General features: G+C 63.6%; 108 protein-coding genes and 1 other RNA gene (2 of these 109 cut by a window edge). 40 read left to right on the top strand and 69 right to left on the bottom strand.

Annotated features, from left to right (window positions below; all coding sequences use genetic code 11):
* The 3 genes in view from V8J83_RS13185 to V8J83_RS13175 are tightly spaced (at most 11 nt apart) and all read left to right on the top strand, a layout consistent with a single transcriptional unit that may run on beyond the window.
* Positions 1 to 905, top strand: partial view of an ABC transporter permease gene (locus V8J83_RS13185; protein WP_339986862.1) — the 3' portion only. It extends 58 nt beyond the left edge of the window; 905 of the gene's 963 nt are visible here — the last part of the coding sequence; its start codon lies beyond the left edge, outside the window; it ends in the stop codon at positions 903 to 905.
* Positions 906 to 916: 11 nt separating this feature from the next.
* The gene (locus tag V8J83_RS13180; protein WP_339986861.1) at positions 917 to 1,846 is read left to right on the top strand and encodes an ABC transporter permease; all 930 of its coding nucleotides are present in this window, start codon (positions 917 to 919) and stop codon (positions 1,844 to 1,846) included.
* 4 nt (positions 1,847 to 1,850) lie between these two features.
* Complete coding sequence (locus V8J83_RS13175) at positions 1,851 to 3,521, top strand: ABC transporter ATP-binding protein (protein ID WP_339986860.1); 1,671 nt, start codon at positions 1,851 to 1,853, stop codon at positions 3,519 to 3,521.
* A 191-nt stretch (positions 3,522 to 3,712) separates the two neighbouring features.
* Here V8J83_RS13175 and V8J83_RS13170 read toward each other — a convergent pair whose 3' ends face one another.
* Positions 3,713 to 5,293 (bottom strand): 5-guanidino-2-oxopentanoate decarboxylase, encoded by a 1,581-nt coding sequence (locus tag V8J83_RS13170; RefSeq protein WP_339986858.1) that lies wholly within the window; start codon positions 5,291 to 5,293, stop codon positions 3,713 to 3,715.
* Complete coding sequence (locus tag V8J83_RS13165; protein WP_339986856.1) at positions 5,290 to 6,237, bottom strand: GlxA family transcriptional regulator; 948 nt, start codon at positions 6,235 to 6,237, stop codon at positions 5,290 to 5,292. Before V8J83_RS13165 ends, V8J83_RS13170 begins: the two co-directional genes overlap by 4 nt.
* Positions 6,238 to 6,314: 77 nt before the next feature.
* Between V8J83_RS13165 and V8J83_RS13160 the strand changes: the two genes are divergently transcribed.
* Genes V8J83_RS13160 through V8J83_RS13135 form a run of 6 tightly spaced genes read left to right on the top strand, consistent with a single transcriptional unit; the run spans position 6,315 to position 13,200 of the window.
* Positions 6,315 to 7,475 carry an acyl-CoA dehydrogenase family protein gene (locus tag V8J83_RS13160; RefSeq protein ID WP_339986855.1) on the top strand — a complete coding sequence of 387 codons (1,161 nt, stop codon included), beginning with the start codon at positions 6,315 to 6,317 and terminating at the stop codon, positions 7,473 to 7,475.
* Between the two features lie 55 nt (positions 7,476 to 7,530).
* Complete coding sequence (locus V8J83_RS13155) at positions 7,531 to 9,576, top strand: acetate--CoA ligase family protein (RefSeq protein WP_339986854.1); 2,046 nt, start codon at positions 7,531 to 7,533, stop codon at positions 9,574 to 9,576.
* Positions 9,573 to 10,358, top strand: coding sequence for a carnitinyl-CoA dehydratase (locus V8J83_RS13150; protein ID WP_339986853.1), 786 nt, complete (start codon positions 9,573 to 9,575; stop codon positions 10,356 to 10,358). The genes V8J83_RS13155 and V8J83_RS13150 overlap by 4 nt, the downstream gene beginning before the upstream one ends.
* Positions 10,359 to 11,267, top strand: a complete 909-nt coding sequence (gene bcoG / locus V8J83_RS13145; protein WP_339986852.1) for a 3-dehydrocarnitine:acetyl-CoA trimethylamine transferase BcoG — start codon at positions 10,359 to 10,361, stop codon at positions 11,265 to 11,267.
* Positions 11,264 to 11,803, top strand: coding sequence for a lipocalin family protein (locus V8J83_RS13140; protein ID WP_339986851.1), 540 nt, complete (start codon positions 11,264 to 11,266; stop codon positions 11,801 to 11,803). The genes bcoG and V8J83_RS13140 overlap by 4 nt, the downstream gene beginning before the upstream one ends.
* Positions 11,800 to 13,200: a carnitine 3-dehydrogenase gene (locus V8J83_RS13135; protein ID WP_339986850.1), complete on the top strand. Its 1,401-nt coding sequence runs from the start codon at positions 11,800 to 11,802 to the stop codon at positions 13,198 to 13,200. The genes V8J83_RS13140 and V8J83_RS13135 overlap by 4 nt, the downstream gene beginning before the upstream one ends.
* Before the next feature lie 265 nt (positions 13,201 to 13,465).
* Here V8J83_RS13135 and V8J83_RS13130 read toward each other — a convergent pair whose 3' ends face one another.
* The 3 genes from V8J83_RS13130 to V8J83_RS13120 all read right to left on the bottom strand — a co-directional run bounded on the left by V8J83_RS13130 (position 13,466) and on the right by V8J83_RS13120 (position 15,048).
* Positions 13,466 to 13,891 (bottom strand): ester cyclase, encoded by a 426-nt coding sequence (locus V8J83_RS13130; protein WP_339986849.1) that lies wholly within the window; start codon positions 13,889 to 13,891, stop codon positions 13,466 to 13,468.
* Positions 13,892 to 14,084: 193 nt separating this feature from the next.
* Positions 14,085 to 14,486, bottom strand: coding sequence for a VOC family protein (locus V8J83_RS13125; protein WP_339986848.1), 402 nt, complete (start codon positions 14,484 to 14,486; stop codon positions 14,085 to 14,087).
* A 7-nt stretch (positions 14,487 to 14,493) separates the two neighbouring features.
* The gene (locus tag V8J83_RS13120) at positions 14,494 to 15,048 is read right to left on the bottom strand and encodes a thioredoxin family protein (RefSeq protein ID WP_339986846.1); all 555 of its coding nucleotides are present in this window, start codon (positions 15,046 to 15,048) and stop codon (positions 14,494 to 14,496) included.
* A gap of 131 nt (positions 15,049 to 15,179) precedes the next feature.
* Here V8J83_RS13120 and V8J83_RS13115 point away from each other — a divergent pair, with 131 nt between their 5' ends.
* Together V8J83_RS13115 and V8J83_RS13110 are read left to right on the top strand one after the other, a co-directional pair.
* Entirely contained in the window at positions 15,180 to 16,184 is a 1,005-nt protein-coding gene (locus V8J83_RS13115; RefSeq protein WP_339986845.1) for a type I glyceraldehyde-3-phosphate dehydrogenase, read from the top strand.
* Positions 16,185 to 16,195: 11 nt separating this feature from the next.
* A complete protein-coding gene (locus tag V8J83_RS13110) occupies positions 16,196 to 17,644 on the top strand; it encodes an NAD-dependent succinate-semialdehyde dehydrogenase (RefSeq protein ID WP_339986844.1) in 1,449 nt (482 codons plus the stop codon).
* A gap of 72 nt (positions 17,645 to 17,716) precedes the next feature.
* Here V8J83_RS13110 and V8J83_RS13105 read toward each other — a convergent pair whose 3' ends face one another.
* The 10 genes from V8J83_RS13105 to V8J83_RS13060 form a co-directional block, all read right to left on the bottom strand.
* Complete coding sequence (locus tag V8J83_RS13105) at positions 17,717 to 19,609, bottom strand: beta-galactosidase (protein ID WP_339986843.1); 1,893 nt, start codon at positions 19,607 to 19,609, stop codon at positions 17,717 to 17,719.
* On the bottom strand, positions 19,606 to 20,445 hold the full coding sequence (locus V8J83_RS13100) for an SMP-30/gluconolactonase/LRE family protein (protein ID WP_339986842.1): 840 nt from the start codon (positions 20,443 to 20,445) through the stop codon (positions 19,606 to 19,608). Before V8J83_RS13100 ends, V8J83_RS13105 begins: the two co-directional genes overlap by 4 nt.
* Complete coding sequence (locus V8J83_RS13095; RefSeq protein ID WP_339986841.1) at positions 20,442 to 21,059, bottom strand: 2-dehydro-3-deoxy-6-phosphogalactonate aldolase; 618 nt, start codon at positions 21,057 to 21,059, stop codon at positions 20,442 to 20,444. The genes V8J83_RS13100 and V8J83_RS13095 overlap by 4 nt, the downstream gene beginning before the upstream one ends.
* Positions 21,060 to 21,971 carry a 2-dehydro-3-deoxygalactonokinase gene (locus V8J83_RS13090; protein ID WP_339986840.1) on the bottom strand — a complete coding sequence of 304 codons (912 nt, stop codon included), beginning with the start codon at positions 21,969 to 21,971 and terminating at the stop codon, positions 21,060 to 21,062.
* Complete coding sequence (locus tag V8J83_RS13085) at positions 21,968 to 22,738, bottom strand: SDR family NAD(P)-dependent oxidoreductase (RefSeq protein ID WP_339986839.1); 771 nt, start codon at positions 22,736 to 22,738, stop codon at positions 21,968 to 21,970. Before V8J83_RS13085 ends, V8J83_RS13090 begins: the two co-directional genes overlap by 4 nt.
* Positions 22,735 to 24,849 carry an alpha-galactosidase gene (locus V8J83_RS13080; protein WP_339986838.1) on the bottom strand — a complete coding sequence of 705 codons (2,115 nt, stop codon included), beginning with the start codon at positions 24,847 to 24,849 and terminating at the stop codon, positions 22,735 to 22,737. Before V8J83_RS13080 ends, V8J83_RS13085 begins: the two co-directional genes overlap by 4 nt.
* Positions 24,849 to 25,706 carry a carbohydrate ABC transporter permease gene (locus V8J83_RS13075; protein ID WP_339986837.1) on the bottom strand — a complete coding sequence of 286 codons (858 nt, stop codon included), beginning with the start codon at positions 25,704 to 25,706 and terminating at the stop codon, positions 24,849 to 24,851. The genes V8J83_RS13080 and V8J83_RS13075 overlap by 1 nt, the downstream gene beginning before the upstream one ends.
* 4 nt (positions 25,707 to 25,710) lie before the next feature.
* Entirely contained in the window at positions 25,711 to 26,760 is a 1,050-nt protein-coding gene (locus tag V8J83_RS13070; protein ID WP_339986836.1) for a carbohydrate ABC transporter permease, read from the bottom strand.
* Between the two features lie 60 nt (positions 26,761 to 26,820).
* On the bottom strand, positions 26,821 to 27,318 hold the full coding sequence (locus V8J83_RS13065; RefSeq protein WP_339986835.1) for a hypothetical protein: 498 nt from the start codon (positions 27,316 to 27,318) through the stop codon (positions 26,821 to 26,823).
* Positions 27,319 to 27,450: 132 nt separating this feature from the next.
* Positions 27,451 to 28,713: an ABC transporter substrate-binding protein gene (locus tag V8J83_RS13060; RefSeq protein WP_339986834.1), complete on the bottom strand. Its 1,263-nt coding sequence runs from the start codon at positions 28,711 to 28,713 to the stop codon at positions 27,451 to 27,453.
* Positions 28,714 to 28,857: 144 nt separating this feature from the next.
* Between V8J83_RS13060 and V8J83_RS13055 the strand changes: the two genes are divergently transcribed.
* Positions 28,858 to 29,682 (top strand): IclR family transcriptional regulator, encoded by an 825-nt coding sequence (locus tag V8J83_RS13055; protein ID WP_439649788.1) that lies wholly within the window; start codon positions 28,858 to 28,860, stop codon positions 29,680 to 29,682.
* A gap of 23 nt (positions 29,683 to 29,705) precedes the next feature.
* Positions 29,706 to 30,761 carry an ABC transporter ATP-binding protein gene (locus tag V8J83_RS13050; RefSeq protein WP_339986832.1) on the top strand — a complete coding sequence of 352 codons (1,056 nt, stop codon included), beginning with the start codon at positions 29,706 to 29,708 and terminating at the stop codon, positions 30,759 to 30,761.
* Positions 30,762 to 30,770: 9 nt separating this feature from the next.
* Here the strand turns inward: V8J83_RS13050 and V8J83_RS13045 are convergent, their stop codons facing one another.
* The 6 genes from V8J83_RS13045 to hemC form a co-directional block, all read right to left on the bottom strand.
* The gene (locus tag V8J83_RS13045) at positions 30,771 to 33,023 is read right to left on the bottom strand and encodes a glycosyltransferase family 2 protein (RefSeq protein ID WP_339986831.1); all 2,253 of its coding nucleotides are present in this window, start codon (positions 33,021 to 33,023) and stop codon (positions 30,771 to 30,773) included.
* A gap of 207 nt (positions 33,024 to 33,230) precedes the next feature.
* Positions 33,231 to 34,103, bottom strand: coding sequence for a glucose-1-phosphate thymidylyltransferase RfbA (gene rfbA / locus V8J83_RS13040; RefSeq protein WP_339986830.1), 873 nt, complete (start codon positions 34,101 to 34,103; stop codon positions 33,231 to 33,233).
* 122 nt (positions 34,104 to 34,225) lie between these two features.
* Positions 34,226 to 35,071 carry a dTDP-4-dehydrorhamnose reductase gene (rfbD, locus tag V8J83_RS13035; RefSeq protein WP_339986828.1) on the bottom strand — a complete coding sequence of 282 codons (846 nt, stop codon included), beginning with the start codon at positions 35,069 to 35,071 and terminating at the stop codon, positions 34,226 to 34,228.
* The gene (gene rfbB / locus V8J83_RS13030; protein WP_339986827.1) at positions 35,068 to 36,108 is read right to left on the bottom strand and encodes a dTDP-glucose 4,6-dehydratase; all 1,041 of its coding nucleotides are present in this window, start codon (positions 36,106 to 36,108) and stop codon (positions 35,068 to 35,070) included. The genes rfbD and rfbB overlap by 4 nt, the downstream gene beginning before the upstream one ends.
* Positions 36,105 to 36,671: a dTDP-4-dehydrorhamnose 3,5-epimerase gene (gene rfbC, locus V8J83_RS13025; protein ID WP_339986826.1), complete on the bottom strand. Its 567-nt coding sequence runs from the start codon at positions 36,669 to 36,671 to the stop codon at positions 36,105 to 36,107. The genes rfbB and rfbC overlap by 4 nt, the downstream gene beginning before the upstream one ends.
* A gap of 100 nt (positions 36,672 to 36,771) precedes the next feature.
* Positions 36,772 to 37,728, bottom strand: a complete 957-nt coding sequence (hemC, locus tag V8J83_RS13020) for a hydroxymethylbilane synthase (RefSeq protein WP_339986825.1) — start codon at positions 37,726 to 37,728, stop codon at positions 36,772 to 36,774.
* A gap of 102 nt (positions 37,729 to 37,830) precedes the next feature.
* On the opposite strand from hemC, the gene hemE reads away from it, so the two are divergent.
* Entirely contained in the window at positions 37,831 to 38,862 is a 1,032-nt protein-coding gene (gene hemE / locus V8J83_RS13015; RefSeq protein WP_339986824.1) for a uroporphyrinogen decarboxylase, read from the top strand.
* Here hemE and V8J83_RS13010 read toward each other — a convergent pair.
* Genes V8J83_RS13010 through hemF form a run of 5 tightly spaced genes read right to left on the bottom strand, consistent with a single transcriptional unit; the run spans position 38,859 to position 43,517 of the window.
* A complete protein-coding gene (locus tag V8J83_RS13010) occupies positions 38,859 to 39,614 on the bottom strand; it encodes a glycosyltransferase family 25 protein (RefSeq protein WP_339986823.1) in 756 nt (251 codons plus the stop codon). The genes hemE and V8J83_RS13010 overlap by 4 nt on opposite strands.
* Positions 39,611 to 40,648 (bottom strand): glycosyltransferase, encoded by a 1,038-nt coding sequence (locus V8J83_RS13005; protein ID WP_339986822.1) that lies wholly within the window; start codon positions 40,646 to 40,648, stop codon positions 39,611 to 39,613. Before V8J83_RS13005 ends, V8J83_RS13010 begins: the two co-directional genes overlap by 4 nt.
* Positions 40,645 to 41,520 (bottom strand): glycosyltransferase family 25 protein, encoded by an 876-nt coding sequence (locus V8J83_RS13000; protein WP_339986821.1) that lies wholly within the window; start codon positions 41,518 to 41,520, stop codon positions 40,645 to 40,647. The genes V8J83_RS13005 and V8J83_RS13000 overlap by 4 nt, the downstream gene beginning before the upstream one ends.
* Positions 41,521 to 41,552: 32 nt before the next feature.
* Entirely contained in the window at positions 41,553 to 42,611 is a 1,059-nt protein-coding gene (locus tag V8J83_RS12995; protein ID WP_339986820.1) for a glycosyltransferase family 4 protein, read from the bottom strand.
* A gap of 27 nt (positions 42,612 to 42,638) precedes the next feature.
* On the bottom strand, positions 42,639 to 43,517 hold the full coding sequence (gene hemF / locus V8J83_RS12990) for an oxygen-dependent coproporphyrinogen oxidase (protein ID WP_339986818.1): 879 nt from the start codon (positions 43,515 to 43,517) through the stop codon (positions 42,639 to 42,641).
* Between the two features lie 242 nt (positions 43,518 to 43,759).
* Between hemF and V8J83_RS12985 the strand changes: the two genes are divergently transcribed.
* Positions 43,760 to 45,238, top strand: coding sequence for a D-alanyl-D-alanine carboxypeptidase family protein (locus V8J83_RS12985; RefSeq protein ID WP_339986817.1), 1,479 nt, complete (start codon positions 43,760 to 43,762; stop codon positions 45,236 to 45,238).
* Positions 45,239 to 45,290: 52 nt separating this feature from the next.
* Here V8J83_RS12985 and ccoS read toward each other — a convergent pair whose 3' ends face one another.
* The 9 genes from ccoS to fnrL all read right to left on the bottom strand — a co-directional run bounded on the left by ccoS (position 45,291) and on the right by fnrL (position 54,205).
* On the bottom strand, positions 45,291 to 45,446 hold the full coding sequence (ccoS, locus tag V8J83_RS12980) for a cbb3-type cytochrome oxidase assembly protein CcoS (protein ID WP_339986816.1): 156 nt from the start codon (positions 45,444 to 45,446) through the stop codon (positions 45,291 to 45,293).
* Positions 45,446 to 47,632 (bottom strand): heavy metal translocating P-type ATPase, encoded by a 2,187-nt coding sequence (locus V8J83_RS12975; RefSeq protein WP_339986815.1) that lies wholly within the window; start codon positions 47,630 to 47,632, stop codon positions 45,446 to 45,448. The genes ccoS and V8J83_RS12975 overlap by 1 nt, the downstream gene beginning before the upstream one ends.
* Positions 47,633 to 47,638: 6 nt before the next feature.
* Positions 47,639 to 48,127, bottom strand: coding sequence for a FixH family protein (locus V8J83_RS12970; protein ID WP_339986814.1), 489 nt, complete (start codon positions 48,125 to 48,127; stop codon positions 47,639 to 47,641).
* Complete coding sequence (ccoG, locus tag V8J83_RS12965; protein WP_339986812.1) at positions 48,124 to 49,638, bottom strand: cytochrome c oxidase accessory protein CcoG; 1,515 nt, start codon at positions 49,636 to 49,638, stop codon at positions 48,124 to 48,126. The genes V8J83_RS12970 and ccoG overlap by 4 nt, the downstream gene beginning before the upstream one ends.
* A gap of 202 nt (positions 49,639 to 49,840) precedes the next feature.
* Positions 49,841 to 50,752 carry a cytochrome-c oxidase, cbb3-type subunit III gene (gene ccoP, locus V8J83_RS12960; protein WP_339986811.1) on the bottom strand — a complete coding sequence of 304 codons (912 nt, stop codon included), beginning with the start codon at positions 50,750 to 50,752 and terminating at the stop codon, positions 49,841 to 49,843.
* A complete protein-coding gene (locus tag V8J83_RS12955; RefSeq protein ID WP_339986810.1) occupies positions 50,749 to 50,940 on the bottom strand; it encodes a cbb3-type cytochrome oxidase subunit 3 in 192 nt (63 codons plus the stop codon). The genes ccoP and V8J83_RS12955 overlap by 4 nt, the downstream gene beginning before the upstream one ends.
* Before the next feature lie 13 nt (positions 50,941 to 50,953).
* Positions 50,954 to 51,676, bottom strand: coding sequence for a cytochrome-c oxidase, cbb3-type subunit II (gene ccoO / locus V8J83_RS12950; RefSeq protein WP_339986809.1), 723 nt, complete (start codon positions 51,674 to 51,676; stop codon positions 50,954 to 50,956).
* A gap of 14 nt (positions 51,677 to 51,690) precedes the next feature.
* On the bottom strand, positions 51,691 to 53,283 hold the full coding sequence (ccoN, locus tag V8J83_RS12945; RefSeq protein WP_339986808.1) for a cytochrome-c oxidase, cbb3-type subunit I: 1,593 nt from the start codon (positions 53,281 to 53,283) through the stop codon (positions 51,691 to 51,693).
* Positions 53,284 to 53,458: 175 nt separating this feature from the next.
* Entirely contained in the window at positions 53,459 to 54,205 is a 747-nt protein-coding gene (fnrL, locus tag V8J83_RS12940; protein ID WP_339986807.1) for a transcriptional regulator FnrL, read from the bottom strand.
* A 79-nt stretch (positions 54,206 to 54,284) separates the two neighbouring features.
* Between fnrL and hemN the strand changes: the two genes are divergently transcribed.
* Positions 54,285 to 55,634 carry an oxygen-independent coproporphyrinogen III oxidase gene (gene hemN, locus V8J83_RS12935; protein WP_339986806.1) on the top strand — a complete coding sequence of 450 codons (1,350 nt, stop codon included), beginning with the start codon at positions 54,285 to 54,287 and terminating at the stop codon, positions 55,632 to 55,634.
* On the opposite strand, the gene V8J83_RS12930 is transcribed toward hemN, so the two are convergent.
* The 5 genes from V8J83_RS12930 to V8J83_RS12910 all read right to left on the bottom strand — a co-directional run bounded on the left by V8J83_RS12930 (position 55,631) and on the right by V8J83_RS12910 (position 62,697).
* A complete protein-coding gene (locus V8J83_RS12930) occupies positions 55,631 to 57,538 on the bottom strand; it encodes an ABC transporter ATP-binding protein (RefSeq protein ID WP_339986805.1) in 1,908 nt (635 codons plus the stop codon). The genes hemN and V8J83_RS12930 overlap by 4 nt on opposite strands.
* Positions 57,535 to 58,854: an ABC transporter permease gene (locus V8J83_RS12925; protein WP_339986804.1), complete on the bottom strand. Its 1,320-nt coding sequence runs from the start codon at positions 58,852 to 58,854 to the stop codon at positions 57,535 to 57,537. The genes V8J83_RS12930 and V8J83_RS12925 overlap by 4 nt, the downstream gene beginning before the upstream one ends.
* Positions 58,855 to 58,860: 6 nt before the next feature.
* Positions 58,861 to 60,015, bottom strand: a complete 1,155-nt coding sequence (locus V8J83_RS12920; protein ID WP_339986803.1) for a microcin C ABC transporter permease YejB — start codon at positions 60,013 to 60,015, stop codon at positions 58,861 to 58,863.
* Positions 60,016 to 60,030: 15 nt separating this feature from the next.
* The gene (locus tag V8J83_RS12915; protein ID WP_339986802.1) at positions 60,031 to 62,013 is read right to left on the bottom strand and encodes an extracellular solute-binding protein; all 1,983 of its coding nucleotides are present in this window, start codon (positions 62,011 to 62,013) and stop codon (positions 60,031 to 60,033) included.
* A gap of 168 nt (positions 62,014 to 62,181) precedes the next feature.
* The gene (locus tag V8J83_RS12910; protein WP_339986801.1) at positions 62,182 to 62,697 is read right to left on the bottom strand and encodes a c-type cytochrome; all 516 of its coding nucleotides are present in this window, start codon (positions 62,695 to 62,697) and stop codon (positions 62,182 to 62,184) included.
* A 114-nt stretch (positions 62,698 to 62,811) separates the two neighbouring features.
* Between V8J83_RS12910 and V8J83_RS12905 the strand changes: the two genes are divergently transcribed.
* Positions 62,812 to 63,642 carry a prephenate dehydratase gene (locus V8J83_RS12905; RefSeq protein ID WP_339986800.1) on the top strand — a complete coding sequence of 277 codons (831 nt, stop codon included), beginning with the start codon at positions 62,812 to 62,814 and terminating at the stop codon, positions 63,640 to 63,642.
* Between the two features lie 223 nt (positions 63,643 to 63,865).
* Here V8J83_RS12905 and V8J83_RS12900 read toward each other — a convergent pair whose 3' ends face one another.
* The 8 genes from V8J83_RS12900 to V8J83_RS12865 all read right to left on the bottom strand — a co-directional run bounded on the left by V8J83_RS12900 (position 63,866) and on the right by V8J83_RS12865 (position 71,940).
* On the bottom strand, positions 63,866 to 65,062 hold the full coding sequence (locus V8J83_RS12900) for an RNA polymerase sigma factor (protein WP_339986799.1): 1,197 nt from the start codon (positions 65,060 to 65,062) through the stop codon (positions 63,866 to 63,868).
* Positions 65,059 to 65,415, bottom strand: a complete 357-nt coding sequence (locus tag V8J83_RS12895; RefSeq protein ID WP_339986798.1) for a YciI family protein — start codon at positions 65,413 to 65,415, stop codon at positions 65,059 to 65,061. Before V8J83_RS12895 ends, V8J83_RS12900 begins: the two co-directional genes overlap by 4 nt.
* A gap of 28 nt (positions 65,416 to 65,443) precedes the next feature.
* Positions 65,444 to 65,956 (bottom strand): SRPBCC family protein, encoded by a 513-nt coding sequence (locus V8J83_RS12890; RefSeq protein WP_339986797.1) that lies wholly within the window; start codon positions 65,954 to 65,956, stop codon positions 65,444 to 65,446.
* A 131-nt stretch (positions 65,957 to 66,087) separates the two neighbouring features.
* Entirely contained in the window at positions 66,088 to 66,993 is a 906-nt protein-coding gene (locus tag V8J83_RS12885) for an alpha/beta hydrolase (RefSeq protein WP_339986796.1), read from the bottom strand.
* Between the two features lie 93 nt (positions 66,994 to 67,086).
* The gene (locus V8J83_RS12880) at positions 67,087 to 67,857 is read right to left on the bottom strand and encodes an ABC transporter permease (protein WP_339986795.1); all 771 of its coding nucleotides are present in this window, start codon (positions 67,855 to 67,857) and stop codon (positions 67,087 to 67,089) included.
* On the bottom strand, positions 67,854 to 68,660 hold the full coding sequence (locus V8J83_RS12875) for an ABC transporter ATP-binding protein (RefSeq protein WP_339986794.1): 807 nt from the start codon (positions 68,658 to 68,660) through the stop codon (positions 67,854 to 67,856). Before V8J83_RS12875 ends, V8J83_RS12880 begins: the two co-directional genes overlap by 4 nt.
* Before the next feature lie 149 nt (positions 68,661 to 68,809).
* Positions 68,810 to 69,829 carry an ABC transporter substrate-binding protein gene (locus V8J83_RS12870; protein ID WP_339986793.1) on the bottom strand — a complete coding sequence of 340 codons (1,020 nt, stop codon included), beginning with the start codon at positions 69,827 to 69,829 and terminating at the stop codon, positions 68,810 to 68,812.
* 206 nt (positions 69,830 to 70,035) lie between these two features.
* Entirely contained in the window at positions 70,036 to 71,940 is a 1,905-nt protein-coding gene (locus V8J83_RS12865; protein WP_339986791.1) for a bifunctional 2',3'-cyclic-nucleotide 2'-phosphodiesterase/3'-nucleotidase, read from the bottom strand.
* 152 nt (positions 71,941 to 72,092) lie between these two features.
* Here V8J83_RS12865 and nudC point away from each other — a divergent pair, with 152 nt between their 5' ends.
* The 3 genes from nudC to V8J83_RS12850 all read left to right on the top strand — a co-directional run bounded on the left by nudC (position 72,093) and on the right by V8J83_RS12850 (position 74,282).
* Positions 72,093 to 73,076, top strand: coding sequence for an NAD(+) diphosphatase (gene nudC / locus V8J83_RS12860; RefSeq protein WP_339986790.1), 984 nt, complete (start codon positions 72,093 to 72,095; stop codon positions 73,074 to 73,076).
* Between the two features lie 87 nt (positions 73,077 to 73,163).
* On the top strand, positions 73,164 to 73,634 hold the full coding sequence (locus V8J83_RS12855; protein WP_339986789.1) for an SRPBCC family protein: 471 nt from the start codon (positions 73,164 to 73,166) through the stop codon (positions 73,632 to 73,634).
* A gap of 195 nt (positions 73,635 to 73,829) precedes the next feature.
* A complete protein-coding gene (locus V8J83_RS12850) occupies positions 73,830 to 74,282 on the top strand; it encodes a VPLPA-CTERM sorting domain-containing protein (RefSeq protein ID WP_339986788.1) in 453 nt (150 codons plus the stop codon).
* 116 nt (positions 74,283 to 74,398) lie between these two features.
* On the opposite strand, the gene V8J83_RS12845 is transcribed toward V8J83_RS12850, so the two are convergent.
* From V8J83_RS12845 to V8J83_RS12835, 3 genes are all read right to left on the bottom strand, one after another.
* A complete protein-coding gene (locus V8J83_RS12845) occupies positions 74,399 to 75,022 on the bottom strand; it encodes a hypothetical protein (RefSeq protein WP_339986787.1) in 624 nt (207 codons plus the stop codon).
* Positions 75,023 to 75,043: 21 nt separating this feature from the next.
* Positions 75,044 to 75,637, bottom strand: a complete 594-nt coding sequence (locus V8J83_RS12840; protein ID WP_339986786.1) for a HupE/UreJ family protein — start codon at positions 75,635 to 75,637, stop codon at positions 75,044 to 75,046.
* A gap of 405 nt (positions 75,638 to 76,042) precedes the next feature.
* Positions 76,043 to 76,972 carry a DMT family transporter gene (locus V8J83_RS12835; RefSeq protein ID WP_339986785.1) on the bottom strand — a complete coding sequence of 310 codons (930 nt, stop codon included), beginning with the start codon at positions 76,970 to 76,972 and terminating at the stop codon, positions 76,043 to 76,045.
* Positions 76,973 to 77,182: 210 nt separating this feature from the next.
* On the opposite strand from V8J83_RS12835, the gene ffs reads away from it, so the two are divergent.
* Positions 77,183 to 77,279: signal recognition particle sRNA small type (ffs, locus tag V8J83_RS12830), an RNA gene on the top strand.
* 215 nt (positions 77,280 to 77,494) lie between these two features.
* On the opposite strand, the gene V8J83_RS12825 is transcribed toward ffs, so the two are convergent.
* Complete coding sequence (locus V8J83_RS12825; RefSeq protein WP_339986784.1) at positions 77,495 to 77,848, bottom strand: DUF6404 family protein; 354 nt, start codon at positions 77,846 to 77,848, stop codon at positions 77,495 to 77,497.
* A 39-nt stretch (positions 77,849 to 77,887) separates the two neighbouring features.
* Positions 77,888 to 79,348: an ankyrin repeat domain-containing protein gene (locus tag V8J83_RS12820; RefSeq protein ID WP_339986783.1), complete on the bottom strand. Its 1,461-nt coding sequence runs from the start codon at positions 79,346 to 79,348 to the stop codon at positions 77,888 to 77,890.
* Positions 79,349 to 79,658: 310 nt separating this feature from the next.
* Here V8J83_RS12820 and V8J83_RS12815 point away from each other — a divergent pair, with 310 nt between their 5' ends.
* Positions 79,659 to 80,021 (top strand): YidH family protein, encoded by a 363-nt coding sequence (locus V8J83_RS12815; RefSeq protein WP_339986782.1) that lies wholly within the window; start codon positions 79,659 to 79,661, stop codon positions 80,019 to 80,021.
* Positions 80,022 to 80,083: 62 nt separating this feature from the next.
* On the top strand, positions 80,084 to 81,832 hold the full coding sequence (locus tag V8J83_RS12810; RefSeq protein ID WP_339986781.1) for a DNA polymerase III subunit gamma/tau: 1,749 nt from the start codon (positions 80,084 to 80,086) through the stop codon (positions 81,830 to 81,832).
* A 41-nt stretch (positions 81,833 to 81,873) separates the two neighbouring features.
* On the opposite strand, the gene V8J83_RS12805 is transcribed toward V8J83_RS12810, so the two are convergent.
* Positions 81,874 to 82,479, bottom strand: coding sequence for a histidine phosphatase family protein (locus V8J83_RS12805; RefSeq protein WP_339986780.1), 606 nt, complete (start codon positions 82,477 to 82,479; stop codon positions 81,874 to 81,876).
* A 159-nt stretch (positions 82,480 to 82,638) separates the two neighbouring features.
* On the opposite strand from V8J83_RS12805, the gene V8J83_RS12800 reads away from it, so the two are divergent.
* Entirely contained in the window at positions 82,639 to 82,983 is a 345-nt protein-coding gene (locus V8J83_RS12800; protein ID WP_339986779.1) for a YbaB/EbfC family nucleoid-associated protein, read from the top strand.
* Positions 82,984 to 82,987: 4 nt separating this feature from the next.
* Positions 82,988 to 83,587, top strand: a complete 600-nt coding sequence (gene recR / locus V8J83_RS12795) for a recombination mediator RecR (protein ID WP_339986778.1) — start codon at positions 82,988 to 82,990, stop codon at positions 83,585 to 83,587.
* Between the two features lie 396 nt (positions 83,588 to 83,983).
* On the opposite strand, the gene V8J83_RS12790 is transcribed toward recR, so the two are convergent.
* Positions 83,984 to 84,616, bottom strand: coding sequence for a ribonuclease T2 family protein (locus V8J83_RS12790; RefSeq protein WP_339986777.1), 633 nt, complete (start codon positions 84,614 to 84,616; stop codon positions 83,984 to 83,986).
* A gap of 138 nt (positions 84,617 to 84,754) precedes the next feature.
* Here V8J83_RS12790 and V8J83_RS12785 point away from each other — a divergent pair, with 138 nt between their 5' ends.
* From V8J83_RS12785 to V8J83_RS12775, 3 genes are all read left to right on the top strand, one after another.
* Positions 84,755 to 85,519: a DUF1013 domain-containing protein gene (locus V8J83_RS12785; RefSeq protein WP_339986776.1), complete on the top strand. Its 765-nt coding sequence runs from the start codon at positions 84,755 to 84,757 to the stop codon at positions 85,517 to 85,519.
* 211 nt (positions 85,520 to 85,730) lie between these two features.
* Positions 85,731 to 86,315 carry a DUF4453 domain-containing protein gene (locus V8J83_RS12780; protein WP_339986775.1) on the top strand — a complete coding sequence of 195 codons (585 nt, stop codon included), beginning with the start codon at positions 85,731 to 85,733 and terminating at the stop codon, positions 86,313 to 86,315.
* Positions 86,316 to 86,346: 31 nt separating this feature from the next.
* Positions 86,347 to 86,937 (top strand): DUF4453 domain-containing protein, encoded by a 591-nt coding sequence (locus V8J83_RS12775; protein WP_339986774.1) that lies wholly within the window; start codon positions 86,347 to 86,349, stop codon positions 86,935 to 86,937.
* 9 nt (positions 86,938 to 86,946) lie between these two features.
* On the opposite strand, the gene V8J83_RS12770 is transcribed toward V8J83_RS12775, so the two are convergent.
* Genes V8J83_RS12770 through clpS form a run of 3 tightly spaced genes read right to left on the bottom strand, consistent with a single transcriptional unit; the run spans position 86,947 to position 89,166 of the window.
* On the bottom strand, positions 86,947 to 87,756 hold the full coding sequence (locus V8J83_RS12770) for an SDR family NAD(P)-dependent oxidoreductase (RefSeq protein ID WP_339986773.1): 810 nt from the start codon (positions 87,754 to 87,756) through the stop codon (positions 86,947 to 86,949).
* A gap of 42 nt (positions 87,757 to 87,798) precedes the next feature.
* The gene (locus V8J83_RS12765) at positions 87,799 to 88,794 is read right to left on the bottom strand and encodes a class I SAM-dependent methyltransferase (protein ID WP_339986772.1); all 996 of its coding nucleotides are present in this window, start codon (positions 88,792 to 88,794) and stop codon (positions 87,799 to 87,801) included.
* 12 nt (positions 88,795 to 88,806) lie between these two features.
* Positions 88,807 to 89,166 carry an ATP-dependent Clp protease adapter ClpS gene (clpS, locus tag V8J83_RS12760; protein WP_339986771.1) on the bottom strand — a complete coding sequence of 120 codons (360 nt, stop codon included), beginning with the start codon at positions 89,164 to 89,166 and terminating at the stop codon, positions 88,807 to 88,809.
* An 83-nt stretch (positions 89,167 to 89,249) separates the two neighbouring features.
* Between clpS and V8J83_RS12755 the strand changes: the two genes are divergently transcribed.
* The 3 genes from V8J83_RS12755 to V8J83_RS12745 are packed head-to-tail and all read left to right on the top strand — an operon-like array spanning position 89,250 to position 91,768.
* A complete protein-coding gene (locus tag V8J83_RS12755; RefSeq protein WP_339986770.1) occupies positions 89,250 to 89,963 on the top strand; it encodes an HAD family hydrolase in 714 nt (237 codons plus the stop codon).
* Positions 89,956 to 91,110 (top strand): MFS transporter, encoded by a 1,155-nt coding sequence (locus V8J83_RS12750; protein WP_339986769.1) that lies wholly within the window; start codon positions 89,956 to 89,958, stop codon positions 91,108 to 91,110. Before V8J83_RS12755 ends, V8J83_RS12750 begins: the two co-directional genes overlap by 8 nt.
* 49 nt (positions 91,111 to 91,159) lie before the next feature.
* Positions 91,160 to 91,768 (top strand): CDP-alcohol phosphatidyltransferase family protein, encoded by a 609-nt coding sequence (locus tag V8J83_RS12745; RefSeq protein WP_339986768.1) that lies wholly within the window; start codon positions 91,160 to 91,162, stop codon positions 91,766 to 91,768.
* Here V8J83_RS12745 and V8J83_RS12740 read toward each other — a convergent pair.
* Together V8J83_RS12740 and V8J83_RS12735 are read right to left on the bottom strand one after the other, a co-directional pair.
* Positions 91,765 to 92,745, bottom strand: a complete 981-nt coding sequence (locus V8J83_RS12740; protein ID WP_339986767.1) for an NAD(P)H-quinone oxidoreductase — start codon at positions 92,743 to 92,745, stop codon at positions 91,765 to 91,767. The two genes, V8J83_RS12745 and V8J83_RS12740, sit on opposite strands and share 4 nt — an antisense overlap.
* A 74-nt stretch (positions 92,746 to 92,819) precedes the next feature.
* Positions 92,820 to 93,509, bottom strand: coding sequence for a COQ9 family protein (locus V8J83_RS12735; protein ID WP_339986766.1), 690 nt, complete (start codon positions 93,507 to 93,509; stop codon positions 92,820 to 92,822).
* 104 nt (positions 93,510 to 93,613) lie between these two features.
* Between V8J83_RS12735 and rpsU the strand changes: the two genes are divergently transcribed.
* Positions 93,614 to 93,820, top strand: a complete 207-nt coding sequence (rpsU, locus tag V8J83_RS12730; RefSeq protein WP_011457005.1) for a 30S ribosomal protein S21 — start codon at positions 93,614 to 93,616, stop codon at positions 93,818 to 93,820.
* A gap of 111 nt (positions 93,821 to 93,931) precedes the next feature.
* Here rpsU and V8J83_RS12725 read toward each other — a convergent pair whose 3' ends face one another.
* The 4 genes from V8J83_RS12725 to V8J83_RS12710 form a co-directional block, all read right to left on the bottom strand.
* Positions 93,932 to 94,555: a hypothetical protein gene (locus tag V8J83_RS12725; RefSeq protein WP_339986765.1), complete on the bottom strand. Its 624-nt coding sequence runs from the start codon at positions 94,553 to 94,555 to the stop codon at positions 93,932 to 93,934.
* Positions 94,552 to 94,695, bottom strand: coding sequence for an aa3-type cytochrome c oxidase subunit IV (locus V8J83_RS12720; RefSeq protein WP_339986764.1), 144 nt, complete (start codon positions 94,693 to 94,695; stop codon positions 94,552 to 94,554). Before V8J83_RS12720 ends, V8J83_RS12725 begins: the two co-directional genes overlap by 4 nt.
* Positions 94,696 to 94,827: 132 nt before the next feature.
* Positions 94,828 to 95,859: an MBL fold metallo-hydrolase gene (locus V8J83_RS12715; protein WP_339986763.1), complete on the bottom strand. Its 1,032-nt coding sequence runs from the start codon at positions 95,857 to 95,859 to the stop codon at positions 94,828 to 94,830.
* 9 nt (positions 95,860 to 95,868) lie between these two features.
* Entirely contained in the window at positions 95,869 to 97,551 is a 1,683-nt protein-coding gene (locus V8J83_RS12710) for an acyl-CoA dehydrogenase (protein ID WP_339986762.1), read from the bottom strand.
* Positions 97,552 to 97,670: 119 nt separating this feature from the next.
* On the opposite strand from V8J83_RS12710, the gene V8J83_RS12705 reads away from it, so the two are divergent.
* Positions 97,671 to 98,624: an L-threonylcarbamoyladenylate synthase gene (locus V8J83_RS12705; RefSeq protein WP_339986761.1), complete on the top strand. Its 954-nt coding sequence runs from the start codon at positions 97,671 to 97,673 to the stop codon at positions 98,622 to 98,624.
* Here V8J83_RS12705 and V8J83_RS12700 read toward each other — a convergent pair.
* The gene (locus V8J83_RS12700) at positions 98,615 to 99,193 is read right to left on the bottom strand and encodes a YqgE/AlgH family protein (RefSeq protein WP_339986760.1); all 579 of its coding nucleotides are present in this window, start codon (positions 99,191 to 99,193) and stop codon (positions 98,615 to 98,617) included. The two genes, V8J83_RS12705 and V8J83_RS12700, sit on opposite strands and share 10 nt — an antisense overlap.
* A gap of 106 nt (positions 99,194 to 99,299) precedes the next feature.
* Here V8J83_RS12700 and V8J83_RS12695 point away from each other — a divergent pair, with 106 nt between their 5' ends.
* Complete coding sequence (locus tag V8J83_RS12695; RefSeq protein WP_339986759.1) at positions 99,300 to 100,109, top strand: protein-disulfide reductase DsbD domain-containing protein; 810 nt, start codon at positions 99,300 to 99,302, stop codon at positions 100,107 to 100,109.
* A gap of 4 nt (positions 100,110 to 100,113) precedes the next feature.
* On the opposite strand, the gene V8J83_RS12690 is transcribed toward V8J83_RS12695, so the two are convergent.
* From V8J83_RS12690 to V8J83_RS12675, 4 genes are all read right to left on the bottom strand, one after another.
* Complete coding sequence (locus tag V8J83_RS12690; RefSeq protein ID WP_339986758.1) at positions 100,114 to 103,494, bottom strand: efflux RND transporter permease subunit; 3,381 nt, start codon at positions 103,492 to 103,494, stop codon at positions 100,114 to 100,116.
* A 1-nt stretch (position 103,495) separates the two neighbouring features.
* On the bottom strand, positions 103,496 to 104,959 hold the full coding sequence (locus tag V8J83_RS12685; protein WP_339986757.1) for an efflux RND transporter periplasmic adaptor subunit: 1,464 nt from the start codon (positions 104,957 to 104,959) through the stop codon (positions 103,496 to 103,498).
* An 81-nt stretch (positions 104,960 to 105,040) separates the two neighbouring features.
* Entirely contained in the window at positions 105,041 to 105,583 is a 543-nt protein-coding gene (moaB, locus tag V8J83_RS12680) for a molybdenum cofactor biosynthesis protein B (protein WP_339986756.1), read from the bottom strand.
* Positions 105,580 to 106,362, bottom strand: a complete 783-nt coding sequence (locus tag V8J83_RS12675; RefSeq protein WP_339986755.1) for a uracil-DNA glycosylase — start codon at positions 106,360 to 106,362, stop codon at positions 105,580 to 105,582. The genes moaB and V8J83_RS12675 overlap by 4 nt, the downstream gene beginning before the upstream one ends.
* Positions 106,363 to 106,507: 145 nt before the next feature.
* Between V8J83_RS12675 and V8J83_RS12670 the strand changes: the two genes are divergently transcribed.
* The 6 genes in view from V8J83_RS12670 to plsY are tightly spaced (each overlapping or abutting the next) and all read left to right on the top strand, a layout consistent with a single transcriptional unit that may run on beyond the window.
* Positions 106,508 to 107,452 carry an aspartate carbamoyltransferase catalytic subunit gene (locus tag V8J83_RS12670; RefSeq protein ID WP_339986754.1) on the top strand — a complete coding sequence of 315 codons (945 nt, stop codon included), beginning with the start codon at positions 106,508 to 106,510 and terminating at the stop codon, positions 107,450 to 107,452.
* Entirely contained in the window at positions 107,449 to 108,084 is a 636-nt protein-coding gene (locus V8J83_RS12665) for a hypothetical protein (RefSeq protein WP_339986753.1), read from the top strand. The genes V8J83_RS12670 and V8J83_RS12665 overlap by 4 nt, the downstream gene beginning before the upstream one ends.
* On the top strand, positions 108,081 to 108,593 hold the full coding sequence (locus tag V8J83_RS12660) for a hypothetical protein (RefSeq protein WP_339986752.1): 513 nt from the start codon (positions 108,081 to 108,083) through the stop codon (positions 108,591 to 108,593). The genes V8J83_RS12665 and V8J83_RS12660 overlap by 4 nt, the downstream gene beginning before the upstream one ends.
* Complete coding sequence (locus tag V8J83_RS12655) at positions 108,593 to 109,036, top strand: hypothetical protein (protein ID WP_339986751.1); 444 nt, start codon at positions 108,593 to 108,595, stop codon at positions 109,034 to 109,036. Before V8J83_RS12660 ends, V8J83_RS12655 begins: the two co-directional genes overlap by 1 nt.
* A complete protein-coding gene (gene pyrC / locus V8J83_RS12650) occupies positions 109,033 to 110,304 on the top strand; it encodes a dihydroorotase (RefSeq protein WP_339986749.1) in 1,272 nt (423 codons plus the stop codon). Before V8J83_RS12655 ends, pyrC begins: the two co-directional genes overlap by 4 nt.
* Positions 110,301 to 110,503, top strand: the start of a protein-coding gene (gene plsY, locus V8J83_RS12645) for a glycerol-3-phosphate 1-O-acyltransferase PlsY (protein ID WP_339986748.1). The gene runs 409 nt beyond the window's last position; the window shows 203 of its 612 coding nt (coding positions 1-203); its start codon is at positions 110,301 to 110,303; its stop codon lies beyond the right edge, outside the window. Before pyrC ends, plsY begins: the two co-directional genes overlap by 4 nt.

Genomic DNA, 110,503 nt, shown 5'->3' with positions numbered 1-110,503 from the left:
TCGTCGTGTCCCTGATCATCTTTCTCGGCACCGAACTTTTGCCCGGCGATTTCGCGCAAGAGATCCTCGGACAATCCGCCACGCCCGAGACCGTCGCCGCCCTGCGCGAGCAATTGGGTCTGAATGATCCCATGCATATCAGATACTTGGGCTGGCTGACCGATATTCTGCGCGGCGATTTCGGCGAAAGCCTGGCCAATGGCCAATCGGTCGCCACGCTGATCGGCGGGCGTCTTGTGCGCACGTTGGAGCTTGCCGCTTATGCCGCCGCCATCGCGGTGCCGCTGTCGTTGATCCTCGGCATTCTCGCGGCACTGTTTCGCAATTCCTTCTTCGACCGTTTCGCCAATGCAAGCGCGCTCTCCTCAATAAGTTTTCCCGAGTTTTTCGTGGCCTACATCCTTATCTTCCTGCTCGCCGGCGCCGGCGGCGCCTTCCCCGCGACCGCGATCAACATCTCGCGCGGCGATCCAACCTTCGCCGAATACCTGCATGTCGCCTTCCTGCCTGCGTTAACCTTAACGCTGGTCGTCACGGCCCATATGATGCGGATGACGCGCGCCGCGATCATAAATCTGCTCTCCAGCCCCTATATCGAGATGGCCCGATTAAAGGGCATGGCGCCGATGCGGATCATCGTCAAACACGCGCTGCCCAACGCTTTGGCCCCTATTATCAACGTGATAGCCCTCAATCTCGCGTACCTCATCACCGGCGTGGTCGTGGTCGAAGTGGTCTTCGTCTACCCCGGTCTTGGCCAACTCATGGTCGACAGCGTCGCCGCCCGTGACATGCCGGTGGTGCAGGGCGTCGCGCTGATTTTCGCCGCCGCCTATGTGCTGCTGAACCTCACCGCGGATGTGTTGGCCACCCTGTCCAATCCCCGCCTCGTGCACCGTCGCTGAGGGGGAAGGATATGGGTTTTCTAACCGGACTTCTCTGGCTCGCAGCCGCAATTATCGCTGCAATGGCAGCGGGTTGGCTGTTTCGTACCGTCGCCGTCGCAATCACGCCGCGCGGCATCTCGAAAGAGCTCAAGACCGCGCCGCTGACCGCCAGCTTCGGCATGCTGATGATCCTGGCTTACGTCTTCGTGGCATTCTTCGCGCCGATGCTTGCCCCGTTTTCGGAAACCGAAGTCGTCGGTCCCGAATTCCTCTTCCCCGGCGATGACCCGTCCCTGCTTCTCGGCACCGACAACCTCGGTCGCGACATGCTCTCGCGAATGATCTACGCCGCGCGCAACACCGTCGGCATCGCTTTCGTCACCACGGCCATCGCCTTCATCCTCGGCTCGGTTCTGGGCCTTTTGGCGGCAGTCGTCGGCGGCTGGCTCGACCAATTGCTCAGCCGCACGGTGGACGTGTTGATGGCGATCCCCGCGCTGATCTTTGCCCTTCTTTTGTTGACGATTGTGGGCACGTCGATCATCAACATGATCCTCGTGATCGCGGTCATCGACTCGACCCGCGTGTTCCGCCTCGCCCGCGCCGTCGCCATGAATATCGTCGTCATGGACTACGTCGAAGCCGCCCGTCTGCGCGGTGAAGGCCGTTGGCGTTTGATCACGCGCGAGATCCTGCCCAACGCCATGGCGCCGCTCGTGGCCGAATTCGGCCTGCGGTTCTGCTTCGTGTTCCTCACCATTTCCGCCTTGTCCTTCCTCGGCCTCGGCATCCAGCCCCCCACGGCAGATTGGGGCGCAATGGTAAAGGACACGGCAACCATGATCACCTTCGGCAATGTCACCCCGCTGCTGCCCGCCGCCGCCATCGCGCTCCTGACGGTCAGCGTGAACTTCGTGGTCGATTGGCAGCTGCATCGCGCCAGCGGATTGAAGGAGTAAGGCCATGCCCGAGACGCCAACATCCGACAAGGACGTGCTTCTGACCATCCGCGACCTGCGCATCGAGGGCCGCGCCGATGAGGAATGGCTTGAGATTGTGAAAGGGGTCGACCTGACGCTTCACAAGGGTGAAGTTCTTGGTTTGATTGGTGAATCCGGGGCGGGAAAGTCAACCATCGGGCTTGCCGCGATGGGCTTTGCGCGCGACGGTTGCCGGATCTCAGGCGGGACCATCGACTTCGACGGGATTGACTTGCGCAAAGCCAGCGAAACCAAGCGCCGAAGCCTGCGTGGAAAACGGATCGCCTATGTCGCGCAATCGGCCGCGGCCAGTTTCAACCCGGCCCACCGCTTGATCGACCAATACGCAGAAGGCCCGGTGCAGCATGGTGTCATGGGCCGATCCGAGGCCTCGCGCGATGCGGTCGACCTCTACCGCAAAATGCAGCTGCCGGACCCCGACGAGATTGGGTTTCGCTATCCGCATCAGGTCTCCGGCGGGCAATTGCAGCGCGCGATGACGGCCATGGCGATGGCCTGTCGCCCCGACCTGATCATCTTCGATGAACCGACAACCGCCCTCGACGTGACAACCCAGATCGAGGTTTTGTCCGCAATCCGCGACATCGTGGAGCAATTCGACACGGCGGCCATCTACATCACCCACGACCTCGCCGTCGTGGCGCAGATGGCCGACAAGATCAAAGTCCTCCTTAAGGGCGAGGAGGTCGAAGAGGCCGACACCCGCACCATGCTTGACGCGCCGACGCAGGATTACACCAAATCGCTCTGGGCCGTGCGCAGCCATGCGCGCGCAGAGCAACCGCCGGTGGCGGCGGGCACCACGCCGGTCGTGTCGGTCAAGGGCGTGACGGCGGGCTACGGTACGCTAGACGTGTTGAAGAACATCAACTTCGACATCCACGCCAGGCGCACCGTCGCCGTTGTCGGCGAAAGCGGGTCCGGCAAATCGACAACCGCACGCGTTATCACCGGCCTTCTGCCGCCCCGTCAGGGTGAGGTTTTGTTCAACGGCGCGACGCTGCCACCGGATTACCGCAACCGCACCAAGGATCAGTTGCGACAGGCGCAGATGATCTACCAGATGGCCGATACAGCCCTGAACCCAAAACAAAGACTTCGCGAATTGATCGGGCGTCCCGCGCAGATGTATCTCGGGCTGAACGGCAAGGCCTTGGACGAGCGGGTGCGCAATTTGCTCGATCTGATCGAATTGGAACCGGACGATTATATCGACCGCCTGCCCTCGGAGCTCTCCGGCGGGCAGAAACAGCGCATCGGCATCGCGCGAGCCTTGGCCGCAGAGCCGCAGTTCATCATCTGCGACGAGGTTACAAGCGCGCTTGACCAATTGGTCGCAGAGGGGATTTTGAAGCTTCTGGACAAGCTGCAGGCTGAATTCGACCTCGCCTACATGTTCATCACCCATGATCTCGCGACGGTAAAATCCATCGCCGATGAGGTGGTGGTGATGAAGGAAGGCGTGGTGGTCGAGCAGGGGCCGAAATCCGACATGTTCCAGCCGCCACATGATCCCTATACCGAGCTGCTGCTGTCGTCGGTGCCGGAGATGGACCCCGATTGGCTGGACCGGCTGCTGGAGGATCGAGCCGCGGGCGGCGCGGGGGCCAATGTGAAAAGCGCAGGGAACTAAGCGCAGGCAGCATTGCAGGTCAGCTCCCAAAACGCGCCTTTTTTTGGAGGGGGGCCAGCCCCCAAACACACACCTCCTTGGGGGCCAGCCCCCAAACACACACCTCCTTGGGGGCCAGCCCCCAAACACACACCTCCTTGGGGGCCAGCCCCCAAACCCCCGGAGTATTTCTGAAACCAGGAAGGCCGGAGTCAGTCCACGATCATGTCGATGAGATAGGCGGTTTTGGCGGCCAAGGCGCGGTCCAGCGCTTGGGTGAGTGCGGCAATGCCGATGATCCGCTCGGCAGGCATCCCGTAGGCCTGCGCCACCTGCACGAAATCCGGGGCGGATGGTTTGACGCCTTCGGGCTCGATCGCATTGTCGCGCATGAACCGCTCGATCTCCTGATAGCCATTGTTGTTCCAGACCAGGAAAATCACCGCAGCTCGTTCATCCATCGCGGTACCAAGTTCCGAAAGAACAAATTGCAGCCCACCGTCCCCCGACAGACAAAGGACAGGCGTGTCTGGCGCACCAAGCGCCGCACCGATCGCCGCGGGCGCACCGTAACCAAGAGCGCCATAGCCGGTCGCTGCGTTGAACCAGCGGCGCGGGGCGGGCATGTTGCAGATCAGGTTGCCCGCATAGATGGCCTGCGTGCTGTCACCGATGATCCGCACGCCCGGGATCGCGTCGCGGATCATGTGAAGCATCGTGATTTGATCCGCATAGGCCGCCCCGATCTCTGCAAGCGCGGCATCGCGGGCTTGCGTGGCCCGGGCGGCGGCGTCATGCACGCGCTGCTTGCCTTCGGTGGCGGTCAGAAGCGCAGAGACACCCAACGCCGCGTCAGCGACAATGGGCAGATCGGGTAGGCGCACGCGGCTGACTTGTGCGGCATCGCTGTCGATGCGGATAAGATGCCGGAGCGCGGGGGATTTGCCGTCTTCGTACATGTCGTAATCGGTTCGCCCGAATTGGGTGCCAATGGCGAGGGTGACATCGGCCTCGGCCATGACCGCGCGGACGCTTTCAAGGCTGGGACTGGCGAAGATCTCAAGCGGGTGGCCGCCAAGCAGTCCGCGCGCATTGGTGGTCGTGATCACCGGCGCGTCGAGCCGTTCGGCCAGCGTCGTGATATCGGCCGCCGCACCAAGTGCTCCGCCGCCCGCAAGGATCAACGGGCGCTCGGCGTTGGACAGGGCTTGAGCGGCTCGCTCAATGGCGTCCGGCGCGGGCCGTGCGGGCGCGGGCAGGGCAGGTACGGTCGCAGGCGCGGCCACCGGCATGTTCATCACATCAAGCGGCACCTCGATATGCACCGGACCCGGGCGCGCGCTGGTCATTCGCGTGAAAGCGCGGGTCATGACCCGGTCCAGATCCTCCGCCCGATGCAGCGTATGGGACCACAGAGCGACCTCGCGCATCATCGCGTGCTGGTTCGGCAATTCGTGCAGAAACCCCTCTTCATGGCCATGCGTTGCCACGCGGTTCACCCCGGAAATCACCAACATCGCAATGCTATCGGCGCGCGCCTGCGCCATCGGCGTGATCGCATTGGTCACGCCTGGCCCTGTGATCAGGAGACAAACGCCCGGCTTGCCGGTTGCGCGCGCGTAGCCATCGGCCATGAAGCCTGCGGATTGTTCGTGCCGGGGCGTGATGTGACGGATCGGACTGTCGGCGAGGCCGCGATACATCTCGACCGTGTGGACGCCGGGAATGCCGAAAATCGTGTCCACGCCGCGCTGTTCCAGATGCGCGATAAGCGCCTCACCCACGGTCTTCATTGTTGGCCTCCCTCGGACATCTTCGCGGCGCGCGCGGCGGACGGTGTCATCCCGAACTCTGCCTTGAAAGCGCGCGTCATAGCGGTCGCATCCCTGTAGCCCGCGCGCAAGGCGACTTCGGCGACGCTCTCGCGGGTTTGCTCCATGCGCCGCCGCGCCTCGGCCAAGCGGATTGCGCGGTAGAGCCGCGCAGGCGTCAGGCCGGCATGGGTGCGAAACGCGGTCTCAAGGCCCCGCAGGCTAAGGCCGATCTCGCGCGCGATCTTGCCAAGCGGAAGCGGGATCTCCACGTTGCGGCGCATCAACGCGGCGGCGGCCCTGATTTGCCGATGTTTGGGAACAAGACGACGCGGATCGGTCAGCGGATCACGCTCGCCATACATGAAGAGTGCTGCCACCTCGAGCGCGAGTGCCGCCCCGTGGTCCCGTTCGATCAGCGTCAGCATGAGATCAAGGGTTGTGGTCGCGCCGCCACAAGACGCGCGCGCCCCATCGATGACATGGCGATCTTGCGTGAATTGGACCTGCGGAAAGGCCTCCGCCGCCTCGTCCAGGATATCCCAGTGACAGGTGGCACGGTGCCCGTCGAGAAGCCCGGCATGGGACAGAAGATACGCCCCGGTATCGAGCCCCACGAGCAGGTCAAAGCGGTGGGACGCGGCGCGCAGGGCCTGGGCGGTCTTGGCGGTTGCGAGCGCGTCGTACCCGTAGCTCGGCATGACAAAAAGGGCGTCGCCCCTGTGATCTGGGCGCATCGGTTGCGGCGTCACCGGCAAACCGCTCGACGAGGCAAGAACCTCAGCCCCAAGGCTGAGGAAGGACCAGGCGTAAAGGGGCGCACGCGCCAGCGTATTGGCGGCGCGCAACGGCTCCACTGCATTGGCGAGACAAAGGTTCGAGAAACCGTCGAAAAGAAGCATATGGATGCTTTTCGTTCTTTGCATGAATGAAGGCGCTTTCTGCATGGTTTGCATTGCGAGGCTATGCGCTGATCCCTGCGGGAGACAAGGGAGGTGCGGTCATGCATTTCGGGCTGAGCGATGAGCAGGAGATGATCGTCTCCACCGTGCGTAGCTTCGTGGAAAACGAGATCTACCCGCACGAGGCGGAGGTCGAACGCACCGGTATCGTGCCGCACGATCTGGCCCAGACGCTGAAACAGAAGGTCATCGACCTTGGGTTTTATGCCTGCAACTTTCCCGAAGCGGTCGGCGGTGCGGGGTTGAGCCACCTCGATTTCACGCTGGTCGAACGCGAACTGGGGCGCGGCTCGATGGCGTTGACGCATTTCTTTGGACGTCCGCAAAACATCCTGATGGCCTGCGAGGGGACGCAGCGCGAGCAATACCTTCTGCCTGCGGTCCGCGGCGAGCGGATGGATGCGCTGGCGATGACCGAACCGGACGCGGGATCAGACGTGCGGGGCATGAAATGCACGGCGGTCCGAAACGGCGGCGATTGGGTTCTCAACGGGTCGAAACACTTCATCTCGGGTGCTGACCACGCGGATTTCTTTATCGTTTTCGTGGCCACTGGCGTTGATGACACGCCGCGCGGACCGAAGAAGCGGATCACCTGTTTCCTTGTGGATCGCGGGCATCCAGGCTTCGCGGTGCGGGCCGGATACAACTCGGTCAGTCACCGGGGATACAACAATTGCATTCTTGAATTCGACGATTGTCGCCTGCCGGATAGACAGGTTCTGGGCGAGGTTGATGGCGGTTTTGCCGTAATGAACGAATGGCTTTATGCGACGCGCCTGACCGTGGCCGCGTTCAGCGTGGGGCGCGCGCGGCGGTGTTTCGACTACGCGCTCAATTACGCCGCTGAGCGCAAGCAATTCGGGCAAGCCATCGCCAAGTTCCAAGGCGTGAGTTTTCAGGTCGCCGACATGATCACCGAGATTGATGCCGCCGATTTCCTGACGTTGGCGGGGGCCTGGCGGTTGGATGAGGGCCTGTCTGCAAACCGGGAAATTGCCTCGGCCAAGGTCTACGCAACCGAGATGCTCGCGCGGGTGACCGATACGACGCTGCAGATTTACGGCGGCATGGGGTTGATGGATGATTTCCCCATTGAACGGTTTTGGCGCGATGCGCGGGTCGAGCGGATTTGGGACGGGACCAGCGAGATACAGCGCCACATCATCTCGCGCGATCTGTTCCGCCCGTTGGGCGCTTGAAGGCAGGCGGTGGGATTATGCGTTTTCAAGGAGCAACGATGGGCGGATCAGCGCGATGAGTGATCTGTCGCGGGTGTTGCGGCCCGCGCATATCGCCGTCGTGGGCGGCGGCACCTGGTGCGAGAATGTCATCCGCGAATGCCGGGCGTTCGGGTTTTCCGGGCCGATCTGGCCCGTGCATCCAACCCGCACAGAGGTAAGTGGAGAAGTCGCATTCACCTCGGTCGCGGAGCTGCCGCAGGCGCCGGATGCCTGCTTCATCGGTGTGAACCGCCATGCCACGGTGGAGGTTGCGCGCACGCTGTCGCGGCGCGGCGCCGGTGGCGCGGTTTGCTTTGCGTCGGGGTTTAAGGAGGCGTTGGAGGAATTGGCCGACGGCGGCGCGGTACAGTCTGCATTGCTTGAAGCGGCGGGCGACATGGCGATCTTGGGGCCAAATTGTTATGGCTTTATCAACGGCTTGGACCAGGTGGCACTTTGGCCGGATCAGCATGGCATGGTGCCGGTGGAGCGGGGCGTGGCGATCATCACGCAATCATCAAACATCGCGCTGAACCTGACGATGCAGAAGCGCGGCCTGCCGATTGCCTATCTGCTGACAGCAGGCAATCAGGCGCAGGTCGATTTGGCCGACCTCGGGATGGCGGCGTTGGCCGACGACAGGGTGACGGTGCTGGGGCTGCATATCGAAGGGATCGGCGACATTCGTCGCTTCGAGGCATTGGCGGAGGCCGCGCGGCAGGCAGGCAAAGCGATCGTTGCGCTCAAAATTGGCGCATCGGACCAGGCGCGCACAGCGACCGTGTCGCACACCGCGTCGCTTGCGGGCAGCGCGGCGGGATCCGACGCACTCCTTGACCGATTAGGCGTGCGGCGGGTGACGTCATTGTCGGTCATGCTGGAGGCGTTGAAGCTCTTGCATGTCACCGGGCCGTTGCCGTCGAACCGCATCGCCTCGATGTCCTGCTCGGGCGGTGAGGCCAGTTTGATGGCCGATACGGCGATAGGCCGGGATGTGGTTTTCCCTCCATTGAATACGGCACAGAAAGGCGACTTGCGCGCGGCACTTGGCCCGAAGGTCGCTTTGGCCAATCCTCTTGATTATCACACGTACATCTGGGGGAATCGTGGGGCCATGGCATGCTGTTTCAGCGCCATGATGGACCCATCGCTGGCGCTTGGGTGCGTGGTTTTGGACTTTCCCCGCGCGGACCGCTGCGATGCGTCGCAATGGGACATTGTGATCGACGCGATCCGCGATGCGATGGCGGCGCGCGGCGTGCCGATTGCCGTGGTTTCCAGCTTACCTGACACGATGCCCGAAGAGGTCGCCCGGTCGCTCATCGCCGAAGGCATTCCGGCGCTTTGCGGCCTCGAAGATACCCTGTCCGCGATTGCGCAGGCGGCCAGGCCGGTCCCGGAGGCGGCGCCAATGCCGGTGGTGATCCCGGTTCGCGGCGCGCAAGATGCCGCCGCATTTGGGTTGAGCGAGGCGGAGGCAAAGATCGCTTTGGCGGCGCATGGCCTCAGTGTTCCAAAGTCGGTGCGGGCGCAGGGCGTGGACGAGATCGCACCATCCGCATCATTGTTGAACGCACCCCTCGCGCTGAAGGGCGAAGGGTTCGCGCATAAATCCGAAGCTGGTGCCGTCGCCTTGAATCTGGCAACACCTGACGACGTGGCAAGCGCCGCGCGTGCGATGCCGTCCACGGATTTTCTTATAGAAGAAATGGTAGCCGGCGGCATTGCCGACCTGCTCATCGGAGTCGTTCATGATGCGGCGCATGGCTTCGTTCTCACGCTCGGGGCTGGCGGTACGTTCACGGAGCTTTTGAACGATACGGCGCATCTGCTTCTGCCGGTCGATGCGGATGCGATATCGCAAGCGCTTGACGGCTTGGTTATCGCCCCGACACTGTGCGGATATCGCGGCGCGGCGTCTGTCGATCGGCAAGCGATTGTCAACGCGGCTCTCGCCGTGCAGGACTACGTCATCACCAATGCGGCGCAGGTGTTGGAGGTTGAAATAAACCCCCTGATCTGTACGCCATCCGCAGCCGTTGCCGTCGACGCCCTGATCCGATTGAGGGAGGCCCCATGACCGACAAACCGATCAAGACACAGCGCCGTGGGCATGTGCTGGAGGTGACGCTCGACCGCCCCAGGGCCAACGCGATCGACCTTGCGACCAGTCGGATCATGGGGGAGGTTTTCACCGAATTTCGCGATGATCCCGACCTGCGCGTGGCGCTTGTGACCGGGGCGGGCGAGAAGTTCTTTTGCCCCGGATGGGACCTCAAGGCCGCGGCCGACGGCGATGCGGTGGATGGTGATTACGGGGTTGGCGGCTTTGGCGGGCTGCAGGAATTGCGTGGGCTGAACAAGCCGGTGATTGCGGCGGTAAACGGGATCTGCTGTGGCGGTGGACTGGAGCTGGCGTTGAGCGCAGACATCATTCTTGCCGCCGATCATGCCAGTTTCGCACTTCCGGAAATCCGATCCGGTACAGTGGCAGATGCGGCGTCGATCAAGTTACCGAAGCGCATACCCTATCACATCGCGATGGAGATGCTGTTCACCGGGCGCTGGTTGGAGGCCGATGAAGCCGCAAGGTGGGGGTTGATCAATCACATCTACCCCGCCGCCGACTTGATGGAAAAGGCGCGCGAGATGGCGGACCTGCTCGCCGCCGGGCCACCGCTTGTCTACGCGGCGATCAAGGAAGTGGTGCGCGAGGCCGAAGACATGAAATTCCAGGACGCGCTCAACAAGATTACCAAGAGCCAGTTCGAGACGGTCGAACGACTCTATCGATCGGAAGATCAACTCGAAGGCGCACGGGCCTTTGCCGAAAAACGCGACCCGGTCTGGAAGGGGAAATAGATGCCGCTCACCATGAACAAGGACGTCTTCATCACCTGCGCCGTTACCGGCTCGGGCGCGACGCAAGACCGCTCACCGCATGTGCCGCGCTCCCCCACACAGATCGCAGACAGCGCCATCGACGCCGCCAAAGCGGGTGCTGCGATCGTGCATTGCCATGTGCGCGATCCGGAGACGGGCGCGCCGTCGCGTGACCTCAAGCTGTACCGCGAGGTGACGGAGCGCATTCGGGATGCAGAGGTTGATGTGGTTCTGAACCTGACCGCGGGTATGGGCGGTGACATCGTTTTCGGCGGCACCGACGCGCCGCTGCCTGCGGCCGCGGGCACCGATATGGTGGGCGCGGCGGAGCGTGTGGCCCATGTGGCTGAATGCCTGCCCGAGATTTGCACGCTGGATTGCGGCACGATGAACTTTGCCGAAGCCGATTACGTGATGACCAACACGCCCGGCATGTTGCAAGCGATGGGGCGGATGATGACCGATCTGGGCGTGAAACCCGAGATCGAGGCGTTTGATACGGGGCACCTTTGGTACGCCAAGCAGCTGGTCGCCGATGGCGTGTTGGAGGCCCCTGCCCTTGTGCAGCTGTGCATGGGAGTTCCGTGGGGGGCACCGGATGACCTGAATACGTTCATGGCGATGGTCAATAACGTGCCCGACGATTGGACGTTCAGCGCATTCGCTTTGGGCCGCAACCAGATGGCCTATGCGGCAGCGGCGGTTCTTGCGGGCGGCAATGTGCGGGTCGGGTTGGAGGACAACCTTTGGCTGGAGAAAGGCGTATTGGCGACGAATGCGCAACTGGTCGAACGCGCGGTCGGTGTGGTTGAAGGCATGGGCGCACGGGTCATTGGGCCTGCGGAGGTGCGTGAAAGGCTGGGTCTGGTAAAGCGGGCGCCGGCATGAAGGTTCGCGCGCTCCTGAGTTTTGCAAGCATCCTCGCGGTCGCGGCGTGCGACGTGGCATTTGGGCCCTCATATCGTGACGACACCGTGCAGATTGCCTCAGCGGCGGCGTTCGATCCGAGCCGCTATGTTGGGCGCTGGTATGAGGTCGCCCGCTATCCGAACCCGTTCCAATCCGACTGCCCCGGCGCGATTGCCGAATATGGCCTATCAGAAACACCCGGCGTCTTGACGGTGACAAACCTGTGCCTGGACGCCAGCGGGCAAGAGATCGACCGGATTATAGGAACAGCCACAGACGAGGGGCTCGGGCGGCTATCCGTGCGCTTGCAGGGTGTGCCGGTTGCAGCGCCCTATTGGGTGTTGTGGGTCGATGAGGGGTATCGCACGGCGGTGGTCGGTGCGCCGAACGGACGGGTTGGCTGGATCCTCAACCGCGATCCCGAAATCCCGCCCGATCGGCTGGCGGCAGCGCGGGAGGTGTTGGATTTCAACGGCTATGACCTTGGCCAATTGCAGCGGAGCGTGACGCCATGAAAGCCGCGATCATCGGAGGCGGCGTAATTGGCGGTGGATGGGCCGCGCGGTTCTTGCTCAACGGTTGGGATGTGGCGGTGTTCGACCCGGACCCTGAGGCGGAGCGCAAAATCGGCGAAGTCCTCGCCAACGCGCGACGGGCCCTGCCGGCGCTTTATGACAGGGCGTTGCCCACCGAGGGCGCATTGCGGTTTTGCGACTCCTTGGCCGAAACCGTGACCGAGGCGGATTGGGTGCAGGAGAGCGTACCGGAGCGGCTCGATGTGAAGCACACGGTGCTGGCGGAATTGGACGCGGCAGCTCCGGCGGAGGCTGTGATTGCGTCGTCGACGAGCGGTTTCAAACCGTCGGAATTGACTGCCAAGGGTGCGCGCGCGATCGTGGCGCATCCGTTCAATCCGGTCTATCTGCTGCCGTTGATCGAGCTGGTCGGCGAGGCCGAGACCTGCGGTCGGGCGCAGGCGATCCTGCGGGAGGTGGGGTTTTATCCACTCCATGTACGCAAGGAAATCGACGCGCATATCGCGGATCGGTTCCTTGAGGCAGTCTGGCGCGAGGCGCTTTGGCTGGTGAAGGACGGGATCGCGACGACGGAGGAAATCGACGAAGCGATACGGATGGGTTTTGGCCTGAGATGGGCGCAAATGGGCCTTTTCGAGACCTACCGCGTGGCGGGGGGTGAGGCGGGGATGGAACATTTCATGGCACAGTTCGGGCCATGTCTCAGCTTTCCATGGACCAAATTGATGGATGTGCCGGAGTTCACCGACGCGTTGGTCGCGCTGATCGCGGGACAATCGGATGCGCAATCCGGTCATCTTTCGATCCGCGCGCTGGAGCGGCTGCGCGACGACAATCTGGTGGGAATTTTACGGGCGCTGAAGCATTCCGGCGCGGGGGCCGGGGGCGTTGTGAACGCCCATGAGGCGAAGCTGGCGCAGGCCGGGATGCCGGTGACACTGGACCGGCAGATCCCGCAGGGGTGGACCGACTACAACGGGCATATGAACGAGGCGCATTACCTGGAGGCGGGGTCGAAGGCGACGGACCGGTTCATGGAGATGGTCGGCGCGGATGCGGAATATGTGGCATCGGGCCTGAGTTACTTCACGGTGGAGAACCACGTGCGGTATCTGGCGGAGGCGCATGCGGGGGACCGGCTCCGGGCGGAGACGCGGCTGTTGGAAGGGGCAGGCAAGAAGCTGCACCTTTTCCATACGCTGTTGCGGGGCGATGGGGAGATGGTGGCAACGGTAGAATCGTTCCTGCTTCATGTCGATCTCGGGACGCGGAAATCCTGCCCGCCGACGGAAGCGGTTCAGCGGGCGCTGGCGGAGGTGGCCGAGGCGCAGGCCGGCCTGCCTGTACCGGACGGCGCGGGCAAGGTCGGGCGGTAGGATGGACATGGGTGCCCAAGGTTGAGCACGCGTGATCCAACGCCTTCATTTCACGTAAGCTGTTGAAAAATATGAATGCAGGGTCGGGAGACATTTCTAGAATTATAGAAATGTTTTGGGGTGATAACCGCCCTGATGGAGCAAGGCATTTCGCCCGAAATCTGCTCGGGCCGGACTGTGTTACTGCTATGGACCAAGTGAGCCCGAGGGTCCGCTTTATAGAAAGAAGCCTGCGGGACGTGCTGTTCAGGAAGGGGTCACTGCGTCAATCAACCAACCCCAATTGGCGGGCAATCGTTGCGCTGTCATAGTAATCGCGGCCTTCTACCACCATTCCATCTTTGACTTTCATCACGGAACAATAGCGTACTTCGGCTTTCTTTCCCGTTGGTTGAAAATCCCCAAGGCTCGAACGCAGGACGCCGGCATGAATGCCGGTATTGCGGAACTCAACGGTTGCCCATTCTCCGCATTGGCTCACAATTACATTCTCGACTTCGCACAGACCGTCTGGAAACGCTTCCCGCCACCGATGGTAGTCTTCTTTGTAAGCCTCCTTCCCGGTCAGCTTTTCTTGACGCGCGATATCTTCGAAGTCACAATCATCCGAAATGATCTCTGCCCCGCGGTCAGGATCGCGCATGCCCCATGATTCGTGAAACTGGCGAACAATTCTTTCTGTGGGATGCATGAAATACGTCTTTCGGCATTGGTTGCTGGTTTGGCTTCGCGTAAATTGTAGTGGCGCTCGTTGCTCAGCGGTCAATGGTAGATATTCGTGCAGCCCGCAGCATAGGTAAGTTTGGGCTCCCAATCGGTCGTTCGCTCCGCCCCTTACACTCCCATCAACCGCTACCTGGCCGAGCTTCTGGTATCCGCGCCCCCTACAACGCGCCCTGGATCGCGTCGGCCGTCGCGAACAGCGCCAGTTTGTTGCCCTGCGGGTCGCGCAGGTATGCAACGTAGAATGACGCTCTATAGGCGGCGCGGATACCGGGGGGGCCTTCATCGGTGCCGCCAGCATCCAGCGCGGCGGTGTGGAGGGTTCGGACCTGTACGGGCGTCGACGCCTCGAACGCGACCATGGTGCCGTTGCCGGGGGTGGCGGGATCGCCGTTGAAGGGCCGCTTTATGTAGAGATCGGGAGAAGCCGGGGCGTTGGGCGGAATGAAGCTTAGGTCGCCTTGATAATGCTCCAACATGTATCCGAGCGGCAGGAGAAGCGCGGAATAGAACCTTTCCGCTGCATCCATGTCTTCAGCACCGAGTGTCACGTAGGCGATCACCGGCGCCTCATGCCGCCCATTTGATCGAACAACCCATGGACGGGATCTGTTCGCGCGGACCGTGGCCGGTTTCAGCGACTTGTTTCATCGCCTCATAAAGATCGCGCCGTGCGGCCGGCGGGGCAGGTTGGACGCGGGAAGCGTCGAGTTGACCGCGGTATTGCAGGCCAAGAGCTGCGTCAAAGCCGAAGAAATCGGGCGTACAGACGGCGTTGTAGGCGCGCGCGACGCTCTGGTCGGCATCGTGGAGATAGGGGAACGGAAAGGCATGGTCGCGGGCCGTGCGGGCCATGTTTTCGAAATTGTCGGACGGATAGGCGACGGGATCGTTTGAGCAGATCGCAGCGACGCCGACGCCCATGGTTCGCAGGTCGGTGGCGTCGCGGATCATGCGGTCGAGGATCGCGAGGACGAAGGGGCAATGGTTGCAGATAAACATGATCAGCGTGCCCTTGGACCCGGCGATGTCGCCAAGCGCATAGTCTTTGCCATCTGTGGCAGGCAGGGAAAAGCCCGTCGCGGGCCAGTTGAAATCGCAAACAGGGGGTGTGAGGGCGGCCATGGCGGGTCCTTTTGTGCAGGTTTGCATCACTCTGACTGCTAACGCCAATCAAGGAAAGCCATTGGACCAGAGGGCCGGGTTGCTTGCACCTTGGGGCGGCGCAAGGCATCACTCGAAGCGAAGGAGACGGCATGACCATCCGCGTGGCAATCAACGGGTTCGGGCGCATCGGGCGTTCTGTTCTGCGGGCGTGGATGCTTGGCGGCGGACGGTTGGGGCCGCATTGGCCCGAGATCGAAATCGTGGCGGTGAATGATATCGCCGACGCGGCGACATGCGCGTATCTGTTCGAATTCGATAGCATTTTTGGCGCCTATCCGGGCGAGATTTCGGTTCAGGGCGATGCGCTGATCGTGGACGGGCGGCGCATCCGGTTGAGTATGGAGCGCGATGCGGGGGCGTTGGCGTTGGACGGCGTGGACGTTTTTATGGAATGCACTGGGCGCGGCACGCGGGAGGTGGCGGAGGCCGCCTTGGCCGCGGGCGCGGCGCGCGTGTTGGTGAGCGGGCCCGCGGTCGCGCCGGACTTGACGCTGGTTCTTGGGGCCAATCACGAGGCAATGAGCCCGGCGCATCGGATCGTGTCGAACGCCTCGTGTACAACGAATGCGCTGGCGCCGTTGGTGCGGTTGATCGACGAGACCTGGGGGCTGGATTCGGGGCTGATGACGACGGTGCATTGCTACACCGGCAGCCAACCCACGGTGGACATGCCGATGCGCGATGCGGCGCGGTCGAGGGCGGCGGCGTTGAGCATGGTGCCCACCACAACCTCGGCTGAGGCATTGGTTGATGTCGTGTTGCCGCATCTGGCGGGCCGCGTGACGGGATCGGCGGTGCGGGTGCCGTCGGCCTCGGTGTCCTGCGTCGATCTGGCGGTGATGACGCGGGAGATGCCGGGCGCAGAGGCGGCGGCGGCGTTTTTGGCGGAACAGGCGGGCGGGATCATCGGTTACACGGACAAGCCGTTGGTGAGCGCGGATCTGCGGGCGCGGCCGGAATCGCTGATCGTGGCGGGGCCGGAGATCAAGCGATCGAAGGGCGGCCTGTTGCGCGTCTTCGGCTGGTACGACAACGAATGGGGATTTTCCTGCCGGATGCTCGATGTGGCCCGGTTGATGGGGTGCTTGGATTAAGGAGAGACGAGATGGCCGATTGGCAAAGCTGGAAGAAGGAAGCCGCCTATGTGGGCGGGGCGTGGATCGGCGCGGACAGCGGCAAGACGATCGACGTCACGAACCCCGCGACGGGGGATGTGCTCGGGACGGTGCCCGCCTGCGGCGCGGCAGAGACCAAGCGCGCGATTGACGCGGCGGCCGAGGCGTTCGACGGACTGGCGGGCATGGGCCTGATGGATCGGGTGGGATTGTTGTGGAAGTTGCACGACGCTTTGATGGACAACCAGGCGGCGTTGGCGGAATTGCTGACGGTGGAGATGGGCAAGCCATTGGCCGAAGCGATGGGCGAGATCGCGATTGGCGCGCAATATGTGCGCTGGTTCGCCGAAGAAGCGCGCCGCGCGAAGGGCGAGATTGTGCCTGCGGGTGTGAACGGGCGGCGCATTTTGGTGACAAAGCATCCGGTGGGTGTGGTGGGGATGATCACGCCGTGGAATTTCCCGTCCTCGATGCTGGCGCGCAAGTTGGCCCCGGCGTTGGCGGTGGGCTGCCCGGTGGTGGCGAAACCGGCGACAGCGACGCCCTATAGCGGGCTGGCCTGGGCCGCGTTGGCCGAAGAGGTGGGCTTTGCATCCGGTGCGGTGAATGTCCTGACCGGATCGGCGCGCGACATTGCGGGCGCGATGATGGACGATTTCCGCGTGCGCAAAGTGACGTTCACTGGATCAACGGAAGTTGGCAAGGAGTTGATCCGGCAGAGCGCGGATACGGTCAAGAAAGTGTCGATGGAATTGGGTGGCAACGCGCCGTTCCTCGTGTTCGACGACGCCGATCTGGACAAGGCGGTCGAGGGCGCGATGGTGTCGAAATACCGCAATTCCGGGCAGACCTGCGTCTGTGCGAACCGGATTTACGTGCAGGCGGGCGTCCATGATGCATTTGTCGAGAAGCTGGTCGAGAAAACCCGCGCCTTGAAGGTGGGAGACGGACGCGAGGATGGCGTCGAACAAGGGCCGCTTATCGATATGGATGCGGTTGAGAAGGTTGAAGAGCTTTTGAATGACGCCAAGGCCAAGGGGGCCGAGGTGGCCTGCGGCGGGGCGCGGCATTCCAATGGCGGGTCGTTCTTTGAACCGACGGTTTTGACGGGGGCAACGCCGGAGATGGCCTTCGCCAAGGAAGAGATCTTTGGACCGCTTGCCCCGGTATTCCGCTTCGAGACCGAAGATGAGGGGATTGCGATGGCCAATGACACGGTCTTCGGGTTGGCGTCCTATGCCTATACGTCGGATCTTGGGCGGGCGTTCCGGCTCAACCAAGGGCTGGCCTATGGGATGATCGGGATCAATTCCGGACTGATCACCACCGTCGAGGCGCCGTTTGGCGGGGTCAAGGAAAGTGGCCTCGGCAAGGAAGGCGGATCGCAGGGGCTCGAGGATTACCTGGAGACGAAATACGTCTGCATTGACGGGATTTGAGACGTTTCGACGTGCGAGGGGCGCGGCCACTCGTGCTCCCCGAGGTATTTCTGAAGCAAAGAGGGGCAGACGTCAGGTCCAGAGGACGCCGGCGGGCGGTAGGGTTTGGCCGTTGTACTCGACCGGGTCGGGGCCATGGTTGAAGATGAACAGCGTTTGCCCGGCATCCCGGATGCGGATGTCTTTTGGCAATGGGATGGGGCTCAGGCCCGCATCTTTGGCCGCGCGCATCAGGATGCGTTTGAGCGCTGCGGCGTCGGGCCAGGCGGCGAGATAGCTTAGGGCGCCCGTGCTGGCCATGAGGGGGCGGTTTTGTGCGTCGGTCTCGAGGATTTCGGCGGTGGTTTGGACTTGCTCGCGCCAAAGTTTGTAATAGCCGCCATCCGAAAAGGGCTCGGGTGCGTCGGGGCGGAGCGTTTCGACGCGGGAGATCGTCAGATCAAGGCCCGGGATGTTCGGCGGCAGCGGCACGGCGATGGTCAGGTTGGCCGTTTTCGCATTGGTGCGGGGGCCGAGAATGACTTGCGCCTGCGTAGAGGTCAGGGCGGATTTGAATGCCTCGGTCAGGGTGATCACGCCGGGGACAAGTACGAGTTTGTAGCCGTGTAAATCCGCCGTGTCGGGTGGGATGATATCGATGCTGAAGCCCAATTGTCGGAGGCCTTTGTAGGTTTCGAACACCAGTTGGAAATAGTCGCATCCTGAGCCTTGGGGTTGCGTTTCCCAAGCCCATTGAGCGGTGTAGTCAAAGATCAAGGCGACGGGGGCCTGTGACTGTTCGACGGCGGCCATGTCTTTGATTTCGCTTGCGACTTGCGCAGCTTCGGCGAAGCCTTCGGCCTCGATGCCGTCGGGGCGCAGGAGGCCCGCGTGGTATTGCTCCTGCGCGAATGGGGCTTGGCGCCAGCGGAAATATGCGACGCATTCGGCGCCGTGGGCAAAGGCCTCCCATGTCCAGAAACGGACCATGCCGGGTAGTGGTGCGGGGTTTGAGGGCGCCCAGTTCACAGGACCGGGTTGTTGTTCCATGACCCACCAACGCCCCGCCTTTCCAACCGCGCGGTAAAGGTCGTGGTGGAAGGCCTGGAAGTCGGGATCGCCCTGGCGGGCATAGTGGCGTTGATCTTCGGGGGAGGCGCCGACACGATCTTCGAGGAAGCCCAGAGGATAGCTGTCCCATGTGGCGATTTCCATTTGGCGGCCGAGGTCGAAATGGTCGAATTCAGTGACGCGGCCCATGTAATTGTGGCTGATCGGGGAGTCGGAATGGGCGCGAATGGTATCGACCTGCGCGCGGTTGAAGCGCGCAACCTGATCGGAGGTAAAGCGGCGAAAATCGAGGACGTGGGCGGGGTTGGGTTCGGTGACGGTCAGGTTCGGCAAATCGATGTCGTCGAAGGATTGGTATTCCATCGACCAGAAGACATTGCCCCAGGCACGGTTCATGGCGTCGGGGGATTGGTAGCGATGCGAGAGCCAGTCGCGGAAGGCGTCGCGGGCGGCATTCGAATAGCTGATTGTGGTATCGTGGCAGCCATATTCATTGTCGGTTTGCCAGGCCGCGACGCGAGCGCCGAAGCGTTCGGCCAGGAGGCGGGTGATGCGCACGGCCTCGGAGCGGTAGCTGTCGTGGGAGAAGCAATAGTGGCGGCGGGAGCCGAATTTGCGGGTGTGGCCGTTGGCGTCGACGGCCAGCATGTCGGGGTGTTTGGTGAGCATCCAACGCGGCGGCGTTGCGGTGGGCGTGCCGAGGACGACCTTGAGGCCCGCGTCGGTGAGCGTGGTGATGGCGCGGTCGAACCAGTCGAAGTTCAGATCGTCAGGGGTGGGTTCAAGCCGGGACCAGGCAAATTCGCCGATGCGGACCCATGTGAGGCCGAGATCGGCCATGCGGCGGGCATCGTCAGCCCAGATCTCTTCCGGCCAGTGTTCGGGGTAGTAGCAGGTGCCGAGAGTGCGTTTCATAACAGGACTTGATGTTCCGCCTGGCCCTGGAACGAGACGTTGATACGGAGCGTTCGGCCGGAGGCGGGCGCGGCGTCGATGGCGGCGCCGGGCATGCCCTGGCGCGCGGAGGTCACGTAGAGCGCGCCATCGCCATAGGCGGGGCATGTGGGTTGCGGGACGGGGAGTGCGATTTCTTCTACAAGACTTCCAACGAGGTCATAGCAGGCCACCCGCGAGCCGCCCCATTCGGCGCAGAGGAACCGGCCATCGGCATCGACGATGGCACCGTCAGGGTTCACGTCGGTGCCGCGATGATCAAGATAGATCTCGGGGTCCGGTTCAGGCCAGCCATCGGGCCCGAGCGTGTAGCGCCAGACGATCTGCTCTGCGGTGTCGGCGAAATAGGCGTAGCGGTGATCGGGGGTGAAGCAGGTGGCGTTGGGGATGGTGACGTTGTCGCGGATCAGGCGCAATTCGCCCCGGTGGAAGCGGTAGAGCGCCCCTGCCCCGGGTTCGGCCTCGTGACCCATGGTGCCGATCCAAAAGCCGCCGAACGGATCGGCGCGGCCATCGTTGGAGCGGGTGGCGGCATTGTCGGCCTCCAGCGGCAGGACATGTTCCGAAGCGCCATCGCGCAGGTCGAAGAGGAAAAGGTCTGTCTCGGACGCGACGAGCAGACGGTTTTCATCGACCCAGCCGGCGGCAGATACGGTGCGGTCGAACTGCATCTGATGGCCGATCGTCAACAGCCTGTGGTTGAGAATATCAAACCAGATCAACTGTTTGCGCAGCGGATGCCAAAGCGGCCCCTCGCCCAGGAGACAGGCGCGATCATCATGGATCGAAACATTCATATCAGCGGGCCCTTGGTGGCGGTGTCGTAGGCTGCGACGATTTTGGTGGCACGGGTGGCGATTTCCTCGGGCGACATGCCGGGTGTATAGAGCGCGGAGCCGATGCCGAAGCCATCGGCGCTGGCTGCGATCCATTGGGCGAAGTTCTCAGGGCCTGCACCGCCGACGGCGTAGACCTGGGTGCCGGTCGGCAGGACCGCGCGCAGGGCCTTGAGGCCGGACGGACCCGCCATGTTGCCAGGGAAGAGCTTGAGGCCAGTGGCGCCCGCGTGCAGGGCGGCGAAGGCTTCGGTGGGTGTGAAAATGCCGGGCCAGGCAGCGAGGCCGTGTTCGACGCTGGCCTCGATCACATCGGTGTCGGCGTTGGGAGAGACGATGAGCGTACCGCCAGCGGCCTTCACATCGTTGACCTGTGCGACACTCAGGACTGTACCGGCCCCGATGGTGGCGCGATCGCCGCAGGCCTCGGCCATGGCGGCAATTGAGGCGAGCGGGTCGGGCGAATTCAGCGGCACTTCGATGGTCGTGATGCCAGCAGTGATAAGCGCATCGGTCGCGGCAACGGCTTCGGGCGGTGTGATGCCGCGCAGGATGGCGATGAGGTTGCGGGGCATTTATGCGGTCTCCGTCAGGGCAGCGTGGACACGAGCGAGACCGGCGCGGGTCAGAGGACCGGCATCAATGGTCTGGGCCACGACACCTTGGGTTTCAAGGGCGGCGGCATAGGCCGCGTTGAGGGACGGACTGCCCGCAATTGCAACCTCTTGACCCAGCCAATAGGGCTTGGTGGCGGCGAGCTCTGCACCGATCAAATAGCCCGACAACCGCACGCGCGCGGTGGCCCCAGAAAGGTCGTTCAGGACATTTTCGGCCCGCAGCGCGAACAGGCGCTGCGCCAGTCGCTCGGGGCGCGAAAGCGTGTCGGAGACGGCCTCGGCAAAGGCGGCATTGTCTTCGCCCTCACCGGTCACCGAATGGCGCAACACGGATTTCTCGGCCAGAAGCTGGAACAACTCACCCGTCATGCAAGTCTGAAAGCTGACGACCTCCCCGGCCGAGATATACACCCATTTGGCATGCGTGCCAGGCAGGCACAGGACACCGTCAAAGCCCGGCTGCGCCACAAGAAATCCGGCGATCTGGGTCTCTTCGCCACGCATGACGTCGGCCGGTTTGGCCTGCGACAGGCCGGGGATGATCCGCACGTTGAGACGCGCATCCTGGGTGGGAACCCTGACGGGCGTGAGAGCGCCGGGCGTGGCGGGGACGGCAACGTAGGGGGCCTCAAACCAGCCCTGACGCGCGCCGGCCATTCCACAGACGATGGCGTTGATGCGTTTCTGACCCAGCCACGGTTCGATCAGCTCGAGCAGCGCAGGCTCAAACCCGTCGCGCTCCAGCGTGCCCATGCCATCGTCGCTGCTGGCTTCGGCAACGGCGGTTTGGCCGCGCATCGCCCAGACACGCAGGTGGGTAGTGCCCCAATCGACGGCGATCCAATCGGCGTATGTGCTCTGCCCGCTCATCCGGTTGTCACCACGCCCCCGTCGATCACCATGCATTGGCCGGTCATCGCCTTGGAAATGCGCGAAGCAAGGAACAGCACGCCGCCTACGATATCGTCGGGCTTGAGATGTTCTTTCAGACACATGCGTTCCATATGCGCGTCGAGCCCTTCGGGCGAGGCCCACATCTCGAGCTGCTTGTCGGTCAGGACCCAGCCGGGCGCGAGCGCGTTGACGCGGATGTTGTCGGGGCCGAATTCGCGCGCAAGCGAACGGGTCATCGCGGTGATGCCGCCGTTGGCGGTGGTGTAGGCGGGGTAGCCCGCCATGCCCATCATGTAGCTGATCGAGGACATGTTGATGATCGCCCCGCCGCCCGCGTCACGCATCCCTTCGATCACGGCCTGACAGCCGAAGAAGTAGGATTTGAGGTTGATGTTCTGGGACCAGTCCCAGAAGGCCTCGTCCACGTCGGGGGTGTTGTGACGTTGATCGTTGGCTGCATTGTTGACGAGCACGGTCACGGAGCCATGGGCTGCGGCCGCCTCGGCGATGGTGGCCTGCAATTTCGGGGTGTCGGTGATGTCGCACACGAGGCCGAGGGGACGGGTGCCAGTCTTGGCTTCCATCTCGTCCATGAAAGCGTCGCTGGGGGACCGCTGCACATAGGCGACCTTCGCGCCCTGCCGCAGGAAGCCTTCGGTGAGCGCTGCGCCGATGCCGGAGCCGCCGCCGGTGATATAGACGGAGGCGCCGTCGAGGTCGGGAAACGTGGCGGTGTCGGTCATAGGATTTGTCCTTCGAGAACCCACATCGTGTCAGGGAAGTTCCATGGCAGGGTCAAGCCGTGATGCATGAGCCAGGCGCCGGAAACCTCTATGGGGTCTTTTTTAAGCGCGGGCTTGCCACGGCTGAGTGCGGGGGCGGTGCCCCGGTTCATAAGGGTGATGCGGTAACGTGCATCCGGATCAAGCGCAGTCAGGCGCAGGGGGCGCGGCGCGATCTGATCGGAGGTGCCGGCTTTGCCAGCGAAGACGACGAAGCGGTCCCCATCGCGCGTCATCTGCTGTTCGGCGATGACGGCGGGGTCGGCGCTGTCGAGGCGCAGGATATCGGCGCCGAGCATCCAGTCGCGGTTGTGTTTCCACCAGGCGGTGACTTCGCGCAGGACGGTCGCTTCATGGTCGTCTAATTCGCGCGGGTCCATCTCGAACCCCATATGACGCTGCGCGGCGACCCAGGCGCGGAACGAGATGTCGAAGACGCGACCAGAGGTATGGCAGCGGCGCGGCCCGACATGGGATCCGGTGACGGCAACCGGAAGGAACAGGGCCGCGTCATGTTGAATGCGCAGGCGTTCGAGGGCGTCATTGCTATCGGACAGCCAGACCCGTTGGGTGCGCTTCATGATACCGAAATCAATGCGCCCGCCGCCCGAGGCGCAGCTTTCGATTTCCACCTGCGGGAAGTCCACGCGCAGGCGGTCGATCAAGGCGTAAGAGCCGCGGGTTTGATCGGCGTCGGGCATCGGCAGGACGCGGTTGTGATCCCATTTGACGTAGTCGATGGGATGCGCGGCGAGGATCGCGGCCATGCGCCCGTAAATGAAATCGCGCACCTCGGGCAGGCCCATGTTGAGCGCCTTTTGCTGCCGCCCGAGGGTCTGATCCTCGCCGCCGAGGGCCCAATCGGGGTGGGCGCGGTGGATGTCGCTGTCGGGGTTGATCATCTCGGGCTCGAACCAGAGGCCGAAGGTCATGCCGCGCACGTGGACATGGTCGATCAAGGGGCCAAGGCCGTCGGGGTATTTGCGGGGGTCGACCTCCCAATCGGACAGGCTGCGGGTGTCGTCGTCGCGCTGGCCGAACCAGCCGTCGTCGAGGACGAACCGCTCTGCGCCGAGGTCGGCGGCCCGGTCCGCGATGTCTTTCAGGACATCGAGTTTATGGTCGAAATAGACCGCTTCCCAGCAATTGTAATGCACCGGGCGCGGGCGGTCGGGCTGCGGCCAGGTGACGATGCGGTCGCGCAGGTGGCGTTGGAACGACACCGCGCAGCCGTTCAGGCCGGCGGCGGAATAGGTCACGTATAGCGTTGCCGATTGGAACGAGGTCGCGGCGCGTGGTTCCATTCGGGCGGCATGGCCGAACTGGATCTGACGGCGGCCATCGGGAAGCTCTTCGGCGATCATCTTGTGCCCGCCGGACCAGCCGTAATGGAAGCCGTAGGCCTCGCCTTGGGTGTTGGTGCAGCCCGACAGCGGCACCACAAGCCCGGGGAAATGTTCATGCCCGGTGCGCCCGGTGCGGTTTTCACGGTAGCGCATGCCAGCCGACCAGGGGGTGCGGTTGGTCTGAAATTCACCGGTCCAGCGACCCGCGAAATCGATCATCTCGACGCTTTGCTGCGGCGCGGGCAGGACGGGGGCGGCGAGCCAGTGCAGATGCACGGGGCGGTCGGCCTCAAGCCGGGTCTTGGCGGTGATGATGCGGGTCGATGGATCGGTGGCGAAGTCGAAATGCAGGATCAGGCCGCTTGTCGCGTCGGCATAGGTGAGGGTCAGGGCGGTGTCGGTGGCTTTGTCTGATACGTAGCAGAACTTGGGCAGAAGCGGCGTGCCATCGCCATCTCGCAGGATCAGGCCGGGCTGTCCGGGAAAGGTGCGGATCGCTTCGGGGCAGAGCGATAGGTCGGGGTTTTCGTCAAGCATGCCGCCGGTGACGTCGATGGCGTGGGCGGCATGCAGGGTTTCGAGATTTTCGCCCGGCGGCAGGGGCGCACCCCAATAGACGACCTGCGGCAGGCGGTCGGCGGTGGCGGCCAGCACCATCGTCTGCCGTCCGCCATCGTCGAGCCGCCAGGTGCGGACAAGGGTGGTTTGCGTCGCCGTGCCGTCCATCACTTGACCGCCCCCAGGGTGAGCCCCGCGATGAAGTGTTTCTGCATCAGGAAGAACATCGCCACGGGCGGGATGGCGGCGACGATGCTGCCGGCGCTCATCAGGTGATACATCGCGCGGAATTGCGCGTTGAAGGCGGTGATGCCTGCGGTGACGGGTTGGCTTTCCGGGCTTTGGGTCAGGACGACGGCCCAGAAGAAATCGTTCCAGATGAACGTGAAGATCAGCACGCAAAGCGCGGCGATGGCGGGCTTCATCAAAGGTAGGACGACGTACCAGAAAATACGCCATTCGGAGACGCCTTCAACGCGGGCGGCCTCGATCAGGGGTCGCGGCAAGGCACGGATAAAATTGCGCATGAACAGCGTGCAAAACCCGGTCTGGAACGCGATGTGGAACAGGATCAGGCCCGCGCGCGTGTCGTATAGGCCCATCTGGTCGGTGAGATCGCGGACCGGCACCATGAGGATCTGGAACGGAACAAAGTTGCCCGCCACGAACATGAAGAAGATCAGCAGGTTGCCCTTGAAGCGGTAAACCCCCAGCGCGAAGCCGGTCATGCACGACAACGCAACAGCGCCAAACATGGTCGGCACGGTGATCACGACCGAGTTCCAAAGGTAGCGCGGCATGTCGGATTCCGCGAAGACCATCCAGTAGTTGGTCAGGCCCTCAAAGCCCCCCTCGCCCGTCGGCAGCCCCCAGTAATTGCCCTGGGTAAAGTCCTCGCCGGGTTTGATGGAAAACCACATCACTGCCAGAAGCGGGATCAGCCAGAGAAGCAGGACGATAGGCAGGGCGATTTTGTAGGTCACCTGCGCGCCGCTGGAATATTGCTGTATCGGACGGGGAAACATGTGCTCAGGCCCCCCGCTCGTCGCGCCACATCTTCCACAGGAAGCCAGCGATATAGATCATCATGATCAGGAACAGGATCACCGCGATGGCCGATCCGTAACCCATGCGGAAGCCAAATTCCGACAAGGCGACGTCGTACATGTAGAAGGCGAGAACCGAGGTGTTGTAGAAACCCGGTCCCCCATTGGTCATGATCGTGATGAGGTCAAAAGACCGCAACGCGCCGATCACCGTGACCACGATGGCGATGAAGGTGGCGGGCCAGAGCTGCGGCAGGACGACGTACCAGAGCATCTTGGGCCCCTTGGCACCATCAAGGCGCGCGGCCTCGATCTGTTCGGGGTCCACGCCGTTGAGGCCGGTGAGATAAAGGATCATGCAATAGGCCGTCTGCGGCCAGAGACCGGCGGCGATGATGCCGTAGGTGGCGAGCGTGTTGTCGCCAAGGACATTGATGCTCTCAAAGCCGAAGAAGATCAGGACCTGGTTCAAGAGCCCGTCATTGGGCAGGTAGAACCACGAAAACACGAGGCCCACGACGACCTGTGACAGCACGAACGGGAAGAAGAAGAGCGATTTGTAGAGCCGAATCCCGCCGACCGTCTGGTTCAGGAACAGCGCGATGAACAGGCCGCCGGGGATGGCCAGAAGGTAGGCCAGAAGCCAGATCACGTTGTTCTTGAGCGAGGTCCAGAAAAACGGGTCGCTCCAAAGGTTCTGGTAATTCTCGAGCCCGACGTATTCGGCGGTCCAGATCGTTTCACCGGTGAGCACGCAGCCCTCTTCCCGGCCCGCACGGTTGCCCAGCTCAAAGCAATCAAGGTCGGTCAGGCCGCTTTCGGCGGTGGCGCGGTATTCCGGGGAATAAAGCCCGTTCCATTCATAGGCGGAGATATAGAAGCTCTGGAAAATCGGGATGATGACGTAGACCGCGAAGAACAGGAACGCCGGCAGCAGAAAGAGCCACGGCGCGATGGCCTGTTGGCTGATCCGACGGCGGGGCGCGGGGGCAGGCGCATTGCGGAGCGGAGTATCTGTCGTAGCGCTGGCCATGCGGTCGATGTTCCTATCTGCGTCGTTTTGGGTCGCGTGATGCGCGGCGCGAGTAAACCCCTATGGGCACGCTTCAAACATCGCACCGATCATGTCCGACGATCCGGTCAGGTGCATGGTGAAGGTCGCGCCGGCAAGGGTAAGGGAGGCCTCGGACCCCTGTTGCAGGGCGGTGAAAAGCGGGTCGCTGCGCGATACGGTGAATTCGGGGTAACCGGCACCCAGCATTTCGGAATAGATCGCGCGCCCGGATACGGGGAAACTCTCGCCCCCAACCACAAACGCCGCGTCGAGGCGATCCTGTGCCGCAAGCCCTGTGAAGGGGTATTCCAAAGTCACCTGCACCGCGTCGCTTCCCGGACGACAGCGCATGTAGAACAGATCCTCTGAGGGGAAACATTGATTGTACGTGGCAATCCCGCCGCCACCTTGATTCACAAGGGTTGCAGTCCAGCGGAAGTCGTTGCTGCACGGCCCTTCCAAGCTCAATTCCGCGGCGGCGTCCTGCGTCCCGAGCCCCATGACGAGGATTGCGCAAATGGCAAAGTATCGAATCATTAGGAGACTCCATTTTGGGGTAGCAGCGGCGCTGAGTGGTGCGGCGGAAGCGTGGCGAAACCGAGAGACGCGGTTCGGACATGGCACAAGGGCCGCGCCGAATGTGACGCGGCCCTTGCAGATGTGGTCAGATCAGTAGATCCGGCTGCGCGCCTGTTCGAGGATCTGCAGCACCTGATCGAGCGTCGAGGGATCGACCATGAACTGCTGGAAGCCCTGCATGGCGACCTGCGCCATTTCCGCCGGGGCGTCGCGGTCGAAGAACTGCGCGATGCCGCCGGTTGCGTTGTTCGACAGCATGTCGAAGCCGGCGTTCAGGAATTCATCGTCATCAACGGCCGAATTGGCGTTGACCGGCAGCTGACCCAGGTTCTCACCGTTGTTGATGAGGGTCTGGTTCTCCGCCGAGGTTACGAACAGGAGGAACGCTTCGGCCGCTTCCACGTTGGCCGCGTTGGCCGCGACGTGGAACGTGTCGGTCGGTGCGTCTTCGCCCATCTCGATCGAGGCGTCGATCTGCGGGAACTGGTAGAAGCCCAGTTGATCATCGCTGAGACCCGCCTCGCGTAGCGGTGCCACGGCGAAGTTGCCCATCAGGTAGGAGGCGGCTTCGCCGTTCACCATGAAGGGCAGCGCCTCCTGCCAGGAGTAGGTCTGGTGATCGTCGATGAAGGCGCCCATGTCGATCAGGGTCTGCCAGTTTTCGAACGTGGCCCGCACGCGCGGATCGGTCCATTCGACTTCACCGGCGGTCAGCGCCATGTGGAAATCGTAACCGTTGGTACGCATGTTCAGGTAATCGAACCAGCCGCCGGCGGTCCAAAGGAACTTGGTGCCGATGGTGTAGCAGGCGCGCCCGCTGTCGATGATCGCCTGGCAATTTGCCAGTTCTTCTTCCCAGGTGGTCGGCGCTTCGAGGCCAAGCTCTGCGAAGATGTCCTCGCGGTAATACACGCCCCACTGGTAGTACGTGTAGGGCACGCCCCAGATGCCATCATCCATGGTCATCGAACCCTGGGTGGAGGCGAGCGTTTCGGTCAGCCCACTCTCTTCCCACAGGTCGGAGATGTCCATGAACAGGCCAGCGTCCACGTAGGGGGCCATGCGGTTTCCGGCGTACCAGTTCACCACATCGGCGGTGCCGGATTGCAAGACGTTGCGGATCTGCGTTTTCCACGCCTCGCGGTCGGTGATCACGAGGTTGATTTCTAGGTCAGGATGCTCGGCGCCGAAGCGTTCAACCATGCCTTCCATGACCGCGCGCGGGGCCGGGTTCGACATGTCCGAGAAGATGTTGAGCTCGCCCGACAATGCATGGCCGTCGGCGAATGCCGCGCCTGAAAGCATCGTGGCAGACGCCAGCGCAACAGCGCCGGTTTTGAAGATGGATCGCATGGTGTCCTCCCTGGTGATCCGGTCTGATAGTCAGTTTCATTATGTGAAACTTGGTTTCTTATATTGAAATCCTACACGGACTCGGCCTAGGGTTGTCAACAGCAAAGCGCCCAGGCAGGCCCAAAGGCGCAGAAATCATCTCGAATGAAAAGACTGTCGAGGCAAGCAACGGGAGGGAGCGCTGTGGCGACGGATGCCGGCGACGGAACGGTCGGAAAGGCCCTTGCGGTGCTTGATACCGTGGCGTCCTACGGGAGGCCCGTGCGTTTTGGCGAATTGCTGGCCGACAGCCCGTTTCCGAAGGCAACGCTTTATCGGTTGATGCAAGTCCTGACCAAGCAAAGCATGCTGACCTATGATCCCGACCGACAGACGTACACGCCGGGCCTGCGCCTCGTGCGGCTCGCCCATGCCGCGTGGCAGAGCGCGTCACTGGCCCCGGTCGCCCGGCCCTACCTTGAAGCGCTCTCCTCCGAAGTCGGCGAGACGGTGCACCTTGCGCAGCTGGATGGCGGGCAGGTCCTTTACGTCGACAAGATCAATGCGCGCGAGCCGCTGCAGATGTATTCGCAGGCCGGTAAGGTCGGGCCCGCCTATTGCACCGGGGTCGGCAAGGCGATGGTCGCCTTCTTGCCGGAGGCCGAGCAGGATCCGATCCTGCGCCAGCAAAGCTACCATCCGTTCACGCTGCATACGCTGGCGTCACCCGACGCCTTGCAGGCCGAGCTTCGGGCCATTGCCGCGCGCGGCCATGCCTATGATCGCGAAGAACACGAGCCGGGCATCATCTGCGTGGCGGTCCCGATCCTGACGCGGGCGGGCCGGGTTCTGGGCGCGGTATCGGTGACATCGTCGACCGAACGCACGACGCTTGCACAACTCGACACACATCTGCCGCGTATCCACGACGCGGTTTCGGCGATTGCAGGGGAGGCGCAGGATTGGCGCTTTCCCGACGCCGCAGAATAACACCGGGATAGGAGGAGACCGCGATGTCGGGCCTGCAACTGAGCGATGTCATCAAGCGCTACGGCCAGACGCAGGTCATCCACGGGGTCGATTTGACCATCGAGGATGGCGAGTTCTGCGTGTTCGTGGGGCCGTCGGGCTGCGGCAAGTCCACGCTTTTGCGCATGGTCGCGGGGTTGGAGAAAACCACGAGCGGCACGATCCAGATCGGCGCGCGCGATGTGACGCGGGCGGACCCGGCGGAACGTGGCGTGGCGATGGTGTTCCAGACCTATGCGCTCTACCCGCATATGACAGTTGAGCAGAACATGGGGTTCGGGCTGAAGATGACCGGCCACCCCGCGACCGAGATCAAGCAGAAGGTGGCCGAGGCATCGCGGATCCTGAAGCTGGATGATTACCTGGCACGAAAGCCCGCGGCCCTGTCTGGCGGGCAGCGGCAAAGGGTTGCCATCGGGCGCGCGATTGTGCGGGGGCCGGAAGTGTTCCTGTTCGATGAGCCGCTGTCGAACCTCGACGCGGAGCTGCGGGTCGAGATGCGGGTGGAGATCGCGCGGCTGCACAAGGAAATCGGGGCCACGATGATCTACGTGACCCACGATCAGGTCGAGGCGATGACGCTGGCCGACAAGATCGTGGTGCTGCGTGCGGGCTTCATCGAGCAGGTCGGCGCGCCGCTTGATCTTTACAATGACCCGGACAACAAATTCGTCGCAGGGTTCATCGGCAGCCCTGCGATGAACTTTTTCGACGGTGTGTATGCGGGCGGGACGGTGACGGTGCCCGCGCTTGGTGGGGTCACGCTCCGTGCGCCCGAAAGCCTGGACGCCGATGGCCCGGTGACAGTGGGTCTGCGGCCGAACAAGGTGGCCTTGGGCAAAGGCGACACCCATCAAATCGACCTGTCCGAGCAGCTTGGCGGGATCAGCTATCATTATGTGACCGCACCCGATGGGGCGCGGATCGTTGTAGAAGCGCATGATCAGAGAGCGCCCGCGCCGGGGTCGAAGATCGGGCTTCGGTTCGAGGCCGAGGATGCCTATTTCTTTGACGCAGAGACAGAGCAGCGCTTGCGCTGAGCGGGTTGGTTATTCTGCTGCGACCTGGTGCAGTCGGTCCGGGTCAATTGTTGAGAAAAGACGCGCTGCGGCACCGGATTTCGGCTCAAGCGGGACCGTGATGCCATTGGGTGCATCGCGCAGAGCCTCACCCTGCGCCCCGAGCGAAAAGCCCGCAACCGGCAGACCCGTGGCCAGCGCCTCCCGCGTCGCGAAGGAGAAGGTTTCGGGCCAGACGGCGGGCATGAGCCAGGCGCGAATGCCGTAGAGCTCAGTGAGCTCAGTGATCTCGTCGCGGTCATAGCCGCCGTGGATTACCACATTGCGCGGCAGGGGAATGGTGCTGTCGACATGTCCGATCACGACGAACGTTTGGCGCGGGCGCGCCATCGCAAGTTCGCGGATCAGGAGCGCGCCTTTCTGGATATTGAGATTGCCGAGGATGCCGATACGGCGGCCGGCTTGCGTGTCGAGGGGACGGACGGGCACGGGACGTACATGGGGGCGAACCGTGACGTTGGCCCCTTCAAACGCTTGCGAAAACAGGTCCGCGGAGGCTTGGGAAAAGCTCGTGATCTCATCGCAGGCTTCGACAAGTTGGCCCCAGGCCGCGCGCCAATCCGCCAGCGTCATATGGGTGCCGTCGGGGCGGCGAATGATGTGGCAGGGGTCCGACGTGTCGGGCGCAGGCACCCCAGCAAAGCCATCGCGGCCCATGAGCGTATAAGAGGGCGAGAGCGGAAAGTAGTCATGCAGGCGCATCATCATTCGATCCGCGCGATCGGTGCGGCGCAACGACAGGAGTGCTGCGGGCAAGCCGATTGGATCGGAATCGCCTACGCCGCACGAATAGATCAGGTCGAGCGCCTTGGCCGGGGCCAACAGGCGACGCACGAGGTCAAGGTCATCAGTGCGCCCGGTTACGATTTCATCGGCGACATGCACTTCGATCAGCCAACGGCGTTGCCCCCCCACGCGCAAAACGATACCAGCCGGGCGGCCCGACAGCTCCGCTCGCAGTGCCGCTTCGGCCCCGCCGCCAAGTGCATGCGCCAAAAACACCGGCATCCGCGGACTCCGGGCGGCAGCCAGGGCCACCGCCAGCGCCAACCGGGGTGTGGCCAATGCATCGTTTGCGATGAAGCGCTGAACCTCGGCGTCGTAGCGGGGATAGCGACGCGAAATCAACGCCCCAGCCGCCCGGATGCGGGCGCGTTTTTCCGCTGAGCCAAAGCTTTGACCTCCGACATGTTCGACGAACAGCGCCGGTTGGGCGAGGTGGTGCGCCCCCAGTGCCCGGGTCTTTTGGCACCAGTCGACCTCTTCCCCGTAGCCGCGCCCGAAGGTCGGGTCCAATTGCGGCACCTTTTCCAGCCAATGCCGCGACAGGGCCATGCAGAACCCAACGCCGGTTGGCAGTTCCGGCAACGGCACGGCACCAAGCCCCTGCGCGATGGTGTCGATTTGTGCGGCTTCGCCTTCGGCCAGAGAAACGCCCGGGCCGATAGACGGCACCGAGAGGATCTCTGCCGCATTGGACATCGGCGTCACGGAGGCGACCGATGGGTCCGACAACGGAGCGCAAAGGCGGCTGGCCCAGTTGGGGGGAACCATCGCATCGGAATTCAGCAAGACTATCGGGCCGGTTCCGCCGCTTTTCTGCAGGTGCTCCAGGCCGGTGTTGACCGCAGCCACAAAGCCTTGGTTGGCCTCTTGGCACAACAAGGTCACGCGTCCCACTCGGGCCTTGGCCCATTGCGTCAACCATGGACGGACGGACCGATCAGTAGAGGCATCTTCTACCAGCACAAGATGCCAGTTCACGTCGGTGTGCTGTTCGACGCGTGACAGACACCGCTTCAGAAGGTCGAAAGCGTTGAAGACCGGCAAGAGGATCGTGACCTCATCTGTCGGAGCGGCCGCAGCGGTTTTCGGTTCTTCGAGCAGCCAAGCGCGTTCAAGATCGGCACCGCGTGATGCAAGTTCCAACCCCAGGACGCGTTTTATATCGGCTTTCGCCCGGTCAGTCGGATCGCGCGCGTAGCGCAGGAACGCGGGAAGCGCACGGCACAGATCCCGTAGGAAGGCACGGTGAAGACGCCCCTGAGCCTGCGCGCCGACCGGATCGGAAGGATGCGGGATGGGGGCGGACTGCACGGTGCCATCTTCGCACATGAGATCCAGTGTGATCTGCCGCGCGGTGGCTGGTATGGCGACGGAAAACCCCTGATCCGCCGGCCCGCCCCTGAGCGCCGAGACGTCGGGGCGCGGAAGATCGGGCATGACGCCGACCGTACCCCCTGGCCAGCGCAACTGCACCTCCCGAGCATTCGCCCATCCGGAGATTTCGACCCGATCGCCTCGGCGCACGACCCGTTCCACCTGCCCGCTGCGCCGCCAAATTGGTCCGAGGGGGACGCTGCGCAAGCGGCCCTGATGGACAGAAGCGTAGCGCAGGAAAAGGGCATGAAGGCGATGGATCAAGCGCGGTCAGTCTTTCATCAGAGAAGCAAGATAGCGCCCGTAGCCGGTCTTTTTGAACAAGTCGGCACGCGCGGCGAGGCCGTCAGCATCGATCCAGCCCAGTTCAAACGCGATCTCGTCTGGGGAGCCGACTTGAAGTCCTTGCCTCTGGGTCAGGGTGCGTACGAAATTTCCAGCATCCAGCAGGCTTTCGTGGGTGCCCGTATCCAGCCAGGCATAGCCGCGGCCCATGCGTTCCACCGTCAAGGTTCCATCGCCGAGGTAGGTTTCCAGGAGGCTTGTAATCTCCAACTCGCCGCGGGGGGAGGGTTGTACGGTTGCGGCGCGGTCAGGCGCGCTCCCATCGAGGAAATAGAGACCCGTGACCGCGTAGGACGAGGGCGGCACCTCGGGCTTTTCGATGATCGAGCGGACATTGCCGTCGGCGTCAAAATCCACCACGCCGTAGCGTTCCGGATCGGTCACACGGTAGCCGAATACGGTGCCCCCTTCGGTTTTGGCATCTGCGGCAGCAAGTGCCACGGGAAGGCCGTGCCCGAAGAAAATGTTATCGCCCAGAACCATTGCGGAGGGCGCTCCATCGAGGAAATCGCGTGCCAGCAGATAGGCCTGCGCCAAGCCATCGGGGCTGGGTTGTTCGATATAGGTGAGGCTGAGGCCCCATTGGCTTCCGTCACCGAGGGTGCGCTGGAATTGTGCCTGATCGGTGGGGGTCGTAATGATCGCAATTTCGCGGATACCGGACAGCATCAACACGGACAGCGGATAGTAGATCATCGGCTTGTCATAGATCGGCAAAAGTTGCTTCGAGACACCGGTGGTGACCGGGTAGAGCCGCGTGCCGGAGCCCCCGGCAAGTATGATTCCTTTGCGCGCCATTCTCTGCGCCTCCGTCCTTTAGACCATTTGACGTGGGCCTAACGCGTCGGACAGCAATTGCCAATCACACACCGACGCCAAGACCCATGCCACATCAGGCGTTAACGGCAGCTGAAGACAACTCAGCTTTGCGAAAGATCGTGCATCACAGCATCGAGGCCAGCGCGCCAATCAGGGCGCGGAACCTCAAACGTGGCCTCGGTCGTGGCGCAATCCATGCGCGAATTGGGGGGCCGTTTTGCCGGTGTCGGGTAGGCGGAGGTTGGGATATCTTCCACCTGGCACTTCAACCCGGCACGGACGAAAATCGCCCGCGCGAAATCGGCCCAGGACACGTCCGGAGCGCCCGAGAAATGGTAGGTACCCGATGTCGCGGGGTCGTCCACCAGCGCCTTTGCGATGGTGACGCAGGCCTGCGCGATATCGCGGGCGGGCGTTGGGCCGCCGATCTGATCGGCAACGATGGTGAGGCGGTCGCGGTCCGCCCCGAGCCGCAGCATGGTCTTGACGAAATTCGCACCATGGGCGGAAAACACCCAAGATGTACGCAGGATCGCATGGGGGCCGGCCGCGTTGCGCACACCTTCCTCGCCCGCCATCTTGGTGCGCCCATAGGCGCCAAGCGGGCCGGTGGCATCGTCGGGCTGCCACGGTGTCGTGCCGGAGCCTTCGAACACGTAATCGGTGGAGATGTGGACAAAGGGGATGCCCTTGGCGGCACAGGTTTGCGCCATTGCGGTGGGCGCTTCGGCGTTGACCTTATGGGCCAGCGCCTCCTCCTCCTCGGCCTTGTCGACGGCGGTGTAGGCGGCGGCATTGATCACAGCGTCGGCGTCGCTGGCGGCAATCAGGGCCGCGCATTTCAGCGGATCCGTCAGATCGGCCTCGGCCCGACCGAGGGTCTGCACCCCCAGCATGGCAAGCTCTTGCGCGACCTGTCCGGTTTGCCCGAACGCCAGCAGCTTCATGCTTTTGTTCCGAGGCGTTGGCCAACACCTTCACGGTCCTGCAGCGCGCGCCACCAGTCTTCGTTTTCGAGGAACCAATCGACGGTTTGCGCCAGACCCTCTTCGACGGTGACGGAGGGCTTCCAGCCAAGCTCTGCCTGAATGCGGGAGGCGTCGATGGCGTAGCGCATGTCATGGCCGGGCCTGTCGGTTACAAAGGTGATCAGGTCAGCATGGGGCGTGGCCTTGGGGCGACGTTCGTCGAGCAGGGCGCAGATCGTACGCACAAGGTCGATGTTGCGCATCTCATTATGGCCGCCGATGTTATAGCTGCGCCCAACGTCGCCGTTTTCCAATACGGTCAGAAGGGCGTCGGCGTGATCCTCGACATAGAGCCAATCGCGCACGTTTTCGCCGGTGCCATAGACCGGGATCGGCTCGCCGGCGAGAGCCTTCAGGATCACGACCGGGATCAGCTTTTCGGGGAAGTGATAGGGGCCGTAATTGTTGGAACAATTCGTCAGAACGACCGGCATGCCATAGGTTTCATGCCAAGCGCGGACAAGGTGATCGGAAGACGCCTTCGACGCGGAATAGGGGCTGCGCGGATCGTAAGGCGTGTCTTCCGTAAAGAGGCCCGTCTCGCCCAACGTGCCGAACACCTCGTCGGTGGAGACATGGTGGAAGCGGAAGCTTTCTGGTCGCCCCTGCCCTTCCCAATAGGCGCGCGCGGCATCAAGAAGGGTGGCGGTGCCGGTGATGTTGGTATCGATGAAGGCGGCGGGCCCATCGATGGACCGGTCGACATGGGATTCGGCGGCAAGGTGCAAAATCGCGTCGGGATTATGGGTCGACAGGATGCGGTCGAGCGCCGCGCGGTCGCGGATGTCGGCCTCTTCAAACGCATAAAGGTTCGAGCTTGCGACCGAGGCCACGTTGTCGAGGCACGCCGCATAGGTCAGCGCGTCGAGGTTGATCACCTCATGACCGCGTTCCACGGCCAGCCGCACGACGGCAGAGCCGATGAACCCCGCCCCTCCGGTTACCAGCAATTTCATGATGCAGCCTCGTAAGTGAAAGGGGTGTCGAGATCGTCAAGACCACCTGCCTGCGCGTCTTTCCCGGACAGGATCGGATCGCCGTTGACTTGCCAGTCGATCCCGATGTCGGGGTCGTTCCAGATCAGTGCGCCTTCGGTGTCGGGGGCGTAGATGTCCGAGCATTTGTAGATGATCTCGGTGCCCGGCTCGCGCGTGATGAAACCGTGCGCGAAGCCTGCCGGGATCAGAAGTTGGCGGGCGTTCTCAAACGTCAGTTCAATCCCGAAATGCTGGCCATATGTGGGCGAGCCGCGCCGAATATCGACCGCGACATCCCAAAGCCTGCCACGCCCACACCGCACCAATTTGGCCTGCGCGTGGGGCGGGCCTTGAAAATGCAGGCCGCGGATGGTGTTCGCATCGGAGGAAAGGGAATGGTTGTCCTGCACAAATTCGGTCGTGATTCCATGCTCGGCCAGCTTCGCGGCGCTGTAGGTTTCACTGAAAAAGCCGCGTTCATCGCCGAAGCGCGGCGGCGTGATCACCACAAGGCCCGGCAAGCCTGTTTCTTCAATCTTCATGGTTGCCTCTGCTCGGCCAAAAATTTGGCGGACCATGCCATGGGGCCGAGTGTGCTGCAACGGTCCGCAGCGGTCGTTTCAAAGGCATTTTTGGGGCAGATCAGTGCCAGTCGAAAAAGCCCGGCCCCGCCTTTTGTCGCAGGTCGGCGGCCATTTCAGCCCCCAATTTCGCGCCGTCTTCCACAGGGGCGGTTCGGTCGTCGGTCAACACTTCGGACCCATCGGGGCGCAGGATTTCGCCACGCAGGCGCAGGGTGGTGCCATCAAGCTCCGCGAGACCCGCTATGGGAGTCTGGCACGACCCGTCAAGCCCTTTGAGAAAGGCCCGTTCCGCCGCAAGCCGTTGCCCGGTCGGGCCATCGTGGATCGCGTCGAGCATGGCGGCGGTGCGGCTGTCATCGGCGCGGCGTTCGATGCCGATGGCGCCTTGTGCAACAGCGGGCAGCATGTCGGTGGTGTCGAGCGCGGATTTCACCACCTCGGTCATCCCCAACCGCCGCAGGCCCGCCATGGCCAGGAACGTGGCCTGAGCCGCGCCATCGCCAAGCTTTTTCATGCGGGTCTGCACATTGCCGCGAAATTCCACCACCTTCAGATCGGGCCGTCGCGCGGCCAGCTGCGCACGCCGCCGCAAGCTCGACGAGCCGACAACGGCACCTTCGGGAAGGGCTGCAAGGCTGTCGTGCTCCAGCGAAACAAACGCATCACGCACATCTTCGCGCGGCAGGTAGCAATCCAGCAGAAGGCCGCCCGGCTGATCCACCGGCATGTCCTTCATCGAATGAACCGCAATGTCTATCTTTCCCGACAACATGTCCTCTTCGATTTCCTTGGTGAAAAGGCCCTTACCGCCCAATTCTTTCAACGCGATGTCGCGTTCGATCAGGCTGCGGTCATCACCGGTCGTCTTGATGACGACGATTTCGAATGCCGCTTCAGGCAGATCAAAGGCAGCCATCAGTCGGGCGCGTGTCTCATGGGCCTGAGCCAGCGCCAGTGGGGAACCACGGGTGCCAATGCGCAGGGGTGCGGCGGGGGTGGGCAAGTCGGTCGTCATGATTCCTCTCTAGCGGTGTCAACTTGGGTTGACAACGGGTGGTTGCCTGACACTTTTAAGGAGAGTATCGAGGCTCGCATTACGACCCTGAGGTTAAGTCCCATGTCCGACAAGAAAAAACTACTGCGCTCGCTCGCCGGTGAGACTCAAGATGTGCCGCCGGTCTGGCTGATGCGGCAAGCGGGGCGGTATTTGCCCGAGTATCGCGCCACCCGTGCGAAGGCCGGAGATTTCCTGTCGCTGTGCTATAACCCCGAACTTGCCGCCGAGGTCACGCTGCAGCCGATCCGGCGCTATGGCTTCGATGCGGCGATTCTGTTCGCCGATATCCTGTTGATCCCGCAGGCTCTCGGTGCGGATTTGTGGTTTGTGACAGGTGAGGGCCCGCGCCTATCGACGATCACCGACGCGTCCGGCATGGGCCGGATGAAGGGCAAGGATGATATCCACGAACACCTCGCCCCGGTCTATGAGACGGTGAAGATCCTTTCGCAGGAATTGCCGAAAGAGACCACGTTGATCGGATTTGCGGGCGCGCCATGGACGGTGGCGACCTATATGATCGCCGGGCGCGGCACGCCGGATCAGGCGCCAGCACACAAGCTGCGCGAGGGCGATCCAGCGACGTTTGATGCGTTGATGGACCTGCTAACCGAAGCCACGATCGAATACCTTGATTGCCAGGTGAAGGCCGGGGCCGAGGTTGTGAAACTGTTCGATTCGTGGGCCGGTTCGCTGAAGGGTGATGCCTTTGACCGCTATGCGCTGGCCCCTGCGAAGCGGATCATTTCGGAGTTGAAATCGCGCCATCCGGACCTGCCGATCATAGCTTTCCCACGGGAAGCGGGCGACAAGTACATCGGATTTGCCGAGGCTGTCGGCTCCGATGCGCTGGCCATCGACACGTCGGTCGATGCGACCTGGGCGGCGGAACATTTGCAAAAGGACGGCTGCGTTCAAGGCAATCTCGATCCCAAGCTGATGGTCACCGGCGGCGAGAAGCTGCAATCGGAGGCACGGCGGATCTGCGACGCGCTCAAGGGCGGGCCGCATATCTTCAACCTTGGCCACGGCATCACGCCGGATGCGGATCCCGAAAACGTGCATCGCCTTCTGGAAGCGATCCGCGGCTAGTCTCGCTTTAGGTCAACAATTGTGCTCTCGGCCCGTACATGGGCCAGCGCACGGAGACCCATGCGCAATTGCGAGGTGATCCGGCGGAGTTTCTGCACCACGCTTGGCTTGGCACGCGGCTTGTCTTCTCGCCCGATGGCGCTTTCGGTTGCAATCGGCGGGGTCAGGCCCTCTGCCGCGCAGCGATCCAATTGGCAGGCCAAGGCCGGCACGGCTTGCCACGCCTGCAATTCATACGCGGCACACAGTACGGCATCGGCAAGCCCCGGCGCAGGGGCCGCCCGCGTCAGCAGCTTCTTCGCCGCCCCCGGCCAAAGCACGTAGCACGCGGCCCCAGTGCGATCCTGCCAGAGGCGATGGATGGGCGCATGCGGGTGCGGATCGCGCGCGATGCGTTTGCGCCGACCCCGGGTTTCAAGCGTCACGAATTCGGCCTGCGGCAGGTCCGTCAGCGTCGCAAGAAGACCCTTTGCGCCAGGCATGAGAAACGCGTCATCCTCCAGCACCATGTGCGGGGTGTCGGAGGCCGCGACGCGTTCCCAAGCCACGCGATGACTGGCGAAAGCGGCCATTTCGGTGGTGCGCAGGGGGCGTTCCCAACGCGACCAGTACCGATCATTGGCGGGGGGGCTCAGCGTATCGGGGGTGACGGCATTGACCCGCTCGAACGCAAGGCCAAGGGTGCCCAGTTGCGCTTCCTGAAACGCCATGCGCTCGGCTTCGGACGCGAGGTTTATGACCAACACCTTCACGTCTCGAACTCACCCCGGAAAGCAGCCAGATAAGCGTCAACCACGGCGTCTTCGCTGAACATTTCGGCCAAGCGCGCGGGCCCTGCCGCAGCATATCTGCGGCGCAGGTCGGGGTCGGCCTTGAGCGCTTTCAACCCATCGACCGTGGCATCGAGATCATCGATGTCTGTCATGATCCCATCGATCCCATCGCGCATGAACCAACCCGGCCCCTCGGACCGACTGGCCACCACAGGGACGCCTGCCTGCCACGCATCCAGCACGACATTGCCAAGCGGTTCATGCCGTGACGGGAAGGCAACGGCGTCGGCACTGGCAAGGTGGTGCACGGGTTCATCCACCCAACCAATGAACCGGGTGCGGTCGGCCACGCCTTCCGCCGAGGCAAGCGCCTCAAGCGCCGGGCGTTCCTTGCCATCCCCGATCAACCACAGGTAAGCGCCATCGATCCGCGCCGTCGCCCGGATCGCGAGGTCGAGGCCCTTGCGGTTCACAAAACGCCCCGCCGCCGCAATCAGGAACGCATCCTCGGGCGTGTCATGCGCGGCGCGCGCCACCGGGGCGGGCACAACGGGCCGCGCGAAGTTGCTGATGACCAAACCGGGGCGGCGCCACCCATTGCGTTCACAATGTGAGACGATGTCGGGCGTGTTGCCGATCAACGCATCGCAGTGGCTGAAATGATCCAGATGTCTCGGAAAATCGCCAAGCCGTGTGAGCTTCACGGCATCAGGCCAATCCGGAATGGCGCGGGCAGCACGCGGCATCCACGCGAGGATCGCATCGGGCCGCCACGTGCGGCAAAGGCGCCGCAACCGCCATTCAAGATAGAAGCGCTTGAGCGAGGCGTAGCGGTAATTGTCGTAAATGGTCGGCCCAAGCGCGCTGACCTCCGCCGCCCAGGATCGGTTGGGGCGAATGGCAAATCGCTGCTCGACCCCGCGCCGGTCCAGCGCCTTGGCGAGGTTGACAAAGAAGCGTTCCGCGCCGCCTTCTTTGCCGAAATGGATGTGAAGCACCCTTGGCGCGGTCATCTGATGCCCTTCCAGCGATACCAGCGCAGCTTGAGCTGATAGGTCAATTGCGTCCGCAAGCCCCGCCATGCGCGCCAGAGCCCCCCCTTTGACGCGGCGCGACGGGCGTCGCCGATGGTGCCGGTCGTGGTCTGCTGATCCCCGACTTTGATCGGGGCGGGAAGTGCCAGCGCAACCCGCAGGCCGGTTTCCCAGAAATACTTCTGATCCTCGTCCACCGGACGAAAGAACGGCACGGCACGGTCCACCAGTTTGCGCGCCGCATCGCGGGTCAGGCCATAGCCGATCAAACACGTCGGCACCCGGTATGGCACCACAAGGCGAAGCGCGCCGGGCAATTCACGCTCGGCCACAAGCGCGGCGTCAGGATCGAATGTGAACAGTTTCACCATATCCCAATCCGTCCCGCCGTCGCCGGCCAAAGCGGCCAAAACCTCGGCCAGGGTGTCATCGGTCTCGAAATCATCCTCGAAGATAAACCCACCCGCGCCATCTCCTTCGGCAATACGTTTCCATGCGTCGATGTGGCTGAGGTAGCAGCCGATCTCGGCGGGAACGAGGTCATGGCGCGCGTATCTACGGTTTCTTTTCGCATCATAGACCTGCGTAATGTCTTGCTCGGAAAGCGCCCAACCGTTTACCGCGTCGATCCGCTCGAAGGCCAACCCCTGCGCGTCCAGTTGGCGGCGCACATTGTCCAGCCGCACCGTGTTTTCGGCCAGGTTGATCACGTGAATTGGCCACATGCGGTCGGTCATGAATATACGCACCCCAATCGCGCGGTCCTTGCGTGGTTGGACAGGCGCCGCTCCTGGCGCGTTTTGCGGGGTGGGTGTGCCATCGACCTCATCCAGATGCGGGCGCAGTGTCATGTAGCGGGTCTGCCGGGGCGGGAAAAGGGGCGTCAGTCTTCGGCCAGGAGCCGCGTGTAGATCGCTAGAAGCGCGTCGGCCTCTCGCTCCAGTGCGAAACTGGTCTCGCAATGGCCGCGCGCCGCCTGCCCTGCAGCCTCACGATGCGCGGTATTGTCGAGAAAAGCGGCAATAGCTTGGGCCATGGTTGAGGCGTCCTGCGCATCGACAAGCGTGCCAACGGATGGGGTGATCAACTCCGGGAAAGCCCCGACCTTTGTCGCAACGACCGGCACGGCACAGGCCATCGCCTCCAGTGGCGTCAGGCCAAAACCCTCCCAACGCTGCGGGGCGACGAACAGGTCAAGCGCGCGGTACCAATCGGCCATGTCCTGCACGGGCACCTCGGGCAGAAAGTGAATGCGGTCGCCAAGTCCTGTTTGCGCGGCGCTGGCGCGCAGGTCCCGTTCGTATTGCGCATGCTTTTCGGTCGCGCGCCCCATGATCAGGGCGTGCACCCTGGGCCGGTCGGCCATAAGGGGGATCATCGCCTCCAGAAAATCACCGGTGCCCTTTTGGGCGCGGATGCGACCGTAACATCCGACCAGAACACTGTCCGGCAGGCCGAGCTGCGCCCGCAGGGCCGTCCGGTCATGGGAGGGGGTAAATTGATCCGTATCGATACCATGCAAGATAACATCGGCCGGGTGCTCAAGGTATCCGGCGGTCTTTTGCGAGGTGGCGATCAAATGGTCCATCCGGTCGATGAGCCACTTTGTGTATCCCGTATGCTTGCGCTGCGAGGCAGAGGTGAAGACCAGTTTCAGGCGTTTCCGCAGCACATATTTCAGCAGCAGCCCGGCCAGCATCTCGGTATTGCGACGGGCATGCCAGATCCGCGCGCCGGACGGGCCGCGCCGGGGCATGGTCAGCAGGTGCCAAGGCAAGATGTTGGGCACGTGATCGGGCATATCAGGTGCCACCGCACTCACCGCCATTTGCCTTGCCTGTAGGGGCACAAGCCGCACGATGGTGGCCGTGACGCCACTGAGCCGCCGTTTGAAATTCGGCACCAGAACATCGATCTGCGCAAGGTCCGGACGGGTCGTCATGGGGCGCTTATGGACCCGGAACGCGCCTCAGGTCCACTTGGCAATCGGTGGCAAGCTCATCAGGACGGCATTGGCATCGTGGCCAGTCTCCAGCCCGAATTTTGTGCCACGGTCGTAGACAAGGTTGTACTCGGCATAAAGGCCGCGATGGACCAGCTGCGCTTCGCGGTCCGCATCGGTGAACGCCTCGTGTCGCCGCTTTTCAACGCAGCCCAGATAAGCGGGCAGAAACGCACGGCCGACATCTTGGGTGAAGGCGAAATCCGCCTCCCAATCGCCCGTGTTCAGATCGTCGTAGAAAATGCCGCCGACGCCGCGCGCGCGATGGCGGTGCGGGACGTAGAAATACTCATCCGCCCAAGCCTTGAACTTGTCGTAATACGCGGGGTCGTGTTTGTCACAATGCTCTTTCAGGACAGCGTGAAAAAAGGCGGTGTCATCCGCGTATTCGATCGCGGGGTTGAGGTCGGATCCGCCGCCAAACCACCACGCATTCGGGGTCCAGAACATGCGCGTGTTCATGTGGACCGCGGGCACGCGGGGGTTTTGCATATGCGCCACAAGGCTGATGCCCGAGGCCCAAAACCTCGGGTCGGTTTCCATCCCCGGCACGCCACGCGCGGCCATGGCTTTCTGCGCACGTTCGCCAAGAGTGCCGTAGACGGTCGAGACATTGACGCCGACCTTCTCGAACACGCGACCGCCGCGCATGACGCTCATCAGGCCACCGCCAGCGTCACCGCCATCGTCGCCCGTGCGCTTGGTTTCCGTGATCTCGAATCGGCCCGCTGCCGCATCGCCGCCTTGCGTGTCTTCGAGCAATTCAAACGCCGCGACAATGTCGTCACGCAAGCTTCGGAACCAGGTTGAAGCGCGGGATTTGTGGTCGTCGATCAGGTCTTTCATGGGGCGGCAGTCCTTTGGCAATACGCGCTGTGGTTGTAGCAGCTTCGAGCGCGCGCTGCCATGCGTCCGATCACATCACCACACCCAGATTTTGACCCATGTGTTGCTCCAAGGACCACATCTGCCAATTCCTTTCAGACATTGGGAAATTAACCACTCCGCCATGGATTTTGGGAATCGTTTCGCCTAGGATCATGGTCAATCGCCGCAATAGACGGCACCCGAGGCAGATAGAGCACATCATGTTCGTACGGTTTTTTTACGTCGCCCTTTTGGGCGTTGCATTGGCGTTTGGCGGGACATCCCCTTCTCTGGCCGCTCCCTATGCCGCCATGGTCATGGACGCCCGCAACGGCGAGGTCTTGCATTCGCGCAATGCCGATACGCGCCTGCATCCTGCGTCACTGACCAAGATGATGACCATCTACATCGCGTTCGAGGCCATCCGTTTGGGTGAGATCACGCTCGATACCGAGGTCACGATTTCCGCCAATGCCGCCGCCGAGCCGCCGTCGGAACTTGGCCTGCGCTCAGGCTCGACAATCCGGTTTCGGTATCTGATCCGGGCCGCCGCGGTCCGGTCGGCCAATGATGCCGCGACCGCCATTGGCGAGGTGCTTTCCGGCTCGGAGGCCGCGTTCGCCCGCCGGATGAACCGCACGGCCATCGCCCTTGGCATGACACGCACCACCTTTCGCAACGCCCACGGCCTGACCGAAGACGGTCACCTGAGCACCGCGCGCGATATGACCATGTTGGGGCGGCGGCTGGTTTACGATTACCCGCAGTATTACAACCTGTTCTCTCGCATCACGGCCGACGCGGGCATCGCCCAGGTGCGCAACACGAACCGCGTGGTTTTGACCCAGTATCGCGGCGCGGATGGGATCAAAACGGGCTATACCCGGGCGGCGGGCTTCAACCTTGTGGCCTCGGCGCAGCGCGGCGAGGAACGCATTATCGCGACCGTTTTCGGGGGGCGCAGCACGGCCTGGCGCAATGAGCGGGTGATGGAATTGCTGGATATGGGGTTCGAACGTGCACCATCGCATGTCGCGCTGCGCACGCCATCCTTGCCGACCTACACCGACGACGCCAGCGCTGGCGTGTCGCACAGGCCCCCGGGGCAGCGTGCCCCGCAATCCTCGATCCGGCCCTCCATGCGCCCCAACGGGGACGCCCATGAAGGGGTCGATGCAGAGGTGCTGGCCGCAATCAATAATGCTGTCGGGGAAGCTCTGACGCAGGCAACGGACGCTGATCCGGAAATCGCTGCTGCCGTTGAAGCGGCCTTGAATGCGGTGGACGACGCGCCCCGCCCCGCCCCGCGTCCTGACCCGCAGGCGGAGCTTGAGGCGGAACTTGAACCCGAGGTTGCAGCCGAGCCGGAGGCAACGCCTGAGCCAGAGGTTGTGGCCGCGGCACCTGCCATCCCATCGCGCCCTGCCCCGGAACCCGAGGTCGTAACGCGCGCCGCGTCGACCGGATCACGCCTTTTCGGAGTGTCACTGGGACCGCAGACGACACACCATGCCGCCGAACGCCTTCTGCTACGCACGGCATTGGCCGAGCTTGGCACTTTTGATGAAGCCCTGCGTCGTGTGGTGCAGGTCAGTCGCGGGTTCGACGCGCGTTTCGCGGGCATGACCGAGGAACAGGCCGCTCGTGCCTGTGCCCGGTTAAGCGCGCGGAATGTGTCATGCGAGACATTCGGTCCCTAAGCTCACCGGAGAGGCGAGCGAGGTGATGTAGCGCGCGCAGGTCGTCGCAGATCTACTTTGGCTGGTCGTCGTAATCGTCGCGCAAGATGCGATGCGCGTCGCCTTCGGGATCGTCGAACTGACCCTTGCGCAGCATCCACCAGAACGCCACCAGACCCGCGCCGCCCATCAACAGCGAGACCGGGATCAATATGCCAAGGATATCCATCAGCGCAGCCTCAGCGCATTGAGCGAGACCGTCAAGGACGACGTGGACATCGCCAGCGCCGCGATCAACGGCGAGCACAAACCAGCAACGGCCAAGGGCACCGCAAGCAGATTGTAGGCCGTGGCGATGGTAAAGTTTTCCTTGATCCGACCGCGGGCGGTCTGCGCCGTATCCATCGCGTCCGCAACGGCGGCAAGGCTCCGACCGGTCAGCACCATGTCCGACGCCGCCCGCGCGGCTTCCAGCGCCGAAGCAGGTGAAATCGACACATGTGCCGCCGCGAGCGCGGCCGTGTCGTTCATGCCATCGCCGACCATCAGGACCTTGGCCCCGTCCAGCGCCAGTGCTTCGATCATCGCGGCCTTGGCGTCCGGGCGTGCCTCGGCCACGCATTCATCGATCCCGACGCGCGCGCCGAACGCCTCGACTGCGGGCGCGACATCACCCGACAGCATGAGCACCCGCACCCCGCGATCGCTCAGCGTGCGGACCAGATCCTTCGCGCCGTCACGCAATTGGTCAGCGAAGCGGATCGGGCGTACCGGTTCCCTTCCAATGCGGAGGTAGGTTGCGGTTTCGGCCGCCGGTTCGGCCTCAAGCCAACCGGCGCGACCCAGGCGCACAGGCGTGTCGCCCCACTGCGCCTCGACCCCGAACCCGGCGATTTCGCGAATGTCAGTGAGCGGTGCGGGAGATGTTCCTGCGGCCTGCAGCCCACCCGCCAGCGCCTTGGCCAGGGGGTGGGACGAGCCTTGGGCAAGCGCAAATGCCACCTGCGCCTCGGTCAACGATAGCGCGTTGAGGTCCAGCGGTTCCGCAGCGCCGTCGGTCAACGTGCCGGTCTTGTCAAAGACCGCCGTATCGACCTCGGCCAACCGTTCGAGGGCGGTGCCGTTCTTGATCAACAGGCCCTTGCGGAACAACCGGGCCGAAGCAGCCGTTGTCACTGCTGGCACGGCGAGGCCCAAAGCGCAGGGGCAGGTGATAATCAGCACCGCCGCCGCGATATTCAGGGCGACACGCAGATCCATCGTGTAAAGGAACCACCCGATGGCGGCGAGCGCAGACACGATATGTACCCCAGGCGCGTAAAGCTTGGCGGCGGCATCTGCGAGAGATGTGTAATTCGAGCGTCCCGCTTCAGCCACGGCAACCAGATCGCCGATGCGGGCCAATTCGGTATTGCGGCCGGCTGCGCGCACCTCGACCGTGATCGGCCCAGTCAGGTTCGCCTCGCCGGCATGGACCGCGTCACCTGGGGCTGCGGCGGCAGGCAGGGTCTCCCCGGTCATGATCGAGCGGTCCAACTCGGTGTGCCCGTCGGTCACTTGGCCGTCGACCGGGATACGACCGCCCGGCAAGACCCGCACCAGATCGCCAGGCCGCAAGTCGGCGGCGGCGACCGTTTCAGTGGTGCCGCCGGTCAGGCGCAGCGCGCGGGGCACTTCAAGGGCGGCCAGTTCCTGCGCTGCGGAGCGTGCGTTGGCCCTCGTCCGATGATCCAGATACCGGCCTGCCAGAAGGAAGGCGCAGAGCGCAATAGCCGCATCAAAATAGGCATGTTCGCCCGACAACATCGTCTCGTAAAGCGAGGTTCCGATAGCCAGCGCGATCGCCAGCGAGATCGGGACATCCATGTTCAGGCGACGTCCACGCAGGGCAGACAGAGCCGAAGAATAGAACGGTTGGCCACAGAACAGCACAGCGGGAATTGCGATTGCCGCGCTGATCCAGTGCATCATGTCGCGCGTCACACCATCGGCCCCGGACCAGACCGCGACCGACAAGAGCATGACGTTCATCATCGCGAAGACGGCCACCGCCAGACGCATCAAAAGGGCGCGCCCGCGCGCGTCGACCTCGGTTGCGGCGAGAATGCCGGGATCAAGTTCATGTGCCTCGTAGCCCGCTTGGGTCAGCGCGGCGCAAAGGGCTTCGGCCTCCACCTCGGGCCCGGCCTCAACGGAGGCGCGGCGCAGCGTCAGGTTAACCCGCGCCGCACGCACGCCCGGCTGCGCCTCAAGCGTGCGTTCGACCCCCGATATGCAGGCGGCACAATGGATGCCCGGCAAGGCCAGCATCAGCCGCGCGTCTTTCAACGCCGCCCCTGCGACCTGCTCGGCCAAAGGCACCGCGTCGCAGGCGGGACAGGCCGAGGGGTGTTGCGGGTCGGCAAAGGCAGTCATGCCAGATCAATCCCGATTCACGGTGAACGTAATGTTGTGGCGGTAATCGGTGCCGTCCCGGGCCGTTCCGGTCAGGCGCAGACGCCAACGCCCATCGCCAATCTCGGCTGGAGCCACAAGCACACCATTCGCGCCGCGCGTCAGTTCAAGGATCTGATCATCGGCGCGGGTCGTCGGACGGGTGAGCAGCGCGTCAAGCTGCGCCGGGTAGACGGGCCGCCCACTTGCGTCGACCAGCGACAGGCGGAGTTCGTCGGCATCGGTTTCGACCGAAGCGTGCCACCCCAGCGCTTCCTGTGCGACACGACGGTCGTCGAAGGTCTGACTGTCGGCATAGCTTGACGAGACCTCCAGCCCCGGAAACGTGCCCACGGCCTGGGTCGCCATGTAGATGTTGACGCCGATGATCACGCCAAATCCCCCGACAAACATGCTGGCGACATGCCAACCGGTGATCTTGCGATCATCTACGTTGTGCTCGGTTGCGTCGGTCATTGCGGTCCCCTCCCGAAGAATGTGGTGTCCTGAAACGCACGCTCTTCCGTGCCAAAGCCTTCGATCCAGAATCGGAAATCCGTGCGCTCGCGCGCGGCGGCAGCATCTTCGGGGCGCGCGACCACGTAGACACGTTGCAGAAGTGTTTCATCGGCAGGCACCTCGACCATAAGATCTTGACTACCTTCGAGATCTACTCGCAGCACGTCGTCGGAGGTAAGCCCGACACGAAAGACCGCGTCGCCCGCCGTCATGTTCCGGATGCGGATGTCATAGGTGTTGCGCACCGAGCCATCGCTCAGGGTCACGAATTGTGGATTGCGGATCTGCGCGACGGTCATGTCGATCTCGGACCGGATGAAAAGTGCCACCACCAAGCCGACCCCGATCAAGGACCAAAGCGCGGTGTAGACCATCGTACGGGGCCGCAGGATGTGGCGCATCACCGGCACCTTGGTGTTACCCTCACGTTCGTTGGCCTCGTCGGTCAGGGCAATGTAGTCGATTAACCCGCGCGGCTTGCCGACCTTGTCCATGATCTCGTCGCAGGCGTCGATGCAAAGCGCGCAGGTGATGCATTCCATCTGCTGCCCATCGCGGATGTCGATGCCCATAGGACAGACGTTCACGCAGGCCATGCAGTCGATGCAATCGCCGGGGGCCTGAACCTCGGGCGCGGACGTGGCGCCGGGTTCTGTGCCTCGGATCGTCGGCCCGGCCAGACGCGAGCTTTCGATGGCCGCCTCTGCCATGGCGCGGCGCTTGTTGCCCTTGCCACGCGGCTCTCCACGCCAATCCCGGTAGGCGACGGTGATGGTGTGTTCGTCCATCATGGCGGCCTGAATGCGCGGCCATGGGCAGGCGTAGATGCAAATCTGTTCGCGCGCGAAGCCACCGAAAAGGAAGGTGGTTGCCGTGAGGATGCCGACGGTTGCGTAGGCCACAAAGGCCGCCTGCCCCGTCAGAAGATCGCGCAAGAGTGTGGGTGCGTCGGCAAAGTAGAACACCCATGCACCGCCCGTTGCGACCGCGATCAGAAGCCAGGCGATCCATTTCGTGACGCGCAAACGCCATTTGTGGAAATCCCATTTCGCCTTCCACAGGCGCAGGCGTGCGTTGCGATCACCTTCTATCCAGCGCTCCACAGTGTAGAACAGGTCGGTCCAGACGGTCTGCGGGCAAGTATAGCCACACCACACGCGACCCAGCGCGGAGGTGAACAGGAAAAGGCCAAGCCCCGCCATGATCAAAAGGCCCGCCACGAAGTAGAATTCGTGTGGCCAGATCTCGATCCAGAAGAAGAAAAAACGCCGATTGCCAAGGTCCACCAGCACCGCCTGATCGGGCAGGGATGGGCCGCGATCCCAGCGAATCCACGGCGTGATGTAGTAGATGCCAAGCGTGACGATCAGAATTGCCCACTTCAGGTTCCTGAACGGGCCGCTGACCCGTTTGGGAAAGATGGGTTCCTGTGCGGCGTAGAGCTTGGGCGCTGCGTCGTTCGAGGCCATGGCTAGGCTATCCTGTGAAAAGCTGTCTGTTCGCCAATCCTGTCTAGGGGACAGGCGGGGTGCGCACCTTGACGTGGATCAAGTCTTTGAAAATACGAAGAAGCGCCAGTTCCATGGGTAAAGCGCGAACAGGACATGGAACTGGCGCCGGACCAACGGCGCAAATTGCGCCGCCGGTGTTCTGGTTGGTCATGGGCTTGGCCTATTCGCCGCCCCCCAAACCGTGGACGTAGATGGCCGTGGCGTTGACCTCAGCCTCGCTGAGGCGGCCGGACCACGCGGGCATCACGCCGAAGCGGGAATGGCGCACGGTTTCTTCGACCGCTTCCGGCGATCCGCCGTAGAGCCAGATCGCATCGGTCAGGTTCGGCGCGCCAAGGAAACGGTCCCCGTCCCCGGCATCGCCGTGGCAAGCCGCGCAATTGTCGAGGAACAAACCTTCTCCGGCGCCTGCGAGGGCTGCGTCGTATTCATAGCCCGCCGCGTTCAAACCGTCGCCGTCAGGGTCCGACAGAGCCAAGGCGTAGCTGACGACCTGGCCGATTTCCTCGTCGCTGAGGATGCCTTCGAACGCCGTCATCTCGGACCAGCGGGCGTCGGGGTCGTCTTCGTTGCGGATGCCGTGGGCGATGGTGGCTTGGATATCTTCGAGCGAGCCGCCCCAGAGCCAATCGTCATCCAGCAGGTTCGGATAGCCCGCCGCCTGAACCCCCGCAGCACCGGCGCCGTGACATTGCGAACACCAGGTGGTGAAGGTTGCTTCGCCGGCCTGAAGCGCGAAGTTATAGAGATCGGGCGTGTCTTCGCGATTGACGGAGGCAAGCTCCACCTCGGTCAATTGGGTGCGAAGATCGGCGTTGAGCGCATCGAAACGATTGATCTCTTCGGCGACTTCGGCCCGCGTCGAATAGCCCAACACGCCCGACGACGCCCCGGTGATCCCCGGCCAGGCCGGATAGAGTACCGTATAGATGACGGCCCAGACGATGGTCAGGTAGAAGCACCACAACCACCAACGCGGCAGAGGATTGTTGAATTCCTGAATGCCATCCCATTCATGGCCGGTGGTGTCCGGATCATCGGGGTGGAGGTTGGAATGGTTCTGGTCAGTCATTGCTGGCCCTCCTGCCCGGCATCATCGCGCGCGGGTCTATCGTCATGGCGGAAAGGGATGTCGGCGCTGTCGGAATGCACGCGTTTGGAGCCGGGGCGCAGCGCGTAGAGCACGAAGCCGAGGAAGCTCACGACAAGAAAGATCGTACCGAGGCTTCCCGACAGGCCGCGAAGGAATTCATAATCCATGTGCTGGCCCCCCTTACCGGCTCTCTTCGGGCGTGAAGGTCGAGAAATCGACCAACGTGCCGAGCATCTGGAGATAGGCAATCAACGCATCCATTTCGGTCACGTCCGGGTTGCCGTCGAAATCGCGCTGCTGCGCGCCGGGGTAGCGGTCGACCACACCGGGATCACCGAAATCGGTCGCCTGTTCGATGAAGTCCATCGACGCCAGCTCCAGCTGTTCCTCGGTGTAAGGGACGCCCACGAACGCATGCGTGGACATCAGGTCGCCGATACGCTCGCCGGTCAGTTCGCGATCCGCGAGGAAGGCATAAGACGGCATGATGGATTGTGGCACCACCGATTGCGGATCGACCAGGTGGTCATAGTGCCACTCGTCCGAATAACGCCCCCCGACGCGGGCCAGATCCGGCCCTGTCCGTTTCGACCCCCATTGGAACGGGTGGTCGTATTGGCTTTCGGCGGCAAGGCTGTAGTGGCCATAGCGTTCCACCTCGTCGCGCATCGGGCGGATCATCTGGCTGTGACAGACATAGCAGCCTTCGCGGATGTAGATCTCGCGCCCCGCCAGTTCGAGCGGGGAGTAGGGGCGCATGCCCTCCACATCCTCGATCGTGTTCTCCAAGTAGAACAGCGGAGCGATTTCCACGACACCGCCAACGGTGACAACTGCGAAACTGAGCGCCAATAGGAGGGTCGCGTTGGTTTCGATTTTCTTGTGTTGGTCAAGAACACCCATGGTCCAAGCCCTCCTTATTCAGCCGGGACAGCCGCGGACGAAGGCGCATCGGCCCTCCGCACGGTCATCCACAGGTTCCAGGCCATGATCAGCGCACCGGAGAGGAACAACACCCCACCCAGGCCACGGACCACATACATTGGGAATTTCGCCTCGACGGTGTCTGCGAAGGAGTTCACGAGGAAACCCTGCGCGTCGACTTCACGCCACATCAGGCCTTCCATGATCCCGGTGACCCACATCGACGCGGCGTAGAGCACGATGCCAACGGTCGCGAGCCAGAAGTGCCAGCTTACGGCGCGCAGGCTATAAAGCCGTGTGTGCCACAGTTTCGGGAACAGGTAGTAGAGCATTCCGAAGGTGATCATGCCGTTCCAGCCGAGCGCACCGGAGTGCACGTGGCCAATCGTCCAGTCGGTGTAATGCGACAGGGAGTTGACGGCGCGGATCGACATCATCGGCCCCTCGAAGGTCGACATCCCGTAGAAGGCCAGCGACGTCACCATCATCCGCAGGATGGGGTCTGTGCGCAGCTTGTCCCACGCCCCTTGCAAGGTCATCAGGCCGTTGATCATGCCACCCCACGACGGCATCCACAGGACGATCGAGAACACCATGCCGAGGGTCGAGGCCCAATCCGGCAGCGCAGTGTAATGAAGGTGGTGGGGGCCTGCCCAGATATACAGGAAGATCAGGGCCCAGAAGTGGATGATCGACAGTTTGTAGCTGTAGACCGGACGTTCGGCCTGCTTGGGGATGAAGTAGTACATCATCCCCAGGAAGCCCGCCGTCAGGAAGAAGCCCACGGCGTTGTGGCCGTACCACCATTGCGTCATGGCATTCTGCACACCCGAGAAGACCTGCACCGAGCGCGAGCCCCAGATCGAGACCGGGATCGACATGTTGTTGACGAGGTGCAGCATCGCGACCGTGACGATGAAGCTGAGCAGGAACCAGTTGGCCACGTAGATATGCGGCTCTTTCCGTTTCAGAATCGTGCCGAGGTAGACCAGCAGGAACGCAACCCACACTACGGTCAGCCACAGGTCGACGTACCATTCAGGCTCGGCGTATTCCTGGCCCTGTGTCGAGCCCAGAAGATAGCCGGTCGCGGCCAGAACGATGAACAATTGATAGCCCCAGAAGACGAACCAGCTGAGGTTGCCGCCCCACATCCGCACAGCGCTTGTGCGTTGCACGATGTAGAAACACGCCGCGATCAGGGCGTTGCCCCCAAACGCGAAAATCACCGCACTTGTGTGCAGCGGGCGCAGACGGCCAAAGTTGGCATACCCTTGCGCCCATTCGAAGTTCAGCACCGGAAAAGCGAGCTGAAAGGCGATGAAGACCCCCGCAAGGAACCCCACAACGCCCCAGAAGGCGGTTGCAATGGCCGCGGCCCTGACCGGCCCGTCCATGTATTCCCCTGTTGGTACAGCCACCGCAGGCTCGCCCGTACGGCGCAATTGCCACACGAACAGGCCACCGGCGACCGCGAGAATGATTAACGCATGGACCTTGTAGGCGAGGTCGTGCCCGTAGTTCGCCGCGATGGCCGCGAAAACGGTAACCAGCCCAAGGATAGCGAGCTTCAAATAGTCAAGCATCGGTCGTCCCTTCACCTTCTCCCGCGTGCGCCTGTTCCGGACACATTGCGGGCTTTCTGTTCGACCCTTCTTCGACAATTCGGGGAGGACGGACCTTGATCTGGGTCAAGCGCGGGTCAGAAAACGAGAAACGCCCCGGCGAGGGGCGCTTCGGAAGGGCAATTTGTTCGTTTGATCAGAACAGAACGCCACCGTCGGCGTCATCACCGGTCTCATCAATGAGCACGCTGAAATCCGGGACAAGCACACGGCGCTTGCCTTCAAGCTGGATCACACCGTCGCGTTTGAGGCCCGACATCTGACGGCTGACCGTCTCAAGCGTGAGGCCGAGGTAATCGGCCATCGCTTCGCGGGTCAGGGGCAATTCGAACACGACATCGGTTCCGACTTCGCCACCTTTTCCCTGCGTCTCCCTGCGCGCGATGATGGACAGGAAACTGGCGATCTTTTCGCGGGCGGTCTTGCGACCGAGAATCAGCATCCACTCACGCGCCGCATCCAGTTCATCCAGCGTCATTTCGAGAAGCCGCTGGCTGATGTGCGGCGTTCCGATCAGCATTTCTTCAAACGGCTTGCGCCGGAAACAGCACAAGGTGACGTCAGAGACTGCGGTCACATCATAGGCGACGGCTTTGCGGTTGGGACGCCCGATGAAGTCGGACGCCAGCAGCAATCCGACCATCTGCCTGCGACCGTCTTCCATCGTCTGCGCCAGGCTGGCGACACCGCCAACGACCGAGGCAACAAAATCCAGATCGTCGCCGGCCCATACAATCGTCTCTCCGGCCTTGAAGCTGCGGTAGAATTTGATGGCGTTGAGCTGTTCCAGCTCGTCTTGATCGCATCGCGCACAAACGGCCCGGTGACGGATCGGGCAGGCCGAGCAATCGGTCTTTTCGAGCTTGAAGTCTGTGTGCTGCATGGCGCGCTCCTGCAGATGTTCCCGCGCAAATTTGATCTATGTCAATGTGCGCGTGTCGTACGCCTTTAAGTTGTACACTATGGATCGCTATTTTCAAATGCGGCAGCATGGTCTTTTTGAGGCCAATGTCCCGCGCTACACATCATACCCGCCTGCCAACCACTTTGCTGGCGATGTCACGCCCGAGATCCATCGCGCCTGGCTGGCGGCGATCCCGGCGGGCTCGAAAGTGTCACTTTATCTGCATGTTCCCTTCTGTAGACGGCTGTGCTGGTTCTGCGCATGCCGCACACAAGGCATGCAATCCGAGGGGCCGGTGGTCGCCTATACCGACACTCTTATACAAGAAATTCAATCCCTTAGCAGCATATTGCCGCAGGGTGTCGAAATCGCGAAACTTCACTGGGGCGGGGGCACTCCGACGCTTTTGAAAGCCTCCGAGATGACCCGTTTGGCCGCTGCGATCCGCGGATCCATTCGGGTAAGCGATTCGGTGGAGTTCTCGGTTGAGATCGATCCGAACGAAATCGACGATGCCCGTCTCGACGCGTTGGCTGCCGCGGGCATGCGGCGCGCCTCCATCGGGGTTCAGGACTTTGACCCGGAGATCCAGAAAATCATTGGGCGGGAGCAGAGCTTTGAGGTCACTCGCAGTGCGGTTGAAGGGCTTCGCGCGCGCGGCGTTTCCTCACTCAATACCGACCTTCTCTACGGCCTGCCGCGGCAAACGCAGGAGCGGATCACGGCCTCCATGCAGATGTTGCTATCGCTTAACCCGGACCGGGTCGCGCTCTATGGATATGCGCATGTACCCTGGATGGCGAAACGCCAGAGTTTGATCCCGATCGAGGATCTGCCCGCGCCCGAGGCGCGGTTGGCGTTGTTCGAGACCGCCGAAGAAATCCTGCGCTGGGATGGGTATTCCCGCATCGGCATCGACCATTTTGCACGACCGAACGATACCTTGGCCGAAGCCGAGCGCCAGGGGCGTCTGAGGCGAAATTTTCAGGGCTACACCGACGACACCTGCGACGTGCTGATCGGTGTCGGTGCGTCTTCCATCTCGAAGTTTCCGCAAGGCTTCGTCCAGAACACCGCCAGTACCGCCAACTATCAAAGGGCCGTACGGGCCGGGGATCTTCCGACCGGGCGCGGCCACGTACTGACCAAGGACGACATTCTGCGTAGCGAGATCATCGAGCAGTTAATGTGCGGTTTTGGATATGATCTGCGCAAGATCAACCCAGCGCAACGAGCCAAGGTCGCGCCGATCCTCGATGACCTTGCGCGCGCGTATGACGGCCATGTGACACGCACCGAGACAGGTGTCCGCATCCTTGAGGCGTCAACGCCGTTGACCCGGATCATCGCGCGGCACATAGATGCCTACACCAGCACCCAATCCGCCAGTCACTCGTCGGCGATTTAGGCCGCGCCCGCCCGGTCGCCCAAGGCCGCCGCCATCAATTCGCGCGTGTAGGGGTGTTGAGGGTTATCAAACAGCGCGCTTGTCTCCCCCATTTCGACCACGTCGCCTTGTTTCATCACGATCACCTTGTGACTAAGTGCACGCACGACGCGCAGGTCATGGCTGATGAACAGGTAGGCGAGGTTGTGATCCTTCTGCAGCTTGCGCAGCAATTCGACAATCTGCACCTGCACGGTCATGTCGAGCGCGCTCGTCGGCTCGTCCAGCACCACAAGTTTCGGTCGCAGGATCATGGCGCGCGCGATGGCGATCCGCTGCCGTTGTCCGCCTGAGAATTCGTGCGGATAGCGGTGCATCATGTCCCGCTCCAGACCGACTTCCTCAAGGATCTCACCCACGCGGACCCGGCGTTCACGGGGGCCCACCCCCTGCACCACCAAGCCTTCCGAAACGATCTGTTCGACCGTCATGCGAGGGCTCAGAGAACCATAGGGGTCTTGGAACACGATTTGCATGTCGCGACGCACATCCCGCAGGCCCGCCTTCCCCTGCCCCGACAGATCGCGGCCAAGGAACATGATCGGGCCTTCCGACTTGATCAGCCGCATGATCGCCAGCGCGAGCGTTGTCTTGCCCGAGCCGCTCTCACCGACAATGCCAAGTGTTTCGCCGCGCCGCACGCTGATGCTGGCGGCGTTGACGGCCTTCACATGACCCACTGTTCGGCGCAAAAGACCGCGCGTGATCGGGAACCAGATGCGCAACTCGTCGGTGTTGAGGATCTCCTCCGCTTCGCCGGATATCGGATCCGGCGTTCCGGACGGTTCCGCCCCCAGCAATTTACGCGTGTAGGGGTGTTGCGGATTGTCGAAAATCTCGGCGGTCTTGCCCTGCTCGACGATCTCTCCGCCCTGCATGACACAGACGCGGTCGGCGATGCGCCTTACGATCGCAAGATCATGGGTTATGAACAGAAGGCTCATTTGTTCCGCGCGTTTGAGATCGCCAAGAAGGTCGAGGATCTGCGCCTGGATCGTCACGTCGAGCGCCGTGGTCGGCTCATCCGCAATCAGCAATTCGGGCCCGTTCGCCAGCGCCATGGCGATCATCACACGCTGTCGCTGCCCACCGGACAATTGGTGCGGATAGGCCCCCAAGCGGGTTTCGGGATCACGGATCCCGACCTTGGTCAACAGATCCAATACGCGCGAGCGCAAATCAGAGGACACCACATCGGTGAACCCGAGCGCTCGCAAGATGAACCGTACCACAAGCAGCGGCACCGCGATCATGGCCGTCCAGATCGCTGCCTGAAGGATCGCCCCGATCAGGCTCCCGGCCGCAAAGATCAAGGCACCGCCGGTCCCGGCGAGGTCAACGACCTGTTCGCGGATCCGGCCAAAATCATCGGGCTGGATCACCGCGAAAACGTAGAACAGCACGATGGATAACAGGCCGAACACCGCCAACAGCACCGGCCCAGGGTTGCCGCCCGCGATGGTGCTGGCCAACCGTTTCAGCGACCCGGGATAGGTGTAGTCGCCATGCAGGACGAGGCTTTCGGCCATCTGCTTTTCGATGGTGTGCAGAGGGTTGAGCGAGGTCATCGGCTCCTGAAAGATGAAGCTGATGTCGTTGCCGCGCACGCGCCGCAGCTCGGCATCCGAGGCGCCGATCATCTCGGTCCCGTTATACGTGATCGAGCCGCCAAGCTGCGCTGAGCCCGGCAGCAGATCCACGGTCGACAGGGCCGTCACCGATTTACCGGAGCCGGATTCGCCCACCAAAGCCACCGTTTCACCCTTCTCGACGTGGAACGAGATGCCCCGCACGGCGCGCACCGTGTTGCCTTCCTGTGTGAAGTCGACGCTGAGGTCGCGGAAATCAAGAATGCGCCGGCTCATGAGAAGGTCTTCCGTGGGTCAAACGCATCGCGCACGCCTTCAAAGACAAACACCAGAAGCGAAAGCATGAAGGCGAAGGTGAAAAAGGCAGTGAAGCCGAGCCAAGGCGCTTGCAGGTTGTTTTTGGCCTGCAAGGTCATCTCCCCCAGAGAGGGTTCGGAGGACGGCAGGCCAAAGCCGAGGAAATCAAGGCTCGCAAGCCCCGCAATCGTACCGGTCAATATGAACGGCAGGAACGTTAGAGTGGCGACCATAGCGTTCGGCAGGATGTGGCGGAACATAATGGTACCGTTGCCCACCCCCAGCGCGCGGGCGGCGCGCACATATTCGAAATTGCGCGCCCGCAGGAATTCCGCGCGCACCACGCCCGTCAGGTTCATCCATCCGAAGAAGACCATCAGGAACACCAATAGCGTGAAATTCATCGGGAAGATCGCCGCGACGATGATGATCACGTAAAGGCTTGGCGTGGCGTTCCAAATCTCGATGATGCGCTGCCAGATCAGGTCTACAAGGCCGCCGAAATACCCCTGAAGCGCGCCCATGAAGATGCCGATGACCGACGTGCAGAACGTCACGATCAGGGCGAAACTGACCGACAATTCGAACCCGTAGATGACCCGCGCCATCACATCGCGCGACGTGTCATCGGTGCCCAGAAGGTTGGTGCCACGAATGTCCTCGGGCAGCAGGCCAAAGCGCGTGTTGGCCACGGGCTGCCCGGTGTCGTCAAGGACCGGCTCCCCGGCGGTGTCCAGTTCCGGATCGGACCAGAAACCGATCACGTTCGGCGGTGCCGGTGCCACGCCGGGGCGATCCACGATGGTGTTGAAGCTGTGCGGGATCAATGGCCACATGATCCAGCCCTGATTGACCTCAGAGCCGTTGTAGAATCCGGTCTCCTCGACCTCGGCCATGACGCCGTCGGGATCGTCCCAACAGTCTTCAAGCCCGCCGGAAACGATCAGGCATTGGACCTCCACGTCGCGGTAGACGGCCTCGGTGCGGAAATCGCCACCGAATGCGGTCTCGGGGTAGAAGTTGAAGATCGGCGTGAAATACTCACCCTGATAATTGACCAGCAGCGGGCGATCATTGGCAAGGTACGGTGCCAGAAGGGATAGGCCGTAGAGGATCAGGAAAATCCAAAGCGACCAGAACGCCCGGCGGTTGCGCTTGAAGTTGCGCCAGCGGCGCCGGTTCAGCGGGCTGAGCCAGCCCTTCCGGTCGCCCTGCACCCGTCCATGGGTTTCGGCGGCACTTGGCTCCTGCTCGGGCAAGGGCGGCGTCTGCGGGGTGTCAGAGGGAAGGGCCATGGCGCGCTAGCCCTCCAACGATTCAAAGTCGATGCGCGGATCGATCCACACATACATCAGGTCCGACAGGATCCCGACGGTCAATCCGATCAGGCTGAAGACGAAGAGCGTGCCGAAGACCACCGGGTAATCCCGGCTGACCACTGCCTCAAAGCCGAGCCTGCCCAAACCATCCAGCGAGAAGATCGTCTCGATAATTAGGGACCCGCCGAAGAAGACCCCGATGAAGACCGCCGGGAACCCCGCGATCACGATCAGCATCGCGTTGCGGAAGACGTGGCCATAAAGCACCCTGCGCTCGCCCAGACCCTTGGCCTTCGCGGTCATAACGTATTGCTTCTTGATCTCATCAAGGAAGCTGTTCTTCGTCAGCAAAGTTAGCGTCGCGAAGGCCGAGATCGTCGAAGCGAGCACCGGCAGGGTGATGTGCCAGAAGTAATCGCCGATCTGCTGGATCAGGTTCATGTCCTCGAACCCGTCCGACGTCAGGCCGCGCAGCGGGAACCATTGTAGATATCGCCCCCCCGCAAACACCACCAGAAGAATGATCCCGAACAGGAACCCGGGGATCGCGTAGGCCACGATGATCAGCGCGCTCGTGGCACTGTCGAAGCGTGTGCCGTCGCGGACCGCCTTGCGAATGCCCAACGGGATGGAGACCATGTAGGCGATGATCGTGGACCACAGGCCAAGCGTGATCGAGACGGGCATCTTTTCGATCACCAGATCGACGACCGAGATCGAACGAAAATAGCTCTCTCCGAAATCGAAACGCAGGTAATCCATCATCATCAGGCCAAAGCGTTCGAGGATCGGGATTTCCTCGGCCACACATTCCACCGCATCAAGGTCTGGCTCGCCGGTGAAGCCGTCTTCACAGACGATGCGGGCGAAATTGAATTCCACCTGCAACTGTTCAAGAAACTGCGGCGGCAAGCCCCGCGCGCCCTGATAGCCAACGTCAAAATCTGCAGTGTCAGCGGCATTATCGCCCCCGCCGCCCGAGATTCCGGCAAACACATCACCCTCGCCCTCAAGCTGCGCGATGATCTGGTCTATCGGCCCACCCGGCACGAACTGAATCAGCGTGAAGTTCAACAGCATGACGCCGAAAATCGTCGGAATCACCAGCAACAGCCGTCGGAGGATATAGGCGCCCATGGCTGCGAACCGACCTTAAAGAACGCCGGCGTCGCGCAGATCCTGCTCCGCGTCCGGGTCAATCCACCAGAAATCAAGGAAACCAAGGCTGTAGGGCGGCAGGTTCTCGGGGTAGCGATACATGTTGTAATACGCGACCCAATGCGCGGGGTTGTACCACTGGCCAACACGGATCACGCGGTCGCGCAGCACCCGGTCAAGCGCACGCACGGCTACATCCAGTTCTTCGCGGGTTTCGGTCTGCACCACCGCCTCGATCAGCGCGTCGATGCCCTCATCGGCAAGACCCGGCACGTTGAACAGGCTTTCGTCGGCGCCAAGCGATCCGAAGTATTGCCGCAGGCTTGCACCGGGCTCATAAGTCATCGGAAAATGGTCCGTGATCATGTCGTAATCGGCGTCACGCTGGCGTTGTTGCAACTGCGCGTTATCGACCCGGTTCATCGACGCATTCACACCAATGGCGCGCAGGTTCTCGACATAGGGGTTGATGATGCGGTCAAACAGCGGCGAGGAATTCAGGAATTCGACATCCAGTGTCTGGCCCGCCTCATTGCGCAACAGGCCATCGTCGCCGGGCACCCAGCCCGCTTCTTCCAAAAGCCCAAGCGCGCGGCGCGATTGGCGGCGATCAAGCGCGCGGTCGGCGGTCGATTCCGGGACCGCATAGACTTCTTCACTGAACACGGTCGGGGGCAATTGATCCCGGAACTGCTCCAACAGGGCCAATTCGTCACCTTCCGGTAGGCCGTCTGCCTCCATCCAGGTGTTTTCCCAGAAGCTGACCACCGGCGCGTAGAGGCCGTAGAACAGCGTCTCATTCGTCCATTCGAAGTTGAACATATGCGCCAGCGCGCTGCGCACGCGGACGTCCTGGAACTGCGGACGGCGCAGGTTGATCATGAAGCTCTGGCCCGAGGCGATCGTGCCATCGGGCAATTCTTCGCGGATCACCGTGCCGTCGGACAGGGCCGGGAAGTCGTAATTGTTGGCCCAGGCCTGAGACGAGCTTTCCTGCCGGAAGGTGTAATTACCCGCGGTGAAGCCTTCGAACGCGGCCAGGCTATCGCCGTAATACTCGATGCGGATCGCGTCGAAATTGTTGCGCCCCTGGGTGATCCAATGGTCATCGCCCCAATAGTCACGGTTGCGGGTGAAGACCACGCGCTGGCCGGGTTCCACCTCGCCCAGAACGTAGGGGCCGGACCCGGTCAACGGATCGAGACGGCTGTCCTCGAAGGCAAGGCCCGAGGCCTCGTGGCTGGCCTGGCTGAAGACCGGCAGACCACCGGCGGTCTGGATCCGGTCACGCAAGGGCGCGTCGGGGTTGAAGTCGAACCGAATGGTCCGCTCGTCGAGCACCTCAGCGCTGGCGATGGTGTTTGGGATATTGGCGCGGAACGACGGCAGACCCTCGTCGCGCAGGATCTCGTAGGAGAACATCACATCCTGCGCGGTCATTGGTGTGCCGTCCGAAAACCGCACATCCTCGCGCAGGGTGAAAATCACGTGGGAGCGGTCTTCGGGATAGGCGAATTCTTCACAGAGCAGACAATAGGATGAACCGATTTCATCCGCCGTCGCCTCCAGCATCGACTCAAAGAAGATGTTGGACAGCACCGCCGGGCGCCCGATGCGCGAATACGGGTGCATGGAATCGAAGGAGCCGGACGACCAGGCGAATGACATCTCGCCACCCTGCGGCGCGTCGGGGTTTACGTAGTCGAGGTGCGGGCTGTCGGGGGTGTAGCGCAATTCACCGAATGTGGAGATGCCGAAGGTCCGGATCAGGCCGTCATCGCCGACCTCCTGCGCCTTTGCGGCAAAGCTTCCAAGCGCGAGGATCAGGGCCGCTCCGGCCAACGGCAAGGCCGTCATGCGCCATGTGCGGCTTTGGTCGGCGGCGGTTTCACGTGTCGCCACGCGCGCCGTGGCTTCGGTCTGGTCCTGCATATGCACCTCCGGTGGTCGGATCGGGAATCCAACGCGACGTTGCATCGCGCCTCCCTTATTATGGTTCACGAGAGGTTAGAGACCAGCCCGCCCCCGGTTCAAGTTGAGATTCCGTGAACACATGGTGATCAGACGCTTTTTTCGCGGAATGAGCCCCGGAAACGGAAAACGCCGCCCCGGGGCGGCGCATTCGATGCTGTGCTTTCGCGATGCTTATTGCTGAGTCGCGAGGTAGGCGATCAGGTTGGCTCGATCTTCGATGTCGTCCATCCCGCCGTAGGACATGGATGTTCCGGGCGCGTACTCGCGCGGGTTTGCGATGAAACCGGAGATATTCTCAGGCGTCCAATCGCCTTCAAGCGCCAGAAGCCCATCGGAATAATCAAAGCCCTCAGCCGAATGCTTGGGGCGCCCAACAACGCCCAACAGATACGGGCCCACGCCGTTTTGCCCTGCGTTCAGTGCGTGGCAGGCGGAGCATTGACGCCACAGGCGCTCGCCCGCGCCGGCGTCCGCGACCGCGTAGACGTCGGCAAACGGAACCTCAGGGACTTCTTCCGCCGGCTCGGCCGATTCATCGACGATCGCAATCCGATAGCCACTGACATGATCTTCGTCATGGTGGTCGACGTTATAAAGCCCCTCGGCGGCCCATCCGCCCAGAAGAAACACCAGAAGGGCTGCACAAACCGCGCCGCCGGCTTTGGTGATGGTCATCGTGTCAAACATGTCAGCTCCACAAAGGTCTTCTGTCGCTCGTTGCCGGGTATGTATGGTGTTCCTTTGGGGCAAGGCAAGGTGTAGGGAGCGCGACGAAACGACCTTTTCGAGCGGATTATGCCCATGACGGACCGTATTGCCTTTCAGGGAGAGCCCGGAGCCTATTCGCATCAGGCCTGTGTTGATGCGCGCCCCGAACTTGAGCCCCTGCCATGCGCCACCTTCGAGGACGTGATCGAGGCGGTTCGAGGCGGGGCTGCCGCGCAGGCGATGTTGCCGGTCGAGAACTCTACTTACGGACGGGTTGCGGACATCCACCGGCTTCTCCCGGAATCGGGGCTGCATATCGTCGATGAGGCCTTCGTGCGGGTGCATATCAACCTTCTGGCGCTGCCCGGTACTCGGCTTGAGGATGTGAGGGAGGCCTATTCGCATCTGGTCTTGCTGCCGCAATGCGGGACGTTTCTGCGCGACAAGGGGATCACCGGGCGGGTCAGCCCGGATAATGCGCGCGCAGCGCGGGATGTGGCCGAATGGGACGAGCCGGGCAAAGCGGCGCTGGCCTCGGAACTGGCGGCGGAGATTTACGGGCTCGACGTTCTGGCGCGCCATATCGAGGACCATGACCGCAACACGACGCGGTTTTTGGTGATGCAGCGCGCGGCCGACCTCAGCCGGCGCGGCGATCATATGATGACGACCTTTGTTTTCCGGGTCCGCAATATTCCAGCCGCGCTGTACAAGGCGATGGGCGGGTTTGCGACCAATGGGGTGAACATGACCAAGCTGGAGAGCTACATGGTCGGCGGCCATTTCACGGCGACGCAGTTCTATGCCGATATCGAGGGGCATCCCGACGATCCCAACGTGCAGCTGGCCTTGGATGAGCTGGGATATTTCACCAGCGAGTTGAAAATCCTGGGCACCTATCCGGCAGATGCGGCGCGGGACTGATCAGAGGCCTTGGGCTTATCACGCGTGATAACTGGGCTTAACGCCTTATGATAAAACGGAAAACCCGTTCTTACTAACTTTTTGTCAGCCGATTTTCTGAGCAGAGGGGGCGCTGCCCCCTTACGCGCCGTTTCCCGGAGGAAACGGCGCTGACCCCCGAGGTTTTTCTGGCAAGATGAAACAGAGGCGCGGAGGGCGGTCAGGCGGATATCCCGGGCGGGCGTCAGGAGGGGTCCGGATCCAGGCAGGCGCGGCGGTCCGTGAGCCAGGCCGCGGCAGCAGCAGATGGGCTAAGCTCGATGGCGCGGGTGTAGGCGCGCGCGGCCTCCATCGGGTCCGCTTCGGCCAGCAGATGGGCGCGGGTGGCCCAATAGGGTTGAAACGCCTCCGCCGCCGCAGGGTCGATCAGATCGAGAAGCTTGAGCCCCTCTGCGGGACCGGCATCCTGCCCCACGGCCATGGCGCGCCCGACGGCGGCCCCCAGCGAAGGCGCGATTTGCATCAGGCCTGCGTAGAGCTGCGAGATCGCGCGCCAATTTGTGACCTTTGTCACATGGCGCTCTGCGTGGACGGCTTGAATCGCGGCTTCCAATTGAAAGCGGCCGATCTGCCCAAGCGCAGAGGCGCGCGTCAGAAAATACGCGGCACGGTCGATCAGATCTTTGTTCCAAAGCGCAGTGTCCTGTTTCGGCAGGGGCACGTAGTGACCGTCTTGCACGGATGCGGGGCGGCGCGCCTCGATAAAGGTGATCAGCGCGGCAAGCCCAAACGCCTCGGCGCTGTCCGGCATGAGGTTTGCAAGGGTTGTGGCGAGGAAATGCGCCTCATGGCTGAGGTCGCCCGGACCGTCCTGCCAGTCGACCGCATAGGCGGCGTAAACCGCATCGAGCAAGGCTTCGAGCCGTGTGGACAGATCCGCCTGCTCGGGGAGGGCAAACGGGATGCGCGTGTCCCGGATCTTGCGCTTCACTCGGACCAGGCGTTGAGCCATGGCTGCGCGGGGCGTGTTGAAAACGCGCGCGATATCAGAGGCTTCAACCCCAAGCACGGTTTGCAGGATCAAGGGGGTGCGCAGGCCCACGTCGATTGCGGGATGCGCGCAGACAAACATCAGTTTCAAGCGATCGTCAGGGAATTCCGGTGTGTCGGGCGCGTGCATGTCGGGCACCTCATCGGTGAAGGTGACGCGGCGGTCGCGGCGGGCGGCGTCGATCCGGCGGTTGCGGGCGGTGGTCAGAAGCCAGGCTTCGGGGCGGTCGGGGATGCCGTTTGCGGGCCAGGTGCGCAGCGCCTGAACGAAGGCCTCGGCCAGCGCATCTTCGGCAGCGGCAATGTCGCCGGACCGGACGGAGAGAAGCGCGACCAGCTTTCCGTAGGACGCGCGCGCCGCGTCTTCAGCGGCGCGCGCAGGATCGCTCATTCGAGGCTGTCCATGGCGCTTGCACGGATCTCGACCTTGCCCATCTGAGCGGCCGGGCACTGCTCGGCCCATTTGAGCGCCGCGTCGAGGTCGGGCACGTCAATGACGAAATAGCCGCCAAGGGTTTCGCGGGTTTCGGCTACGGGGCCGTCCTGCACCGTCCTGTCACCACCCTTGCGGCTCAGCGTGGTGGCGGTGTCGGCGGGGTGGAGCCAATCGGTATCAACGAACACCCCGGCGTCTTGCAGGGCCTCGATGTACTGGCCGTAGACGGATTTCATCTCCACCCAATCATCTTGCGTCATATCGGCGAAATCGGCGGGGTCGGAATAGAGCAGGAACGTGTAACGCATTGGCTTTTCCTTGGTCTGGTGAGGGGGATTAGGCGGCAACGCGGGCGATGTTGGCAAGGCCGGTCTCGTATGTGGTGCCCAACATGCGGTCCATGAAAAGGCCGAACACGCGGACGGCGGGGTTCAGGCCGAGATCGGACTCAACGGCCCAGGTCACGCGGGTCTGATCGCCGTCTGCCTGCGCGGTGATGTGCTGCGTCGGCTGGCCCATGGCACCGAGGTCGATGGCGTAGGTGACGGTGTCGGCGGTGATGCGGGCGATGGTTTGGGTGCCGGAGCCGCCCTGCCCGTCAAAGCGAAAGCCCGCGCCGATGCCCGCCTCGGGTCCGAACGGAACGATTTGCAGGTCTGGGTCCGCGGTCAGGTAAGGGTTGAACCGCTGGAAGCCTTCGGTGGTGGAGGCGAGCGCCAGAACGGCCTGCGGTGTGGTGTCGACAAGGGCGCTGCGTTCAACGGTGACGTGACGCGGTAGAAGGTAGGTGGCAGCGGTGGCAAGGGCGAGTGTTGCGGCCCCGGTGGCAAGAAGCGCGGTGAGGGTCATGGTGATCTCCGTTGGTCCGAGCGAAGGCGGGAGTGCCTTCACCCCCATGACGAACGGAACGCGGGGTGGATCGACAATGCGGCGCGATTATTTCGCGAAAATCGCGTAAATTTTTGATTTCGTGGGATACTTTATTGCGCAGGGGCCATGACTTCGAACCACGCCCAGGCGTCGCGGGCGATGCGGGGCCCGGCGTTGTAGAACCAGTGATTGTGCAACGGGATCACCATCAGTTCGCTGCGATGACCATGTTCGGACAGGGTAAGCGCGGCGGCGCGGGCTTCTTCCATCGGGAAAATATGATCATAGGCGCCAAGGTAGTGGCGGATCGGGGGGCCGTCGTCGCGGAGACGCATGCCCTCGGCCGGGAGGGTGCCAGCGTGAGTGGCGACGGCGCGCCATGGGCCGTCGGCGCGGTGGGCCAGGAATTGCGCGTAGATGGAGCCGTTGGAATGGCCGAAAAGGAACATTCGGTCGCGGTCGATGGGGATCGTGGCCTCGGCTTGCGTGAGGGCGGCGGCGATGAGGGGGCGTTCATCGGTGCCGAGATCCCAGCGGGTATCTGCGGATTTGAGTGAGACCAACAGCAGACCGTTGGCGTCGGCGACATCATCCCACATGTCGATCATCGACAATTCATCGCGAGCCGCACCGTGGAACAGGATGATCACGGGGCGCGCGACTTCCCCCTGCCCGCCGTCATATAGGCCCACGCGGCGCAGACGCAGGCCGTTGCGGATGCGCAGGGTTGTGACGTCACGCACCTCCGGCGTGTAGTCGGAGCCATCGCTCGCCTCGGCCTCAAGATCGCGCCGTTCGCGGGTGATGTAGAGCGCAGGCGGATAAGGCGCAGGAGGCGCTGTGGCGAGGGTGGGCGCAGAGTCTGGTGCAGGGGTTTCAGCCGTGTTTTGGGCGGCGTTTACAGCGGCGGCTTGAGCAGCATCGGGCGCGGCGGAGGTTTCGCCGACATAGAGCCAGCCCGCGTAGCCGACGAGCGCGAGGCCAAGGACCAAAATGAGTGTTGAAAGGTTCTTCATCCCACCCTCCCATCCGATTGCACGCGGGATGAGTGTCGCGCGCAAATGCGGAGGGAGTGTGGCGAGAGGACGAAGGTTTGATGGATATCCGCGCTACTGCCCCGGCGTGCGCTCGGCCCATCCTGCAAAGATCCGCTCCAGGAAAACAACGATATAAAACAGCAGGATACCAAGGGCCGCCATGGCGAACAGCACGGCGAACATCAGCGGGTAATCACCGTTGATGCGGCCGCTGTCGAAGAGGTCACCGAGGCCACGGCCATGGGGGGACACGATCTCCATCAGGTTGGTGCCGATGAAGGCGAGCGTCACGGCAACCTTCAGGGCACCGAAGAATTCCGGCAAGGTCTTGGGCAGGGCGATTTTCCAGAAAATCGTGGAATTCGAGGCCCCTAGCGAACGGAGAATGTCGCGATATTCGGGCTCCAGCGTCGAGAGGCCGATGGAGATGGAGACGGCAATGGGGAAGAAGGAAATCATGAAGGCGATCAGGATCGTGTTGAAGTCATGCTGTCCTACGAACATCAGCGCGACGATGGGCACGACAGTCGCCTTGGGGATGGCGTTGAAGCCCACGAGGATCGGGTAGAGCCCTTCGCGGGCGAACCGCGAGAAGCCCATGACCATGCCGATCAGCGTGCCGACAATCACGGCGAGGCCAAGGCCCACAACGGTGCGCCAGAGGGTTTCCCAGCTTTTGACGATGAACAGATCCCAGAACCGGATGTAGCGCGGGATCAGGTCCGAGGGGCTGGCCATGCGGAAATCGGGGAGTTGGTTCCACCAGACGAGGAACTCCCAAATGCCCAGGATCCCGACGATGAAGACAAGCGGCGCGACGATCTTGCGGGTGGTGTCATTCATGCTGCGCCCTCGGCTTCGGGGTGGCGGCCCTGGGCGATCTGGATCTGTTCGCGCAGGGTCGCGAGCATGTCCGCGGCGCGCGGCGTGTAGAGGTCGTCGAGCGTGCGCTTGGCCGGAATATCGACGTCGAGCACATATTGCGCGTGCGCGGGTCTGCCTGATAAAACAATGACTTGGTCGGCGAGAAACACGCTTTCGCGCAGGTCGTGGGTGATCAGCAGACAGGTAAACGGTTCCTCTTCGCGGAGGTCGTGCATGGTGCACCAGAGGTCTTCGCGGGTGAAGGCGTCTAGGGCGCCGAAGGGTTCGTCGAGGATCAGGACGTCGGGCTTGTGGATAATCGAGCGGCAAAGCGACGCGCGTTGGCGCATGCCACCGGACAGCTCGGACGGGCGTTTGTTCTCGAAGCCTTGCAGGCCGACAAGTTCGAGAAGATGCATCGCGCGATCCCGGGCTTGCGCCTTGGACATCGGCGATTTCACGATCTCCATGGGCAGAAGAATGTTGTCCATGATCGTGCGCCATTCAAGCAGAACGGGGTTCTGAAACGCCATGCCGACGGTCGGGCGCGGCGACGTAACCTTTTGATCATGCAGCCAAACTTCACCCTCGTTGGGCTTCATCAAACCCGACACCAGGCGCGTCAGCGTGGACTTGCCGCAGCCCGAAGGCCCCACCACGGCGCAGAACGTATTCTCGGGAATTTGGAGTGTGAGCGCGTCCAGAACGGGCAGCGGCCCGGACTTGGTGGTGTAGGCATGGGTGACCGATTTGAGCTCGATCATCGGGGCAGTGGCGGGCATGGGCGGGCCTTTGATTGGGGCGCTGCGAGGCGGTAAAGCGCCCTGCATTTTTCTGTAGTTTTTTTGTAGTTTTTCTGTAGTGCATCGCGATGCCCGGCGCAGATGGCCGGGCATCGTCGTGGCGTGGACCGCGAACGGTCATCCGGGCGTTACTGCCCGCCGACCATCAACACGTCACCCTCGGGCAGGTAAGCGTCCGTGAAATACAGCGCCGCATCCTGTTCGTTCTGGAACTCATAGGTCAGCGTCAGCTGTTCAAGCGCCGTGGCGAAACGGTCGGCGTCGATGCCGCCCATGCCGTTTTCCATCACGTAATCGGTCAGGATATTGCCGTCGATGGCCAGTTGCAGGCGACGCTCTTCCAGCGCGGCGTCACCGGCGGGGTTGCGGTCGATCACTGCGGCGGCCCCGGCGGCGGGATCGGCGATGGCGGCCGCCGTGCCTTGCGCCACGGCGGTCAGGAAGCCGGTCACGATCTCGGGGTTGGCCTCGGCAAAGTCGGTGTTGACGACAATGGCGTTGCCGTAAAGCTCGACCCCGTGATCGGCGAACATGATCGTGGTGATATCGTCCTCGGGCACGCCAAGGCGGGCGAGCGAGAGGTAGGACGAGAAGTTGAAGCCCGTCACGCTATCGACATTGCCTTCGGCGAGCATCGGTTCACGGGTGGGGAAGCCCACGGGTTCCACGGTGATGGTGGAGGTGTCGATGCCGTTCACCTCGGCAAGGATCGGGAACTGCGCCCAAGCGCCATCGGGGGGCGGTGCGCCAAGGATTGAGCCTTCGAGGTCGTCGATGCCCGAGATGCCCTGGCTCACGCGGCCAACGATCGAAAACGGCGGGCTGTCATAGACCATCATGACGGCGGTCACGGGCGCGCCGGGGTTCTGATCGAGGAAGCGGATCAGCGAGTTGATGTCGGCAAATCCGATGGGGAACGCGCCGGAGGCCACCTTGGGCAACGCGTCGAGCGACCCCTGACCGGCGGTGATTTCCACGTTCAGGCCCTGTTCGGCGAAGTAGCCATTGTCGATGGCGAGGAAATAGGGGGCGGACGGACCTTCAAAGCGCCAGTCGAGTGCAAAGGCGATGTCGGTATCCTGAGCGGCGAGCGGCGTCGCAGCAAGTACGGCGCTCGCGAGTGCGGCGGGCAGAATGCGTGTAAACACGGATGATGTCTCCTTGTTGGTGTCCCTTTTCGGGCGGCGGTTTAGTGGCCGCAGCACAGGGCACATCGTCAATGCGCGCCGGTCTTTCGCGACGCGTCGGCGCGAAAGTTGCGCGATTCCGGGCGGAGTTGCCAGTTTTTTTTGCAGGTGCGATTGCAGATTGGGCGCCGGGTTGGGCGAGGGCGGCGCGCGCGGCTAGAGGGCGGCTAGAGGGTCCTGCGGAACGCCGCGAAGCCGTTTGCGGCGAGCGAGGGCTGCGCCGGTTGCAGGCCGAGCGCGGCGAGCCGTTCGGGATGGCCATGGGCGCCAGAGCCGGTTTCAAAAAGAATTTCGGTGCCGCCCAGGGGGGCGAATTCGAAGCTTGGCTCCACTGCGGGATCCAGCGGGCCGGAGGCGGCGCTGATGTATTGGGCGATCACGTCGCGGACGGATTCATTGCGGGTCAGGACCGTGTCGAGCCCGCTTTTGGGCAGGATGTAGCCGCCGCCCGCGGCGCGGTAGGAATTGGTCACGATCAGCGCCTCGTCGGTATCGCGGAGTGGCTGCCCGGAGGCGAAACAGAGATCGCGGATCCGGCTGGCGGTTGGATCGCTTTGCAGGCCTTCGGCATCGGTGCGCGGCGGTTGCGAGACGTCGATGCGGTAGCGCAGACCGGTGATCCGATCGAATTTGTAGGGCGCGAAGGCATGATTGATGAGCGGCTGCGGATGGTCGATGCCGGGGGTGATGCGGTTGTAGATCGAGGCGCTGCGTTCGAGCCAGTCGCGCAGGGCCGCGCCACTCATTCGCAGCACGCAGAGCGCGTTGGGATAGACGTAGAGATGCGCGGCATGGCGGAACTTCAGCGCGCCGGTGGCGATGTCAGTGTAATGGGTGACGCCACCGCGTCCGCCCGCGCGAAACGGGGCCGCCGCCGACAGAAGCGGCAGGCCCGCGAGATCGGGACGCGCGGCGATCAGGGGCGCCACGGCGGCCCGTTTGGCATCGGCGACCACCTGCGTCACGGCGCAGGGCGCGAGGGTCGAGAAATAGGTATTCAACGGCACGGCGGTATGCCCGAGCGGCGTTTCGACATGATTGCGCGTGGTGCGATGCGCCACGGCGACTTCCTTGCGGAGCGCGGGAAACGGGCTGAGCAGGCGGCGCAGCTGGGTCTTGGTTTCAGGCGGGGCCACGGTAACGGCGGGGGTGGCGACCTGCGCGGTTTCCAACTGCCATGTGGTTGTGCCGGTGACGCGGTCGATTTCGGGCGTGAGCACCAGATCGACGAGGCCCAGGTGGGTGCCATAGGCGGCGGGCTGCACGATGGGCACGCCGTTTTCGGCCACGCAGGCCGCGGCGAGATCATGGGTATGGCCCGCGACGACCACATCGACACCGGCCTCGACGGCCAGTTGGAGGGCGACGTTTTCGGCCTCGGGCGGGGCATCGGCGACACCCACGCCGCTATGGGCCAGGACAACGACGATATCGGCCCCATCGGCACGCAGAGCGCGGGCCTCGGCGGAGACGGCGCTGAGGATGTCGGTGAAGGTAAGCGTGTCGGCGAGACCGGGGTTGGACCACGCGGTGACTTGCGGCGGCAGGGCGCCGGTGACGCCGATGCGGATGTCATGGGCGCGCCCGGCCCCGTCGAGCATGGTGCGCGACAGGATCAGGCGTTTGGGCAGGAACGGCGTGCCGTCGACATGGTCGGCATTGGAGACCACCACCGGAAAGCGCGCGGTGGCGAGCGAGGATTGCAGGTAATCGAGGCCGAAGTCGAAGTCGTGATTGCCAAGCGTCGCGGCATCGTAGCCAAGCGCGTTCATCACCGAAATCATCGGGTTCGGCGCACCCTTGGGCAGGATTTCGGACACGATCGTATCGGCCAGGGGCGTGCCCTGCAGCGTATCGCCATTGTCGAACAGCAGGGTGTTGGGCACCTCGGCCTGCGCCGAGAGGATAAGCTCCGCCAGGCGGGCAAGCCCGATACCGGGATCCCGGTTGGCCGTGTAGTAATCAAACGGCAAGAGATGCGCGTGCAAGTCCGTGGTGGCCAGCAGGCGCAGATGCACCTGGTCGAGTCCCGCAGACACACTTTGCACCCTAATCGCCCTTGTGAGCGTCATGATTGTTACCCAGTCGTTCACGCACAACTTGAGGTGGTTGCGGGCGGAGTCGAAGCCTTAGATGGCAGAACTGTGCACATTTCATGCCGCGATGCGGCGGTGTTGCCCTGCGGCCATAGAAATGGCACGTGACGTTAACGGAAGGACCGCCCATGAAACATGCGGAATCAGTGACATTTGGGACATCCGGCCTGAACCGCGCGGCGGAATTGCGGGGTGATGCCGAGGCCTTGAAAAGCGCTTTGGACGGTGATTCGCAGATCCTGCCGCTGTGGCGGGGCAAGCCGATGGTGACGGGCGACCCGGCTCAAGGCGACGTGGCGCTGGCGTTTCGGCCGGCGCGGGCGCCGGTCTTTGGACGGGCCAGCGAGCCACCGATCCTGTTGGGCTATGACGCGGCGGGCGAGACGCTTTTGTTTGCGCGCGACATCTCGGCCTGGACCCCTGCGGATGTCGATGAGGAAGGCGTGAACGCGTTTCTGGACCCGTCGGTGCAGGTGCATCCGTCGGAGGCCGAGAGCGGCGCGGCGTTCCGCGAATTGCGCGGGTTGATGAACCGGCTCGACCGGCGCGATGCGGAATTGGCGGCGACGGCGCGCGCGATCCTGACGTGGCACGCGACGCATCAGTTCTGCGCCAAATGCGGCGCGAAAAGCGACCTGACCATGGCCGGTTGGCAGCGCGATTGCCCGGCCTGCGGTGGGCACCATTTTCCGCGCACCGACCCGGTCGTGATCATGTTGATCACCCATGGCGATGCGGTTCTGGTCGGGCGTTCGCCGGGATGGCCGGAGGGGATGTATTCGCTTCTGGCGGGGTTCATCGAGCCGGGCGAGACCATCGAGGCGGCGGTGCGCCGCGAGGTCCTTGAGGAAGCCGGCGTGCGTGTCGGCGCGGTCGAATACCTGTCGAGCCAGCCCTGGCCGTTCCCCGCGTCATTGATGTTCGGCTGCCGGGGCGAGGCCGTGTCGACCGAGATCACGATTGACCCCAGCGAAATCGAGGATGCGAAATGGGTCACACGCAGCGAGATGTTGGAGGTCTTCGCGGGCAATGATCCCGGCATGTTGCCCGCGCGCAAGGGGGCGATTGCGCATTTCCTGCTGCAACACTGGCTGGCCGATACGCTGGCGTAAGGGGCGCTTGGCCTTGACGCCGCCGCCCCTGCCCCGGCAAATCGGGGCGCGTTCAGCGGTGGGGTCAGAGCGGGAGATGCAGGGGTCATGAAGTTCAAGGTTTCCGAAGATGTCGACGCACCGGCGGACATCACCTGGGCGCGGTTCACCGATTTCAGCGGCATCGAGGCCGAGGTCAAAGGCCGGGGGGCAGAGTTGTCACGGGTGGGCAATTGGGCCACGCCGGAGGCGGGATGCGGGTGGCGCGGACAGGTCACGGTGCGCGGACGCCTGCGCCCGATTGCATCGGAGATCAGCGCTCTGGACGGCCCGGAACGGTGCGAGATCCGGACCAGCGTGGGCGGGATGGACGCGGTCTTCGAGATGAGTTTCGTGCACCTGCGCCCGGACATGACGCGGGTGCAAGTGGTGCTGGACCTGTCGGCGAAGACCTTGTCGGCACGGCTGGCGCTGCAGACGCTGAAGCTGGCGCGCGGGCGGGTGATGCAGCGGTTGCAGGGGCTTTTGGTCCGGCAAGGCGATCTGGCGGAGGACGATTACCGGCGCGCGCAGGGCTAAGGCGCGCTCGGGACGCGCATGATGCGCGCCCCACTGGAGATGAAATCGACGCAAATGGACCAGCCGCAAACGAGGTCAGATCCGCTCAGGCGCGTAGGTAAACTTTTATTTGGTTGAAAGTGTTGCGTACATGTCTGTATGTTTCGGCACTTTTCCGCTCATGTCGAGCGCGATCAGGTAACAAGGGAAATACAAATGAGTACGAGTCTTAACAACGCCGGTCGGTTCGGCATGACAACAATCGCGGCGGCAGCCATGGCAATGACCTTCGGCACGGCGCAACAGGCCGAGGCAACGTCGGTTCATTGGACCAACAGCGGCTACAGCGTCAGCCCCTCGCAGCGGTTCATTCCGTCGCGCACATCGCTTCTTTCGCAATTCACCACGCGGGGCGGAAGCTTCAGCAGCTCATCTTCTTCGTCGGTATCGGCATCGGCGTCGGCGTCATCATCCGCCTCGTCCTCGGGCGGTGTCATCACCGTGATCCAGACATCCACGACAGGGTCCGGCTCGGTGAGCGCGTCGGCTGGCGGGTCGGTCAGTGGATCGTCCTCGCTGGCACCTGTGCCGCTGCCGGCAGGTGGTGCGTTGCTTCTGGCCGCTCTTGGTGCGTTTGCAGCCGTGCGTCGTCGCAACACGATGGCCTGATCCACCGGGTCAGTTGATACGAGATTACACGACATGGCCCCCGCCACCTGCGCGGGGGCTTTTTCGTTTTGGTCGGATCGAGCGGGTGCAGGTGTGCGCCGTCAGGCGTTTGCCCGTCAGAGCCCGCCGCCGCCCGGCCCGGTGCGGACGGTGAAGGCCAGGATCAGCATCAGCATCGCCGCGATCCACGAGGCCGCAACGCGCAGGGTGATGCGCATCCAGTCGGCGGGCACGCGGTCCATCGCCAGCCGCGCAATGCCGGCGGCCAGAGCGACCGTGGCGTTGGTGCCGAAGATCAGGCCCAGGTGGATCAACACCGGAAGCTCGAACAGGGCGTGACCTTCGAGGCCGAGCGCCAGCGCGAGAATGCCGAGCAGGCCCGCGAAGAACAGGGCCGCGATGCGACCCGGGTGCGGCAGGAGCGCCGCCAGTGCGCCCACGATCAGGCCCGTGCCCATCATCAGCGGCAGGATCCATTCGCCCACCAGCGGCGCCACGGCAATGCCCGCAAGCTGGCCCAGAAGGAAGACGGGCCAGGCGCGGACCATGCCCTCGGCGTGCCAGAGCGACAGGAAGAGGCCGAGCGCCAGAAGCGGCAGGAACACCGCCGGATAGGTCACGACGACGCCCGCGCCTTCGACAAATTGCGCATAGAGGTCGGCACCGGATTCAAACGAATGGGCCGCCGCGCTGGTGGGCGCGACGGCGAGTGCCAAGGCACTGAGATAGCGAGGTTTCACGGTCGAAACCGTCCGCGCGGCTTAGGCCAGGCCAAAGAGGAACGCGGCCCCGACCAGCGCGATTGCGCCGCCGATGCCCCGCGCGGCCCAGGTGCCCACCGAGCTTTTGGTCAGGAAGCCAAGCGCGATACCCACCAGGTGCAGCAGGCCGGTGCCAATCACAAAGCCGACGGCGTAGCCATAGGCGCTGAATTGCTCGGGAAGCTCGCCGCCATGGGCGTGGCCGTGGAAGATGGCGAAGATGCCGACGATGACGGCCGCGACCCAGATCGGCGCCTTGACCGCGAAGGCGATCAGCAGGCCGAGGATTACACCCGAGAGCGCGATGCCGGTTTCCACCGCAGGCAGCGGCACACCGACAACACCCATCGCGCCGCCAAGCGCCATGACCAGCGGGAAGACGATGGGCAGGATCCAGATCGCGGGCTTGCCGAGGAACGCGCCCCAGAGGCCGACGGCGACCATGGCCACGACGTGGTCCCAGCCGAGGATCGGGTGCCAGAAGCCCGAGGCGAAGCCGGTGTTGATCCCCTCGCCGGTATGGGCGGAGGCGGCGCTTGCCAGCACAAGCAGCGGGAGGGCAGCAGCAAGGAGGTGAAGGGGGGTGCGTTGCATGATCGTTGTCCCGGTGAATTTGTCTGTCGCGCCAAGGGTATCGTGTGGCTTGGCGAGGTCAACTGCATTGGGAGCAAAGGGCGCGGGGCGGGGGCGGGATACAGAGGCGGGGGCGGGATACAGAAAGGGGTCGGGCCTGCGCTCTGCCAGAGACGTGGCCCGACCCCCTCCGGTGGGACAGGACGGAGTGCTGCCCTGTGCCACCGCCGCCTCCACCACAAGGGTGGGTGCGGACCGAAGCTGCGGAAGATCGCGCTCCGGTGGCGCGGGTCGGCAACCCCTTCACTTGCCGCCGATCCCGCGTGGGAGAATGGCTACACGGCGAACGTGCGGCGCGAAGGGGGAAAGCGATCGGGAGGCGCGTCAAATCTGAGGCGGGGCAGCAAATGACGCGACGTTACGGCATCAGGGCTGCGGCGTGCCGGCTTTGCGGGCGCCGCGTTTGAGGCCGAGTTGGCGTTCGCGCCAGATGATCGCGATGCCGGCCACCACGATCAGGGCCGCGCCCATCAGCATCGTGGGGGTCGGGACCTCGGCAAAGATGAAATAGCCGACACCGATGGCCAGCAGCATCGAGGTGTATTCGAACGGCGCAATCAGCGACGCATCGGCGAAGCGGTAGGAGGAAGTCAGCAGAATCTGCCCGACGCCGCCCGCCAGCCCCGCGCCGATCAGAAGCACCCATTGCGTGGGCGTGGGCCAGGCCCAGCCCCATGGGATGGTCAGCAGGCTCAGCGCGGAGGCGGTGATCGAGAACCAGAACACGATGGCTGCGGTGCGCTCGGTCTGGACGAGCTTGCGCACGAAAACCTGTGCCAGTGCGGCGCAGACCGCCCCCATCAGCACCAGCATCGCGCCCAGCGCCTGCCCGGTGTCGGCGGTGGTCGGATCCAGTGCAAGCCGCGGCGACAGCACGATCAAAACGCCCCCCATGCCGAGTGCGACCATCGACAGGCGAAACAGGCGGACCTGTTCGTTTAGAAACATCGCTGCGAAGACGACGACGAGGATCGGCGCGGCATAGCCGATGGCGGTGACCTCGGGCAAAGGCAGAAGGCCGAGCCCCGCAAAGCCAAGCCCCATGGCGGTGGTGCCGACCAGCCCGCGCCAGAGATGGCCCATGGGGTTTTTCGTCTCCAGCCCGTGGGCGAGGTCATGTTGCAGGACGAGCCAGACGAGGATCACGGGGATCGCGAAGAAGGAGCGGAAGAACACCGCCTGGCCCGGCGGGATGGTGTCGGCGCTGGCCTTGATGAGGGACGCCATGGAGACGAAGACGCAGACGGAGGCGATTTTCAGGGCGATGCCGCGGAGCGGGTTTTGAGCGGTTGGCATGGGGATTGGCTACGCCTGCACGGGGGGCGCGGCAAGGGGGTGGTTCGGTTGGAGGTTGTTTTGGGGTGTGGGGGCGCTGCCCCCGTCGCGTGCCGCGACTCCCCCGAGGTTTTTCTGGCAAGATGAAAGAGCGGCGGGGTTGGCATGTGGCGGGCGCGGATTGGTCAAGCCATCTTGCGATTCGCGGTTGGGGGGATTATCTGCACGGGTGAGAGGTTGGCGCGGGCAAGCACTTCGCCAACCTGGTCAGAGCCGGAAGGCAGCAGCCATAACGATTCCTGCTTGGGTCGTTGTCCAGCCTCTCACCCCAGCGCATCGCAAAGCGATGCGCGTCGGGCCGAAAGTGTAGCGCGCAGCGATGCACGCAGGCAAACGCATCGCAAAGCGATGCGCGTCGGGCCGAAAGTGTAGCGCGCAGCGATGCACGCAGGCCAAGCGATCCAGCTCACAAAGCGATCAGCGCCCTAAGCCGCCCCACCGCCCAAATCAACATGCGTGCCCTGGATCACGCCGCCCCCTGCCCTACAGGTCGTGCCAGCGGCTGAGCCCCGCTTCGCTGGCCGCCCATCGGTAATACCCCGCCATCGCCAGCCCGAAGAGCACCCCGGCGAGAAGTGAGGCGAGGACCGCAAAGCCCATCGGCATGCCCGAGCCCTGCCAGGCGACGACCCACATCAAGAGGCCCCAGATCAGCCCGAAGGCCGGGCCGGACAGCAGGGCGGCGCGCAGGAAGCCCATGTAATGCGGCGGACGGGGGCGCAGGCCGATGGCGCGCGCGACACGGAAAAGCGGCGGCGCGTAATTGGCGCGTTTGATGCCGGAGCCTTCCAATTCGGCGAGGGCGGCAGCCAGGCGGCGGGTGTAGTCGTCTTGCATGACCGGAGGGGTAGCGCCATTCCCGCCGGTCGCCAAGCCTCAGGTTGGGCCGCCGTCCACGACCTGCCCGGGATGCGCGTCGGCCCATTCGGTTAGGATCGCGGAGAGGTCCGGATCGCCCACACGGTCCGGCGCGGCGCGCGGGATCGCGACGCCCATTTCCAGCGCGAGGCGCAGGCAGGCGGCGTAGTCGCGCCCTGTGCGGGACGGGTTGTTCTCGGCGCCGTGCAGGATGGTCGACAGCAAGGTGCCGCCATAGCCGTTGACGTGCCCCAGATCGGGCTTCTGGCGCAGAAGGAACGCCATGACATCGGGCAGGCCTTCCCACCCGGCGGCGTGCAGGGGGGTGAGGCCTTCGGTATCGGGCCGGTCGGTTTCGACGCCGACTGCAACGAGGCGCTGCACATGGGGCAGCTTGCCGGGCAGGTGCAGGATCTGGCGGATGATGGTGCGGCACCCGTCGGGCAATTTGGCGGGGTCGATATAGGTGCCATCGGGGACCGCGCCGTCGGCCACACGGGCCAGCAGGTCTTCGGAGGGCGACAGCGGCGTGGCATGGCCGCGGTCGGCCAGCGCCCTGGCCAGCGGGGCATTTCCGTAGACGCGGGCATAGGCGTAGGGGGTCATGCCGTCGTAGGGCCGGGTCGGGTCGGCGCCGTGATCGAGCAGGAGGTCGATCATCTCGGGCGGGCTCATCCGGCGGGCGGCCTGATGCAGGGCGGGGACGACCCAGGGCTGCTCACCGCCGATCTCGGCATCGTTGAAATCGTCAGGCCTGGCCCCGGCATCGAGCAGGAGGCGGACGGCCGCGACATCGTGGAAATCCATCGCCCGCAGGAGGGCGTTGGTGCCGTGCGGCCTGGCGCCATGGGACAGCAGGAGGCGCAGGCCGTCGTGGTGGCCCAGTTCGGTGGCGTGGTAGAGGCTTTCGCCATCATTGGGATCGGCGCCATGGTCGAGCAGCCATTCCGCGAGCGGCATATTGTTGGCATGACCGAGGGCGAAATAGAGGGTGGAGAGTTTGTGCGACGGGTCGCCGTCATAGGCCGCGCTGTAGTTTGGATCGGCCCCGTGACCGAGCAGCAGATCGGCGATGGCGCGCATGTCCGCCGCGCGGTCCGGGAACATGTGGATCGCCTTGGATTGCGCCATCATGGTGAGCGGCGGATGCTGCGGCGCGGGGGCGGTGGCGCGGGCAGGATCCTCGGCAAGATGGCGGGCAACGTCATCGTGCAGGTAGAGGCGACAGGCGAGGCCGATGTTGCCCTGCGGCAGGTCGGGGTCGTCGGTCAGAAGCTGTCGGACGACGGCCTCCTGCCCGTGGGACAGCGCGAGACCGAGGCGTTGTTGCCGGGTGGCGCGGTCCATGCCGTGAGTCTCGGCGGCCAGTTTCAACTGCGGCCAGGAGACAAAGCCTTGCTCGCGGGCGATGACATGCAGGATATCGGCGTGTTTGAGCGGCGTGTCTTCGGGTCGGGGAAGATGGGTCCGGATACGCAAAAAGGCGCCCCGATCTCCGCCGTGGTACGCCTTCTTGAGTGCCGTGGCTGCACGGCGAAGTTGGTCGATTGATCGTATCATCGGGTTCCCTCACATCTGCCCAACGATCCGCTAAGGAGGGCTTGAGAGACACCGAATATCGTGTCTGTCGCGTGCTCTGGAGGGTGCCGGTTCGGCTTTCCGCGGATCTGGAGGCCTCCCCTGTGGCCCAAGATGAAGGTAGCGCGCTGTATGGAACCTTTCAAGTGAAAGGGTTGTATAAAGGTGTTCGCCCTCGCAAGACGGCGCAAAAGGCGCTACCTCACGGGCCATGACGGACAGAGATACGCTTGCAAAAAAACGGACCGATTGGGCGGAGGACCGCACAATCCTGGCCAATGAGCGCACATTTTCGTCGTGGATGGGCACCGGAATGGCGTCGGTCGGCGTGGCGATTGGCCTGAAGGCGGTGTTTGGCGCGTTTGAGCCGACCTGGGCCGCGAAAGTGGTGGCGAGCGTGTTTCTGGGCGCGGCGATCGTGGTGTTCTGGTCGGCGCGCAGGCAGGCGTTGAAGACCTTCGCGCGGTTGAAGGAAACCGACGCCGAAGCGCAGCCATCGCGATCTTATACGGTGCTGGCCTTGGTGCTGACGCTGGCGACGGTTTTGACCGGCGCGATCCTGTGGTCGTTGTAATCCGGTGGACGGCGTGATCCGGGCCGCCTACCCTTGCCCGTGACCCGAAAAGACGGATTCCCATGAGCAGCGACGACCAACCCACCTATCAGGTTCTGGCCCGGAAATACCGGCCCGCCACCTTTGCCGATCTGATCGGACAGGAGGCGATGGTGCGCACGCTGAAGAACGCGTTCGAGGCCGACCGGATTGCGCAGGCTTTCATGCTGACCGGTATCCGCGGGACCGGCAAGACAACCACGGCGCGGATCATCGCCAAGGGGCTGAATTGCATCGGGCCGGACGGCGACGGCGGGCCGACCACGGACCCCTGCGGCGTGTGCGAGAATTGTGTGGCCATCGCCGAGGGGCGGCATGTCGACGTGATGGAGATGGATGCGGCCTCCAACACCGGCGTGCAGAATATCCGCGACGCGATCATCGAGACGGTGAGCTACCGGGCCGCGACAGCGCGCTACAAGATCTTCATCATCGACGAGGTTCACATGCTGTCGACGAGTGCGTTCAACGCGCTTTTGAAGACGCTGGAAGAGCCGCCCGCGCATGTGAAATTCCTGTTCGCCACGACCGAGATCCGCAAGGTTCCGGTCACCGTGTTGAGCCGGTGTCAGCGGTTTGACCTGCGCCGGATCGAGCCCGAGGTGATGATCGCGCATTTGCAGAAGGTGGCAGGCCTTGAAGGTGCCGCGATTGCCGAGGATGCGCTGGCGTTGATCACGCGGGCCGCCGAAGGGTCGGTGCGCGATGCCATGAGCCTCTTGGATCAGGCGATTGCCCATGGTGCGGGGGAGACGACGGCGGATCAGGTACGTGCGATGTTGGGCCTCGCCGATCGGGGCCGTGTGATGGACCTGTTCGAAGCGATCATGGCGGGAGATGCGGCAAAGGCGCTCGACGAATTGGGCGGGCAATATGCCGATGGGGCGGACCCTGTGGCGGTGCTGCGCGATCTGGCGGAGATCACGCATTGGTTGTCGGTGATCTCGATCACGGCGGAGGCGGCGGAGGATCCTACGATCTCGCCCGATGAGCGCACGCGGGGCTTGGCGCTGGCGGAGAAGTTGCCGATGCGGGTGCTGACCCGGATGTGGCAGATGCTTCTCAAGGCACTGGAAGAGGTGGCGATTGCGCCCAACGCGATGATGGCCGCCGAGATGGCCGTGATCCGCCTGACCCATGTGGCGGAATTGCCGAGCCCCGGTGATCTGGTGAAAAAACTGAGCCAGATGGAGCGCCCCACCGGCGGCGCGCCCTCGGGGGGCGGCGGCGGCGGAGGACCTGCGTTGGGACCCGGCCCGAAGGCGCGCACGACCGGGACCGCGCCGATGGGCGGCGGTGGGCCGCAGGCCGCGTTGGCGCCGCAGGCCGGTCCGGACCTGAGTGTTTATCCGACGTTCGAAAGCGTCGTGGCGCTGGTCGAACAGGCCCGCGATATCAAGCTGTTGATCGAGGTGAAAACGGGGCTTCGGCTGGTGTCCTACGCGCCCGGCCGGATCGAAGTGCAGACGACCGAGCGTGCGCCCAAAGACCTGATCCCCCGGCTGGGACGGATGTTGCAGACGGCCACCGGCGCGCGTTGGGGCATCACGGTCGCCGCCGAGGGTGGTGGCGAGACAATCGAAGAACAAGAACAGGCCAAGCGCAACGAGTTGGAGGCCGAAGTGACCGCGCATCCGTTGATGCAAGCGGTGTTGTCGCGCTTCCCGAACGCCAAGATTTCCGAGATCCGGTCGCACGCGGAAATCGAAGCCGAGGCGGCGGTTGAAGCGCTGGAAGAGGCGGAAGATTGGGATCCGTTTGAGGATGAGTGAGGGCGACACCTCATTTGACCATCGCCCGCACTGCTGACGGTCTAGGGCTGAGGCCAGGCATCCGGCGCAATCTCGCCAAGAACCTCAATCGTTCCATCGGCGACGCGCAGCACATAAGCGACCCCTTGCGGTTCAGGATAAATCCCCGTCACGGCTTCGAATGGATCGTCATGGCCCACAATGATGCGATTTGTCCCTGCTTCGATTGGGGCAGCGATCAAGGGCTCGACCCGCGACCGCATCGCTTCAAATTGGGCGTCTGTATACTCTTCAGCCGGCTCGAAATTCAGTGCGGCGTTTTCGGCATAGGTCCCGAAGGCGAGACCTGCCGTTTGCCATGCTCTACAATATTGGCTGGTCACAACGTCACCGACGGGGATGCCGTGGCCCTCGACCATCGCGCCGATATGGAGCGCTTGCTGCCAGCCGGTGCGGCTGAGCACGCGCTGGGTGGCGCAATTCAGGGGGTCTGCGGTGACCTGGTCCGCGTAGTCGGACTCGGTCTGGGCGTGGCGGATGTAAATAACGTGACCGCCGTCTTGTAGCGCGGCAATTAGCGCGTCTGGTGGTGCGTCCTGCGCGAGGGCTGGCAAGGAGGCCAATAGGGGGAGAAGCGGGGTCAGAGTCAGCACAATTCTGAGTGTCATCAGGTCCGGCCTTTCAAAGTTGAATGTCCGGGTGCCGATACGGTGCCTCGTATCGGGTCTCGCATTTCTGATTCTTTTTGTCAAGATTGCGTTGTCTTGCCGCCCTGCTCTGTGCAGCGTATCTGTTGGGCAGACATATTCCATCTGGAGAGCAGGACGATGATGAAGGGTTTGGGCGGTCTTGGCGACATGGCCAAGATGATGAAACAGGCGCAGGAATTGCAGGGCAAGATGGCCCAGATGCAAGACGACCTCGCCACGATGACGGTGCAGGGCGAAAGCGGCGCGGGGCTGGTGAAGGCGACGGCGACCGCGAAGGGTGAATTGACCGCTTTGGATATCGATCCGTCGATCTTCAACCAGGACGACAAGGAAGTGGTCGAGGACCTCATCCTGGCCGCGATCAAGGACGCGCAAAGCAAGGCGCGCGACAAGCACGACGAAGAAATGGGGCGCCTCACCGAGGAAATGGGTCTGCCCTCTGGCGTGAAAATGCCGTTCTAAGGTCTTGGCCGACACGCCCAAAGATATTGAAGAGCTGATCGGGATCATGGCCCGCTTGCCGGGGTTGGGGCCCCGGTCGGCGCGGCGTGCGGTCCTGACACTGATCAAGAAGCGCGGCGCGTTGATGCGACCGCTGGCCGAGACGATGGCGCGCGTGGCCGAGACGGCGCGCGAATGCGTGAATTGCGGGAACATCGGGACGGATGATCTGTGCGGGATCTGCGCCGATCAGCGCCGCGCGACGGGGGAATTGTGCGTGGTCGAGGATGTCGCCGATTTGTGGGCCATGGAGCGCGGCGGCGCGTTCAAGGGGCGCTATCATGTGTTGGGAGGCACGTTGTCGGCGCTTGATGATGTGGGGCCCGAGGATCTGCGGATCCCGCGGTTGAAGGGGCGAATGGCAGATGAGGGGATCACGGAGGTGATCCTGGCGCTGAACGCGACGGTCGATGGCCAGACGACGGCGCATTACATCGCCGACGAGTTGGCGGGGGCCGGTGTGAGCCTGACGTCGCTGGCCCAGGGGGTGCCGATCGGGGGGGAGTTGGATTTCCTCGACGATGGCACGATTTCCGCGGCGTTGCGCGCGCGAAAGGCGTTGTGACCGGTGTGTATATTGCGCAGCAAAGCTGCATTTTTTTGAGTGGATCGGCGCGGGTGGTGGCGTCAGGGCGTTATATGACCGTGGTGCCGAGGTTGAGCGCTCCGAGGCCTCCGGCGGAGGTTTTTCTGGCAAGATGAAAGGGTGTCACCCCATCCATCGGCCGGGGCCCAATCACTGGCCTGCTTCTCCGACGAATGGGGGTCTTCACCTTGCACGCCGAGTCGGTCCTCACCTATCGACGCGCCTTCATGGTGCCTTCTGACGCTTAAGGACCGGTAAAGCGCGTCTTTCATCTTGCCGGAAAACCTTCGGGGGAGTCGCTCCTGAAGGGAGCGGCGGGGGCAGACAGCCCCCTGCCTCAGTTTGCCACCCGGCGCAGAGGCGGCCCGCTTGCGGTCAGCGCATCGGAGAGAACAGGGCATCGGAGGAGGCGCAATCGCGGATCACGTCGCCACCGCAAGCGCGTGGTTCCATGTCGCGCGTCAGGCAGATGCGGATCTCCTGTATCCGGTTGGCCCGGCAGGTCACCGTCAGCATGTCCGCGTCCAGTTGCGGGTTCACCTCCAGGAAGGCCTCCTCGATCACGGCGGCGGGCAGGCGGACTTCGCGGTCGAGTTGGCGCAGAAGATCGGGGCGGGTGATGCTGTCGTAGGCCACGCGGCTGAGCGCGTAGTAATCGGCAGCCTCCAGACCGGTGCAAACGCCGTGTTTGCGCCATTGGTGCCAAGCGAGGCCGGAGCTGCCCATGATATCGGTCATCTCTCCGGTCATGCCCCGCGAGGGCGCGCGCAGTGCCGTGGGGCAATAGCTTGGCCAGCCGGTTTCATATTGCGGCCAGAGGCCATGCAGGGTGAAGCCGTATCCCTGCCCTGCGTCGCATTGCGGGCTGTCGCGATCATCGCCTTCAATCGCGCACCATGTTGGCGTCCAGCTCAGTGCGAGGACGTAGTAGTCAAACTCGCCCGCAGGCTCGCCCTCGGCCTGTGCCAGGCCCGCAGCGCAGATCAGCGCGCAAATCAGTCGTTTCATTCCGGGGGTTCCCTCGCCTGTCGATCACGCCTATATAGCGAGCGATTTCCCTGAAATCGAGGAACCGCGACGGCCCGGCCATCGCACCCGGCTCCACCGGTCTTTCCTCGTATGTGATGTGAGCCTTGGAGGCCTGATATGAACAAACCCATCATGGCGAAAGCCACAGCCGTCTGGTTGGTCGACAACACCACGCTGAGCTTCAAGCAGATCGGCGACTTCTGTGGCCTGCACGATCTTGAGGTGCAGGGGATTGCCGATGGCGATGTGGCTGCGGGCGTGAAGGGGTTCGACCCGATCGTGAACAATCAGCTGACGCAGGACGAGATCGACGCGGCGGAGAAGGATCCGTCACACAAGCTGAAGCTGAAGTTCTATGCCGCGGCTGTGGGCGAGGAAAAGCGGCGCGGGCCGCGGTATACGCCTTTGTCGAAGCGGCAGGACCGCCCGGCGTCGATCCTTTGGCTGGTGAAATTCCACCCGGAACTGACCGATGGGCAGATCTCCAAGCTGGTGGGCACGACGAAGCCGACGATCCAGGCGATCCGCGAGCGGACGCATTGGAACATCAACAACATCCAGCCGATTGATCCCGTGGCGCTGGGTCTGTGCAAGCAGACGGAATTGGATGCGGCGGTTCAGAAGGCCAATGCCAAGAAGGCCGTGGACGGCACGGCGATGACGGATGACGAGCGGCGCAAGCTGGTCTCGACCGAAACCTCGCTGTCGATGGATCCCGAACCGGCGGTTCCGGCGGCGATCGCGGGGCTTGAGACCTTCACGCTTGGCAGCGGCGATGACGAGAAGCCCGAGCCCGAGGTCACGCCGGACGCCGACAGCTTCTTCAACCTGCCCGAAGGCGGGGATGATGACGAGGACGACGACGATCAAGACGGCAAATAACGTCGCATGACCCCTTTGTGCACGCGTGCGCAGAGGGGTCAATCCCTTGTTTTAATTATAGAAAGCTGTTTTCGTTAACCTGATCTTAACCCGATGGTTAACGGCTGGTCCGCATTGGAGCGGTTTTGGGACCGCGCGGGGCCGCAAAGGCGACTTTGCTTCGGTCGGGAATCGGGTAAGCTTCGGCAAGACACCCGGAGCCGCTCGATAGATGAAACGCCTTGCGCTGATCCTGTTCCCTTTCTTGTATGGCGCACCGGCGACCGCGCAGACCGGCGCGTGGTGTCAGGAAATCTGGCTCAGCCGGAACACTGTCATGGACCGCGCGGGGCAGTGTTTCACCACGCCGCTGGGGCAGGCGATTTTCGACAATTCCGATTGCACCCCGGGGCGGCGCCCGCTTCTGCCGCTGGATGCGGAGATCGTGTCGCGGTTGCAGATGCTGGAGAACGATTTCGGCTGCGCCGTGGATATCTCTGCCACCGCACTTGACCCAAGCACCGCACCCTGGCTGGCGCGGTTGGCGGAGCTATGGACGGTGCCGATCCGGGCGGACACGGAACATGGCTGCGGCGGATATCGCGGGCCGGTGCGGGCGCTTCATGCAGGCATGTCCTCCAGCACCAGCGTCCTCGGGCAATTGGAGCCGGGGCAAAACTTCGGCTTTGCCCACGTGCCGATGCCCGCCGGGTGGGAATACATCACGGTCAGCGATGCCGATTTCAACCCGGTTGCCCATGGCTGGGTCCAGGGGATCGAAATGAGCGACGAGATTTGCGAGTGGATCGCGGGTTAGACTGAGGAACAATTCGTAAAGGGGATTTGAAATGCGACAGGGTTTTTTCAGGACGATCCTTGCGGTTTTGGGGATCAGCGCGGGCCTGAGCGCCCCGGCGGCGGCGTTGGATTTTTGCGAGGATGCGTGGCTGACGCGGAATTTGATCATTGATCGCTATGGCTATTGCTTCAACTCGACGCTTGGGCAGGCGTTGTTCGACAATTCGGACTGCTCGACGTCGCAGCCCAATCTGTCGGCGGAGGATGCGGAATTGGTCGGCTTCATTCGAGGCGGAGAAGAGCAGGTTGGGTGTTCGATCAACACCGGCGCGGGGCCATCGGCGGCGATGCGAGAGGCCCATGCATTTTACAACAGCCTGCAGGATATTCCCGCCACCGATCACCTTGGGTGGGCCTGCTGGGGCTATCGCGGCGCGCCGATCCCGGTGCGATCCGGCGCGTCCGACACCGCCCCGGTGATCGGAACGCTGCAACCCGGTCAGGGCATGGTGTCAGGATATTGGCCGAGGGGGCCGTTCATATTCGCGACAATCGTCACGGGCCCGTCCGGGTCAACACTGGCCCGGGGATGGATGCGCGCGCAAATCTCGGACGCCGATTGCGATCAGGTGGCCGGATAGGTCGCGGGATTAATGCGCAGCCGTGGTGACGCTATCGAGCAGGGTGCGGCCGCCGTCGACGGTGAGCGTTTCACCGGTGACGAAGCCCGCGCCATCGGAGGCGAGGAATTGCACCGCTGACGTGACCTCGCGCGCGGAGGCGATGCGGCCCAGCGGGGTGCATTCGCGGATCTCCTGCCGCAGGCCGTCGGTTTCGCTGAGGCTGTCCTTGAGACTGGCGGACATGACGGAGCCGAAGGCCACGCCGTTGACGCGGATGCGATGCGGGGCGAGGGCGACGGCAAGGCTGCGCGTGGCCTGATCCAGGGCGGCGGTGGCGATGGAATATCCCATCAGGTCGAGATGGGTGCGCCGGGCGGCAATCGACGACAGGTTGATGATCGAGCCTGCGGGGCCGTCTTCCTGTTCGGAGGCTTCGGCCTGGGCGATCATGCGTTTGGCCACCGCCTGCCCCAGACGCAGGGCGGTGAAGGTGTTTTGTTCCAGCATGGCCTCGACGGAGGTGTCATGGGGATCGAGCGGATCGGTTGTGAGGATCTGCCGGCTGGCATTCACAAGGATATCGATGCGGTCATAGGCGTCGATGGTGGCCGAAATCAGGTTCTCGATGGTCAGCCGTTCGCGCAGATCGCCCGCGAAGTAGCGGATGTTATCTTCGGCCCCGTCGATATCGCCACATTCGTCCTTGAGGCGCGCCTTGTCGCGGTCCGCCAGCATGACCTTGGCGCCCTGGTCGATGAAATGGCGCGCGATGGCAAGGCCCACGCCGTTGGCGGCGCCGGTGATGATGGCGGTTTTGCCCTGGATGGAAAGACCCATCTGGAAATCCTTTGGATGATTGAACTGGCGGTGGCCGGGGCTTTAACGCTTCGGGCGTTTGGGCTTTGCGGCCTCGTAGATCTTGTAGCCTTCGAGTTCTCCAAGCAGGCGGCCCGTTCCGAAGCACGCCTTGAGCGTATCTTCATAGGGCAAATGCCGGTTGGCGACCATGAAAAAGCGCCCCCTTGGCGTAAGGTTAGCTGCCGCCGCCTGAATGAAGGCGCGGCCAAGGTCGGGATCGGCGCGCCGCCCGGTGTGGAACGGCGGGTTGCATACGATGGCATCATAGGGCGTGTCGGCGGTGTAGCGGGTGACATCGGCCCAGTGGAAGCGGGCGCGCGGATCGTCGATGTTGATCTGCGCAGCCTCGCACATGGCGTGGTCGGCCTCGATCAGGTCGATTGTGTCGATACTGTCCTGCTCGGAAAGGATCTCACCCGCAATGTAGCCCCACCCGGCGCCGTAATCGGCCACACGCCCCGAGAGCGCGGGCACCAGTGCCACGAGGAGTTCGGAGCCACGGTCCGGCGCATCGACGGAGAAGCCGCCGGGGACGGTGACATAGCCTTCGTCGATCTCGGACGGCGCGGCGATCCAGTCCGCGACGGCATCGGGGATCGTATCGGGGCGGGTCAGCCACGCGAGTTTGCCATGGGATTTCGACATCACGCCGTCGAGGTCAAAGTGCGTTTTGAGCTGTTTGACGATGGCCTCAACGCCTTCCTCCTTCTGGCCGTCGACCATCAGGAGGCCACCGGGGGCGAGGTGGCCCAGCGCCTCGGCGACACCCGAAAGCGTACCCGCGCGGGATTTGGTGATCTGGACAAGGGCGGCGTCAAACGTGCCCTCGGCTTCGGTTACGACCTGAAGGCCGCGGGCAGTCAGGCGGTCGAAATCCGGCGCAAAGCCCTGCACGCAGGTGACGTCGCCCAATGCGGAGAAGTCCGCATCACTGCGCGCGCCCATGACCAGCACGGGACCGGAGGGCGGGTCGATATCGCCGCCCTCGATTGCAAGGATCCATCTGTCGGGGGTCATGGGGTGAGAGGATTATTCCTCTTTCTCCATCGTGCATTGCAGGGGATGCTGGTTGCGGCGGGCGAAATCCATCACCTGCGCGACCTTGGTTTCGGCGATCTCGTAGGAGAACACGCCAACGACGGCGAGGCCCTTCTTGTGTACGGTCAGCATGATCTCAACCGCTTGGCTATGCGTGATGCCGAAGAAGCGTTCGAGCACATGCACCACGAATTCCATCGGGGTGTAATCGTCGTTGAGCAACAGCACCTTGTACATCGGCGGACGCTGCGTCTTGGGTTTGGTCTTGGTCGCAAGCGACACATCACCGTCGCCGTTGCCGTCTTCGGTGTCATCGCGTTTGTCGGCCATCATGTACCAATCGGTCGTCATGTACTCGGAAATCCCGCTATCATCGCCTGCGCTGAGGCAGCATTATATAAGACGAATAGGGCAACAGAAAAGAGGGGCTGCGCGTGTCTGAGCTTAGCGTAATCGGATTCGATGCGGATGACACGCTGTGGCAGAACGAAAGTTTCTTCCGCATGACGGAGACGCGTTTCGCCGAACTGCTGGCCGATCATGCCGAGGGCGCGCACCTGAAGGAGCGCTTGTTGGAGGCGGAGCAGAAGAATGTCGGGCATTACGGGTTCGGGATCAAAGGCTTCATGTTGTCGATGATCGAGACGGCGGTGGAGGTGACCGAGGGCCGGGTCGATGGAAAGGTTGTCGGGCAAATCCTTGAGATGGGGCAGGAGATGCTGCGCCACCCGATCGAATTGCTGCCCCATGTCGAAGGGACGTTGGGCGCGTTGGCGGATCGCTATCCGCTGATCCTGATCACCAAGGGCGATCTGCTGCATCAGGAGCAGAAGCTGGCCGCAAGCGGGTTGGGCGACATGTTCGCGGGCGTGGAGATCGTGTCGGACAAGGTGCCCGATGTATATACGCGCGCCTTCGCCGACCATGGTGGCGCGCGCCGCGCGATGATGATCGGCAATTCGATGAAATCCGACGTGGTCCCGGCTTTGGACGCGGGCGCATGGGCCGTCTATGTGCCCCATGGCCTGACCTGGGCTCTGGAACACGCGGAGACGCCGGAGGGGCATCCGCGCTATCATGAATTGCCCGATCTGGGGGGCTTGCCCGCCCATGTGGAGGCGGTGGAGGCGGCGGCGAGGGTTGCGTGATCGCTGGCCGATCATCGCGGCGCTGGGGATTGTGCAGATCCTGACCTGGGGCAGTTCGTTCTACCTTTTGTCGATCCTGGGCCAGCCCATCGCGGCGGACACCGGATGGCCGGGATTGGCGGTTATGGGCGGAATTTCCCTGGCGCTTGTGATCTCGGGGCTGGCCGCCAAGCCGGTCGGGCGCGCGATATACTTGCGCGGCGGGCGCGCGGTGATGGCGGGCGGCGTGGGGTTGATGAGCCTTGGCCTTTTGGTGATGGCATGGGCGCCGGGCGTGCTGGTGTACCTGGCGGCGTGGATCATCGTGGGCCTTGCGATGGCGGCGTCGCTCTATGAGGCGGCGTTTTCCACGCTCAGCCGGATCTTCGGCGGCGATGCGCGGCGGGCGATCACCGCGCTGACGCTGTTGGGCGGGTTCAGCGCGACGATCTGCTGGCCGCTGTCGGCGGTGTTGGTCGAGGCCTGGGGCTGGCGCGGGGCCTGCATGGCCTATGCGGCGCTGCACCTGTGCATCAGCCTGCCGCTGTGCCTAGGGCTGCTGCCGCACGCGCCCCGGATGGCAGCGGGCAAACCGCCGCCTGCGCCGGAGCCCATCGGCTGGCGGGCGCCGCAATTGCAGGCGCTGGCCGTCGCGGGCGTGTGCCTTGTGTTCATCTTCTCGACCATCGCGCTGCACCTGCCGCCGATCCTGATCGCCAGCGGATACAGCCTTGCGGTGGCGGCGGCCCTGGGCGCGCTGATCGGCCCTTCACAAGTCAGCGCACGCCTGTTGGAGATGCTTGGCGGCGGGCGGCATTCGGCCGTTGTCACGATGCTGGTCTCGACCATCGCGGTCTGTGCGGGGTTGTTGAGCCTGTCGTTCGGCGCGCCCGCGGCTTTGTGCCTGATCGTCTATGGCGGCGGGCTCGGACTGTGGACCATCGCGCGCGGCACCGTGCCGCTTGAGACGTTCGGGGCAGAGCGGTATCCGGCGACGATGGCGCGGCTGGCCTTGCCGGTTTTGACCGCCTCGGCCCTTGCGCCGATTGCGGGTCAGGCGATGCTGCCCGTGCTGGGGCCGGTCGGAACGTTGCAGGGCCTCGGCGGTCTGGCGCTTGTGCCCTGCGCGATGGCGGTGATGTTGTGGCGGCTTCGTCACCGCACCTGACTTATCTGTGCATTGACGCCACCACCCTGCCCCTTTTAAGGGGTCGCGCATGATAGATGCCCGACTTGTTCCGCTACAAAGCGCCTTGATGGAGCCGCTGGCCCGCGCTTTGGTCGCGCGGGGCGTACGGGCGGATCAGATCACCCTCGCGGGCTGCGGGATCGGTCTTCTGGCGACGGTCGCGGCCGGGTTCGGGATCTTTTGGCTGGCACTTTTGGGGCTGGCGCTGAACCGGTTGGCCGATGGGCTTGACGGGGCCGTGGCGCGGATGACGACGCCAACGGATCGCGGTGCGTTTCTGGACATCACGCTGGACTTCGTCTTCTACGCGGCGTTTCCGTTGGGATTCATCCTGTTCGACCCGGCGGCCAATGCGGTGCCGGGGGCGGTGTTGATGGCGAGTTTCATCCTGACGGGGACATCGTTTTTGGCGTTTTCGATCATCGCCGAGCGGCGCGGGATGGCGTCGGAGGACTATCCGACCAAGGGGATCTACTATCTTGGCGGGCTCGCCGAAGGGGCCGAGACGATCACGGTATTTGTGGCGTTCTGCCTTTTCCCACAGGCGTTTGCGTGGATCGCGTGGGGTTTTACCGCCGTGTGCCTGATCACCGCGGCGACACGGTTGGCTGCCGGGTGGGCGGCGTTCGGACGCTAGAGCTTCAGCATGATCTTCCCGATATGCGCGCTGCTTTCCATGCGGGCGTGCGCCTTGGCCGCGTCTTGCAGCGCGAAGGTCTGATCCATGACGGGGGCCACGCGACCCGAATCCAACAAAGGCCAGACCTTTTCGCGCAGCTCGGCGGCGATGGCGGCCTTGGCGCCGTCGGATTGCGGGCGCAGGGTGGAGCCCGAGATCGTTAGGCGGCGGACCATGAGTTGGGCGAAGTTCAGTTCCACCTTCGGGCCTTGCAGGAAAGCGATCTGTTGCAGGTGTCCGTCATCGGCCAGCGCTTTGACGTTGCGCGGCAGGTAGGGCCCGCCGACCATGTCGAGGATCACGTCCGCCCCGCCTTCGGCACGCAGGATGTCGACGAAATCCTCGTCGCGGTAATTGATCGCGCGCTCGGCCCCCAGCGCGGTGCAGGCGGCGCATTTCTCGGTCGAGCCGGCGGTGGTAAAGACGCGTGCGCCGAAGGCCTTGGCGAGTTGGATCGCGGTCGTGCCGATCCCGGACGAGCCGCCGTGGACAAGAAAGCGCTGCCCCGCCGTCAGGCCCGCGCGCATGAACACGTTGGTCCAGACGGTGAAAAACGTCTCGGGCAGGGCTGCGGCCTGCGCCATGGTGAGACCCATAGGCACGGCGAGCGCGTGGTCTTGATGGGTGGTGGCAAATTCCGCGTAGCCGCCGCCGGGCAAAAGCGCGCAGACCTTGTCGCCGGGCGTCCAGCGGGTGACGCCGGGGCCGATGGCCTCGACTGTGCCTGCGGCCTCAAGCCCGGGCAGGTCGGAGGCGCCCTTGGGCGGCGCGTAGCTTCCGGCGCGTTGCAGGGCGTCGGGGCGGTTCACACCGGCATGGTCGATACGGATCAGGATCTGCTCGGCGCCGGGGCTTGGCACGGGGCGCTCGCACAGGCGCAGGACCTCTGGCCCTCCGGGTTTGGCAATCTCGATCGCGCGCATCATCTCGGCCATGTTTCCCTCCGCTGTGGTTGCGTGCATCTCACGCCACGCGGGGCGGCGACACAAGGCCAAAGCGGCGCTGGCGGTCAGCGCGGCGATGGGGGCCAGCGGCCCGGCAGATCATCAGGCGCACGCTGCGCAGGGGCTTTGACGGACGCCGCGAAGCGTTCCAGGCCCTGCGCAAAGGGTTTCAGAAGCGCGTTGGAGCGCACCCGCGCCTTCATCTGCTCGAACCGCATGACATCTTCGATGCGACGGTCGAGAAAGCCCCAGGTCGCGCTATGCCCTTCCGACCCGTCGCCCAGCCAGAACAACACGGTCGCGGAATAGACGCCCGAGAGCGTGGCGCGTTTGGTGTACCAGTTGAGATCCTCGGACGTGTCGCCGAGCCCCGTCCAGATCGTGTCGGCGGTTTCCCACACAAGACGCGCGCCGTCGGCGGCGTAGATCGGCAGGGCAAAGAGAGTGGCGCCGCGACGGACGGCTTCCTTGTCGTCTTCGACCGCATCGAGGCGCGCCTTTACGGCCCATGTCACTTTTTCGCGGAAGCGCATGCCCGACAGGTCGGTCTGCGCCAGTCGCGTGGCCAGCGCCCGGTCGCCGCGCCGGTGAAACGCCAGTGCCAGATCCACGGCCCCGCGCGGGAACAGAGCGCGGGCCTCGGCCATGGGCACATCGGCATCCTGCGCGGCGGCGGTGAAGCTGGTCTCGGTCCAGCCGTCGAAGGGGACGTGCATCATCGCCGCATCGAGGATTGCATTGCTTTGATCGGTCATCTCGGGCCTCCGTTGCGCCATGGTGGACAAGATAGGGGGCGCTTGCTATACGGCCCCTTCCTGCACTTCCGTTCAATTCTAACCTAGAAAGGTGGTGACACCACATGCAGGTCAGTGTTCGCGACAACAACGTCGATCAGGCACTCCGCGCTCTGAAGAAAAAACTTCAGCGTGAAGGCGTCTTTCGTGAGATGAAGCTCAAGCAGCATTACGAAAAGCCGTCGGAAAAGCGCGCGCGCGAGAAGGCTGAAGCCATCCGCCGTGCCCGCAAGCTGGCGCGCAAGAAATTGCAGCGCGAAGGTATGCTGTAAGGCAATCTTTCCGGGGTCGACCCGCGAATCAGAAAACGAAAAACCCCCGAGGCCTGGCCGCGGGGGTTTTGTTTTGTGCGCTGTGCAGAGCGCTGCAACGGATCAGCGGCGTCAGTTGACGGCGGCGACCTGCGCGGCGAGGACCGCATCGGAGCCGTCCTGCTCATCAGAGATCGTGCCTTCGACCAGCCGGTAGGTGACGCCGGGCAATTGCGCGAATTGTTCCATCGTGCGGTTCGGGAAGAAGCCGGGCGTGACGGTGCCGAAGCCCGGAGTGTTCGACAGGATCTCGGTGATCGAGCGCGAGCAATAGGCCGGAGCGACGGGGCCATAGGCCTGAACCGCCTGGCTCAGCTGCGCGGCAACGGCAGGCGAGACTTCGATGGTGTGCATATGTGCCTCGAACACGCCGTTCGATTGGAACGCGAGATAGAGGTCCATGTAGCCCGGCGTCATGCCGAACAGCACATCGTTGCGTTCGGGAATGCCGGGATTGTGCCAATTGCCCGCCGGATCAAACAGCAGCCGCTGCGCCCCGTCGATCAGAAGCGCCGAATGCGCGCCCGAGCCGTTGCTGGTATTGACGGAGGTGATCAGGGTCACGGTGGTGGGCCCCGCCGGCACATAGGTGGCCTGCGACACGGCCACATCGGAATCCCACACGGATTCGCCGACACACCCCGCCAGCGCGAAGGCAATCAGGCCCGCCGCCGCAATACGCAGAGTGGTGTTCATGTGGCGAAGATTGCCAGGCCGATGACGATCAGGATCGAGATGATGGCCACATTCGTGGACCACTTCACGAAGCCGTCGAATGTCTTTTCCTGATCACGGATATCCATTTCACCGTGCTTGTGGTCGTGATTGTCGGCCATGGGTCTGGTCCTTCATGTCCTTGGGAATGCGTTTCGGGGAGGAATATCGCAGATTGACGAAGCTGTCAGCCCCAAGCGGCTGTGGCGTCAAGCCGCGACCGGAGGGCGGTGCGGCGCGTCATGGCGACAGGGTCAGACGAGGCTGTATTCCCAGGCCCCGTCGGCATTGCGCGCGCGGGTCACGGCGCCGATGCGATAGAGGTGGTTGAGGTGCGCCACGGCCTCCACCAGTGCAAGGCCATAGGTGCCGTCGTCGATCGTGCGTTTGAACAGCGGCGAGAAGCAATCTGCGGCGGTGCGGGGCTGCGTCGAGATATGGTTGCGCAGCCGGTCCAGCGCATTGTGGTGGTTGTCGATCAATTGCCGCATGCGCGACGGCAGGCCCGTGAAGGGCAGTTTGTGGCCGGGCAGCACCAATTGGGTCTCTCGCGCATGGGGCTGCAGCGCTTCGCAAGCCGCCATCCAGTCGCCCACGGGGTCCGCGCCGGGTTCGGTCGCGTAGACGCCGATATTGGGTGAGATCGTGGCCAGAAGCTGATCCCCGCCGATGACGAGGGTGTCGTCGCGGCTCCAGAAGGTCGCGTGGTCGGGGGCATGGCCGTGACCAAAGCGGATGTCCCAGGTCCGACCGCCCATGTCGATGGTGTCGCCCTCGATCAGGCGGGTGAAGCCAAGCGGCATCGGGTGGACGACATCGGCGAAGTTGAACGGACGCTCGGAGCGGCGTTTGTCCAGCACGTCGGGGGCCATGCCCGCGTCGATCCAGAACTGCACCTGCTCGTCGGTGGCGTGCGCCTGTTCATCGAGCGTGAGCATGCGGGAAAACAGCCACGCGGTGCGGGTCATGCAAAGCTCCACCCCGCGCGCCTGGAACCAACCGGCGAGGCCGACATGGTCGGGGTGGTGATGGGTGACGATCAGGCGGCGCACCGGGGCCCCGGCCAGCGGTCCGTCGAACACGGCCTCCCACAGCGCGCGGGTGCGTTTGGTGTTGAGCCCGGTGTCGATCACCGTCCAGCCATCGGCATCGCGCAGGGCGTAGGCGTTGACATGGTCGAGCACCATCGGCAGCGAGATCCGCAGCCACAGGACACCGTCGGCGACCTCGACCGCGTCGGAGGCGGCGGGGGTCTGTTCGAACGGGGTTCTGATCGGGGCGGTCATGGGCCGGGCTTACGCCGCCAGATCATCGGGCGAAAGGTCATAAAGCCCGTCCGAGCCGCAGCGCGCCTGGGCCATCATCGCCTGCGCTTCGGGCAGGAGGCGGGTGATGTAGAACTGCGCCAGCGCTGTGCGGGGACCGTCGCCGGATGCGGCGGCGGCCTTGGCGTGGTAATGCGCCCCGAGCACGCGGGCATAGGCCATCAGGAACGGCACCGCGCCGCCGAACCGGTCGCCCATGTCGCGGGCGAGGATATCGTGCGTCGTTTCGCGCAGGGCCTCGACCACCGGGCGGATCACCGGGGCGAAGGCACCGTCGGTGGCGGCGATTTCATCGAGCAGGGCGAAGGCGGCCTCTCCGCCATCCATCAGCTTTCGGCCCGCAAGGTCCATCGCCTGAATGCCGTTGGTGCCCTCGTAGATCGCGGCGACGCGGACATCGCGGGCATATTGGGCGGCGCCGGTTTCCTCGATGAAGCCCATGCCGCCGTGGACCTGAATGCCGATGTTGGCGACCTTGATGCCGGTCTCGGTCCCGTAGGCCTTGGCGATGGGGGTCAGGAAGGCGGCGCGGGCGTCGGCCTTTGCGTCGCCGGTCTTGGCGAGGTCGATGGACACCGCAAGATCAAGCGCCATGGCGCGGGCGGCGAAGCTTTCGGCCTTCATGTCCATCAGCATACGGCGGACATCGGCATGGTCGACGATGGCGCCGGTCGGGCCCTGGGTCTTGCCCTGCTTGCGGTCGAGCGCATAGCTCAGCGCGTGCTGATAGGCGGCATCGGCGATGGAGACGCCCTGCACCGCGACGCCGAGGCGGGCGTTGTTCATCATCGTGAACATCGCGGCGAGCCCGGCGTTTTCCGCTCCGATCAGCCAGCCGGTCGCGCCATCGTATTGCATCACGCATGTCGGCGAGCCATGCAGGCCCATCTTGTGTTCCAGGCTGACCACCTTGAGCGTGTTTGCGACGCCGGGCGTGCCATCGGCATCCGGAATTTTCTTAGGAACGAGGAACAGGCTGATCCCCTTGGTGCCCGAGGGTGCGTCGGGCAGTCGGGCGAGGACCAGATGCACAATGTTGTCGGTGAAGTCGTTGTCGCCCCAGGAAATGTAGATCTTCTGCCCGGAGACAGCGTAGGTGCCATCGCCGTTCGGCACGGCCTTGGAGGTCAGCGCGCCGACGTCGGAACCAGCCTGCGGCTCGGTCAGGTTCATCGTGCCGCACCATTCCCCGGAGATCAGCTTGGGCAGATACAGCGCCTTGATGTCGTCGGAGGCGTGATGCTCCAACGCCTCGATCTGGCCCTGCGTCATCAGCGGGTTCAGTTCCAGCGAGAGGCAAGCCCCACCGATCATCTCGTTCACGGCGGTGGTGACAGTATGCGGCAGGCCCAGCCCACCGTATTCGGGATCGGCTGAGATGCCCATGAACCCCGCCTCGGCCAGCGCATGGTAGCCGTCGCCCATGCCCGGAGCGGTGCGCACGATGCCGTTCTCAAGCGTCGCGGGGTGGAGATCACTTGGGCGGTTGAGCGGCGCGATCACCTCTTCGCAGATACGGCCCGCTTCGGTCAGCATGGCCTGCACGATATCGCTGGAGGCGTCGGCGAAGAGGTCGGCGTTCTGGACACGGTCGAAGCCAACGACGTGGTCCAGACAGAAGGAAATGTCCCCTACGGGTGCGCGGTACGGCATGGTGTTGGCTCCTCCCTCGTGGTTTGCGAAAGCGCGTCGATTGCGCTAGGGGCGATGTTCCACAGGGTAAGACCTAGGGTCGCCGCCCAAGTTTAAGCAACTTCAACGTTACGTCACGGATGCCGCTGTCTCACCCCGAAATGTTACAAGATGATTGCGCCGGAGTGACGCGGGCCGCCGAGGTCTTGCGCGCGGGCGGATTGCTCGGGCTGCCGACGGAAACCGTCTATGGGCTGGCCGCCGACGCGTGCAATGCGCAGGCGGTCGCGCGGATTTTCGAGGCCAAGGGGCGGCCTCGGTTCAATCCGTTGATCGTGCATGTCGCCACGCTTGATCAGGTCGCAGATGTGGCCGAGCTGACGCCCGAGGCACACGCGCTGGCGAGTGCGTTCTGGCCCGGCGCGATGACGCTGGTTCTGCCGTCGCGGAATATGGTCGCCGATCTGGTGAGCGGCGGATTGGCAACGCTGGCCGTGCGCGTGCCCGCGCATCCGCTGGCCCGGCGCGTGTTGGAGGAATTTGGCGGACCGGTCGCCGCGCCCTCCGCGAACCCGTCGGGCCGGGTCAGCCCGACACTGGCGCAGCATGTGGCCGACGGGTTGGGCGACAAGCTCGACGCGATCCTGGACGGGGGGGCGTGCGGGGTCGGGTTGGAGTCAACGATCCTGGCGCCGGGTGCGGGCGGTGTCCGGCTGCTGCGCGAGGGCGGGATTGCGCGCGAAGACGTGGCGCGTGTTGCCGGGCCCTTGGTCGATGACCTCACGCCGGGCCGCGTGGAAGCCCCCGGTCAGATGGAGCGGCACTATGCGACGCGCGTACCGTTGGCGATGGGCGGCGCGGTGCGGCCCAACGATGTTACCATCGGCTTCGGAGCGACGGTGGGCGATCTGTCCCTGTCGGAGCGCGGTGACCTGGTGGAGGCCGCAGCGCGGTTGTTTTCGGTGATGCACGCGGCGGATGGCCTTGCGCAATCGCGCGGCGCGGCGCGCATCCATGTGGCGCCGATCCCGGAGGTTGGCCTTGGCCGGGCGATCAATGACCGGTTGCGGCGGGCGGCCTTCGATCAGGCGTGACCGGCCTCACTGGACAAGGTCAGAGAGCTGACGCCGAGGCTTTCCAGCGCGGCCTCCCATTTGCGCTCCGGCGCGATGTCGAACACCAGTTCGAGCGTGGCATCGGCGGTGAGCCAGTCGTTGCGCTGAATTTCGGCGTCCAACTGCCCCTCGCCCCAGCCCGAATAGCCAAGGGCCAGAAGCGCACGTTGCGGCCCGCGCCCGGCGGCAATGTCTTCAAGGATGTCGAGCGTTGCGGTCATCGCAAAGCGGTGGTCGATGCGCAGCCCGTCCTCGCCCCGGGGCTTGTAGTCAGACGAGTGCAGCACAAACCCGCGACGCAGCTCCACCGGGCCACCGAAGCAGACCGGGACATCGGGCGGCGTGCCACGCCGGGCAATCTCCAACTGCTCCATCATCTCGGTGAAGGTGATGTCTTCCATGCGATTGTTGATGATCAGGCCCATGGATTGACCGGGCGAATGCACGCAGATGAACACCACCGCTCCGGCAAAACGCGGATCCTCCATCCCCGGCATGGCGATCAGGAGCTTGCCGGTCAGATCATGGGCGAGGTCGGGCATCGTCATGGCACAACCATGGGCGTGTTGCGGGAATCAATCAATCGCCAAGCACACGCGCGCCGTCTCGCAAACGTGACTTTCATTTTCACCTACAACTTCCTAGGTCGATTTCATGACCTTTTTGACTCGCACCCTTGGCAACCTTGCGCTTGGTTTGATGTCGGCCATGCCCGCATCGGCCCAGTTCTTTTCGGCCGACGAGGTGGTGCAGGTCGATTTGTTGCCTGGATATCGCCTGTCGGATGACCGCCACATGGCGGCAATCCGCATCGACCTCGCGCCGGGGTGGAAGACCTATTGGCGCGCGCCCGGCGAAGGGGGCGTGCCGACGGTTCTGCGCCTGACCGGGGCGGAGGGCGTGGCGGGCATGGCCATTCACTGGCCCCGGCCGCAGGTGTTCTTCACCAATGGGCTGCGCTCGGTTGGCTATGACGGGACGGTCATCCTTCCGGTTGAATTCGCGCTCGACGCGGATGGGACGGCGCAAATCGAAGGGCGGCTTGATCTGGGCGTGTGCCTGGATGTGTGCATGCCGATCTCGGTTGATCTTGCGGGCGCCCTGCCTGTCACGTCCGACCGGGTCGGTGCGATTGCCGCCGCTTTGGCCGATCGTCCCTATACGGCCGCCGAGGCCGGTGCGGGCGCTGTGACCTGCGCCATCGAGCCGATCAGTGACGGGCTGCGCGTTACGGTTCGGGCCGATGTCCCCGACACCGGTAATGATGAGACGGTTGTGGTCGAACACCGCGATCCGATGATCTGGGTGTCGGAGGCCGACACCGCGCGGCAAGGCGGCATTGTCACGGCGGTGGCCGATGTGGTCCCGGCGGACCATGGGCCATTCGCGCTGAACCGGTCGGATCTGCGCATCACGGTAATCGGCACGCGGATGGCGGTTGAACTGGACGATTGTACGGGCTGAGCGGTCAAGCGAGGTTGCGGCGCGACAAGCGCAGAACCATCGCCACCCCGTAGGCCACGCCACACAGCGCCAGCGTTCCCACAACGAACACCATCAACGCGATGCTGAGCCCATCGCCGAGCCCCGCGAACGGGCCCCACATGGCACCCGTCGCAATGCGCGCGCCCATCGTCCCCGCGAAGAGTGCGGCGACCCCGGCCCCAAGTGCCGCGATGCCAAACGCGAGGCCCCGGCTATGCGACGAAGCGCCAAGTGCCCGGCGGAACCCGCGGACCTGTTGGCCGAAATCCTGCCCGATGGCCAGCAGGGCGGGCACCACCAACAGCACGATCAGCATGCCGAAGCCCAGACCGTAGACCAGCGTGATCACCGTGGGTTTGAGGAATTGCGCGTCCTGGCTGGTCTCGAACAGCAGCGGCATCAGGCCCAGAACGGTCGTCAGCGTGGTGAGCAACACGGGGCGCAAGCGGTCGCAGGTGCCGTCGACGATGGCGGGAAAGAGCCCGCGCTTTTCGGCGTATTCATCGACCGTCGTCACAAGAACAATGGAATCGTTGATGATGATCCCGGTCATGCCGATCAGACCCACGACGGTGAACAGGCTCAGGGGCACGTCCCACGCGACATGGCCGAAGATCGTGCCGACAAGGCCGAAGGGGATGATCGCCATCACCACCATGGGCCGGAGCCAGTTTGCAAAGATCCACGCCAGCACAAGGTAGATACCCGCCAGACACAGAAGGAACCCGATCAGCGCGTCGGTCAGGAAGGATTGTTCCTGCTCGGCGAGGCCGGACAGCTGCGTGGCGACGCCAAATTCGGATTCGACCTGCGGGATGATGACCTCGCGCAGGTCGGTCATCACCAATTCGGCGCGGGCCGGGTCATCTTCGCTCAGGTCGCCGGAGACGGTGATCAGGCGAATGCCGTTTTCGCGCGCGATGGTCGAGAAACCCTGCCGCGAGGTGACGGTCACGATATCGGCGAGCGGCACATATTGCCCGCTGTCAGCGCGCAGGAGCGTGCGTTCGAGAAAGTCAGCGGTGAGTTCATCGGCGGGCAGTTCGACACGGATCGCGGCGGTGCGCGGCCCGTCGGGGAAGGTCGCGGCCTCGATCCCGCCGAGACGGTTGCGCAAGGTCGCGCCGAGGCTGGCGATGTCAAAACCAAGCGCCTCGCCCTGCGGGGTCAACTCAAGGCTCAGTTCTTCGCGGTCGTAGGCCATGCTGTCCTGCAGGCCGGTGACCTCGGGATAGGGCACCAGCGCGGTTTGCAGCGCCTCGGCGGCAGCTTTGAGGGTTTCCGTCTCGGCCCCGAAAATCTGCACGTCGATGGCATCGCCGCCCGGCCCGCCACGCCAGCCCCGGAAGCTCAGCGTTTCGGTCAGGGGCAATTGGCGCACCTCGTCCTGCAGGGCGCTGGCGACGGCGAAGCTGGAATAGGGGCGCAGATCGGCGTTGATCAGCTCGATATCAAGCGAGCCCAGAAGATCGGCATCCTTGTTGTCGGTCCCGGCAAGGCCGCGCCCCGTCCCGCCACCGACCTGCGCCAGAACATAGGCGAGCGGGTTGGTGCCATGCTCGGCCTCGAAATGGGCGCCAACGGCTTCGGCGGCGCGCTGCAATTCTGCCATCTGCGCCAGTGTATCGGCGCGGGTGGCGCCATCGACCATGGCGAAATTGCCGGTCACGCTTCCGGTTTCCGGGGCGTTGAAAAAGCGGAAGACGACATCGCCGCGAATAAACGCCGCCGTCTGCGTCGAGAGCACGACAATGACCAAGGCGACCACCGGATAGCGCGCCACGATCACGAAGCGCATCAAGGGGCGGAACAGGGTGTCGCGCACCCAATCAAAGCCCTTGTTCACCACGCGACTGGGCATGTCGTACCAATGGGTCTTGGCGGAATGGGCCAGCGCATGGGCCATGTGATTGGGCAGGATCAGGAAGCATTCCACCAGCGAGGCCAGAAGCACCACGATCACGGTGAACGGTATATCGGCGATCAGGTTGCCGAATGTGCCGCCGATGGCGACAAGGCCGGTGAAGGCCAGCACGGTGGTGACCGTGGCGCTGAAGACCGGGGCGGCCATGCGACGCGCGGCGTTTTCGGCGGCGACGACCGGCGGCTCGCCCAGATGGCGGGCGCGGTAATCGGCATGTTCGCCCACCACGATGGCGTCATCCACAACGATACCGAGCGTAATGATCAAAGCGAACAGCGAGATCATGTTGATCGTGAGGCCCGCCAGATACATCAGCGCGATGGCCGCCGTCAGGGCCACGGGAATACCCATCGCCACCCAGAACGCGGTGCGCGCGTTGAGGAACAGGAATAACAGCAACACCACCAGCGCGAGGCCTTGCAATGCGTTGTCCATCAGGATGTTCAGGCGGCCCGAGATCGCCTCGGCCCGGGTGTTGATCAGGTCGATGGTGGTCCCGGTCGGCAGGGTCGCCTGCAATGAGGCGGCGACCTGTTCGACGGCCTCCTGCATGGCGATGGCATCGCCATCTTCGGTCCGGTCGATGCGGATCACGATGGCGGGGTCGTCATCGACGAAATAGGCGCGTTCACGGTCGATGCCGTTGACTTCGATCCGGGCGACATCGCCCACGGTCAGAGCCGATCCGTCTTCGTCTATGCGCAGGGTCAGGGCCGCGATGGCCTCGGCAGTGCGGGCTTCGCCGCCGGTGCGGATCCGGGCGTTGGCCGCGTCCACGTCGCCGGCAGGCGCGGTGGCCGCCGCTTCGCCGATCACGCGGGCAATGTCGGCCATGGTGATGTCGTAGCGGATCAGGTTTGCCGACGGCACTTCAACCATCGTTTCGGGTGCGGCGACGCCCCGGATCGTGGTGTTGGTGACCCCGACATCGAACAGGCGCGTAACGAATTCGTCGGCAAAGCGCCCGATCTGTTCGGTGGCAACGGGCCCGGTGATCACCACATCGGTGACCCGGTCGAACCAATTGCCGCGCCGGACCTGGCCTTCTTCGGCGTCCTCGGGCAGGTCGGTGATGGTATCGAGCGCGGCCTGCACATCGTCGGAGGCGCGGTCCATGTCCCAGCCGGGTTCGAATTCCAAAGCGATATACGCGCGGCCTTCGTTCGACGCGGCCTCGGACGAGACGACCCCGGCCACCGCCAGAAGCGTCGGTTCGACCACCGCCACGATGCCCTCGTCGACATCCTCGGCCCCGGCGCCGTCCCAGGCAAAGCGCAGCTCGACCGTTTCATTCACGACGTCGGGAAAGAATTGCGCCCGCATCTGCGGAAAGGCAGCCAGGCCGGTGACGATCATCACCACCAGAAGCAGGTTCGCAGCAGTGCGGTGACGGGTGAAATAGCTGAGCAATCCACCGGCACGTTCGGGAAGCGCGCGCATGTCAGCTTCCCATCCGTTCTTCCAGGCGCGTAACCATGCGCGCCGGGACCTCATCCTCGTTCAACTGCCGTAGCATCCGTTCGCGCACGTCGGCGGGGATGAAGGTGTTGCTTTCGACATAGGCGATCAGGCGCGCGCGCCGTTCAGGGTCAAGCGCGATGGTGCCGGGCGCGTCCTCGGCCTCGGCCTCGGCGGCGCCGGGACGGATCGGGCTGACGCGGATGCCCTCACCCAGAACCGGCGTGCGGGCCAGGACCACGTCACGGTTCACCAGCCCGTCGCCCCGGATCAGCACATCATCGCCCTGCCTTCGCAGCAACTCGACATCGACGGCCTCAAGCACGTCCTCTTCACCCAGCACAAGGATGCGGCCATCGGATCCAAGGGCGGCGGCCGGCAGACGGGCCACGAAGGGCAGCGGCGGTTCATCCACTTCGACCCGCACGAAATCACCCGCGCGCAGGCCACGGGGCCGATCAAGCCGGGCAAACAGGAGACGCCCGGATTGCCCCGCCTCCACCGAACCGCTTTCGCGGATCAGGGTCGCGGCGGCCTGCACATCAAGACCGAAGACATCCAGCACGACGCGCACCGGGCGCTGCGGCAGGGCGCCATTTTCATCGAGCAGGCGGACATATTGCGCGGTCGAGACCCGGAACGCTACGTCGAGCGCGTCGGGGTCGATCAAGCTGCCAAGGCGTTCGTTGCGGTTGACCAGGCGACCTGCTGCGATGTCCACGTCGGTCAGAACGCCGTCGAAGGCGGCGAGAAGCTCGGTCTGGGACAGTCGGCGTTCGGCCTCGGCCAGTGCGATGCGCCGTCGGTCCAGCGCAGTGCCCGCGTTGTCAACACGGGCTTCGGCCAGCGCCAGGGCGCGGCGTTGCGACAGGATCGCCTGATTGGCCGTGGCCGCCGCGAGCTCCGCCGTTTCAACTGCAGCCGCCGATCCGACACCGCGTTCGGCCAGATCCCGCGCCCGGGCCAACGCATTGTCGCGCAGATCGGCCTGCGCACGGGCAGCGGCGACTTCTTCACCGGCCAGGTCCAATGCGCGCTCGGCCTCGGCCAATTCGTTTTCCGCATCGCGCAGGTCGGCAGCGGCAGTGTCGCGGGCCGATTGCGCCTCGAACGGGTCGATGCGCAGCAAAAGCTGCCCTTGCGAGACGGTGCCACCCTCTTCGAAGGCGTCGTCGAGCAAAACCACAGTGCCTTCGGCCGGGGCGCGCAATTCGAGGGTGCGGCGCGACTGGATCTCGCCGAATGCGGTCAGAACAGGGGTCTCTTCACCGAAGCTGAGCGGCGCGACCTCGACCGCGAACACCCGTTCACGGCCCTGCGCCGGACGCCCTTCATCGGCCCATCGTGCCTGCAGGGCGGAATAGGTGGTGAAGCCAGCAGTCGCGAGCAAGCCGACCGTCACAGCAGTCAGAAAAAGCCCGATCAAGGCACGACCTAAGAACCGCATTTGGGTGTCCCTGGGTTAAAGAAGCGCGTCCCAGTTATGTAGCGGGGCAACGCCGGGTGTCCAAGAACACGCACGAACGCGTTATTTCCGTCGCTTGTGTTCATCGAGCCTGGGCATGATTTCGACGAAATTGCAGGGTCGGTGGCGATAGTCGAGCTGATAGGCGAGGATTTCGTCCCACGCGTCCTTGCAGGCCCCCGATGAGCCCGGCAGCGCGAAGAGGTAGGTGCCGTTGGCGACCCCGCCCGTTGCCCGCGATTGCACGGCGGAGGTGCCGATCTTGGCCATTGAGACATGGGTGAAAACGGTACCGAAGGCGTCGATTTCCTTCTCGTAGACATCGCGGTGCGCCTCGACGGTCACGTCCCGCCCGGTCAGGCCGGTACCACCCGTGGTCAGGATCACGTCGATCTCGGGGGTCGCGCACCATTGGCGCAGTTGGTCGGAAATGGCGGCCCGGTCATCGCGCAGGATGTGGCGCGCGGCGAGGGTATGGCCCGCATCGGTCAGGCGTTGCACGAGCGTGTCGCCCGATTTGTCTTCGGCCAATGTGCGGGTGTCGCTGACGGCGAGCACGGCGATGCGGCAGGCGATGAAAGGGCGGGATTGGTCGATAGAGGTCATGTGAGCCGCGCCTTGATCTCAAGCAGATCGGCCCAGGCGTCGCGTTTTGCCGCCGGGTTGCGCAGCAAATAAGCCGGGTGGAACATCGGCATGGCAGGCTTGCCCAACACGTCTTCCCAAGTGCCCCGCATCCGGGTGATGCCCTTGCGGCCAAGCAATCCGGCGCAGGCGTGATTGCCCATCAGCACAACGACATCCGGTTCCGCCAATTCGACATGCCGCCGCGTGAAGGGCTGCATCATGGCAAGTTCTTCGGGCTTGGGGTCGCGGTTTTGCGGCGGACGCCAAGGCAGCATGTTGGTGATGTAAAGGCCCCCTGCCCCCTCCGCCCGCCGATCCAGTCCGATGGCGGCGAACATCTTGTCGAGCAATTGCCCGGCGCGGCCGACGAATGGCTTGCCTTGTTGGTCTTCTTCGCGGCCCGGCGCTTCGCCGATGACCATCACGCGCGCGGTGGGGTGGCCGTCGCAGAACACGAAATTCCGCGCCCCACGTTTCAAATCGCAATGCTCGAACCCCTCCATCGTGGCGCGCAGAACGTCGAGCGATCCGGCGCTTTCGGCCAATTGTCTGGCGATGGCCACGGTGTCGGCGGCGGGGGCCGCGGGTTGCACCGGGGCGGCCTGCGTGACCGGCGCGGAGGCGGGTTTCGGCGCAGGTTGTGGCGCGGGCAGGTCGAAGCGATCGACAGGCACATCAAGGATGGCCTCGTCAACGCCAAGCTCCACCTGCCACTCAAGCGCGGCCAATGCATCCCAATATTCCAGCGACTCGGTCATGCGCGCCAAGCTAGGGCCGCAACCGGCGGGTCACAAGCTAAGGCCGCGACCGGTAGGTCACAAGCTAGGGCCGCGACCGGTGGGTCACGAGGCTGGACGCCGCCGCCGCGCGCGCCCTATAACCCGCGAAACCGGAGGGCCGCCCATGAGTTTCGACAAGCCGCATCTACTTGGCATCGAAGAGCTTTCGCCCGCCGAGATCACCGCACTTTTGGACCGCGCCGATGTGCATGCGGAGGCCGAACGCGGCAGCCGCGACCATGGTCAGCCGCTCAAGGGGCTGACGCAGATCAACATGTTCTTCGAAAACTCGACCCGCACGCAGGCCAGCTTCGAGATCGCCGGGAAGCGGCTTGGCGCGGATGTGATGAACATGGGCATGCAGACGAGCAGCGTAAAAAAGGGCGAGACGCTGATCGACACGGCGCTGACGCTCAATGCGATGCACCCCGATTTGCTGGTCGTGCGGCACCCGCATTCGGGGGCGGTCAAACTGCTGGCCGACAAGGTGAAATGTGCGGTGTTGAACGCGGGCGACGGGCGGCACGAGCACCCCACTCAGGCGCTTTTGGATGCGCTGACGATCCGGCGCGCAAAGGGGCGGTTGCATCGCCTGAACGTGGCGATTTGCGGGGATATCGCCCATTCCCGCGTGGCGCGGTCGAACATCCTGCTTCTGGGCAAGATGGAAAGCCGTATCCGCCTGATCGGGCCGCCGACGCTGATGCCTGCGGGCGTCGCGGATTGGGGGGTCGAGGTGTTTGACGACATGGAAACGGGGCTTGAGGGCTGCGACGTGGTGATGATGCTGCGGCTTCAGAAGGAGCGCATGGACGGCGCGTTCATCCCGTCGGAGCGGGAATATTACCACCGCTACGGGCTCGACGCGGCGAAATTGTCGGTTGCCAAGGACGACGCCATCGTGATGCATCCGGGGCCGATGAACCGGGGCGTGGAGATCGACGGCGTTTTGGCCGACGACATCAACCGCAGTGTGATTCAGGAGCAGGTGGAGATGGGTGTGGCCGTGCGAATGGCAGCGATGGAGCTTTTGGCGGAGAATTTGCGGGAAAGGCGGGCGGCGGCGTGAGTGAGGACTTCGACTGGACACCGCACTTGTGGGACGGAGAGGAAGTGCTTTGGCAGGGGCGGCCGGACGGGCGGTTTCGGTTTTTCTTGCAGACTCAAAATATTGCGTTGATTCCGATTGGCCTGCTGTTCTTGGCCGTCGGTTCGATTGGCGTGCTTGGCCTTTTGCTAAGTCTCGTTTCGTTGATTGTGGGAGGTTCCGTCGCGCCAATTGAGGAAAGCTTTGTGATGGTCCTATTCTTTGTCGTGGGCGGGTTAATCTCGATTGTAAGGCCCCGCGTGGATCAAAAGAGAAGACAAAACCGAAGATATGCAGTGACAACGCAGCGGGCCTTGGTAGCAGATCACGGCAACCAACAGGTTGTTGCCGCGACGGCCATCACCGATGATCTCTACATAGACGCAGCCCTAGGAAAGTTCACTACGGTCAAGCTCAACGCTTGGATGAATGCCAAAGAAGCGCGAGACATGCCCGTCGTCCTTTTCGATCGCGACATGTTCAGCATGCAAAAGGTACTCTTCGGTGGTTACACTGAGAAAGGCGTCGAGTTGCGGTATTTGACTGATGGGCGTGAAGTCAAAAACCTTCTTCACGAATTGAAGACCAATGCTGCGGAGACGAATACCATATGACCCACCTCCACATCTTCGCCCTGAACGAGGCCACCACCGTCTCGCACACCAACCTCACCCGCCGGAAGGGGGAGGTGCCGGACCTGCCACCGCTCGCGGAGTGGCTGGGGCTCGATGCGCTCGACACCGACCGGATCGAAGTCTTCCCCGTGGACGACCTCGGCGGCATGGCACTGTCGGATTACGTCCAGCTTGCCTTCACGCCCGATGCGGGTATCGCCTCCGACGCTCAGCGCCGTCTCGATGCGCTGGACGGCGCGGTTTTGCTGGTCCCCGACGACGCGATGAGCGGCACGCCCGCGCCGCGCCCGCAAGCCACCGAGATCGCCACGATTCCGCTGGCGCAGGCCGACAATACCGCATCGCTTCCCAAGGCCGATGTCGCGCCAGCACCGATTTCGACACCACATACCGAACCGGCGCGTGAAACCGTCCCGCCGATCGCGCTTTACATGCTTTTGGGCATTGCGGCGTTCGCGGCGCTGGCGGTGTTGATCGGCTGGAATTGATGGACCCGACCAGCACGCATACGGACCTGACCCCGACCAGCGCGCTGGAGCCGGACGAGCATGTCGTGGCGCAATTCCACGCCGACCGCGCCACCTATTGGCGCACCAACGCCTGGCTGGCGGCAGGAGCGATGGCGCTGGGGATGGGAATTCTTTGGATCATGGGCAATCCGCATGTCTGGACCGGGGCTGTGGGCGGGTTGGCGGCGATTGCGGTGCGCGCATTCTACCTTGCGTCCGACGATCTGCACATGCGCTGGGACCTGACCAATCGGCGGCTTCTGGGGCCCGGCGGGCGGGCGATTGCGCTGCACGATATCGCAGCGGTGAATGTCGTGGCCTCCATGGTCCAGATTGTGACCGGCGCGGGCGACAAGCACCTGATCAAGAACCAGACCGACGCCGCGGCGACCAAGGCGCGAATTGAAGAGACGATACCATGACGAACGCGCTTTTGCACAACGCCCGCCTGATCGATCCCGAAGCCGGGTCCGAAACGCTTGGTTGGGTCCGGATCGAGAACGGATTGATCGCGGAGATGGGCGAAGGCCCGCGCGCGGGCGGCGTGGATTGCGGCGGCGCGTGCCTTGCGCCCGGGATCGTGGATGTCGGTGTGAAGGTGGGCGAGCCGGGTGAGCGGCACAAGGAGAGCTTCCGCACGGCCGGTTTGGCGGCGGCGGCGGGGGGCGTCACCACGATGGTGACGCGCCCCGACACGACCACGCCCATCGACACGCCGGAAGTGTTGGAATTCGTCATCCGCCGCGCGCGGGACGAAGCCTGCGTGCGCGTGGCGCCGATGGCCGCCCTGACCAAGGCGCGCGCGGGGGGCGAGATGGTCGAGATCGGCTTCATGCGTGACGCGGGCGCGGTGGCGTTCTCGGATGGCGATCACGTCGCCACGAATACCAAGATCCTGAGCCGGTGCATGACCTATGCGCGATCCCTGGGCGCAGTGATCGTGGGCCACCCGCAGGAGCCGGGCCTGAGCGCGGGCGGAGCTGTGACCTCGGGAAAATTCGCGTCTTTGAAGGGGCTACCGGCCATTTCGCCGATGGCGGAGCGGATGGGATTGGAGCGGGATCTGACGCTGGTGGAGATGACGGGTGTGGCGTACCACGCCGACCAGATCTCGACCGCTGCGGCCTTGCCTGCGCTGATCAGGGCGAAGGAGGCCAGGCTGGAGGTCACCGCAGGGGTTTCGATCCATCATCTGACGTTGAACGAATTCGACGTGGGCGAATATCGCACGTTCTTCAAGCTCAAGCCGCCGCTGCGGCCCGAGGATGACCGCCTTGCCATGGTCGAGGCGGTGCGCGACGGCACGCTTGATATCATCTGCTCCATGCACACGCCTCAGGACGAGGAAAGCAAACGCCTGCCGTTCGAGGCGGCGGCCAGCGGTGCGGTGGGGTTGGAAACCTTGTTGCCTGCGGCGTTGCGGCTTTACCACGCGGGTCAGCTGTCGCTGCCGCAATTGTTCCGCGCGATGTCGTTCAACCCGGCGCGCCGGTTCGGATCGGCGGCCGGGCGTCTGGCCGAAGGGGCCCCGGCGGATCTGGTGTTGTTCGATGCGGATGCGCCGTTCGTGCTGGACCGTGCCAAGCTACGGTCGAAATCGAAGAACACACCGTTTGACCTCGCGCGGATGCAGGGCCGGGTGCTGCGCACATGGCTCGGGGGTGAGGTCGTGTTTGAGGCCGCGCCGTGATCCCCGCGATTGAAACGTCTGCGGCGCTCCTCGGGCTTGCGGCGCTGCTGGCATATCTGTTGGGCTCAGTGCCCTTCGGCGTCGTCATGGCCCGGCTTTTCGGGTTGGGCGATCTGCGGCAGGTGGGCTCGGGCAACATCGGGGCCACGAATGTCCTGCGGACCGGCAACAAACTGGCCGCGTTCCTGACGCTGGTTCT

The sequence above is a fragment of the Gymnodinialimonas ulvae genome (assembly GCF_037543845.1).
Taxonomy (GTDB): Bacteria; Pseudomonadota; Alphaproteobacteria; order Rhodobacterales; family Rhodobacteraceae; genus Gymnodinialimonas; species Gymnodinialimonas ulvae.
The sequence above is the reverse complement of the archived record's forward strand: the minus strand, read 5'-3'. Positions and strand labels throughout refer to the sequence as shown.

What these genes read in the sequence shown, in the direction of transcription:
- V8J83_RS13180 (WP_339986861.1), top strand. Translation starts at nt 917, where the DNA reads ATGGGTTTTCTAACCGGACTTCTCTGGCTCGCAGCCGCAATTATCGCT.
- V8J83_RS13175 (WP_339986860.1), top strand. Translation starts at nt 1,851, where the DNA reads ATGCCCGAGACGCCAACATCCGACAAGGACGTGCTTCTGACCATCCGC.
- V8J83_RS13170 (WP_339986858.1), bottom strand. Translation starts at nt 5,293, where the DNA reads ATGAAGACCGTGGGTGAGGCGCTTATCGCGCATCTGGAACAGCGCGGC.
- V8J83_RS13165 (WP_339986856.1), bottom strand. Translation starts at nt 6,237, where the DNA reads ATGCAAAGAACGAAAAGCATCCATATGCTTCTTTTCGACGGTTTCTCG.
- V8J83_RS13160 (WP_339986855.1), top strand. Translation starts at nt 6,315, where the DNA reads ATGCATTTCGGGCTGAGCGATGAGCAGGAGATGATCGTCTCCACCGTG.
- V8J83_RS13155 (WP_339986854.1), top strand. Translation starts at nt 7,531, where the DNA reads ATGAGTGATCTGTCGCGGGTGTTGCGGCCCGCGCATATCGCCGTCGTG.
- V8J83_RS13150 (WP_339986853.1), top strand. Translation starts at nt 9,573, where the DNA reads ATGACCGACAAACCGATCAAGACACAGCGCCGTGGGCATGTGCTGGAG.
- bcoG (WP_339986852.1), top strand. Translation starts at nt 10,359, where the DNA reads ATGCCGCTCACCATGAACAAGGACGTCTTCATCACCTGCGCCGTTACC.
- V8J83_RS13140 (WP_339986851.1), top strand. Translation starts at nt 11,264, where the DNA reads ATGAAGGTTCGCGCGCTCCTGAGTTTTGCAAGCATCCTCGCGGTCGCG.
- V8J83_RS13135 (WP_339986850.1), top strand. Translation starts at nt 11,800, where the DNA reads ATGAAAGCCGCGATCATCGGAGGCGGCGTAATTGGCGGTGGATGGGCC.
- V8J83_RS13130 (WP_339986849.1), bottom strand. Translation starts at nt 13,891, where the DNA reads ATGCATCCCACAGAAAGAATTGTTCGCCAGTTTCACGAATCATGGGGC.
- V8J83_RS13120 (WP_339986846.1), bottom strand. Translation starts at nt 15,048, where the DNA reads ATGGCCGCCCTCACACCCCCTGTTTGCGATTTCAACTGGCCCGCGACG.
- V8J83_RS13115 (WP_339986845.1), top strand. Translation starts at nt 15,180, where the DNA reads ATGACCATCCGCGTGGCAATCAACGGGTTCGGGCGCATCGGGCGTTCT.
- V8J83_RS13110 (WP_339986844.1), top strand. Translation starts at nt 16,196, where the DNA reads ATGGCCGATTGGCAAAGCTGGAAGAAGGAAGCCGCCTATGTGGGCGGG.
- V8J83_RS13105 (WP_339986843.1), bottom strand. Translation starts at nt 19,609, where the DNA reads ATGAAACGCACTCTCGGCACCTGCTACTACCCCGAACACTGGCCGGAA.
- V8J83_RS13100 (WP_339986842.1), bottom strand. Translation starts at nt 20,445, where the DNA reads ATGAATGTTTCGATCCATGATGATCGCGCCTGTCTCCTGGGCGAGGGG.
- V8J83_RS13095 (WP_339986841.1), bottom strand. Translation starts at nt 21,059, where the DNA reads ATGCCCCGCAACCTCATCGCCATCCTGCGCGGCATCACACCGCCCGAA.
- V8J83_RS13090 (WP_339986840.1), bottom strand. Translation starts at nt 21,971, where the DNA reads ATGAGCGGGCAGAGCACATACGCCGATTGGATCGCCGTCGATTGGGGC.
- V8J83_RS13085 (WP_339986839.1), bottom strand. Translation starts at nt 22,738, where the DNA reads ATGACCGACACCGCCACGTTTCCCGACCTCGACGGCGCCTCCGTCTAT.
- V8J83_RS13080 (WP_339986838.1), bottom strand. Translation starts at nt 24,849, where the DNA reads ATGGACGGCACGGCGACGCAAACCACCCTTGTCCGCACCTGGCGGCTC.
- V8J83_RS13075 (WP_339986837.1), bottom strand. Translation starts at nt 25,706, where the DNA reads ATGTTTCCCCGTCCGATACAGCAATATTCCAGCGGCGCGCAGGTGACC.
- V8J83_RS13070 (WP_339986836.1), bottom strand. Translation starts at nt 26,760, where the DNA reads ATGGCCAGCGCTACGACAGATACTCCGCTCCGCAATGCGCCTGCCCCC.
- V8J83_RS13065 (WP_339986835.1), bottom strand. Translation starts at nt 27,318, where the DNA reads ATGATTCGATACTTTGCCATTTGCGCAATCCTCGTCATGGGGCTCGGG.
- V8J83_RS13060 (WP_339986834.1), bottom strand. Translation starts at nt 28,713, where the DNA reads ATGCGATCCATCTTCAAAACCGGCGCTGTTGCGCTGGCGTCTGCCACG.
- V8J83_RS13055 (WP_439649788.1), top strand. Translation starts at nt 28,858, where the DNA reads ATGAAAAGACTGTCGAGGCAAGCAACGGGAGGGAGCGCTGTGGCGACG.
- V8J83_RS13050 (WP_339986832.1), top strand. Translation starts at nt 29,706, where the DNA reads ATGTCGGGCCTGCAACTGAGCGATGTCATCAAGCGCTACGGCCAGACG.
- V8J83_RS13045 (WP_339986831.1), bottom strand. Translation starts at nt 33,023, where the DNA reads ATGCCCGATCTTCCGCGCCCCGACGTCTCGGCGCTCAGGGGCGGGCCG.
- rfbA (WP_339986830.1), bottom strand. Translation starts at nt 34,103, where the DNA reads ATGGCGCGCAAAGGAATCATACTTGCCGGGGGCTCCGGCACGCGGCTC.
- rfbD (WP_339986828.1), bottom strand. Translation starts at nt 35,071, where the DNA reads ATGAAGCTGCTGGCGTTCGGGCAAACCGGACAGGTCGCGCAAGAGCTT.
- rfbB (WP_339986827.1), bottom strand. Translation starts at nt 36,108, where the DNA reads ATGAAATTGCTGGTAACCGGAGGGGCGGGGTTCATCGGCTCTGCCGTC.
- rfbC (WP_339986826.1), bottom strand. Translation starts at nt 36,671, where the DNA reads ATGAAGATTGAAGAAACAGGCTTGCCGGGCCTTGTGGTGATCACGCCG.
- hemC (WP_339986825.1), bottom strand. Translation starts at nt 37,728, where the DNA reads ATGACGACCGACTTGCCCACCCCCGCCGCACCCCTGCGCATTGGCACC.
- hemE (WP_339986824.1), top strand. Translation starts at nt 37,831, where the DNA reads ATGTCCGACAAGAAAAAACTACTGCGCTCGCTCGCCGGTGAGACTCAA.
- V8J83_RS13005 (WP_339986822.1), bottom strand. Translation starts at nt 40,648, where the DNA reads ATGACCGCGCCAAGGGTGCTTCACATCCATTTCGGCAAAGAAGGCGGC.
- V8J83_RS13000 (WP_339986821.1), bottom strand. Translation starts at nt 41,520, where the DNA reads ATGACACTGCGCCCGCATCTGGATGAGGTCGATGGCACACCCACCCCG.
- V8J83_RS12995 (WP_339986820.1), bottom strand. Translation starts at nt 42,611, where the DNA reads ATGACGACCCGTCCGGACCTTGCGCAGATCGATGTTCTGGTGCCGAAT.
- hemF (WP_339986818.1), bottom strand. Translation starts at nt 43,517, where the DNA reads ATGAAAGACCTGATCGACGACCACAAATCCCGCGCTTCAACCTGGTTC.
- V8J83_RS12985 (WP_339986817.1), top strand. Translation starts at nt 43,760, where the DNA reads ATGTTCGTACGGTTTTTTTACGTCGCCCTTTTGGGCGTTGCATTGGCG.
- ccoS (WP_339986816.1), bottom strand. Translation starts at nt 45,446, where the DNA reads ATGGATATCCTTGGCATATTGATCCCGGTCTCGCTGTTGATGGGCGGC.
- V8J83_RS12975 (WP_339986815.1), bottom strand. Translation starts at nt 47,632, where the DNA reads ATGACTGCCTTTGCCGACCCGCAACACCCCTCGGCCTGTCCCGCCTGC.
- V8J83_RS12970 (WP_339986814.1), bottom strand. Translation starts at nt 48,127, where the DNA reads ATGACCGACGCAACCGAGCACAACGTAGATGATCGCAAGATCACCGGT.
- ccoG (WP_339986812.1), bottom strand. Translation starts at nt 49,638, where the DNA reads ATGGCCTCGAACGACGCAGCGCCCAAGCTCTACGCCGCACAGGAACCC.
- ccoP (WP_339986811.1), bottom strand. Translation starts at nt 50,752, where the DNA reads ATGACTGACCAGAACCATTCCAACCTCCACCCCGATGATCCGGACACC.
- V8J83_RS12955 (WP_339986810.1), bottom strand. Translation starts at nt 50,940, where the DNA reads ATGGATTATGAATTCCTTCGCGGCCTGTCGGGAAGCCTCGGTACGATC.
- ccoO (WP_339986809.1), bottom strand. Translation starts at nt 51,676, where the DNA reads ATGGGTGTTCTTGACCAACACAAGAAAATCGAAACCAACGCGACCCTC.
- ccoN (WP_339986808.1), bottom strand. Translation starts at nt 53,283, where the DNA reads ATGCTTGACTATTTGAAGCTCGCTATCCTTGGGCTGGTTACCGTTTTC.
- fnrL (WP_339986807.1), bottom strand. Translation starts at nt 54,205, where the DNA reads ATGCAGCACACAGACTTCAAGCTCGAAAAGACCGATTGCTCGGCCTGC.
- hemN (WP_339986806.1), top strand. Translation starts at nt 54,285, where the DNA reads ATGGATCGCTATTTTCAAATGCGGCAGCATGGTCTTTTTGAGGCCAAT.
- V8J83_RS12930 (WP_339986805.1), bottom strand. Translation starts at nt 57,538, where the DNA reads ATGAGCCGGCGCATTCTTGATTTCCGCGACCTCAGCGTCGACTTCACA.
- V8J83_RS12925 (WP_339986804.1), bottom strand. Translation starts at nt 58,854, where the DNA reads ATGGCCCTTCCCTCTGACACCCCGCAGACGCCGCCCTTGCCCGAGCAG.
- V8J83_RS12920 (WP_339986803.1), bottom strand. Translation starts at nt 60,015, where the DNA reads ATGGGCGCCTATATCCTCCGACGGCTGTTGCTGGTGATTCCGACGATT.
- V8J83_RS12915 (WP_339986802.1), bottom strand. Translation starts at nt 62,013, where the DNA reads ATGCAACGTCGCGTTGGATTCCCGATCCGACCACCGGAGGTGCATATG.
- V8J83_RS12910 (WP_339986801.1), bottom strand. Translation starts at nt 62,697, where the DNA reads ATGTTTGACACGATGACCATCACCAAAGCCGGCGGCGCGGTTTGTGCA.
- V8J83_RS12905 (WP_339986800.1), top strand. Translation starts at nt 62,812, where the DNA reads ATGACGGACCGTATTGCCTTTCAGGGAGAGCCCGGAGCCTATTCGCAT.
- V8J83_RS12900 (WP_339986799.1), bottom strand. Translation starts at nt 65,062, where the DNA reads ATGAGCGATCCTGCGCGCGCCGCTGAAGACGCGGCGCGCGCGTCCTAC.
- V8J83_RS12895 (WP_339986798.1), bottom strand. Translation starts at nt 65,415, where the DNA reads ATGCGTTACACGTTCCTGCTCTATTCCGACCCCGCCGATTTCGCCGAT.
- V8J83_RS12890 (WP_339986797.1), bottom strand. Translation starts at nt 65,956, where the DNA reads ATGACCCTCACCGCGCTTCTTGCCACCGGGGCCGCAACACTCGCCCTT.
- V8J83_RS12885 (WP_339986796.1), bottom strand. Translation starts at nt 66,993, where the DNA reads ATGAAGAACCTTTCAACACTCATTTTGGTCCTTGGCCTCGCGCTCGTC.
- V8J83_RS12880 (WP_339986795.1), bottom strand. Translation starts at nt 67,857, where the DNA reads ATGAATGACACCACCCGCAAGATCGTCGCGCCGCTTGTCTTCATCGTC.
- V8J83_RS12875 (WP_339986794.1), bottom strand. Translation starts at nt 68,660, where the DNA reads ATGCCCGCCACTGCCCCGATGATCGAGCTCAAATCGGTCACCCATGCC.
- V8J83_RS12865 (WP_339986791.1), bottom strand. Translation starts at nt 71,940, where the DNA reads ATGACGCTCACAAGGGCGATTAGGGTGCAAAGTGTGTCTGCGGGACTC.
- nudC (WP_339986790.1), top strand. Translation starts at nt 72,093, where the DNA reads ATGAAACATGCGGAATCAGTGACATTTGGGACATCCGGCCTGAACCGC.
- V8J83_RS12855 (WP_339986789.1), top strand. Translation starts at nt 73,164, where the DNA reads ATGAAGTTCAAGGTTTCCGAAGATGTCGACGCACCGGCGGACATCACC.
- V8J83_RS12850 (WP_339986788.1), top strand. Translation starts at nt 73,830, where the DNA reads ATGAGTACGAGTCTTAACAACGCCGGTCGGTTCGGCATGACAACAATC.
- V8J83_RS12840 (WP_339986786.1), bottom strand. Translation starts at nt 75,637, where the DNA reads ATGCAACGCACCCCCCTTCACCTCCTTGCTGCTGCCCTCCCGCTGCTT.
- V8J83_RS12835 (WP_339986785.1), bottom strand. Translation starts at nt 76,972, where the DNA reads ATGCCAACCGCTCAAAACCCGCTCCGCGGCATCGCCCTGAAAATCGCC.
- V8J83_RS12825 (WP_339986784.1), bottom strand. Translation starts at nt 77,848, where the DNA reads ATGCAAGACGACTACACCCGCCGCCTGGCTGCCGCCCTCGCCGAATTG.
- V8J83_RS12815 (WP_339986782.1), top strand. Translation starts at nt 79,659, where the DNA reads ATGACGGACAGAGATACGCTTGCAAAAAAACGGACCGATTGGGCGGAG.
- V8J83_RS12810 (WP_339986781.1), top strand. Translation starts at nt 80,084, where the DNA reads ATGAGCAGCGACGACCAACCCACCTATCAGGTTCTGGCCCGGAAATAC.
- V8J83_RS12805 (WP_339986780.1), bottom strand. Translation starts at nt 82,479, where the DNA reads ATGACACTCAGAATTGTGCTGACTCTGACCCCGCTTCTCCCCCTATTG.
- V8J83_RS12800 (WP_339986779.1), top strand. Translation starts at nt 82,639, where the DNA reads ATGATGAAGGGTTTGGGCGGTCTTGGCGACATGGCCAAGATGATGAAA.
- V8J83_RS12790 (WP_339986777.1), bottom strand. Translation starts at nt 84,616, where the DNA reads ATGAAACGACTGATTTGCGCGCTGATCTGCGCTGCGGGCCTGGCACAG.
- V8J83_RS12785 (WP_339986776.1), top strand. Translation starts at nt 84,755, where the DNA reads ATGAACAAACCCATCATGGCGAAAGCCACAGCCGTCTGGTTGGTCGAC.
- V8J83_RS12780 (WP_339986775.1), top strand. Translation starts at nt 85,731, where the DNA reads ATGAAACGCCTTGCGCTGATCCTGTTCCCTTTCTTGTATGGCGCACCG.
- V8J83_RS12775 (WP_339986774.1), top strand. Translation starts at nt 86,347, where the DNA reads ATGCGACAGGGTTTTTTCAGGACGATCCTTGCGGTTTTGGGGATCAGC.
- V8J83_RS12770 (WP_339986773.1), bottom strand. Translation starts at nt 87,756, where the DNA reads ATGGGTCTTTCCATCCAGGGCAAAACCGCCATCATCACCGGCGCCGCC.
- V8J83_RS12765 (WP_339986772.1), bottom strand. Translation starts at nt 88,794, where the DNA reads ATGACCCCCGACAGATGGATCCTTGCAATCGAGGGCGGCGATATCGAC.
- clpS (WP_339986771.1), bottom strand. Translation starts at nt 89,166, where the DNA reads ATGACGACCGATTGGTACATGATGGCCGACAAACGCGATGACACCGAA.
- V8J83_RS12745 (WP_339986768.1), top strand. Translation starts at nt 91,160, where the DNA reads ATGATAGATGCCCGACTTGTTCCGCTACAAAGCGCCTTGATGGAGCCG.
- V8J83_RS12740 (WP_339986767.1), bottom strand. Translation starts at nt 92,745, where the DNA reads ATGGCCGAGATGATGCGCGCGATCGAGATTGCCAAACCCGGAGGGCCA.
- V8J83_RS12735 (WP_339986766.1), bottom strand. Translation starts at nt 93,509, where the DNA reads ATGACCGATCAAAGCAATGCAATCCTCGATGCGGCGATGATGCACGTC.
- rpsU (WP_011457005.1), top strand. Translation starts at nt 93,614, where the DNA reads ATGCAGGTCAGTGTTCGCGACAACAACGTCGATCAGGCACTCCGCGCT.
- V8J83_RS12725 (WP_339986765.1), bottom strand. Translation starts at nt 94,555, where the DNA reads ATGAACACCACTCTGCGTATTGCGGCGGCGGGCCTGATTGCCTTCGCG.
- V8J83_RS12720 (WP_339986764.1), bottom strand. Translation starts at nt 94,695, where the DNA reads ATGGCCGACAATCACGACCACAAGCACGGTGAAATGGATATCCGTGAT.
- V8J83_RS12715 (WP_339986763.1), bottom strand. Translation starts at nt 95,859, where the DNA reads ATGACCGCCCCGATCAGAACCCCGTTCGAACAGACCCCCGCCGCCTCC.
- V8J83_RS12710 (WP_339986762.1), bottom strand. Translation starts at nt 97,551, where the DNA reads ATGCCGTACCGCGCACCCGTAGGGGACATTTCCTTCTGTCTGGACCAC.
- V8J83_RS12705 (WP_339986761.1), top strand. Translation starts at nt 97,671, where the DNA reads ATGCCGCTGTCTCACCCCGAAATGTTACAAGATGATTGCGCCGGAGTG.
- V8J83_RS12700 (WP_339986760.1), bottom strand. Translation starts at nt 99,193, where the DNA reads ATGACGATGCCCGACCTCGCCCATGATCTGACCGGCAAGCTCCTGATC.
- V8J83_RS12695 (WP_339986759.1), top strand. Translation starts at nt 99,300, where the DNA reads ATGACCTTTTTGACTCGCACCCTTGGCAACCTTGCGCTTGGTTTGATG.
- V8J83_RS12690 (WP_339986758.1), bottom strand. Translation starts at nt 103,494, where the DNA reads ATGCGCGCGCTTCCCGAACGTGCCGGTGGATTGCTCAGCTATTTCACC.
- V8J83_RS12685 (WP_339986757.1), bottom strand. Translation starts at nt 104,959, where the DNA reads ATGCGGTTCTTAGGTCGTGCCTTGATCGGGCTTTTTCTGACTGCTGTG.
- moaB (WP_339986756.1), bottom strand. Translation starts at nt 105,583, where the DNA reads ATGACCTCTATCGACCAATCCCGCCCTTTCATCGCCTGCCGCATCGCC.
- V8J83_RS12675 (WP_339986755.1), bottom strand. Translation starts at nt 106,362, where the DNA reads ATGACCGAGTCGCTGGAATATTGGGATGCATTGGCCGCGCTTGAGTGG.
- V8J83_RS12670 (WP_339986754.1), top strand. Translation starts at nt 106,508, where the DNA reads ATGAGTTTCGACAAGCCGCATCTACTTGGCATCGAAGAGCTTTCGCCC.
- V8J83_RS12660 (WP_339986752.1), top strand. Translation starts at nt 108,081, where the DNA reads ATGACCCACCTCCACATCTTCGCCCTGAACGAGGCCACCACCGTCTCG.
- V8J83_RS12655 (WP_339986751.1), top strand. Translation starts at nt 108,593, where the DNA reads ATGGACCCGACCAGCACGCATACGGACCTGACCCCGACCAGCGCGCTG.
- pyrC (WP_339986749.1), top strand. Translation starts at nt 109,033, where the DNA reads ATGACGAACGCGCTTTTGCACAACGCCCGCCTGATCGATCCCGAAGCC.